This is a genomic window from Haloferax sp. ATCC BAA-644, from assembly GCF_000336975.1.
GTDB classification, from domain to species: Archaea; Halobacteriota; Halobacteria; order Halobacteriales; family Haloferacaceae; genus Haloferax; species Haloferax volcanii.
In genome coordinates this window covers 1-115,343 of the sequence record NZ_AOLF01000003.1, presented here as the reverse complement: position 1 = coordinate 115,343, position 115,343 = coordinate 1, and the positions used below count along the sequence as shown (strand labels likewise).

General features: G+C 66.2%; 98 protein-coding genes and 3 pseudogenes. 63 read left to right on the top strand and 38 right to left on the bottom strand.

Features of this window, described 5'->3' with window-relative positions; translation table 11 throughout:
- The first annotated feature begins 40 nt into the window (after positions 1–40).
- A complete protein-coding gene (locus C458_RS03270) occupies positions 41–880 on the top strand; it encodes an NAD(P)-dependent oxidoreductase (protein WP_008573176.1) in 840 nt (279 codons plus the stop codon).
- A gap of 93 nt (positions 881–973) precedes the next feature.
- On the opposite strand, the gene C458_RS03265 is transcribed toward C458_RS03270, so the two are convergent.
- A complete protein-coding gene (locus tag C458_RS03265) occupies positions 974–1,435 on the bottom strand; it encodes a universal stress protein (RefSeq protein WP_008573174.1) in 462 nt (153 codons plus the stop codon).
- Between the two features lie 108 nt (positions 1,436–1,543).
- Between C458_RS03265 and C458_RS03260 the strand changes: the two genes are divergently transcribed.
- From C458_RS03260 to C458_RS03230, 7 genes are all read left to right on the top strand, one after another.
- On the top strand, positions 1,544–1,765 hold the full coding sequence (locus C458_RS03260; protein WP_008573170.1) for a hypothetical protein: 222 nt from the start codon (positions 1,544–1,546) through the stop codon (positions 1,763–1,765).
- 171 nt (positions 1,766–1,936) lie between these two features.
- A complete protein-coding gene (locus C458_RS03255) occupies positions 1,937–3,736 on the top strand; it encodes an ABC transporter substrate-binding protein (protein ID WP_008573167.1) in 1,800 nt (599 codons plus the stop codon).
- A gap of 73 nt (positions 3,737–3,809) precedes the next feature.
- Complete coding sequence (locus C458_RS03250) at positions 3,810–4,814, top strand: ABC transporter permease (RefSeq protein WP_013034964.1); 1,005 nt, start codon at positions 3,810–3,812, stop codon at positions 4,812–4,814.
- 2 nt (positions 4,815–4,816) lie between these two features.
- The gene (locus C458_RS03245; RefSeq protein ID WP_008573163.1) at positions 4,817–5,839 is read left to right on the top strand and encodes an ABC transporter permease; all 1,023 of its coding nucleotides are present in this window, start codon (positions 4,817–4,819) and stop codon (positions 5,837–5,839) included.
- Positions 5,840–5,884: 45 nt separating this feature from the next.
- Complete coding sequence (locus tag C458_RS03240; protein ID WP_008573161.1) at positions 5,885–6,955, top strand: ABC transporter ATP-binding protein; 1,071 nt, start codon at positions 5,885–5,887, stop codon at positions 6,953–6,955.
- Complete coding sequence (locus C458_RS03235; RefSeq protein WP_008573159.1) at positions 6,952–8,013, top strand: ABC transporter ATP-binding protein; 1,062 nt, start codon at positions 6,952–6,954, stop codon at positions 8,011–8,013. Before C458_RS03240 ends, C458_RS03235 begins: the two co-directional genes overlap by 4 nt.
- A gap of 180 nt (positions 8,014–8,193) precedes the next feature.
- Positions 8,194–8,412 (top strand): hypothetical protein, encoded by a 219-nt coding sequence (locus C458_RS03230; protein ID WP_008573157.1) that lies wholly within the window; start codon positions 8,194–8,196, stop codon positions 8,410–8,412.
- A 143-nt stretch (positions 8,413–8,555) separates the two neighbouring features.
- Here C458_RS03230 and C458_RS03225 read toward each other — a convergent pair whose 3' ends face one another.
- Both C458_RS03225 and C458_RS03220 read right to left on the bottom strand, forming a co-directional pair.
- The gene (locus tag C458_RS03225; protein ID WP_008573156.1) at positions 8,556–9,686 is read right to left on the bottom strand and encodes an enolase C-terminal domain-like protein; all 1,131 of its coding nucleotides are present in this window, start codon (positions 9,684–9,686) and stop codon (positions 8,556–8,558) included.
- 131 nt (positions 9,687–9,817) lie between these two features.
- Entirely contained in the window at positions 9,818–11,245 is a 1,428-nt protein-coding gene (locus C458_RS03220) for a sulfatase (RefSeq protein WP_081603285.1), read from the bottom strand.
- 56 nt (positions 11,246–11,301) lie between these two features.
- On the opposite strand from C458_RS03220, the gene C458_RS03215 reads away from it, so the two are divergent.
- Together C458_RS03215 and C458_RS03210 are read left to right on the top strand one after the other, a co-directional pair.
- Positions 11,302–12,936, top strand: a complete 1,635-nt coding sequence (locus C458_RS03215) for a glycoside hydrolase family 28 protein (protein ID WP_008578672.1) — start codon at positions 11,302–11,304, stop codon at positions 12,934–12,936.
- 170 nt (positions 12,937–13,106) lie between these two features.
- Positions 13,107–13,523, top strand: a complete 417-nt coding sequence (locus tag C458_RS03210; RefSeq protein ID WP_004041071.1) for a heme-binding protein — start codon at positions 13,107–13,109, stop codon at positions 13,521–13,523.
- An 84-nt stretch (positions 13,524–13,607) separates the two neighbouring features.
- Here the strand turns inward: C458_RS03210 and C458_RS03205 are convergent, their stop codons facing one another.
- On the bottom strand, positions 13,608–14,477 hold the full coding sequence (locus C458_RS03205; RefSeq protein ID WP_008573150.1) for an SMP-30/gluconolactonase/LRE family protein: 870 nt from the start codon (positions 14,475–14,477) through the stop codon (positions 13,608–13,610).
- A 744-nt stretch (positions 14,478–15,221) separates the two neighbouring features.
- Here C458_RS03205 and C458_RS03200 point away from each other — a divergent pair.
- The 12 genes and pseudogenes from C458_RS03200 to C458_RS03145 all read left to right on the top strand — a co-directional run bounded on the left by C458_RS03200 (position 15,222) and on the right by C458_RS03145 (position 28,633).
- Positions 15,222–16,943 (top strand): ABC transporter substrate-binding protein, encoded by a 1,722-nt coding sequence (locus C458_RS03200; RefSeq protein ID WP_008573149.1) that lies wholly within the window; start codon positions 15,222–15,224, stop codon positions 16,941–16,943.
- Positions 16,940–18,065 (top strand): annotated as a pseudogene (locus C458_RS03195) (ABC transporter permease). Before C458_RS03200 ends, C458_RS03195 begins: the two are co-directional and overlap by 4 nt.
- Complete coding sequence (locus C458_RS03190) at positions 18,062–18,961, top strand: ABC transporter permease (protein WP_008573146.1); 900 nt, start codon at positions 18,062–18,064, stop codon at positions 18,959–18,961. Before C458_RS03195 ends, C458_RS03190 begins: the two are co-directional and overlap by 4 nt.
- Positions 18,958–20,067 (top strand): ABC transporter ATP-binding protein, encoded by a 1,110-nt coding sequence (locus tag C458_RS03185; protein WP_008573145.1) that lies wholly within the window; start codon positions 18,958–18,960, stop codon positions 20,065–20,067. Before C458_RS03190 ends, C458_RS03185 begins: the two co-directional genes overlap by 4 nt.
- Position 20,068: 1 nt before the next feature.
- A complete protein-coding gene (locus C458_RS03180; RefSeq protein WP_008573144.1) occupies positions 20,069–21,133 on the top strand; it encodes an ABC transporter ATP-binding protein in 1,065 nt (354 codons plus the stop codon).
- Positions 21,130–22,221, top strand: coding sequence for a DUF917 domain-containing protein (locus C458_RS03175; RefSeq protein ID WP_008573142.1), 1,092 nt, complete (start codon positions 21,130–21,132; stop codon positions 22,219–22,221). The genes C458_RS03180 and C458_RS03175 overlap by 4 nt, the downstream gene beginning before the upstream one ends.
- On the top strand, positions 22,214–23,758 hold the full coding sequence (locus C458_RS03170) for a hydantoinase/oxoprolinase N-terminal domain-containing protein (RefSeq protein ID WP_008573140.1): 1,545 nt from the start codon (positions 22,214–22,216) through the stop codon (positions 23,756–23,758). Before C458_RS03175 ends, C458_RS03170 begins: the two co-directional genes overlap by 8 nt.
- Positions 23,758–24,846: a DUF917 domain-containing protein gene (locus C458_RS03165; protein WP_008573139.1), complete on the top strand. Its 1,089-nt coding sequence runs from the start codon at positions 23,758–23,760 to the stop codon at positions 24,844–24,846. The genes C458_RS03170 and C458_RS03165 overlap by 1 nt, the downstream gene beginning before the upstream one ends.
- The gene (locus C458_RS03160) at positions 24,843–25,958 is read left to right on the top strand and encodes a DUF917 domain-containing protein (RefSeq protein ID WP_008573138.1); all 1,116 of its coding nucleotides are present in this window, start codon (positions 24,843–24,845) and stop codon (positions 25,956–25,958) included. Before C458_RS03165 ends, C458_RS03160 begins: the two co-directional genes overlap by 4 nt.
- 212 nt (positions 25,959–26,170) lie before the next feature.
- Positions 26,171–26,701, top strand: a complete 531-nt coding sequence (locus tag C458_RS03155) for an Lrp/AsnC family transcriptional regulator (RefSeq protein WP_008573137.1) — start codon at positions 26,171–26,173, stop codon at positions 26,699–26,701.
- Between the two features lie 74 nt (positions 26,702–26,775).
- On the top strand, positions 26,776–27,447 hold the full coding sequence (locus C458_RS03150; protein WP_008573136.1) for a helix-turn-helix domain-containing protein: 672 nt from the start codon (positions 26,776–26,778) through the stop codon (positions 27,445–27,447).
- Between the two features lie 136 nt (positions 27,448–27,583).
- Complete coding sequence (locus C458_RS03145; RefSeq protein ID WP_008573135.1) at positions 27,584–28,633, top strand: zinc-dependent alcohol dehydrogenase family protein; 1,050 nt, start codon at positions 27,584–27,586, stop codon at positions 28,631–28,633.
- Between the two features lie 89 nt (positions 28,634–28,722).
- Here the strand turns inward: C458_RS03145 and C458_RS03140 are convergent, their stop codons facing one another.
- Complete coding sequence (locus tag C458_RS03140) at positions 28,723–30,033, bottom strand: aspartate aminotransferase family protein (protein WP_008573134.1); 1,311 nt, start codon at positions 30,031–30,033, stop codon at positions 28,723–28,725.
- 258 nt (positions 30,034–30,291) lie between these two features.
- Here C458_RS03140 and C458_RS03135 point away from each other — a divergent pair, with 258 nt between their 5' ends.
- Positions 30,292–31,671, top strand: coding sequence for an NAD-dependent succinate-semialdehyde dehydrogenase (locus tag C458_RS03135; RefSeq protein WP_008573133.1), 1,380 nt, complete (start codon positions 30,292–30,294; stop codon positions 31,669–31,671).
- Positions 31,672–31,935: 264 nt separating this feature from the next.
- On the top strand, positions 31,936–33,348 hold the full coding sequence (locus C458_RS03130; RefSeq protein WP_008573132.1) for an APC family permease: 1,413 nt from the start codon (positions 31,936–31,938) through the stop codon (positions 33,346–33,348).
- 69 nt (positions 33,349–33,417) lie between these two features.
- On the opposite strand, the gene C458_RS03125 is transcribed toward C458_RS03130, so the two are convergent.
- The 4 genes from C458_RS03125 to C458_RS03110 form a co-directional block, all read right to left on the bottom strand.
- A complete protein-coding gene (locus C458_RS03125) occupies positions 33,418–33,912 on the bottom strand; it encodes an Lrp/AsnC family transcriptional regulator (RefSeq protein ID WP_004041088.1) in 495 nt (164 codons plus the stop codon).
- Between the two features lie 124 nt (positions 33,913–34,036).
- A complete protein-coding gene (locus tag C458_RS03120; protein WP_008573129.1) occupies positions 34,037–34,378 on the bottom strand; it encodes a ferredoxin in 342 nt (113 codons plus the stop codon).
- Complete coding sequence (locus C458_RS03115; RefSeq protein ID WP_008573128.1) at positions 34,378–35,214, bottom strand: CbtA family protein; 837 nt, start codon at positions 35,212–35,214, stop codon at positions 34,378–34,380. The genes C458_RS03120 and C458_RS03115 overlap by 1 nt, the downstream gene beginning before the upstream one ends.
- Before the next feature lie 2 nt (positions 35,215–35,216).
- Positions 35,217–35,402 carry a CbtB domain-containing protein gene (locus C458_RS03110; protein WP_008573127.1) on the bottom strand — a complete coding sequence of 62 codons (186 nt, stop codon included), beginning with the start codon at positions 35,400–35,402 and terminating at the stop codon, positions 35,217–35,219.
- A 169-nt stretch (positions 35,403–35,571) separates the two neighbouring features.
- Here C458_RS03110 and cbiT point away from each other — a divergent pair, with 169 nt between their 5' ends.
- Genes cbiT through C458_RS03055 form a run of 11 tightly spaced genes read left to right on the top strand, consistent with a single transcriptional unit; the run spans position 35,572 to position 44,394 of the window.
- Entirely contained in the window at positions 35,572–36,126 is a 555-nt protein-coding gene (gene cbiT, locus C458_RS03105) for a precorrin-6Y C5,15-methyltransferase (decarboxylating) subunit CbiT (protein WP_008573126.1), read from the top strand.
- Positions 36,123–36,830 (top strand): cobalt-factor II C(20)-methyltransferase, encoded by a 708-nt coding sequence (locus tag C458_RS03100; RefSeq protein ID WP_008573123.1) that lies wholly within the window; start codon positions 36,123–36,125, stop codon positions 36,828–36,830. The genes cbiT and C458_RS03100 overlap by 4 nt, the downstream gene beginning before the upstream one ends.
- Entirely contained in the window at positions 36,827–37,666 is an 840-nt protein-coding gene (gene cobM, locus C458_RS03095; RefSeq protein ID WP_008573121.1) for a precorrin-4 C(11)-methyltransferase, read from the top strand. The genes C458_RS03100 and cobM overlap by 4 nt, the downstream gene beginning before the upstream one ends.
- Positions 37,659–38,639: a cobalt-precorrin 5A hydrolase gene (gene cbiG / locus C458_RS03090; RefSeq protein ID WP_008573120.1), complete on the top strand. Its 981-nt coding sequence runs from the start codon at positions 37,659–37,661 to the stop codon at positions 38,637–38,639. Before cobM ends, cbiG begins: the two co-directional genes overlap by 8 nt.
- Positions 38,636–39,508: a precorrin-3B C(17)-methyltransferase gene (locus C458_RS03085; RefSeq protein WP_008573118.1), complete on the top strand. Its 873-nt coding sequence runs from the start codon at positions 38,636–38,638 to the stop codon at positions 39,506–39,508. Before cbiG ends, C458_RS03085 begins: the two co-directional genes overlap by 4 nt.
- Positions 39,509–39,511: 3 nt before the next feature.
- The gene (gene cobJ, locus C458_RS03080) at positions 39,512–40,573 is read left to right on the top strand and encodes a precorrin-3B C(17)-methyltransferase (protein WP_008573116.1); all 1,062 of its coding nucleotides are present in this window, start codon (positions 39,512–39,514) and stop codon (positions 40,571–40,573) included.
- A 1-nt stretch (position 40,574) separates the two neighbouring features.
- Positions 40,575–40,829, top strand: coding sequence for a ferredoxin (locus tag C458_RS03075; RefSeq protein WP_008573113.1), 255 nt, complete (start codon positions 40,575–40,577; stop codon positions 40,827–40,829).
- Positions 40,826–41,548 carry a hypothetical protein gene (locus C458_RS03070; protein ID WP_008573110.1) on the top strand — a complete coding sequence of 241 codons (723 nt, stop codon included), beginning with the start codon at positions 40,826–40,828 and terminating at the stop codon, positions 41,546–41,548. Before C458_RS03075 ends, C458_RS03070 begins: the two co-directional genes overlap by 4 nt.
- Positions 41,545–42,765: a CbiX/SirB N-terminal domain-containing protein gene (locus C458_RS03065; RefSeq protein WP_008573109.1), complete on the top strand. Its 1,221-nt coding sequence runs from the start codon at positions 41,545–41,547 to the stop codon at positions 42,763–42,765. Before C458_RS03070 ends, C458_RS03065 begins: the two co-directional genes overlap by 4 nt.
- Positions 42,766–42,767: 2 nt before the next feature.
- Entirely contained in the window at positions 42,768–43,151 is a 384-nt protein-coding gene (locus C458_RS03060) for a DUF3209 family protein (protein ID WP_008573107.1), read from the top strand.
- Positions 43,152–43,155: 4 nt separating this feature from the next.
- Positions 43,156–44,394 carry a PQQ-binding-like beta-propeller repeat protein gene (locus C458_RS03055; protein WP_008573105.1) on the top strand — a complete coding sequence of 413 codons (1,239 nt, stop codon included), beginning with the start codon at positions 43,156–43,158 and terminating at the stop codon, positions 44,392–44,394.
- 35 nt (positions 44,395–44,429) lie between these two features.
- Here C458_RS03055 and C458_RS03050 read toward each other — a convergent pair whose 3' ends face one another.
- Entirely contained in the window at positions 44,430–46,583 is a 2,154-nt protein-coding gene (locus C458_RS03050) for a VWA domain-containing protein (RefSeq protein WP_008573103.1), read from the bottom strand.
- Positions 46,584–46,627: 44 nt separating this feature from the next.
- Between C458_RS03050 and cobN the strand changes: the two genes are divergently transcribed.
- From cobN to xacR, 11 genes are all read left to right on the top strand, one after another.
- A complete protein-coding gene (cobN, locus tag C458_RS03045; protein ID WP_008573102.1) occupies positions 46,628–50,500 on the top strand; it encodes a cobaltochelatase subunit CobN in 3,873 nt (1,290 codons plus the stop codon).
- Positions 50,493–51,173, top strand: coding sequence for a precorrin-8X methylmutase (locus tag C458_RS03040; RefSeq protein ID WP_008573100.1), 681 nt, complete (start codon positions 50,493–50,495; stop codon positions 51,171–51,173). Before cobN ends, C458_RS03040 begins: the two co-directional genes overlap by 8 nt.
- Positions 51,166–51,954 carry a cobalt-precorrin-7 (C(5))-methyltransferase gene (locus C458_RS03035; protein WP_008573098.1) on the top strand — a complete coding sequence of 263 codons (789 nt, stop codon included), beginning with the start codon at positions 51,166–51,168 and terminating at the stop codon, positions 51,952–51,954. Before C458_RS03040 ends, C458_RS03035 begins: the two co-directional genes overlap by 8 nt.
- 89 nt (positions 51,955–52,043) lie before the next feature.
- Positions 52,044–53,258: an ABC transporter substrate-binding protein gene (locus C458_RS03030; RefSeq protein WP_008573096.1), complete on the top strand. Its 1,215-nt coding sequence runs from the start codon at positions 52,044–52,046 to the stop codon at positions 53,256–53,258.
- A 452-nt stretch (positions 53,259–53,710) separates the two neighbouring features.
- Positions 53,711–55,090, top strand: a complete 1,380-nt coding sequence (locus C458_RS03025; protein ID WP_008573094.1) for a diaminobutyrate--2-oxoglutarate transaminase — start codon at positions 53,711–53,713, stop codon at positions 55,088–55,090.
- On the top strand, positions 55,087–56,643 hold the full coding sequence (locus C458_RS03020; RefSeq protein WP_008573092.1) for an aspartate aminotransferase family protein: 1,557 nt from the start codon (positions 55,087–55,089) through the stop codon (positions 56,641–56,643). Before C458_RS03025 ends, C458_RS03020 begins: the two co-directional genes overlap by 4 nt.
- Positions 56,640–58,421 (top strand): IucA/IucC family siderophore biosynthesis protein, encoded by a 1,782-nt coding sequence (locus C458_RS03015; RefSeq protein WP_008573090.1) that lies wholly within the window; start codon positions 56,640–56,642, stop codon positions 58,419–58,421. The genes C458_RS03020 and C458_RS03015 overlap by 4 nt, the downstream gene beginning before the upstream one ends.
- Positions 58,418–59,059 (top strand): GNAT family N-acetyltransferase, encoded by a 642-nt coding sequence (locus C458_RS03010; RefSeq protein ID WP_008573088.1) that lies wholly within the window; start codon positions 58,418–58,420, stop codon positions 59,057–59,059. Before C458_RS03015 ends, C458_RS03010 begins: the two co-directional genes overlap by 4 nt.
- On the top strand, positions 59,056–60,429 hold the full coding sequence (locus C458_RS03005; RefSeq protein ID WP_008573086.1) for a lysine N(6)-hydroxylase/L-ornithine N(5)-oxygenase family protein: 1,374 nt from the start codon (positions 59,056–59,058) through the stop codon (positions 60,427–60,429). The genes C458_RS03010 and C458_RS03005 overlap by 4 nt, the downstream gene beginning before the upstream one ends.
- Before the next feature lie 8 nt (positions 60,430–60,437).
- On the top strand, positions 60,438–62,276 hold the full coding sequence (locus C458_RS03000; RefSeq protein WP_008573084.1) for an IucA/IucC family siderophore biosynthesis protein: 1,839 nt from the start codon (positions 60,438–60,440) through the stop codon (positions 62,274–62,276).
- Between the two features lie 607 nt (positions 62,277–62,883).
- Complete coding sequence (gene xacR, locus C458_RS02995) at positions 62,884–63,639, top strand: HTH-type transcriptional regulator XacR (RefSeq protein ID WP_004041114.1); 756 nt, start codon at positions 62,884–62,886, stop codon at positions 63,637–63,639.
- 291 nt (positions 63,640–63,930) lie between these two features.
- On the opposite strand, the gene C458_RS02990 is transcribed toward xacR, so the two are convergent.
- A complete protein-coding gene (locus tag C458_RS02990) occupies positions 63,931–65,379 on the bottom strand; it encodes a 2,5-dioxovalerate dehydrogenase (RefSeq protein ID WP_008573082.1) in 1,449 nt (482 codons plus the stop codon).
- A 156-nt stretch (positions 65,380–65,535) separates the two neighbouring features.
- Between C458_RS02990 and C458_RS02985 the strand changes: the two genes are divergently transcribed.
- Positions 65,536–66,774 (top strand): xylonate dehydratase, encoded by a 1,239-nt coding sequence (locus C458_RS02985; protein WP_008573079.1) that lies wholly within the window; start codon positions 65,536–65,538, stop codon positions 66,772–66,774.
- A 261-nt stretch (positions 66,775–67,035) separates the two neighbouring features.
- Here C458_RS02985 and xacK read toward each other — a convergent pair whose 3' ends face one another.
- The 6 genes from xacK to C458_RS02955 all read right to left on the bottom strand — a co-directional run bounded on the left by xacK (position 67,036) and on the right by C458_RS02955 (position 73,696).
- Positions 67,036–68,187, bottom strand: a complete 1,152-nt coding sequence (gene xacK / locus C458_RS02980) for a xylose/arabinose ABC transporter ATP-binding protein XacK (protein WP_049897095.1) — start codon at positions 68,185–68,187, stop codon at positions 67,036–67,038.
- A gap of 2 nt (positions 68,188–68,189) precedes the next feature.
- Positions 68,190–69,353 (bottom strand): xylose/arabinose ABC transporter ATP-binding protein XacJ, encoded by a 1,164-nt coding sequence (gene xacJ, locus C458_RS02975; RefSeq protein WP_008573075.1) that lies wholly within the window; start codon positions 69,351–69,353, stop codon positions 68,190–68,192.
- Positions 69,354–69,356: 3 nt separating this feature from the next.
- Positions 69,357–70,286 carry a xylose/arabinose ABC transporter permease XacI gene (xacI, locus tag C458_RS02970; RefSeq protein WP_008573073.1) on the bottom strand — a complete coding sequence of 310 codons (930 nt, stop codon included), beginning with the start codon at positions 70,284–70,286 and terminating at the stop codon, positions 69,357–69,359.
- Between the two features lie 2 nt (positions 70,287–70,288).
- Positions 70,289–71,242, bottom strand: a complete 954-nt coding sequence (gene xacH, locus C458_RS02965) for a xylose/arabinose ABC transporter permease XacH (RefSeq protein WP_008573072.1) — start codon at positions 71,240–71,242, stop codon at positions 70,289–70,291.
- 54 nt (positions 71,243–71,296) lie between these two features.
- Complete coding sequence (locus C458_RS02960; protein WP_008573071.1) at positions 71,297–72,613, bottom strand: ABC transporter substrate-binding protein; 1,317 nt, start codon at positions 72,611–72,613, stop codon at positions 71,297–71,299.
- A 318-nt stretch (positions 72,614–72,931) separates the two neighbouring features.
- Positions 72,932–73,696, bottom strand: coding sequence for an L-arabinose 1-dehydrogenase (locus C458_RS02955; RefSeq protein ID WP_004041122.1), 765 nt, complete (start codon positions 73,694–73,696; stop codon positions 72,932–72,934).
- A 99-nt stretch (positions 73,697–73,795) separates the two neighbouring features.
- Between C458_RS02955 and C458_RS02950 the strand changes: the two genes are divergently transcribed.
- The gene (locus C458_RS02950; protein WP_192815225.1) at positions 73,796–74,557 is read left to right on the top strand and encodes an SDR family oxidoreductase; all 762 of its coding nucleotides are present in this window, start codon (positions 73,796–73,798) and stop codon (positions 74,555–74,557) included.
- Between the two features lie 136 nt (positions 74,558–74,693).
- Complete coding sequence (xacC, locus tag C458_RS02945) at positions 74,694–75,569, top strand: pentonolactonase XacC (RefSeq protein ID WP_008573068.1); 876 nt, start codon at positions 74,694–74,696, stop codon at positions 75,567–75,569.
- A 24-nt stretch (positions 75,570–75,593) separates the two neighbouring features.
- Here the strand turns inward: xacC and C458_RS02940 are convergent, their stop codons facing one another.
- The 4 genes from C458_RS02940 to C458_RS02925 form a co-directional block, all read right to left on the bottom strand.
- Positions 75,594–76,571, bottom strand: a complete 978-nt coding sequence (locus C458_RS02940; RefSeq protein ID WP_008573066.1) for a D-xylose 1-dehydrogenase — start codon at positions 76,569–76,571, stop codon at positions 75,594–75,596.
- Positions 76,572–76,631: 60 nt separating this feature from the next.
- Positions 76,632–77,804, bottom strand: coding sequence for a D-xylose 1-dehydrogenase (locus C458_RS02935; RefSeq protein ID WP_008573064.1), 1,173 nt, complete (start codon positions 77,802–77,804; stop codon positions 76,632–76,634).
- On the bottom strand, positions 77,801–78,670 hold the full coding sequence (locus C458_RS02930) for a fumarylacetoacetate hydrolase family protein (protein WP_004061785.1): 870 nt from the start codon (positions 78,668–78,670) through the stop codon (positions 77,801–77,803). The genes C458_RS02935 and C458_RS02930 overlap by 4 nt, the downstream gene beginning before the upstream one ends.
- Before the next feature lie 773 nt (positions 78,671–79,443).
- Positions 79,444–80,217 carry an SDR family NAD(P)-dependent oxidoreductase gene (locus tag C458_RS02925; RefSeq protein WP_008573062.1) on the bottom strand — a complete coding sequence of 258 codons (774 nt, stop codon included), beginning with the start codon at positions 80,215–80,217 and terminating at the stop codon, positions 79,444–79,446.
- 98 nt (positions 80,218–80,315) lie between these two features.
- On the opposite strand from C458_RS02925, the gene C458_RS02920 reads away from it, so the two are divergent.
- Positions 80,316–81,356 carry a zinc-binding dehydrogenase gene (locus C458_RS02920; RefSeq protein ID WP_008573060.1) on the top strand — a complete coding sequence of 347 codons (1,041 nt, stop codon included), beginning with the start codon at positions 80,316–80,318 and terminating at the stop codon, positions 81,354–81,356.
- A gap of 392 nt (positions 81,357–81,748) precedes the next feature.
- On the opposite strand, the gene C458_RS02915 is transcribed toward C458_RS02920, so the two are convergent.
- From C458_RS02915 to C458_RS02890, 6 genes are all read right to left on the bottom strand, one after another.
- Positions 81,749–83,866: an ABC transporter ATP-binding protein gene (locus C458_RS02915; RefSeq protein WP_008573057.1), complete on the bottom strand. Its 2,118-nt coding sequence runs from the start codon at positions 83,864–83,866 to the stop codon at positions 81,749–81,751.
- Entirely contained in the window at positions 83,863–84,783 is a 921-nt protein-coding gene (locus C458_RS02910) for an ABC transporter permease (RefSeq protein WP_008573055.1), read from the bottom strand. Before C458_RS02910 ends, C458_RS02915 begins: the two co-directional genes overlap by 4 nt.
- The gene (locus tag C458_RS02905; RefSeq protein ID WP_008573054.1) at positions 84,780–85,775 is read right to left on the bottom strand and encodes an ABC transporter permease; all 996 of its coding nucleotides are present in this window, start codon (positions 85,773–85,775) and stop codon (positions 84,780–84,782) included. The genes C458_RS02910 and C458_RS02905 overlap by 4 nt, the downstream gene beginning before the upstream one ends.
- 51 nt (positions 85,776–85,826) lie before the next feature.
- Positions 85,827–87,695: an ABC transporter substrate-binding protein gene (locus C458_RS02900; protein ID WP_008573052.1), complete on the bottom strand. Its 1,869-nt coding sequence runs from the start codon at positions 87,693–87,695 to the stop codon at positions 85,827–85,829.
- 183 nt (positions 87,696–87,878) lie between these two features.
- Positions 87,879–88,532, bottom strand: a complete 654-nt coding sequence (locus C458_RS02895) for a helix-turn-helix domain-containing protein (protein WP_008573051.1) — start codon at positions 88,530–88,532, stop codon at positions 87,879–87,881.
- Positions 88,533–88,689: 157 nt separating this feature from the next.
- A complete protein-coding gene (locus C458_RS02890; RefSeq protein WP_008573049.1) occupies positions 88,690–90,060 on the bottom strand; it encodes an SLC13 family permease in 1,371 nt (456 codons plus the stop codon).
- 262 nt (positions 90,061–90,322) lie between these two features.
- On the opposite strand from C458_RS02890, the gene C458_RS02885 reads away from it, so the two are divergent.
- From C458_RS02885 to C458_RS02870, 4 genes and pseudogenes are all read left to right on the top strand, one after another.
- A complete protein-coding gene (locus C458_RS02885; RefSeq protein ID WP_008573046.1) occupies positions 90,323–91,186 on the top strand; it encodes a ParA family protein in 864 nt (287 codons plus the stop codon).
- Entirely contained in the window at positions 91,183–91,605 is a 423-nt protein-coding gene (locus C458_RS02880) for a hypothetical protein (RefSeq protein ID WP_008573045.1), read from the top strand. Before C458_RS02885 ends, C458_RS02880 begins: the two co-directional genes overlap by 4 nt.
- Before the next feature lie 155 nt (positions 91,606–91,760).
- Positions 91,761–91,990 (top strand): annotated as a pseudogene (locus C458_RS02875) (AbrB/MazE/SpoVT family DNA-binding domain-containing protein).
- Positions 91,991–92,364, top strand: a pseudogene (locus C458_RS02870) (type II toxin-antitoxin system VapC family toxin).
- Positions 92,365–92,538: 174 nt separating this feature from the next.
- On the opposite strand, the gene C458_RS02865 reads toward C458_RS02870, so the two are convergent.
- The 4 genes from C458_RS02865 to solA all read right to left on the bottom strand — a co-directional run bounded on the left by C458_RS02865 (position 92,539) and on the right by solA (position 98,647).
- Positions 92,539–95,052 (bottom strand): FAD-dependent oxidoreductase, encoded by a 2,514-nt coding sequence (locus C458_RS02865; RefSeq protein WP_008573040.1) that lies wholly within the window; start codon positions 95,050–95,052, stop codon positions 92,539–92,541.
- A 213-nt stretch (positions 95,053–95,265) separates the two neighbouring features.
- Positions 95,266–95,424, bottom strand: a complete 159-nt coding sequence (locus C458_RS18325) for a hypothetical protein (protein ID WP_008573039.1) — start codon at positions 95,422–95,424, stop codon at positions 95,266–95,268.
- A gap of 35 nt (positions 95,425–95,459) precedes the next feature.
- Positions 95,460–97,214 (bottom strand): BCCT family transporter, encoded by a 1,755-nt coding sequence (locus tag C458_RS02860; protein WP_008573037.1) that lies wholly within the window; start codon positions 97,212–97,214, stop codon positions 95,460–95,462.
- Between the two features lie 290 nt (positions 97,215–97,504).
- On the bottom strand, positions 97,505–98,647 hold the full coding sequence (gene solA / locus C458_RS02855; RefSeq protein WP_008573034.1) for an N-methyl-L-tryptophan oxidase: 1,143 nt from the start codon (positions 98,645–98,647) through the stop codon (positions 97,505–97,507).
- Positions 98,648–98,844: 197 nt separating this feature from the next.
- Here solA and C458_RS02850 point away from each other — a divergent pair, with 197 nt between their 5' ends.
- Both C458_RS02850 and C458_RS02845 read left to right on the top strand, forming a co-directional pair.
- Positions 98,845–99,987, top strand: a complete 1,143-nt coding sequence (locus tag C458_RS02850; RefSeq protein WP_008573032.1) for an aromatic ring-hydroxylating dioxygenase subunit alpha — start codon at positions 98,845–98,847, stop codon at positions 99,985–99,987.
- Positions 99,980–100,354: a hypothetical protein gene (locus C458_RS02845; RefSeq protein ID WP_008573031.1), complete on the top strand. Its 375-nt coding sequence runs from the start codon at positions 99,980–99,982 to the stop codon at positions 100,352–100,354. Before C458_RS02850 ends, C458_RS02845 begins: the two co-directional genes overlap by 8 nt.
- A gap of 29 nt (positions 100,355–100,383) precedes the next feature.
- On the opposite strand, the gene C458_RS02840 is transcribed toward C458_RS02845, so the two are convergent.
- Positions 100,384–101,034, bottom strand: a complete 651-nt coding sequence (locus C458_RS02840) for a helix-turn-helix domain-containing protein (protein ID WP_004061817.1) — start codon at positions 101,032–101,034, stop codon at positions 100,384–100,386.
- Positions 101,035–101,276: 242 nt separating this feature from the next.
- Between C458_RS02840 and C458_RS02835 the strand changes: the two genes are divergently transcribed.
- The gene (locus C458_RS02835; protein ID WP_008573028.1) at positions 101,277–102,155 is read left to right on the top strand and encodes a hypothetical protein; all 879 of its coding nucleotides are present in this window, start codon (positions 101,277–101,279) and stop codon (positions 102,153–102,155) included.
- Positions 102,156–102,309: 154 nt separating this feature from the next.
- Here the strand turns inward: C458_RS02835 and ilvA are convergent, their stop codons facing one another.
- The gene (gene ilvA / locus C458_RS02830) at positions 102,310–103,551 is read right to left on the bottom strand and encodes a threonine ammonia-lyase (protein ID WP_008573026.1); all 1,242 of its coding nucleotides are present in this window, start codon (positions 103,549–103,551) and stop codon (positions 102,310–102,312) included.
- Between the two features lie 368 nt (positions 103,552–103,919).
- Between ilvA and glyA the strand changes: the two genes are divergently transcribed.
- Positions 103,920–105,167, top strand: coding sequence for a serine hydroxymethyltransferase (glyA, locus tag C458_RS02825; RefSeq protein WP_008573025.1), 1,248 nt, complete (start codon positions 103,920–103,922; stop codon positions 105,165–105,167).
- 234 nt (positions 105,168–105,401) lie between these two features.
- Positions 105,402–105,821 (top strand): heme-binding protein, encoded by a 420-nt coding sequence (locus C458_RS02820; RefSeq protein ID WP_008573024.1) that lies wholly within the window; start codon positions 105,402–105,404, stop codon positions 105,819–105,821.
- A 46-nt stretch (positions 105,822–105,867) separates the two neighbouring features.
- Here the strand turns inward: C458_RS02820 and C458_RS02815 are convergent, their stop codons facing one another.
- The 3 genes from C458_RS02815 to C458_RS02805 form a co-directional block, all read right to left on the bottom strand.
- Positions 105,868–107,025, bottom strand: coding sequence for a M20 family metallopeptidase (locus tag C458_RS02815; RefSeq protein ID WP_008573023.1), 1,158 nt, complete (start codon positions 107,023–107,025; stop codon positions 105,868–105,870).
- A 121-nt stretch (positions 107,026–107,146) separates the two neighbouring features.
- Positions 107,147–108,379 (bottom strand): Cdc6/Cdc18 family protein, encoded by a 1,233-nt coding sequence (locus C458_RS02810; RefSeq protein ID WP_004041152.1) that lies wholly within the window; start codon positions 108,377–108,379, stop codon positions 107,147–107,149.
- A 751-nt stretch (positions 108,380–109,130) separates the two neighbouring features.
- On the bottom strand, positions 109,131–109,697 hold the full coding sequence (locus tag C458_RS02805; RefSeq protein WP_008573022.1) for a TATA-box-binding protein: 567 nt from the start codon (positions 109,695–109,697) through the stop codon (positions 109,131–109,133).
- A gap of 291 nt (positions 109,698–109,988) precedes the next feature.
- Here C458_RS02805 and tenA point away from each other — a divergent pair, with 291 nt between their 5' ends.
- From tenA to C458_RS02790, 3 genes are read left to right on the top strand one after another with little or no spacing between them, the layout of a single operon-like run.
- Complete coding sequence (tenA, locus tag C458_RS02800) at positions 109,989–110,654, top strand: thiaminase II (RefSeq protein WP_008573021.1); 666 nt, start codon at positions 109,989–109,991, stop codon at positions 110,652–110,654.
- Entirely contained in the window at positions 110,651–111,436 is a 786-nt protein-coding gene (locus C458_RS02795; RefSeq protein ID WP_008578648.1) for a TenA family protein, read from the top strand. The genes tenA and C458_RS02795 overlap by 4 nt, the downstream gene beginning before the upstream one ends.
- The gene (locus tag C458_RS02790) at positions 111,430–112,959 is read left to right on the top strand and encodes a sodium:solute symporter (protein ID WP_008573019.1); all 1,530 of its coding nucleotides are present in this window, start codon (positions 111,430–111,432) and stop codon (positions 112,957–112,959) included. The genes C458_RS02795 and C458_RS02790 overlap by 7 nt, the downstream gene beginning before the upstream one ends.
- Positions 112,960–113,002: 43 nt before the next feature.
- Here the strand turns inward: C458_RS02790 and C458_RS02785 are convergent, their stop codons facing one another.
- Entirely contained in the window at positions 113,003–113,395 is a 393-nt protein-coding gene (locus C458_RS02785; RefSeq protein WP_008573017.1) for a pyridoxamine 5'-phosphate oxidase family protein, read from the bottom strand.
- A gap of 260 nt (positions 113,396–113,655) precedes the next feature.
- On the opposite strand from C458_RS02785, the gene C458_RS02780 reads away from it, so the two are divergent.
- Positions 113,656–114,675 carry a GNAT family N-acetyltransferase gene (locus C458_RS02780; protein ID WP_008573016.1) on the top strand — a complete coding sequence of 340 codons (1,020 nt, stop codon included), beginning with the start codon at positions 113,656–113,658 and terminating at the stop codon, positions 114,673–114,675.
- A gap of 18 nt (positions 114,676–114,693) precedes the next feature.
- Here C458_RS02780 and C458_RS02775 read toward each other — a convergent pair.
- The coding region (locus tag C458_RS02775; RefSeq protein ID WP_008573015.1) for an aldo/keto reductase at positions 114,694–115,343 on the bottom strand (650 nt) is incomplete at its 5' end.

The window sequence follows — 115,343 nt, the reverse complement described above, 5'->3', positions numbered from 1 at the left end:
CACCCATCAATTTATTACGATTTGGTCAGAGTGGATTCGTATGGACGTCTTGATGACCGGCGTCTATGGCCGGTGCGGCACCGCAGTCATAGACCACCTGCACGACGACGACGCCTACGACTTCACGTACTTCAACCGCTCCGACCGCCCCGACGACCACCCCTACGGCGGCTACGACACCGTCGTCGGCGACGTGTCCGACTACGACGCCCTCGACGAGGCCGCGGTGGGGCAGGACGCGATGGTCCACATGGCGGCGTACCCCTACACCGACGGGACGTGGGAGGACATCTTCGAGCCCAACATCATCGGGATGTACAACGCCCTCGAAGTCGCCCGCGAGAACGAAATCGAGTCGTTCGTCTTCCTCTCGACCAACCACGTCATGGGCGGCTACGAGGACGAGTTCGCCCCCGAGATATACGAGCCGGGCCACGGACTCGTCATCGGCCACGAGGACCCCGTCCGCCCCGACTCGTTTTACGGCGCGTCGAAGGCCTACGGCGAGGACATGGGTCGGTACTACGTCGAGAACTACGAATACCCCAAGCAGTTCTACGCCCTCCGGGTGTGCAGCGTCCGGATGCCCGAGTACGACCACCCCTACGGCGACGCCGAGGCCGCCGTCGAGAACGGCGAGTTCGAACGCGGGAGCGCCGAGTACGAAGAGACCGTCGGGCGTATGAAGGCGATGTGGCAGTCCCGCCGCGACTTCGCCCACGAAATCGACTGCTGTCTGCAAGACGACAACGTCGAATTCGGTATCTTCAGCGGCGTGAGCGACAACCAGCGCCGGTGGTACGACCTCGAACACGCCCGCTCGCAGATCGGCTACCACCCGCAGGACGACGGCGAGGAGTGGGACAGCCCGCCGGAATAGTCGCAAGCGACCGCTGACTGGCGACTGTTGACCGACGACGTGGTCGACGAATCGAAAAAACGAGGACGACGGGTCAGACAGCCACGACGACGCTCACTCGGTGTGCAGCGTCACGTAGCCGTCGAAGTTGAGAATCACGAACTGCGCGAGGTCACCGAACAGCGCCTTTCCGGTCGGCGACCGCTTCCGGCCGAGGATGAACACGTGGTCTGCACCCTCCTCGTCGGCAACGTCGATGACCGTCTCGGCGCGCTCTTTCTCGGCCGCGATTCGCGGGACGATTTCGTAGGACACCTCGTCGTCGGTCGCGAAGACCTTCCGGGCGACTTCCTCGGCGTCGTTCATCGCGCCCTTGAACGCGTCCTGTTCGGTGTACGACGTGTGCTCGACATCGCCGATGGTGTCGAGGACCTCCTGGGTCTCCTCGAACTCGTCTTCGGTGAGCGTGACGAGGAGGACGAGGTCGGCGTCCGCGCCGAGCGCGTGTTCTCTGGCCTCCCGGAGGAGGTCCGCGTGCGAGTCGGTGTTCTCGATGAGTACTAATCCTCTGTCCATGCACCCTCATTCCGTCTCGCCTTATCTAAGTCTACCGGGGAAAGGGACGGCGAGGGTGAGGCAGGCCGGGGCAGTATACTGAAATACGCCGCGGTACTCTACGCAGACATGCCCGAAACGAGTCTCGCCGACATCCTCCGCGATTACGAGACCCGAATGAAGCTCGTCCTCGTCATCTCGCTGGCCTCTATCGCCCTGCTGCTCCTCTCGCTGCCGTCTATCGAGCCGGGGACGACGACCCACGCGCTCGTCTATCTCCAACTGACGACGTTCGGCGGATTAGCGGTCGTGATGCTCGGACTGTTGCTGTGGACGGCGAGGAGCGCGTGAGATAGAGCGAAAATCAGCGCGAACGAGCGGGGAACTGTTATTTTCTCTATCATGGTTGGGATGGGCAAATCCAGTATCTATATTAACGGGGAGTATCATGATAGATGATACCGCATGGCTGGAAAGCGTTCAACCAACTGGAGTAGACGAGACCTTATCAAGTACGGGGCGGTGGCTGGCACGGCTGGACTGGCCGGCTGCTTCGATAGTTCGGGACAGACGACCGAAGACGGCGGCACCGGAGACGGGACGGACGGCGGCACGAGCACCGAGGGCGGCGCGAGCCTCGCTGACGACACCCTCGACTACCCCGCGGGCCGACCCGCGACGGACGTGCAGTTCAACCGCTACAGCCTCGGCAACTACGCGCACACCCTGCAGGACCAGCTGTTCGAGGAAGTCGCGCGCGGCTACGCCGACGGGTCGGTCCGACCCGACCTGCTCGAGGACATGACCGTCGACGGGCGGACGCTCACGCTGACGTTCCCCGAGGGGTTCAAGTGGTGGAACGGCGACGACCTGACGGCCGAAGACTACTACATCGGCCTCGAAATCGACCGCCTGCAATCGCCCGAGCAGTCGCCCATCGAGAGCAACACGCTGGTCGACGACTACACCATCGAGCGGACGTTCAAGACGGCCGTCTCGCCCAACCTGATGAAGGCGAACGTCGCCGAGACGTTCGTCAACACCCCGCGGTCGATTTACCGCGAATACCTCACCCGCTACGAGGAAGCATCGAATGAGAGCGAGCGCGAGAGCGTGACGAGCGACCTCCTCGACATGAGCATCACGACCCAACAGCTCATCGACGAGGGGCTCGGCAACGCGCTGTACCGCGTCACCGGCTTCAACTCCTCGGAGACCATCCTCGAGAAGTTCGAAGACCACCCGTACGCGAGCCGGACGGACATCCCGAAGGTGCGCATCATCCCCGAGACGACCGCCGACGTGGAGTCGCTGTCGGTGAACGACCAGCTCGACATGAACCCCGACGTGCTCATGTCGGAGTCCCAGCAGTCCCGGTACCCGGACAACATCGAGAACGTCTACCGACTCAACTGGTTCCGCACGCAGAAGTTCACGTTCAACTTCAAAAACGAGCACATCGCGCGACTCCCGGTCCGGCGCGCCATCGTCAACGCGGTGGACTTCGAGTCGATGGTCGCCGCGATGCGGCAGGCCGGAACCGTGGGCGCACCCGCCGAGAACCAGACGGCGCTGCGCTCGACGATTCACGAGGAGTACCTCGGCGAGGACTTCGTCGACCAGCTCATCGACTACCCGGTCGGCAAGGACCTCGACGCGGCGACCCAACTGCTCGAAGACGCCGGCTACACCAAGGAAAACGGGACGTGGGTCGACCCGGACGGCGAGTCGTTCACCTTCACGGTCCTGACCCAGAACAACAACACCCAGGTGCAGGCGACGAAGGTCTTCAACGACCAGCTCAACGCGTTCGGCATCCAGACCGAAATCAGCACGGTCAGCTCGACCGACTACTACCAGCGCCTCCAAACGTACGAGGCGGACATCTTCTGGATATGGCACGTCGCGAAGGCGCTGTGGCATCCGACGGCGTACTTCTCGAACAACTTCTACGGCATCGAGGTCGGTGACCCCTCCAGTGGGAACGAGACCGGCCCGACGGGCAAGCCCTTTACGACGACCATCCCGAGCGAGGTCGGCGCGACCGAAATCTCCGGCAGCGGCAAAGAGATTCAGCCCGCACAGCTGATGAACGACCTGCCGAACTCCGAGTCCGCAGAGCAGGTCAGAGAGCGGACCCGCGACCTCGTCCAGTGGTTCAACTACGCGCTTCCCGACTTCGTCTTCGTCGAGGAAGACTCCGGCTACTGGGGCGACACGCAGGACTTCTCCATGCCGACGGGCGACGACTACGAACTCAACACGAACCGACCGGGCGAGTTCTCCTTCAAAAACGGATGGATTAGCTCCAACTCGCAGTGAGGTGAGACGGCACCCTCGACGGGCTTAACCACCACAATTAAGCTCTCTCACGCTAGAAGCCAAACTATTAATAATGACACCAAAGTATTTGTTGAAGCGTCTCGGGCAAGCGATACTGACGTTTTTCGTCACGATGACGGTCTCGTTTCTGCTGTACCAGGCCATGCCCGGTGGCCCGACGGAAGCGATGCGGAGCGTGATCCTCTCGCAGAGCGGCGGGAGCGTCGATATCGACCGACTGAACAGGATGATACAGCTCTACACGAACGTGAACCCGGACCAGCCGATGCACGTACAGTATTTCAACTACGCGTCTGACGTGATTCTCCGGCAGGACCTCGGCACCTCGTTCTTCAAAAACGAGGAGGTCACGACGCTCATCATGCAGCGCATCCCGTGGTCGATGTTCATCAGCGTCTACGCGCTCGCGCTGGGCTACTCGCTGAGCATCTTCCTCGGCGTGATGACGGCCTACCGGGAGAAGTCGCGGTTCGACTCCACGGTGTCATCGCTCATCATCGGACTCAACTCGATTCCGTACTACATCGTCGGCGTCGTGCTCATCTACTTCCTCGCCATCCAGAACAACTACTTCCCGACCGGCGGCCGAATCGGCTCGGGCATCGCCGCGGGGTACAATCCGGAGTTCATGCTCAGTCTCGTGCAACACGCGGCGCTCCCGGCGATTTCGATGGGCGCGCTCGCGACCTCCGGCGCGCTCGCCATGCGCGGGAACGCGGTTCGCGTCCTCGGCGAGGACTACATCCGCGTGGCGCAGCTCCGCGGACTCCGCGAAACTCGCATCGCCACGCAGTACCTCGGGCACAACTCCATCCTCCCGATGTACACGCAGTTCATGATCGGCATCGCCGGCGTCTTCAGCAGCGCCGTCATCGTCGAGGAGGTGTTCGCGTACCCGGGCATGGGCCTCCTGATGTTCGAGGCGGTCAAGACGCAGGACTACCCGCTTTTGATGGGCACGCTCCTCGTGTTCACGGCGATTTCGCTGACCGCTATCTTCATCGCGGACCTCACGTACACGCTCATCGACCCGCGCATCTCGGTGGGTGAGGAGTAACCATGAGCGAAGCACACTCCGACACGTTCGACCTGAAGGACCTCTACGAGGAGGACATCGACCCGGACCCCGAATCGGGGGCCGACCGCGCAAAGCGATTCCTCGAGATGAACGTCATCGCCCCCGCGCGCATCGCGGCCGACGACTGGCGCGCGCTCGTCGGCGGCGCGATTCTCGCCTTTTTCCTCCTCATGGGCACCGTCGGCGTCTGGCTCGTCGAGCGACCGACGAGCGGTGACGCCCCCGTCCTCGCCGCGCCGTTCGAATCGCTCGCGTACCCGCTCGGTACCGACGTGTTCGGCCAGCCGATTCACGCCCAGCTCATCCACGCGACGCCGGGCATGTTCAAGATGATATTCGCGGGCGCGGTCGTGAGCGTCGGCTTCGCCGCCCTCGTGGGCGTCGTCGCCGGCTTCGAACACGGCACGCGCATCGACTCGTTCCTGATGACCGTCACCGACGTGGTCATCACGATTCCGGGGCTGCCGCTCATCATCGTCATCACGGCCATCTTCCAGCCAGAAAACCCCTACATCGTCGGGGTGTTCCTCGGCATCGACAACTGGCCGGGCCTGGCGCGGACCGTCCGCTCGCAGGTGCTGAGCATCCGCGAGGAGTCCTACGTCGAGGCGTCCGAAATCATGGGCATCCCGCTGTCGTCGATTCTCCGGCGGGACATCCTCTCGCAGCTCATGCCGTACGTGATGATAAACGGAGCGCTCACCTCGCGGCGCATCATCTTCGAGTCCGTGGGGCTGTACTTCCTCGGCATCCTGCCGTTCACCACGTTCAACTGGGGCGTGATGATGAACCTCGCGTACGAGGGCAACGCGCTCACCCGCCCGGACATGCTCCCGTGGATGGTCGCGCCCATGGTCTGTATCTTCCTGCTGTCGTTCGGGCTCGTCCTCCTGTCGCAGGGGCTCGACAGCCTGTTCAACGTCCGCCTCCGGGCGCGCCACGCGAACACCTCGAAGAAAGGCACCTCGAAGAACAACCAATCGCAGGCGACCGGCGGGGACTGACCCCGTGCCAACACCTATAACCAGACGATGACTACCAACCAAGCAATGCGAACGTCGAATCAGAACGACTCGGACCCCGACCAAGACGTCGTGTTCGAAGTCCGCGACCTGGAGGTCACCTTCGGGACCAACCGAGGCGAATCGAGAGTCGTCCGCAACGTCGACTTCGACATCTACCGCAACGAGACGCTCGGCATGGTCGGCGAAAGCGGCAGCGGCAAGTCGATGACGTCGTCCGCGTTGATGAACGCGGTCGTCAGCCCGGGCGAGACCTCCGGCGAGGTCACCTACTACCCGCCCGACGGCGGCGAGCCGATTTCCGTGCTCGACCTCGACGAGGAAGCGCTGCGGAAGTTCCGCTGGGGCGAAGTCGCCATGGTGTTCCAGGGCGCGATGAGCTCGTTCAACCCCGTCAAGAAGGTCCGCGGCCACTTCCGGGAGACCCTCGAAGACCACAACCGCGACGTGGAAGCGGGGCTCGAACGCGCCCACCAGATTCTGGGCGACCTCTACTTAGACCCCGACCGCGTCCTCGACTCGTACCCCTACGAGCTCTCGGGCGGGATGAAACAGCGCGCGCTCGTCGCGCTCGCGCTCATCCTCGAACCGGAGGTGCTCGTGATGGACGAGCCGACCGCCGCGCTCGACCTCCTGATGCAGCGCTCTATCGTCTCGCTGCTCAAGGAGCTCAAAGCGGAGTACGACCTGACGATTATCTTCATCACCCACGACCTGCCGCTTCTCACCAAGCTCGCGGACCGGCTCGTCGTGATGTACGCGTTCGACATCGTCGAAATCGGCTCGACCGAGGAGATTCTCTACGACGCGGCGCACCCCTACACGCGGTCGCTCCTCAACGCGACGCCGGACCTGAACGCGCCCATCGAGGAGATGCAGTCCATCTCGGGGTCGAAGCCCGACCCGGTGACCAACATCCCGGGCTGTTCGTACCGGCCGCGGTGTCCGATGGCCGACGAGTCTTGCGCGGAGGCGGAGCCACCGATGGCAGACCGCGGCGGCGGCCACCGAACCGCGTGTTTCTACCACGACGACGTGTCCGACGAGATTCCGATTCCCGCGATGGAAGCGGCCGAAGAGGGCGGTGAAGCCGAATGAGCGTCGATAACTCCATCCTCTCGGTAGACGACGTATCAGTCCACTTCACGGACAGCAGCGGCTTCCTCGGCTTGTTCGGCGAGCGACAGACGGTCCGCGCCGTCGACGGCATCTCGCTCGACATCGGGGAAAACGACGTGGTCACGCTCATCGGCGAGTCCGGCTGCGGCAAGTCGACGCTCGGGAAGACCATCATCGGCGCGCAGGAGCCGACCCACGGCTCGATTACCTTCCGCGGACAGGATATCTGGGAGGCGAAAAACAGCCGCGACCCGGACATCCCGTTCTCGGAGATTCGGCGGTCGCTCCAGATTATCCACCAGGACCCCGGCAGCGCGCTGAATCCGAACCAGCGCATCCTCACCTCGCTGATGCTCCCCCTGAAGAAGTGGAACCCGAACCTCGGTGAGGAAGAGCGCAGAAAGCGCGTCTACGCGCTCCTCGAACGCGTCGGGCTCACGCCCGCCGAGGACTTCGTCGAGCGGTTCCCCCACCAGCTCTCGGGCGGCGAGAAACAGCGCGTCGTGTTGGTTCGGTCGCTGCTTTTGAACCCGGACGTCATCCTCGCCGACGAGGCCATCAGCGCCCTCGACGTGAGCCTTCGGGTGGAGATGATGGACCTGATGCTCGAACTGCAAGACCTGTTCAACACCTCCTACGTCTTCATCAGCCACGACCTCTCGAACGCCCGGTACATCGCCGAGAAATCCGGCGGCCGCATCGCCGTGATGTACCTCGGCCGCATCGTCGAAGTCGGGCCGATAGAGCAGGTCATCGGTGACCCTCAGCACCCCTACACGCAGGCGCTGAAGTGGGCGACCCCGAACCTCTACGAAGGAGACGAGGACGACGACCTCCCGATTCGGAAAATCGACATCCCCGACCCGACGAACCGGCCCAGCGGCTGTCACTTCCACCCGCGCTGTCCGAAGGCGCGCGAGGTCTGCGAGACGAACGACCCCGGCGCGTTCGAAGACGAGACCGGCCACGCCGCGCGGTGTTTCCGCGCCGACGAAGACCACGAGTACTGGGACAGTCCGAGCATCGTCGACGACTGAACCGGGGTCGCGGACGCCGTGCGCGGCCAACCACCGACCATCGGCCACCGACCACCGACCGCTGACCGTCAGCCGCTTTCCAGCACCACGTTTTCGCCCCCAAGAGCCGTCTGAGCCGGCCGAACGACGCCCGAACGAACAGTATCTATTTGTGTGCGGAGAGCGACCGTGTGAGTACGTATGTCAGTCAACGCATCGCGCGTGCCTTCGCTCCGGAAGGCCGCGTCGTCGAACCGGAGTTTCATCATGACCGTGCTCGCCGGCGTCTTCATGATTGTCCTCGCGCGGTTCGTCCTCGACGGGACGCTCGCGGGGATGTTCGGCGTCTGGGGCATCTCTCTCATCGGCGTCGGCGTCGGCGGCTACCTGTTGCTCCGGCTCTGGGGCGCGTACAATTGACCCCCGAGGCTCGGCCACCGACCGGAACGGCGAACTGAATCACCACTCGGAAAAACGGGGATAGCGTTTCGCGAGCGACCGCCGTCGCGTCGTCGTTCTCTCTCGTCGCGTCCGAACTCGTTCCGTCCCGCCTGCCGAGGCAGTTACGCGACGCGGTTGGCGTCGATGTAGTCCCAGTCGAACGCGTAGCCGAGGCCGGGCGTCTGCGGCAGTTCGACCACGCCGTTGTCGTCGATTTCGTCCGGCGGGTGTTCGAGACCGGGGAAGTACGTCTCGTAGTCGTGCTTCGGGTGCAGGAGGCCGCGCTCGTAGTACCGGCCGGGGAACGCCATCGTCCCGAGCAGTTGGAGGTTCGGCGCGTCGCGGCCGTGAATCTCGCACTCGATGTTGAACGACTCGCAGAGGCCGACCGCCTTCAGCGCCGGCGTGATTCCGCCCACGTCGTAGACGCCGACGCGGATGATATCTGCGATGTCCCGCTTAATCCACTCGGCGCGGGTGTGCATCCGGCCCTCGGCCGTCTCGGGGCCGACGACGGCGATATCGAGTTCGTTCGAGAGCCATTCGTAGGAAGACATCGAGTGTTCGTCCATCGGCTCTTCTATCCAGCGGAAGTCGAGGTCTTCGAGCGCCGTCCCGATTTTCTTGGCCTCGCTCCGGCTGTAAAAGTGATGGGCGTCGAGCATGAGGTCGATGTCGTCGCCGACGCGCTCGCGGACCGCCCGGCAGGCGGCGATGTCCTGGTCCGGGTCGTCACCGAACGGCGGCATCCACGTGTGGAGTTTGACGGCCTGATACCCCTCCGCGACGAGTTCCTCGGCGAAGTCGGCGTACGCCTCGGGCGAGCCGAGTCCGTCGGGGTCGTCGTCACCGACCATCGTACTGCCGTACGCCGGGACCGAATCGCGGGCCGCGCCGATGAGTTGGTAGACCGGGAGGCCGGCGTCCTTGCCGGCGATGTCCCAGAGCGCGCAGTCGATGGGCGCGACGCGCTTGTCGGTGAGCGTCCCCTTGTTCAGTCGCTCGGCCCGGCAGAGCAGTTGCCAGAGCTGCTCGCGGTACAGCGGGTTCTCGCCGACGAGGTGTTGCTTGGCGAACTCGTTGGCCGCCTCGTGGCCGCCGCGGCAGTAGCCGTCGGGGCCGCCGTCGACGACGACGTGGGTGATGGTCCGCGTCGACTCCCTCGGCTCGCCGGGGTGGCCGTGACCCTTCTCGTCGGGGTCGATGTGGGACGCACAGCTGAACCGGATGGTACGGATGTCGCTGATCTCCATTCGTGGTAGTCGGTTACGCGGAACGCTCATAAAACTACGGCGGGACCGGCGATTTCGGGGACCGGACGGCGAGGAGTGCGAGGGAGAGAACCCAGGGAGAACGCGGGAGAAAACCCGGCGGCGCCGGTCGGTCAGTCCAGCACGTCGGCCGGCTCCTCGGGGTACGGCTCGCGGACGAGTCTGCCCATGTCGATTTCCTGGTACGGCGCGCGCCGGAGCGTCCCGTTCTCGACGAACTCGTCCGCGCCCGCGTCGGCCAGCTTCGCCGCCAGCGCGTCGCGGAGTTCGGAGACGACCGCGGGGTGCTCGGCGGCGCAGTCGTCGCGTTCGTTCGGGTCGGCCGCGAGGTCGAACAGCTGTTCGCGGCCGCCGTTGCGCATGAACACGTACTTCCAGCGGCCCTCGCGGACCATCCCGGTGAAGTTCGGCGGGAGCCGCGGCGTCCGGTGGTAGCCGAACAGTCGCTCGCGGGGCTCTGCGTCGCCCCGAATCGTCCCGAGCACGTCGACGCCGTCGCGGAGTTCCTGGTCGCCCGCGGCGGTCGTGGCGATGCCGAACAGGTCGGTGAGCGCCACGAGGTCGTCGCGGCGCTCGCCGGCCGGCAGTTCCGCGGGCCAACTCACGAGAAACGGGACGCGACACGACGACTCGAAGAACGAGGACTTCTCCCAGCCGCGGTGGTCACCGAGGAGTTCGCCGTGGTCCGAGAAGAAGCAGACGAGCGTGTTGTCGGCGTCGTCGCGGGCCTCGACCGCGTCGAGCAGGCGACCGATGCGGCGGTCGACCTCCGAAATCATGCCGTAGTAGTACGCCTTGATGACCCGGACGGTGGTGTCGTCGATGCCGCCCTCGCGGGTCGTCCAGAAGTGGTGGTTCTGGGCGGGTATCTTCTCGTCCATGTGGTCGGTTTCGCGGTCGCCTTTCACCGGGTTTCCGAGCCGTTCGGGGTCGTACATCCGGTCGAAGGGCGGCGACGGCGCGAACGGCGGGTGCGGCGGTTCGTACGAGACGAGGCCGAAAAACGGCTCGTCGGTGTCGCGGCCGACGAGGTCGACCGCGCGGTCGGTCATCCACGCCTCGTAGTTGTCGTCCGGCGGGAGTCGGTTCTGTTGGGGGAGGTGGACCATCGCTCCCTGCCGGGCGGTCGTCTTGACCTCGTGGCCGGTCTCCTCGCGGAACGCCTCGAAGCTCAGGTGGTGGTCGTAGCCGAGGTCGATGTCGCACGGGTGGGCGTGGTACTTCCCGACGAGGAACGTCCGGTAGCCCCGCTCGCGCATACTCCGGGCGAGGAAGGGGCCGCACCGCTGTTCGAGGTGGCGCGCGTCGCGCTTTTCGTTCCCGAGATAGCCCGTCGAGACGGCCTCACAGCCGGTTCGGATGGTGTGTCGCGCCGGGATGCAGATTGGGTCCGGCGAGTAGGCGTTGGTGAAGGAGACGCCGCGGTCGACGAGTCGGTCGATGTTCGGGGTGTGGATTCGGCTGTTTCCGAGCGCCCGAATCGTGTCCGACCGCTGCTGGTCAGTCATCACGAACAGGACGTTTGGGCGAGCATCACTCACGGCCGAACTCCGACCACCAGTAGTATAAAGATAGGCCACCGCGAGGGTACGCGTACATGCCACCCGCAGCGAGTGCCTTCGACGTGACAGCCTACGCCGACGAGACGGCCGACCTCCGGACCGAGGCGTTCCAGACGGCCATCGACGACTGCTCTGCGTCCGGCGGCGGGACCGTCACCGTCCCCAGCGGGACGTACACCGTCGGAACCGTCCATCTCCGAAGCGACGTGACGCTCTATCTAGAAGCCGGCGCGGTCGTCAGCCCCGCGAAAGACGAGGCCGAGTACACGGACAAGTTCGTCGGCCCCGACAACGAGCGCATCTTCTTCCTCGCCGAGGGCGTGGAGAACGTCACCATCGCCGGTGAGGGCGAGTTCGACGGCCTCGGAACCGAGTTCATGCGGATGGACACGCCCATTCAGGGCCACTCCAACGAGAGCGCGTCGCACCCGCTCATCTCGAACGGCCCCCACGAGGCGAGACAGGGCGACGCCTACCTCTCGCGGACGAAGGGAACGGACGGCTGGCCCGTCGCCAAACCCGACTTCCGCCCCGGCCCGATGTTCCGGTTCAACAACTGCACGAACGTCCGCATCCGCGACGTGACCATCCGCGACATGCCCGCGTGGACGCTGTCGTTCCACGGGACCGAGGAGGTCGATATCCGCGGCGTCGACATCCTCAACCACCTGCTCATCCCGAACTGCGACGGCATCGCGCTCGGTGACACGAAGAACGTCCACATCTCCGACTGCACCATCCAGTCGTGCGACGACAGCATCACCTTCGGCGCGCGACCCGACGAGCCGACGACCTGCGAGGGCATCGTCGTGACGAACTGCACGCTCCGGTCGAGCGCCTGCGCCATCAAGTTCGGCTCGGGCACCGACGACACGATTCGCGACTGCCTGTTTCAGAACATCGTCGTGCAGGAGTCGAACCGCGGCCTCGGCATCCAGCACCGCGATTCGGGCGTCGTCGAGAACGTGCTTTTCACCGACATCGTCGTCAACTCCAACATGCTCCCCGGCCCGTGGTGGGGTAAGGGCGAGCCCATCTACGTCACGTCGGTCCCCCGAGACGGCGACACCGACCTCGGCGGGATTCGGAACGTGCGCTTTTCGAACATCGTCGCGCGCAGCGAGAACGGGGCGCTCGTCTACGGCTCTGAGGACTCGGACATCGAGACCATCGAGTTCGACAACGTCCGCATCGAACTCACCGGCAGCGAGCACGCCGACGAGGTGGGCGGCAACTTCGACCTCCAGCCGAGTTCGGTCGTCACGCCCATCTTCGCCAACGACATCGCCGGCGTCCACGTCGAGAACGCCCGCGACGTGACGATGCGCGACGTGACCGTCGAGTGGGACGACAGCGACGACCTGCCCGACTACTACCGGAGCGGGCTGGCCTGCGAGGACGTGGACGGCCTGCTGGTCGACGGCTTCGTCGGCCGACAGGCCCACCGCGGCGACGACGCGGACGACGCAGACGACGCGGCGGCGATTTCGCTCTCCGACACGACGGACATCACGGTTCGGAACTCGCGGGCGACCGAGGGGACGGGAACGTTCCTCTCGCTTTCGAACACGGACGGCGAACGCCTGTTCGTGAACAACGACCTCATCGACGCCGCCGACGCCGGCGACGTGGCGTCGTTCGAGCGGTCGGGGAACGCCCTCCCGCGGTAACCCGTACGTTCAAGCCGACGCGACCACGACAGGGGGAACGCGAACACGCGCAGTCGGGTCCGCGGCGTTCGATTCGGTTCGAATAGCCGCATCGCCGTCTGTGGCCGTTCCAGCGGCGGTTCTCCCCGTGAGCGGTGGGTTTTTGCTCCGAGCCGCCGACGGTCGAGTCGATGGTACAAGAGCTGACGCTAGCCGAAGCCAAGACGATTCTCGACGCGATGGAGGAGAAAGCCGAGGAACTCGGCGTGCCGCTGAACCTCGCGGTGACGAACAGCGAGGGGAACCTCCTCGGCTTCCGCCGGATGGACGGCGCGAAGCTCGTCGCGAGCAACATCGCACAGAACAAGGCCTACACCGCGGCCGCGGTGAAGAAGCCCACCCACGAACTGAAGGAGGGAGCCGAACCCGGCGGCGACGTGTACGGCCTCCACACCACCGATAACGGTCGCGTCGTCGTCTTCGGCGGCGGGTTCCCGGTCGAACACGACGGCGTCGTCGTCGGCGCGGTCGGCGCGAGCGGCGGCGCGGTGTCCGAGGACATGGAAGCGTCCCAAGCGGGCCTCGACGCGTTCGAACCGCTCCGCTGAGACGCCCGCGTCGGAGTCGCCGCGGTCGGGGTCGATGCCGACGATACCCACCCCGGCGTATCTGTCCTCACGGTCCCTTTTTCGTCAGAACCGCACGAATTCGGAGCGGTCGGTCTCCGCCGCGTAGAGACTGCCGGTCATGTCCGCGACGTAGAGCGTCGAGCCGTCCGGCCCGCCGAGCGTGCAGTTGGTCGGGCGGTTCTCGGGGAACGGGTGGCGTTCGAGCACCTCGCCCGACGGGGAGAAGACGTAAATCGACGGCCCCGGTCCGCCTTTTTCCCACCCCGCGCAGGCGACGATGTCGCCCGACTCCGTGAGCGTCATGCCGTCGATACCGCGATGGTTACCGAAGTCGTGCAGTATCTCGCGGGGGCCCAGCGACCCGTCGTCGCGAATCGGATAGGCCCGCAGGTCGGTCTCTTGGTCCGGGCCGTAGGTGCATTCTGCGACGTACAGTCGCGACTCGTCCGGCGAGAGGAGGATGCCGTTCGGTCGGTCCATCTCGTCTGTGAGGTGGACGAGCTGCCAGCCGTCGCTCGCGTCCGCGTCGGTCCGCTCGGCGCGGAAGACGGAGGTGTGACCGAGCAGCCCCCGGTCTTTGTCGTCGGGGTCGGTGAACCAGATATCCCCGTCGCGGTCGATTTCGAGGTCGTTCGGCCCGTTGAGCGGCGTCCCCTCGAACTCGTCGACGACGACCGACGCGGAGTCACCCGGAGTCAACGCGGCGATGCGGTGGCCCTCGGCCTCGCAGGCGTACAGTTCGCCGTCGCGTCCCTCGTGGAGGCCGACCGCGCCGGCGGTCGAGTCGATGTAGACGCTCGTCTCTCCCGTCTCCGGGTCGTATTCGAGGACCCGATGCTCCGTTATCTCCGTGAATCGAACCGCGTCGCCGGTCCAAATCGGGCCCTCGGTGGCCCGAAACGGACCCGCGACCCGCTCGAACTCCCATGCCATCGAGTGGTCGTTCTCCCCGCGGGGACTTAAGTGTCGTCCGAGTCACTCCACGCGCCGATTTGTCAACTCAATTTCCGATTTCAGAATCATTTCTGGGAGCGAGAACGGGGCGAACGAGTCGGGTGCAACCAAGCAGGAGAGACGGGTCGGAACAGCGTCTTGTGTGAGAATACAAATAGTAAGTGAACATATATTTTTCTCAAAATATAGTATTTCAGTACAGAAGAGCAATCAGTTATCGAGCCGCAATTACTGACAGACACTCATTAGTAAGGGTATAAATTTTATATTATAGCCATAAATAGGCGTTTTAGAACCCAATTCATGAACTTATGTTTGTTTCTCACGAAACTCCGTATAAATTTATCAGATTTTAAAACATCATTGTTCTCTTATAATAGTCCATCTCGAACGACCGAGAACCGTATAGTCGGGAACGGACTCTCGTCGCAGTAGCGGGGGGAGCCCGGGTGCGAGCGGCTCACGAGCGCCAGCGGGCGGAAAACAACTCTTCCAGTCGTCCACGACAGCCGGCGACGTTCTGCGGAAGGTCGTGCAGTCCGTCGATTACGGAGACACGACCAGACGTGTGGCAGACGACAGACAGCCACATTGTTCCATATTGTTCACTGAGTATTCCGTTTTGAACCGAGAATATTGTTTTAGGTTACTATACGGTATCTTTATGTTCCATTGCACCTCTGTGAGAATGAGTAACGTATGTCGAGAAAAGACATCACACAGATGCGGTCGCAGGTGGGTTCGGCGTCGGAGTCGGTCCGCGCTCGGTTCGGAGACGCGGCGAGTCGGCGGAACTTCCTCAAGGCGCTCGGGACGGCCGGAATCGCCGGTCTCGCGGGCTGTTCCGGCGGCGGCGAGAGCTACGACGGCCAAGAACAGACCACGGCCTCGGGCGGCGACGACGAGGAGACAGAGACGGAGTCGTCGTCCGGGGACGACTCGGGCAGTTCGACGCTCCGCATGAGCGCGACCCAGCGCTTCGGAACCGTCGACCCCGCGAAGGGGACCGACTACACGCAGGTGCTCGCGTTGGTCAACCTCTACGACCCGCTCGTGTTCCCCGATACGGAGGGGAATTTGCAGGGGCACCTCGCGGAGGACTGGACCGTCTCGGACGACAACCGGACCTACACGTTCACGCTCCGCGAAAACGCGACGTTCCACAGCGGCAACCCCGTTACGGCGGAGGACGTGCAGTTCTCGGCCGAGCGCTTCCTCGATATCAACCAGGGCTACTCGTCGCTGCTCGGGAACGTGCTCTCGAAGGAGAACGTGACCGTCGAGGACGAGCGGACGGTGTCGTTCACGCTCGACCGCGTCCACTCGCCGTTCCTCGCGACGCTCGTGCTCCTGTTCGTCGTGGACAAACAGCGGGTCCTCGACAACGCCGCAGACGGCGACTTCGGTGACCGCGGCGACTACGGCCAGTCGTTCCTCAACGACAACGACGCCGGGTCCGGCCCGTACGAACTCGCCGGCTTCGAGCGGCAGGCGCAGATTTCGTTCAGCCGCTACGCCGACTACTGGGGGTCGTTCAAAGACGGCGCGTACGACAACGTCACCGTCCAAATCATCACCAACGACCCGACCGTCCGCTCGTTGATGAAGACGGGCGAACTCGACATGTCGAGCCAGTACCAAAGCGAGGAGACCTACGAGGCGCTCGCGGCCGAAGACGACATCCGCGTCGAGTCGGTCCCGACGGTGACGACGTTCTACTTCAAAATCAACACCCAGAAGGCCCCGACCGACGACCCCGCCGTCCGCGAGGCGATGGCCTACGGCTTCGACTACGAGACGGCGCGCAACGAAATCGCGCCGGGGTCGCTCCCCGCGCAGGGGCCGCTCCCGACGTCGTTCGGCGTCCACAACGACGACATCGTCCAGCCGACCTACGACCCCGAGCGGGCGCGGCAGATTCTTTCCGACGCCGGCTACGAGGAGGGCGACATCACCGTCCAGAACACCTACGTGAAGGACTACGGCCTCGAAGAGAAGATGGGGCTGCTGTTCCAGCAGAACATGGACGAAATCGGCATCGACGTCGAGTTGAACCCCCAGACGTGGGGGACGATGACCGAACTCGCCACGAGCGTCGAGGACACGCCCCACATCAATCAGGTGTTCTACGGGCCGGTGTACCCCTCGCCAGACACGGTGTTCTACAACCAGTACCACTCCGAAGCCGCCTCGACGTGGATGAGCATGGAACACCTCGAAGACGAGACGGTGGACTCCCTCATCGACGAGGCGCGCTCGACGGTCGACGCCGACGCCCGCGCCGAACTGTACGCCGAGGTGCAAGAACGCATCGCGAACCAGTACCCCGACCTGTTCATCTTCGTCCAGTCGAAGAAGCACGCCTTCGCCGACGACGTGGCGGGCTACACCTTCCGGCCGTCGATGAGCTTCGACTACTGGTTCCCCGACTTCTACCAAGAATGAAGTACTGGCAGTATCTCGTGCGCCGGCTCGCGGGCATCCTCGTGAGTCTCGTCGGCCTGTCGATAATCATCTTCACCACGTCACGAGTGCTCCCCGGGAACCCCGCGCGAATGGCCCTCGGCGCGCTCGCGTCCGAAGAACAGGTGCAGGCGCTCGCCGCCGAGATGGGCCTGAACAAGCCGATTCCGTTGCAGTACCTCGACTACATGCGGGGCCTGCTCGTCGGAGACCTCGGGACGAGCCTCGAAACGAAGCGCGCGGTCAGCACCGACATCGTCTACTACCTGCCGGCGACGCTCGAACTCATCACGGTGTCGATGTTCCTCACCGTCGTCATCGGGATTCCGCTCGGCGTCGTCGCCGCGCAGAACAAAGACGGCCTCGCCGACAACGCGACCCGGCTCGTCGCGTTCTTCAGCGTGAGCGTGCCCGGCTTCTTCATCGCAATCATGTTCCAACTGATATTCGGCTACCTGCTCGAATGGCTCCCCATCACGGGGCGGCTCGGCTCGGAGTTCGGCTCGGGCGTCTCGCGGTTCACGGGCTTCCTGCTCGTGGACACCCTGCTGTCGGGGAACCTCGCGGCCCACGTCGACGCGTGGGCGCACATCATCCTCCCGGCGCTCGCGCTCTCGCTCGCCGGCATCGGACAGGNCCCTGCTGTCGGGGAACCTCGCGGCCCACGTCGACGCGTGGGCGCACATCATCCTCCCGGCGCTCGCGCTCTCGCTCGCCGGCATCGGACAGGTGATGCGCATCACCCGGTCGAGCATGATAGACGTGAAAGACCAGGACTACGTCGAGGCCGAGCGCGGCTTCGGCCTCCCCTCGTGGCTCGTGACGTACAAGTACACCCTCAAGAACGCGTTCATCCCGACGCTCACGATTCTGGGGCTGTTGTACGCCTCGCTTCTGGGCAACGCGTTCCTCATCGAACTCGTCTACTCGTGGCCCGGCCTCGCGTCCTACGGCGTCACCGCGGTGCTGAACAACGACTTCAACGCCGTCGTCGGCGTCACGATGACCATCGGCGTCGCGTTCGTGAGCATCAACTTCCTCGTCGACGTGCTGTTGGGTCGCGTCGACCCGCGCATCAGACTGGCGATGGAGGAGGCGACATGAGCGCCGAGTCAGCGAGCGTCCTCGACCGGGTCGTCTCGGCCGAGCGCCGCGAACTCTGGCAGCGGTCGTGGAAGCGCTTTACCAGCCGGCCGATGAGCGTCGTCGGTCTCGGCATCATCATCGCCATCATCCTGCTCGCCGTCTTCGCGCCCGTCGTCGCGCCGTACCCCGAACACGCCGGGAAGTTCACCGACTTCTCGAACACGCTCCAGCCGCCGAGCCTCGACCACCCGCTGGGGACCGACCACGTCGGCCGCGACGTGCTCTCGCGCATCCTCTTCGGCTACCGGCTGTCGCTCATGCTCGTGGCCGTCGTCCTCGGCTTCGGCGTCCCCGTGGGCGTGCTGCTCGGCCTCGTCGCCGGCTACTACGGCGGCTGGACCGAGACGATTATCATGCGGGCGACCGACACGGCGCTCGCTTTACCGCCGCTCGTGATGGCGTTGGCAATCACGTCGGCCTTGGAGCCGACGCTGACGAACGCGATGATAGCCATCGCGGCGCTGTGGTGGACGTGGCACGCCCGCCTCGTCCAGAGCATCGTCGCCAGCGAGCGCAGCGAGGAGTACGTGCAGGCCGCCAAGCTCGCCGGCGCGAGCACGCCGCACATCCTCTTTCGGGAGATTCTCCCGAACACGCTGTCACCGATTCTGGTCAAAGTGACCCTCGACGCGGGCTTCGTCATCCTCATCGGCGCGGGCCTGTCGTTCATCGGCGTCGGCGTCCAGCCGCCCCAACCCGGGCTCGGCACGATGGTCAGCCAAGGAACGTCTTACCTGCCCGATTCGTGGTGGGTGAGCGTCTTCTCCGGCCTCGCTATCTTCGTCCTCGTGATGGGGTTCAACATGCTCGGTGACGGCCTCCGTGACCTGTTCGACGTGGAGGTGAACCGATGAGACTCGACGAACCGGTCGCCGAGAACCCGCTTTTGACCGTCGAGAACCTCGAAGTCGGCTTCGAGTCGTTCGACGGCCTCGCGGAGGTCATCGACGGCGTCAACCTCTCTATCGGCAAAGGCGAGGTTGTCACCATCGCCGGCGAGACCGGCTGCGGCAAGTCGGTGACGATGAAGTCCATCCTCCGCCTCCTGAATCAGCCGCCGGCCCGCGTCAGCGGCGACATCACGTTCGACGGGACTGAGCTGCTGTCGCTTTCGGACCGCGAGTTCGAGCGCGTCAAGGGCCAGCGGATGAGCCTCGTCTTCCAGGACCCGATGTCGAGTCTCAACCCGACGTTCACCATCGGGGAACAGCTCACCGACACCGCGCAGTTCGGCGGCGACAGCGACACGGGCGTCGTGGAGTTCTTCCGCCGCCGATTCAGCGGCGAGCGCGACGAGGCGCGCGAGCGCGTCGTGGAGATGCTCCGCGAGGTCCAGATGCCGGACCCCGAGAACATCATGGACTCGTACCCGTCGCAGCTGTCCGGCGGGATGCGCCAGCGCGCGCTCATCGCGCAGGCCCTGCTGAACGAGCCGGACCTGCTCATCGCCGACGAAATCGGCACCGCGCTGGACGTGACGATTCACGACCAGATTCTCGACCTGCTCGCGGACCTCATCGAGAACCACGACCTGAGCGTCCTGATGATCACCCACAACCTCGGCGTCGCCCGACAGGTGAGCGACCGCGTGTACGTCATGTACGGCGGCCGCATCGTCGAGACCGCGCCGACCGAAGAGCTGTTCGAGAACCCGAAACACCCCTACACGCAGGGGCTCATCGCGTCGATTCCGCGCCTGACGGGCGACGAGATGGCGACCGGCATCGACGGCTCGATTCCCGAGTACCTCGACCCGCCGCCGGGCTGTCGGTTCGCGCCGCGCTGTCCCTACGCCACCGCCGAGTGCGAGGAGGCCCGCCCGGAGATGTACGAACACGGCCCGCAGACGGGCGTCGAGTGCGTCCTCTACGACGAGGCCGTGCCGGCGTCCGAGCGGCCGACCGTCGAGGAGACGCGGAGTCACATGACCCGCAGACCGGGGAAACAGGGGGGCGACTGAGATGTCCGAACCCCTGCTCGACGTCGACGACCTGAAGAAGTACTTCCCCGTCAAAAGCGGCATCATCAAACGCACGTCAGACTACGTGAAAGCGGTCGACGGCGTCTCGTTCGACATCGAACGCGGGGAGACCCTCGCGCTCATCGGTGAGTCCGGGTCCGGGAAAAGCACCGTCGCGCGGACGATTATCGGTCTGACCGGCGCGACCGGCGGGACCGTCAGGTTCGACGGCGAGGACATCACGAACGCGACCGACGAGCAACTGGCTCGCCTCCGGTCGCGCGTCCAGATGGTGTTTCAGGACCCCACGTCGAGTCTTAACCCCCGGCGAACCATCGGCAAATCGCTCGCGGTCCCGTTGAAGGCCCGCGGCGTGCCGAAATCCGACCTCAGAGAGCGCGTGGTCGACCTGCTCGAACGCGTCGAACTGAACGACGAGTACTGGAACAAGTACCCCCACGAACTCTCGGGCGGGCAGAAACAGCGGGTGAACATCGCCCGCGCGCTCGCGGTCGAGCCGGAACTGCTCTTGCTCGACGAGCCGACGAGCGCCCTCGACGTGAGCGTGCAGGCGAAGATTATCGCGCTCCTCGAGGACTTACAGGCGGAGTTCGGCCTCACCTACCTCTTTATCACCCACGACCTCTCTTTGGTCCGCAACTTCGCCGACGAGACGGCCGTGATGTACCTCGGCGAGATTCAGGAGCGCGGCCCCACACAGGAGGTCTTCCAGCGGCCGCGACACCCCTACTCCCGGGCGCTCCTCTCCGCGATTCCCGTCACGACCGACGAGGAAGAGGCGTACAAGCCGCGGCACGAACCGCTCCGGGGCGAAATTCCGAGTCCCCGAGACATCCCCACGGGCTGTCGGTTCCACACGCGGTGTCCCTACGCGACGGACGCGTGTTCGACCGACGAACCGCAGTTCGTCGCGGTCGACGCCGGCCCCAGCGTCCGGTGTCACATCTACGACGAGGCGTACGCCGACGCGTTCGACGACGTGCCCGACGTGGCCGTCGCGGCGGTCGCCGGCGAGGGAGTCGCATCGAACACCAACGAGCCATGAAGATAACCACAGACAACATCGACGACTTCGCCACCGGCGCGACCGTCCTCGGGACGGGCGGCGGCGGCGACCCCTACATCGGGAAGCTGATGGCACAGCAGGCTATCGAAGAGCACGGCCCCGTCGACCTCATCGACCCGCGGGACGTGCCCGACGACGCGCTCGTCATCCCGAGCGCGATGCTCGGCGCGCCGACCGTGATGGTCGAGAAGATGCCGAAGGGAACCGAGGCGTTGGCCGCCTTCGAGGCGCTCGAAACGCACCTCGGACAGGAGGCCTACGCGACGATGAGTATCGAGGCGGGCGGGCTGAACAGCACCGTCCCCATCGCCGTCGCCGCCGCGCTCGGGCTTCCGCTCGTCGACGCCGACGGCATGGGCCGGGCGTTCCCCGAGGTACAGATGGTGACGCTCACGATGGGCGGCGTCAGCGCGACCCCGATGAGCATCGCCGACGAGAAGGGCAACTCGCTTCTCGTGAACACCGTCAGCAACGAGTACGCCGAGGCGTTCGCCCGCGTGACGAGCATCGAGATGGGCGGCGCGTGCATGATAGGAACCTACGCGCTCTCCGGCGCTGAGGTCCGCGAGCACGCGATTCTCGACTCGATGTCGCTCGCCCACGACATCGGCGAGGCGATTCGCACCGCCAAGCACCGCTCGCGTGACCCCGTCGAGTCGGTCCTCGACCTCACCGACGGCTACGAGCTGTTCGCGGGGAAGATAACCGACGTGGAGCGCCGGACCGAAGGCGGCTTCGCCGTCGGTGAGGCGACCCTCGACGGCATCGACGACTGCGAGGGCCGGACGTTCACCCTCTCCTTCCAAAACGAGAACCTCGTCGCCCGCGACTCGGAGCGCGGCGTCGTGGCGAGCACCCCCGACCTGATTACGGTCGTGGACGCCGAGACGGGCGACCCCGTCACCACCGAGCGACTCGCCTACGGCCACCGGGTGCGGGTCATCGGGATGCCGTGTTCACCGAAGTGGCGAACCGACGAGGGACTCGACCTCGTCGGGCCGGGGTACTTCGACTACAGCATCGACTACGAACCAATCGAAACTCTCCAGCAACCCAGACATGACTGACTACCGAATCGGAATCGACGTCGGCGGCACCAACACGGACGCCGTCGTCATGGACGGCGACGACAACCTCCTCGCGAAGACGAAGACCCCCACCACGGAAGACATCACCTCGGGCATCCTCAACGCCCTCGACGTGGTCCTCGACGACAGCGGCGTCTCCGAGGACGAACTCGACTACGTGATGCTCGGCACGACCCACGCGACGAACGCCATCACGGAGCGCCGCGGCCTCAACGAGGTCGGCGTCATCCGCATCGGCGCGCCCGCGACCCAGAGCATCCGCCCGCTCCTCGAATGGCCCGACGACCTCGCCGCGGCCATCGGCAACAACGTCGCCATCCTCGACGGCGGCCACGAGTTCGACGGCCGACTCCTCAACGACCTCGACGAGGAGCAGGTCAGAGCACAGATTCGCGAGTTCTCCGACGTGGACGCCTTCGCCGTGACGAGCGTCTTCTCCCCCGTCCGCGACGACCACGAGACGCGGGTCGCGGAACTCATCCGCGAGGAGGTCGGCGACGACGTGCCGATTTCCGTCTCGAACGAAATCGGCAGCGTCGGCCTGCTCGAACGCGAGAACGCGACGGCGCTCAACGCCGCGCTCACCAGCGTCGCCTCGGAGGCCGCGAACGCCTTCGTCGACGCGATGGACGAACGCGGCATCGACGCGAACCTCTACTTCGGCCAGAACGACGGGACGCTGATGAGCGTCGACTACGCCATCCGTTATCCCATCTTCACGGTCGCCAGCGGCCCCTCGAACTCGGTCCGGGGCGCGGCGTACCTCTCGCAGGTCGAAAACGGCATCATCGTCGACGTGGGCGGCACGACGACCGACGTGGGCGCGGTCACCGAGGGCTTCCCCCGCGAGAGCAGCGTCGCCGTCGAAATCGGCGAGGTGAAGACCAACTTCCGAATGCCCGACATCATCGCCATCGGCATCGGCGGCGGCTCTATCGTCTCGACCGACGGCGGCGTCACCGTCGGCCCCCAGAGCGTCGGCTACAAACTGACCGAGGAGGCGAGGTGTTTCGGCGGCGAGACGCTGACCGCGACCGACCTCGAAGTCGCCGCGGGCACCATCGACATCGGCTCCGAGACGCCGGCCGTGGACGCGGACATCGTCGAGGCCGCCCGCGAGTACGTCAGAGAGCGCGTCGAGCGCGAGGTCGACCGCATGAAGACGAGCGCCGACCCCGTCCCCGTGGTCATCGTCGGCGGCGGAAGCATCCTCGTCCCCGACGACATCGCGGGCGCGAGCGAGGTCCACAAGCCCGACCACTACGAGGTCGCGAACGCCGTCGGCGTCGCCATCGCGCAGGTCTCCGGCGAGGTCGACCGCATATACAGCCTCGACGAGATGGACCGCGAGGGAGCCATCCAACACGCGAAAGACGAGGCCACGGACAACGCGCTCGCGGCCGGGGCGGACCCCGACAGCGTGGATATCGTCGACATCGAGGAGGTCCCGCTTTCGTACCTGCCCGGCAACGCGGTGCGAATCAAGGTGAAGGCCGCCGGGGCGCTCGACCACTGATGACGGTCGAAATCGGCGTCGAGGAGATAGAAGACGTCGCGCTCGGCGCGACCGTCCTCGGGACCGGCGGTGGGGGCGACCCCCACGTCGGCAAACTCGTCGCGAAGCAGGCCATCGAGGAGTTCGGCCCCGTCGAACTCGTCTCCCCGGACGAGTTGGACGCCGAGGACTTCGTCGTCCCGACCGCCCAGATGGGCGCGCCGACCGTCTCGGTCGAAAAGCTCCCAAGCGGGCGGGAGGCCGTCACCTCGATGGAGCGCGTCGAGCGCGAACTCGGAAAAACCGCCGACGCGACGATGCCAATCGAGTGCGGCGGCATCAACTCGACGTTCCCCTTCGCCGTCGCGGCCCGCCGCGGGCTTCCCGTGGTCGACGCCGACGGCATGGGCCGGGCGTTCCCCGAACTCCAACACGAGACGTTCAACATCTACGGCGTCAGCGGGACGCCCGCGGCCGTCAGCGACGAGCGGGGAAACACCTGTCTCATCGAGACGGACGACAACGACCAGTTGGAGTGGCTGGCCCGCGGCGTCACCGTCAGGATGGGCGGCGTCGGCTACGTCTCCGACTACCCCATGACCGGTGCGCAGGTCAAAGAGACGGCCATCCCCGGCACGATGTCGCTCGCCCGCGACCTCGGCCGCGCGCTCCGACTGGCCGAGGACGACGCGATGGACGCCATCCGCGAGGTGACCCGCGAGTCGATTTACGGCGAGGCGCGGTCGCTGTTCGAGGGGAAAATCGTGGACGTACAGCGCCGCACCGAACGCGGCTTCGTCTTCGGCCACGTCGATATCGACGGCCTCGACGAAGACGAGGGCTCGACCATGCGCATCGAGTTTCAAAACGAGAACCTCGGCGCGACCGTCGACGGAAGCTACGTGGCGACCGTCCCCGACCTCATCACCGTCCTCGACCGCGAGACGGGCGGGCCGATTCCGACCGAGAGCCTCCGGTACGGGGCGCGGGTCCGCGTCCTCGGCATCCGGACGCCCGAGATAATGCGGACGCCCGCCGCCCTCGACGTGTGGGGACCGGGGTCGTTCGGCCTCGACGCGACCTACGAACCACTCGCGGACCACCCATGAGTTTCGACATCCCACACCTGACGGAGGTAACGCTCGACGACCTCGAAGCGCTCGGTATCGGCGCGGGCATCCTCGGCACCGGCGGCGGCGGCAACCCACGTCTCGGCCGACTGCGCCTGCAAACGCTCCTCGAAGACGACGCCTACCCCGACGCGGTCGAACTGGTCGACCCGCGGGACCTGCCGGCCGACGCCACCGTGGCGAGCGTCGGCGGGATGGGCGCGCCCACCATCAGCGTCGAGAAGTTCGCCGGCGGCGACGAGGAGGTGCAGTCGCTTCGGGCCATCGAGGACCTCTCCGGCGAGACGGTCGACGCGCTCATCCCCGGCGAAATCGGCGGCGCGAACAGCATGGCCCCGCTGTGCGTGGCGGCGATGACCGACCTCCCCGTGGTCGACGCCGACGGCATGGGCCGGGCGTTCCCCGAACTCCAGATGGACACGTTCTTCATCTACGGCACGCCCGTGAACTACGCGGCGACGACCGACGAGCGCGGCAACCAAGTCGTCTACCGGGACATCGACTCGGCCAAGCGCCTCGAAGACCTCGCGCGGGCCATCACCGTCCAGATGGGCGGTCGCTCGGGCTACGCCTTCCCGCTCATGACCGGCGCGTTCGTCTCGGAGTACGCCGTGCCCCACACCGTCTCGCTCGCCACCGAACTCGGGCGGGCGGTCGAACGCGCCCGCGACGCCGGCACCGACCCGGTCGACGCCGGCCGCGAACTGCTCGGCGGCGAGGAACTGTTCGCCGGGAAAATCGTGGACGTGCACCGCCGCAACCGCGACGGCTTCGCCCTCGGGAGCGTCACGCTCGCCGGGGTGGACGAGGACGCGACCCTCGAAATCGAGTTCCAAAACGAGTTCCTCGTCGCGCGGGACGACGACGGCGACCTCCGGACGACCGTGCCCGACCTCATCTGCCTCGTCGACACCGACACCGGTGCGCCGGTCACGACCGACGCCCTGCGGTACGGCCAGCGCGTCCGCGTCCTCGGCGTGCCCGCGCCCGAACTGCTCACGACGCCCGAGGCGCTCGACGTCATCGGCCCCGAAGCGTTCGGGTACGAGGTTCCGTACGACCCGCTGCCGCGGGACGAGACGGGGTGGTGACCGGGTGGTGACGCCTCGGCCGCGTCGGTGGCCTCGCCGCTGAACTTCCCTCGACGCCGCGTTTCGCGCGGCGTCCCACGACCGAATCGCTCGCCACCCACCACCCACCCACCGCAAGCCGTTGACTAGCCAATTCGACACAACCGTTGTGTCGTTTTGATTCGTTTACGCCACCCGCAGTTTCAAATCGAACCCCACCAATACATCCGACCATGGAAAACCCCGACCTCACGTCCGCCGACGCGCCGCCCGACCCGAACACGCCGGAGGCGGTTCTCGAAAACTACCTCGACGAGCACGACTACGAGATATTCCGCGCGCTCAACGAGAACGGCCGCATCTCCGACACCGAACTCGCAGAGCGCGTCGGACTCTCCCGGACCGCGGTCCGGCGCCGCCGCGAGAAGCTTCAAGAGAGCGACGTGCTCGAAATCCTCGCGGTCATCGTCCTCCAGGAGGCCGACCTCGCCGACGCGCAGATACTCGTCTCGTTCAACCAGCACGTCTCCTCCGAGGTGCGGACCGAGTTCATCACGACGCTCATCGACGAGGGACTCGTCTACAACGCGAGTTCCTGTCTCGGCGAGTACGACCTCGTGTTCAGCGCGTGGCACACCGACCTGAACACCCTGAAAGAGTACGTCTGGGACCTCTTCGACGGCGAGGAAATCGTCGACGACTACACCATCATCCCGCTTCTGAAGACGTGGAAGGCGTGGGACAAAGAGCTGGACCGTCCCTGAATCGAAGGGTCGAGTTACCCCCACGCAGCGGAGACCCCAGAACGTTAACTCGCCGGCCGGTGTGATACCACACAATGGCTATCACAACGAAGTTCGTTCTTCGGTCGTCCTCGCTGCCGCTGGTCAGCATTCCGACCGCGCTACGGCCGGACGAGGTCGAGTGCGTTCACGCGCTCTGTCTGCAACCAGACGTGCAGATATTCACCGTGCAGTTCGAGCGGGAAGACGGCGTCACTAAGGCTGACCTCCTGACGCGCGACGAGGTCGTCGCGGCCGACGCAATCGGAGAGACCGCCGACAAGGACGTCTACAAGCTCACCGTCGAACTGGCGGAGTCGGTCTCGAAGGCGTTCGAGCCGGACTTCGGGGGCGCACAGCTCGAACCGACGGTCGTCACCGCCGACGGCTGGCACGAGACGAAAGTGTTCAAGGAGTACGAGGGGTTCAACAGCTTCCGAGAGAGCTGTGAGGCCCACGGCATCTCGCTGGACCTCGTGTCCATCACGTCGGAGGGGTCCGCGTCCGACGAACCGACGGACAGCCTCACCGACCGCCAGCGGGAGGCGCTGACGCTCGCCGTCTCGCGCGGCTACTACGAGAGTCCGCGACAGATTACGGCCGAGGAGCTGGCCGCCGAACTCGGCATCTCGCAACCGTCGCTGTCGAGTCTCCTCCGACGCGGCGAACGGGAACTGATTACCTCCTCGCTGGGCATGCAGGCGCGGATGCAACCGCCCACGCAGTGAACCGCCGCGGGGCCACGTCCCCACGCGGTCGGCTCGCTTCCCCGTGGCCGAGCGGGACGGCCGCCCGGCCGCGGTTAAATGGACTGTTCATATAGCATCGCAGCTATGCCCGCAAGGTCCGTACCTCACAGCGTACGTGAAATCAGCAGTCTATCGCGGTCCGGGCGACGTTCGCATCGAGGAGAAACCAGAACCGGAGCTTCAACAACCGACCGACGCGGTCATCCGCGTCACTCACACCGCCATCTGCGGGTCCGACCTCTGGTTCTACCGCGGTCACGAGGAACACGAGGAGGGCTCCGGGGTCGGCCACGAGCCGATGGGTATCGTCGAGGAAGTCGGTGAGGACGTCACGAGCGTCCAGCCGGGCGACCGCGTGCTCGTCCCGTTCGCGTACAGTTGCGGGGAGTGCGAGTTCTGCCGCAAGGGCATCCACACCGCGTGTGTAGACGGCGGGTTCTTCGGTCCGCACGGCGACGAGACCGGCGGCGCACAGGCCGAGAAGGTCCGCGTCCCCCACGCCGACGGCACGGTCGTTCGGGTCCCCGAGCGGTACGCCGACGACGAAGAGACGCTCGAATCGCTCCTCCCGCTGACGGACGTGATGTCGACCGGCCACCACGCCGCCGTGTTGGCGGACCTCGAAGCCGGTGACACCGCGGTCGTCATCGGCGACGGCGCGGTCGGGCTGTGCGGCGTCCTCGCGGCGAAGCGCATCGGCGCAGAGCGCATCATCGCGGTCGGCCACCACGAGGACCGATTGGAAGTCGCCCGCGAACTCGGCGCGACCGACACCGTCTCGTCCCGCGGGCAGGAGGCCGTCGAGGAAGTCCTCGAACTCACCCACGGCGGCGCGAACCACGTCCTCGAATGCGTCGGCGCGGCGTCGGCGCTCGAAACCGCCGCGCAGGTCGCCCGTCCCGGCGGCTCCATCGGCGCCGTCGGCGTCCCGCACGTCGAGTCCGCCGACTTCGTCCAGCCGGTATTCTACAAGAACCTCTCGTTCTCCGCCGGCGGCGCACCCGTCCGGAACTACATCGAGGAACTCATGGACGACGTGCTGCAGGGCACCCTCGACCCGTCGCCCATCCTGACGAAGACCGTCGACCTCGACGGCGTCCCGGAAGGCTATCGGGCGATGGACGACCGCGAGGCAATCAAGGTCATGGTGAAAGTCGACGAGTAAGGCGCGCCCCACACCGAGGCCGGGGCTCGCGAGGGACCGCGAGAAACCGCGGAAAACCACAGGGGCCGTGAGCGAGCGTTGCCGCCGAATCAGGCCAAGTCCTCCAGCGCGGTTCGGAGCGCGTCGACGGCCTCGCCGAGTTGCGCCCGCGAAATCGTCAGCGGGGGCTGGAAGCGCATGACGTTCTTGTAGTAGCCGCCGACGCCCATGACGACGTTGGACTCCTCGCGGAGGTGCTCGCCGACCGCGGCCGCGAGTTCCTTGTCCGGGGCGGGCGCGACGTGCTGCGGGCCGGTCGTCTCGGGGTCCACGAGTTCGATGCCCTGCATCAGCCCGAGGCCGCGGGCCTCGCCGACCACGTCGTAGTCGGATTCGAGCGTGGCGAGTTCGGCCGAGAGCCACTCGCCGTTCTCGCGGGCGTTGTCGACGATGCCGTTCTGGAGTTCCTCGATGGTCGCCAGCGCGGCCGCGCAGGCGACGGGGTTGCCGCCGAACGTCGAGAGGTGGTCGCCGGAGCCGAACGCGTCCGCGATGTCCGCGGGGGCCGTGAACGCGCCGAGCGGCAGGCCGTTGGCGATGCCTTTCGCCTGCGTCAAAATGTCGGGTTCGACGCCGAACTGCTCGCTGGCGAACAGTTCGCCGGTGCGGCCGTAGCCGGTCTGGACCTCGTCGGCGATGAGGAGCGCGCCGTGGTCGTGGGCGATGTCCCGCACGCGCTTGAGCCACGCCTCCGAGGGGACGACGATGCCGGCCTCGCCCATGACGGGTTCGACGACGACCGCCGCGAGGTCGCCGCTGGTGTGCGAGCCGATGACTCGTTCGAGCGCGTCGGCGCAGTCCGCGCCGCAGGTGTCGCCCTCACAGCGAGGACATCGGTAGGCGTACGGCGGCGCGGTGTGCGCCACATCGTTGATGGTCGGGGCCATATCCTGCTTGTAGGCCCGGTTGCCGGTGAGCGCGAGGCTGCCGAGGGTGCGGCCGTGGAAGCCCATCTCCAGCGAGATAACCTCCTTCGAGCCGGTGTACTTCCGGGCGAGTTTGATAGCGCCCTCGACGGCCTCCGTGCCGGAGTTACAGAAGAAGGCCTTCTGGAGGTCGCCCGGCGTCACCTCGGCGAGGGTCTCGGCGAGGTCGGCCACCGGCCGGTTGGGGTGGACGTACGAACAGCCGTGGACGAACTCCTCCAACTGCTCCGCGGCGGCCTCGACGACGGCCTCGTTGTTGTGGCCGACGTTCGTCACCGAGATACCCGAGAACACGTCGAGATACTCGTTGCCGTCGAAGTCTTCGAGGGTACAGCCGGACGCCCGCGCGACCGGGACGTTCAGCGATTTCCAAATCGGCATGAGGTAGTCGTCGTACGCCGCCTCGACCGACGAGTTCGTCGTCCGTTCTCTCATGGGCACAAGTTCTAAACTGAATCCTAATAAATTGTTCTGTGTAGAACATCATTCAGAACACTGCGAGTGTGTCGGGACGAGAGCGGTCGTTCCGGACTCGAACGCGGCTGGGAGCTCCGTACTCGACTGCGTTCGTCACCGACGTATTTTGAACACAGTCCGAATAATCCACCCATACTGGAACTTTTATCAATACTTGGGACGACAGTCGGGGCAAGCGGGAGCCGCGAGCGACCGCCGCGCTCCCGAGAGCCGACCATGAAATCCATCAACCCCGCGACCGAGGAAGTCATCGAGACGCACGAGGAACACGACGAGGCGACTGTCGACGCGCGCTTGGACGCCGCGTGGGACCGGTTCGGATCGTGGCGCGAGACGCCGATTTCGCGGCGCGAGAAGCTGCTCGCGTCCGCGGCCGACGTGCTGCGCGAAAACAGCGAGGAGTACGCGAGCCTGATGACCGAGGAGATGGGCAAACCCGTCGAGCAGGCGGTCTCCGAGGTCGAAAAGTGCGCGTGGGTCTGCGACTACTACGCCGAACACGCGTCGGAGTTCCTGCAGGACGAGCACATCGGCACCGTGCCGGGGTCGAAGACGTACGTCTCCTACGAGCCCATCGGCCCGGTGCTCGCGGTGATGCCGTGGAACTTCCCGTTCTGGCAGGTGTTCCGGTTCGCGGCCCCGCACATCACTGCGGGCAACGTCGCCGTGCTCAAGCACGCGCCGAACGTCTTCGGCTGCGCCGACGCCATCGCCTCCGTCTTCGAGCGGGCGGGCTATCCGGACGACGTATTCACGTCGTTGCGGATTCCCGCCGAGCGCGTCGCCGGCGTCATCGAAGACGACCGGGTTCGGGGCGTCAGCCTGACGGGGAGCACCCGCGCCGGGCGGGCCGTCGCGGAGACGAGCGGCCGCGAACTCAAGCCGACGGTGCTCGAACTCGGCGGGAGCGACCCCTTTGTCGTCCTCGACGACGCGCCGCTCGAAGCGACCGCAAAGCAGGCCGCGCAGGCCCGAACGCAGAACAACGGCCAGTCGTGTATCGCCGCGAAGCGCTTTCTCGTCCACGAGGCCGTCTACGACGAGTTCGTCGAGCGCTTCACCGAGGAGATGCGCGCACTGACCGTCGGCGACCCCACCGACCCCGAGACCGACGTGGGGCCGCAGGCGCGGGCGGACCTCATGGAGACGCTCCACGAGCAGGTCACGGCGTCCGTCGAGGCCGGCGCGACGCTCCGCCTCGGCGGCGAACCGCTGGACCGACCCGGCCACTACTACCCGCCGACGGTGCTGACCGGCGTGCCCGAGGACGCGCCCGCGAGGACCGAGGAACTGTTCGGCCCCGTCGCCACCGTCATCGAGGTCGAAGACGTGGCGGAGGCGGTCCGCGTGGCGAACGACACGCCCTACGGCCTCGGCGCGAGCGTCTGGACGGCCGACGCCGAACGCGGCGAGGCGCTCACGACGAACCTCACCGCGGGTAACGTCGCGGTCAATCACGTCGTCGCGTCTGACCCGCGGGTCCCGTTCAGCGGGACGAAGGACTCGGGCTACGGGACCGAACTCTCCCGGCACGGGATTCGGGAGTTCGTCAACACGAAGACGGTCTGGGTCGAGGACGCACCCGCCGACGAGTAAGCGCGACGACGCCCGGCCCAGCACCCGGAGCGACACCCGACGCGACGCCCGCGACGACGCCCGGAACGCGAATCGAGCGCGGACGCCGTTTCTTTCTGCTCGACGGGTTGACTACTATTCGAACCGGCGGCCGTTTGGCGATTTTCCGGTGAATCGCCGCTCGATTTGTCGTCCCAGTTGACGGATTACTATTGAACTGTGTTCCTAATAGAGACTAAAAATTGAACACAGTAAGATATATAGTGGGCAAGTTAGAATGTGGTGATGTCACTCATAACCATGACAGGAGAACTCTCACGCGTCCTCTCGAAGCGCGACGTGTTCGTGCTCGCACTCGGAGCGATGATCGGATGGGGTTGGATCGTGCAGACGGGGTACTTCATCGACCAAAGCGGCGTCACCGGCGCTATCTCGGCGTTCGTCCTCGGCGGGTTCATGGTGACCGTCGTCTCGCTCATCTACGGCGAACTCGCCTCCGCGATGCCGTTCGTCGGCGGCGAGCACGTTTACAGCATGCGGGCGTTGGGGCCGGCCGGCTCGTTCGCCTGTACGTGGGCGATAATCTTCGGCTACATCAGCGTCGTCGCGTTCGAGGCGGTCGCGCTGCCGAGCGCCCTCGCGTACATCGTCCCCGGCTTCAACGTGTTCGAACTCTGGACGGTCGCCGGACAGCCGGTCTACGGCACGTGGGTCGCGACGGGCGTCATCGGCTCCGTGGTTATCACGTACCTCAATTATCGGGGTGTCCGGCCGGCCGCGCAGTTCCAGGCGATTCTCGCGCTCGTCATCACGCTGTCCGGCCTGACGCTCCTCCTCGGCGCGCTGTTCAACGGCACGTCGCCGTCGTCGCCGCCGCTCGCGGGAGCCGGCATCGGCGGCGTGTTCACGGTCGCCATCATGACGCCGTTCATGTTCGTCGGCTTCGACGTGATTCCGCAGGCCGCCGGCGAGGCCGACGTGTCACCGAAGCTCCTCGGCGGCCTCATCGGGCTCTCGGTCGCCTGCGCCGCCGCGTTCTACATCGCCGTCATCTGGGCGGCCGGGCAGGTCGCTACGGGCGCGACGCTCGTCGAGAGTTCGCTCCCCGCCGCGACGGCGATGGAGATTGCGTTCGATAGCGTGACCATCGGCCGCATCATGGCGCTGGCGGGTCTCGCGGGCATCCTCACGAGTTGGAACGGCTTCGTCCTCGGAGCCAGCCGCGCGATTTACGCGATGGCCGACTCGCACATGCTCCCCGAGCGGCTCGCGACGATTCACGACGACCACGACACGCCGTCGACCGCAATCGTGCTCGTCGGCGGCCTCGCGGCGCTCGCCCCCCTGTTCGGCGAGCAGATGCTCGTCTGGGTCGTCAACGCCGGCGGCCTCGGCATGGTGACGGCGTGGCTTCTCGTCGTCGTCTCGTTCCTCGTGCTCCGGTACCGCGACCCCGACTTCGACCGGCCGTTCAAGCTGCCGGCGGGCTACGCGGTCGGCGCGCTCGGCCTGCTTTTGACCGTGTTCTTCGTCGGCCTCTACCTCCCCGGCTCGCCCTCGGCGCTGGCGTGGCCCTACGAGTGGGCGATGGTCGGCGGCTGGTGTCTGCTCGGCGTCGTCCTGCTGGCCGTCGCCGGCGGGCTGCCGACCCGGACGGAAGCGAAGGCGCACCTGAGCGCCCAGCAGCTCGAAGACTAATCGGCTTCCGGCCTTCCGGCGGTCGAAGCGCGGTGCGGCGGGATTCGTGCGGATACGGCACGGGCCGTGTTACGACACGTCGGGAAGCAGCGCCGCTTTCAGTTCTTCGAGTTCGTAGTCGTTCAGCGGGTTCGGCTCGTCCTTGATTGTCGTGATGACGAACGTCGAACTCGTCCGCGAAATCTCGTCTATCTCCTCGAACTCGGAGATGAGGTCCTCGACCATCGAGCGCGAGGCGAGATGCGAAATCAGGACGAAGTCGGTGTCGCCGAGCGTGAAGTAGACCTCGTTGACGCCGGGCACCTCCCCGAGTTTATCGCCGACCTCCTTGTGGTACTCCGAGCCGTACTCGGCCCAGACCTCGGTGATGAGCGTGAGGTTCAGCCCGGCCTTCTCGAAGTCGATATCGAAGATGTCGTTTTTGATGATGCCCTGCTCTTGGAGCCGTTCGAGGCGGTAGTGAACGGTCGACTTCGGGATGCCCGTCTCCTCGGTTATCCGGTCGGGACTCCCCGATTCGAGCGTCCCGATGGCCTTGAGGATTCGAAGGTCCTTCTCGTCCATGGACCGTAATCAGGTGTGCACCGATATTATTGTTCTGCGTTCAACCCCGCCCGCGTCGGGGAGGGAACGACAAGAGGCGGTGAGAACGGCGCGGCGCAGACACCGGCGGTCGTCCCCGAGACGGTCAGTCGCGGGGTCGAACGCCGAGGTTCGACGCGTCTGGACCGAACTCCGCGGCCAACAGCGCCGGCACGTCGTCCGGGCGAACGTCCGAGTACCACCGGTTCCGGGGGTGGATGGCGACCGCGGCCCCGTCCGCACTACAGAGGCCGAGACAGCTCGTTTCTGCAACGTGGACCCGCGACCAGAAGACGCCACGGTCGCGCAACCACGAGGTCACCGCGTCGTACACCGCCGGGCCGTCGGCCTCGGCGCAGTCGGCGTACTCGGACTCGCGGCTGTTCGTACAGACCAACACGTGGTCCGTAAAGCCGTGCTCGCGGACCTCGTCGGTGCGGTCACGCATCAGTCGGCCGCGGGAGCCGAGTCCCGGCCGGCGGTCGGAATCCCCGGTTCGGACTCGGACTCACTCGACGGCCGGAACCGCGCGTGCGCCGCCGCGAGGACCAGCCACAGGAGGACCTGTCCGAACGCGAACAGGCCGATGAGCCCGGTTTCGAGCGCCGGCGACAGCGCCCCGCGAACCGCGTTTTCGGGGGCGACGACGGCCAGCACCGCGAGCAGGCCGAACGGGACGGCCGCGCCGACGAGAGCCGCACCGAGGCCCCGCGACTCGCGCAGGCGGGTGTAGACGTAGCCGGCCGAGAGGCAGGCGAGCGCCCCGGCGAGCATCATCCCGGCGTAGAGCGGGAGCCGCGTTGCCGTCGAGAGCGACTGTTCCGCCCCCGGCGCGACCGGCGGGAGGACCAGCCACGGCGCGCCCGAAACGGTGATGAATCCCGCGAGTCCCATCAGATAGCTCTTCGCGGCGTCGGGGCCGGGAATCGCCGGTTCGAGGAAGAAAAAGGCGACCCCGAAGAACGCGCCGCCGAGCACGACGCCCCACAGCCCGCCGGCCGCGACGCTCACGGCTTTCGTGACCGCCATCGACACCGCGGTGTCGTGATGGCCGCCGCTCTCGCTGGCGCGGGAGTCACCGGACTCGTGGCTGTGAGCGCCCTCGGACTCGTGACTGTGGGCGCTTTCGGCCTCGTGACTGTGCCCGCTCTCCTCGACCGTCGCGTGGTTGAGGTCGTCCGCGTAGCCGACGAGCGGGTTGGCGACGACGGCCATGAACAGTCCGAACACCAGTCCGGCGACGACCCCCGCCTTCACTCCCCGCGTCAGGTACTCCCCGAACATCGTCAGTGGCAGGCGATGCCGGCCGCGTGGCGGAAGTTGTGCAGCGAGTCGTGGACGAGCGGGTCCTGCACGAACAGGAGCGTAAAGCCCAGCGCGACGACAAAGAGGGAACCGGCAGCCATCTGCGCGGGGGTCAGTTCCGTTCGTGCGCGTTCGATGCGACCGTTGACGGTGTTCGACGTAGCCATGATAAACTCGGATTGATGAAAACCAAGCACAGTTGTAAAACTTTCGAGAACAAGCGAGCTTGTGTTTCAGCAATCTCGATTTAATAACTCGGGGGCGGATTTTATGAAACCTTGTTTGTGGTACAACAAGCACAATTGTTTTCAAACCGCGCCGGGATTGTCGAGTCGAATGTCACAGGTAACGCTCCCGCACGACGCCAAGGCGGGACCCACGAAATCGGAGGTGAGAGCGGTCACGCTCGACAAACTCGACTTGCGGCCGACGGACCACTTCGTCGACGTCGGCTCCTGTACCGGCTCGGTCACCATCGAGGCGGCCCGGCGGGTCGAGCGCGTGACCGCCGTCGAGCGCAAGCCGGACCGACTGGACGTGACGCGGAAGAACCTCGCGGCGAACGACTACGACGCCGACGTGACGCTCCGCGAGGCGGAGGCTCCCGACGGCCTCCCGGCCGACGCCGACGCGATGTTCGTCGGCGGCAGTCGGAACTTCGAGGCCGTGTTGGACCACGCCGTCGAGACCGGCGTCGACCGAATCGTCATGAACGTCTCGCGGGTCGAACCCGCCGGCGACGCCATCGAGGCGTTCCGCGAGCGCGACCTGCTCTCGGCGGTCGTCCAGATGCAGGTGAGCCACGGCTACGAACTCGCCGGCGCGACGAGTTTCCGGTCGAACAACCCGGTGTACGTCGTCGTCGGCCGACGCGACGCGGAGGGGCTATGACCGTCTACGGCATCGGTCTCGGCCCGGGCGAGGCCGACCTCGTGACGGTCAAGGGGAAACGCCTGCTCGAATCGGCGGCGGTGGTTTACTCGCCCGGCCGCCTCTCGCGGACGGTCGCGCTGAACCACGTCCCCGAGGAGCGCATCGGTGACCTCGACTTCCCGATGACGCGCGACCCCGACGAACTCCGCCGCGCGTGGAAGGAGGCCGCCGCCGAGGTGGCCGCCCGCGCCGACTCCGAGGACGTGGCGTTCGTGACCCTCGGCGACCCCAACGTCTACTCGACGTTCGGCCACCTCCGCCGCACCCTCGACGCGTTCCACCCCGACATCGACCTCGAAGTCGTCCCCGGCGTGAGCGCGATGACGGCCTTCGCGACCGCCCTCGGCGTCGAAATCGAATCCGGAACCGGGCTGGCGCTCCGCGAGGCCGCCAACGGCGCCGCGCCGACCGGCCCCGACCGCATGGTGCTGTTCAAGGTCACCGACGCGCCGGCGACCCACGAGAAACTGACCGAGGCGGGCTACGACGTTCGCTTCGGCCGCCGCCTGTTCATGGAGCAGGGCGAGACGGTCGTCACCGACGACCCCGACGAACTCGCGGAGCGCGACTACTACACGCTGGCCTACGCCGAGCGCGAGGGCGTCGAGCGCGACGTGGCGACCGCCGAGTTCGACGGCGTCGAATCGGGGGGGTCGGCGTGAGCGCTGACGGCGAGGCGGACACCGGCTTCACCGACGAGGAGGGAATCCCCTTCGTCGGCGCGGGCCCGGGCGACCCGGACTTGCTCACCGTCGCCGGGCGAAAGCTCGTCGAGGACGCCGACCTCGTGGTGCACGCGGGGTCGCTCGTCAACAGCGAGCTTTTGGACGAGTTCTGCGCCGACGCCGAGCAAGTCAACAGCGTCGGCAAGGACCTCGAAGAGCTGATTCCGCTGATGACCGACGCCTACGAGTCGGGTCGGACCGTCGTCAGACTCCACAGCGGCGACCCGGCGATTTACGGGGCCGCCTTGGAGCAGATGGACGCGCTGGCCGAGGCGGGCGTGCCGAGCTACCTCGTTCCCGGCGTCACCTCGGCGTTCGCCGCGAGCGCGACGCTCCGCACCCAGTTGACGCTCAACGAGGTCTCGAATCACGTCGTCTTCACCCGGCCGCGGGGCCGGACGCTCTCGGCCGAGGAGGACCACATCAGCGACTTCGTCGGCTTCGGTGACACCACGGTCTGTATCTACCTCGGCACCCACGCCGTCTCGGAGACGATGGACCGACTGCTGGACGAGGGCCACGACCCCGACACGCCCGTCGCGGTCGTCTACCACGCCTCGTGGCCGGACGAAGACGTCATCGAGGGTACCATCGAGACCATCGGCGGGCGGGTCGAAGACGCGGGCTACCGAGCCTCGGCGCTCGTCATCATCGGCGAGGCGGTGAACGGCTCGGCGTACGAGCGGTCGTTCCTCTACGGCGACTGGGCCCGCGGCGGCGACGCACCGAACGACGAACCCGACACCGAAACACAGGAGCCAGACAATGAGTGACACAGACTCCAACTCGGACACCGACTCCGGAAGCGGCCACTGTCAAACGCCAGACAGCGACGGCGAGGTCGCCAACGAAATCGCCATCGTCAGCTTCGAGCGAAAGCTCGATACGGCCGAGAAAATCAAGCGCGACCTCGCGGACGACTACGACCGGATAGACATCCTCACCTACCACGGCGACGTGTTCGCCGACCACTGGGGCGAGTACGACTGCTTCGTCGGCCTGATGGCCAGCGGCATCGCCATGCGGAAGACCGCCGGCCTCCTCGACGACAAGTGGGAGGACCCGGCGGTCGTCGTCGTCGACGAGGAACTGACGTGGGCGATTCCGCTCACCGGCGGCCACCACGGCGCGAATCAGGTCGCCCACGACCTCTCGAAGCTCGGGGCCGTCCCGGCGATGACGACCGCCTCGGAGGCCGCGGGCAAACAGGGCGTCGAGAGCAAGGCGAAGGCGCTCGACACTCACGTCGTCAACGGCGATTCGACCGTAGCGACGAACCTCGCCGTCCTCAACGACGAACTCGGTCCCGTCGCCCGACTCGACGGCCCGAAGGCGGTCCTCGTCGGCGACGACGTGACCGTCCTGAAGCGCAACAGCGACGACGGCGTCGTCCTCGGGACGGGAAGCGTCTCCGGCGCGAAGAAAGCACAGTTCCTGACCGCGTGGGAGCAAGCGCTCGACGACGCCGACTGTGGCTGGGACGACGTGGAATTCGTCGCCACCGGCACGCGGAAGGCGGACGAACCCGGCATGCTCGACGCCGCCGAGGAAATCGGCGCGGGCGTCGTCTACTTCGAAAAGGAGACGCTGACCGAGTTCGAAGGGCCGACCCCCTCGCGGTCGAAGGAACTCATCGGCTGGCCCGGCATCGCCGAGGCGAGCGCCATCGCCGGCGGCCGCGACCACGAACTCGTCGTCGAAAAGCAACGCTACGACGACGCCGTGACCGTGGCGGTGGGACGATGAGCGACGGTCGCGAGCCGACCGAACCGGCGGCCGGCTCCAGCGGCCGCGACCGCGACGAGGTCCCGGACGACTACGGGACGCTCTACGTCGTCGGCATCGGCCCCGGCCTCCCCGACCACATGACGAAGCGGGCGAAGGAACTCATTTCCACCTCGGACTGCGTGGTCGCCTCGAACCTCTATCAGGAGTTCCTCCGCGACGACGGAACCCTCCCGCCCGAAGAGAGCGACGAGGGGCCGGAGGTCGTCCGCTCGTCGATGGGACAGCAGGTCGAACTGACCCGCGAGGCGTTCGAGCGCGTCCGAGACGGCGAGGACGTGGTCCACGTCTCCGGCGGCGACCCCAACGTCTACGGGAAGTCCGACCTCGTGTTCACGATGGCGAAAGGCGACGCGGCGACCGACGTACCGATAGAAATCGTCCCCGGCGTCACCGCGGCGCTCGGCGGCGCGGCCATGATGGGCGCGCCGCTGTCGAACGACTTCTGTACGGTCTCGCTGTCCGACAAGTGGCGCGGCTGGGACGAAATCGAGGAGAAACTGCGCGCGGCCGCCATCAGCGGCTTCGTCATCGTCCTGTACAACTGCTGGCGCAACTACGAACGCGCCATCGACGTGGTCCGCGAGGAGCGGGCCGACGACGTGCCGGTCGGCATCTTCAACGACGCCGGCCGCGGTGAGGCCGGCCGGAATCTGGACGACGAGACGTTCTCGGTGACGACCCTCGGCGACGCGAAGGCCCACGACGACGACGTGGGCGGGATGGGAACCTCGATTCTCATCGGCACTCACGAGACCGAACCCTGGAGCAACGACTACCAAACGTACCTCGTCACGCCCCGCGGCGGGCGCGACGTCGACGACTTCTAACCCATGAGCGACTCAGACACGACGACCGAATCGAACTGCGGCGGAGCGACGACCGAATCGAACTGCGGCGGAGCGACGACCGAATCGAACTGCGGCGGAGCGACGACCGAATCGAAATCGAAGTGCGGCGGGACGAAGACGGAGGCCGAGTCGGACACGACCTCGAACTGCGGCGCGTCGTCCTCGACGGCGGACGACGACTCGGCGTCGAAGTGCGGCGGCAGTTCGGGCGGGTCGAAGCAGGAACAGACCGCCGAGAAGGTCGAAGCGACCATCGACGACTTCGACGGCGAGCCGGGGCAGTTGGTCGCCGTCGGCCTCGGTCCCGGCCGTGCGAGCGAGATGACGACGCTGGCGAAAGACACGCTGCGGGAGGCCGACCACATCGTCGGCTACACGACCTACATCGAACTCCTCCCCGACGACGTCGTCGAGGGCGCAGAGGACATCTACTCGACGCCGATGTGCGGCGAGGTCTCCCGGACCGAGGAGGCGGTCGACCGGGCGCTCGCCGGCAACGACGTGGCCATCGTCGGCAGCGGCGACCCCAACGTCTACGCGCTGGCCGGGCTCGCGCTCGAAATCCTCGAATCGAAGGGCGCGACCGCGAGCATGGTCGACTTCGACGTGGTCGCGGGCGTCCCCGCGGCGCAGTCCTGTGCGGCACGGTTGGGCGCGCCGCTCGTCAACGACACCGTAACCATCAGCCTCTCGGACCACCTGACCTCGATGCCGACCATCGAGTCGCGCCTCCACGCGGCCGCCAAGGAGGGCTTCACCATCGCCATCTACAACCCGTGGAGCCGCAAGCGCCGGTCGAACTACGAGAAGTGCTGCGAGATTCTCCTCGAACACCGCGCGCCCGACACGCCGGTCGGCATCGTCCACGGCGCGGGCCGCGAGGACGAGGAGGTCGAAATCGTCGAACTCGGTGACCTGCCCGACCTCGGTGAGACCGACCTCGTGGACATGACGACGACGCTGCTCGTCGGCAACGAGGAGACGTACGTCTGGGACGACCGGATGGTGACCCCGCGGGGCTACGAGCAGAAGTACGAGTACTGAGATGTTCGAAATCGAAATCGACCGAGATGCCTGCGACGGCATCTTCGCCTGTCTCGCCCGCGACGGCCGGTTCGTCGAGGACGACGACGGACTCGCCACAATCGACCCCGACGCGGCCGGCGTCGTGCGCGTCGAGCGAACCGACGAGCGCGTCGTCGCCGTCCTCGAAGGCGACGCGAAGGCGGACGACGACGCGACGCTCGCGGCCCAAGCCTGCCCGCCGGGCGCGATTTCGGTCCGGGAGGTGGACGCGTGAGCGACGCGAACGCCGGCGACTCGGCTGCGGACGCCGACTCGGACGCGACCGTGGACGCCGGCGTCGCCCCCGCGGACGACCTCCTCGAAAGCGCGCCCGAGACGGCCTACCTCTGGGGCCACGTCGCCGGCGGCGGCGAGGTCGAACGAGGGGAGTTCACCGTCTCGACGAGCGACGAGACCTGCGCGAACCGCCTCGCGGTCATCGCCGGCGGCGGCGACATCGACCGCCGGGAGACGGAGCGGGAGTACGCCCACAACACCGCCGTCACCCGCGTCAAAGACGAGTACCGCGTGACGGTCGACGGCGACGTGGTGCGAAGCGCGAGCGCCGCGTTCGGCCTCCCCGTCGGCGACGACGCCGGCGGCTACCGCTTCGACGTGTTCGAAGACCGGCGAAAACAGCTCCTCCGCGGACTGCTCGAATCCTGCGGGACGGTCTGTTTCAAATCCTCGACGGGGACGGTCGGCATCTCGTTCGTCCACGACGACCGGGCGCTCCTCGAAACCGTTGACCGACTGCTCGACGCCTGCCCGGTGAACGCGCCGACCGGCGAGATTGGAGAGACCTCGTCGGGCGGCTACTGGTTCGGCATCGACGACGACGCGGCCGCCGGCTTCGGCGAGTGGGTTTACGAGGGGAGCGACGGGACGAACCTGTTCGCGCCGACGCGGCGTCGAAAGCTCGTCCGCAGCCTCGAAGAGGCGGAGAACGCATGAGTCTCGAACGGCCCGACCCGGCGCTCGACGACGACGCGGTGCTCCTCGTCGGTCACGGTTCGCGCCGCGAGGCGTCGAACGAGCAGGTTCGGACCCTCGCCGCGAAGCTGGAATCGCGGCTGTCGGTCCCGGTGGACGCGGCGTACATCGAACTCGCCGAGCCGTCGATAGACGACGCGATAGAGTCGATGGCCCCGACCTGCCGGACGATGACCGTCGTCCCCCTCTCGCTTTTCGCCGCGAGCCACGTCAAAAACGACGTGCCGCTGGCGGTCCAGCGGGCCCGCGCGACCCACGACGACACCGAGTTCCGGTTCGGCTCGCATCTCGGAATCCACCCGTCGCTCGTCGACCTGCTGGACGAGCGGGCTCGCGCGGTCGAATCCGACCTCGGCGTCGACCGCGAGGCCGACGACGTGGCGGTCGTGCTCTGCGCCCGCGGGTCGAGCGACCCCGACTCGAACGGCGACGTGCACAAACTGGCGCGCCTGCTGTACGAGGGCCGCGAGTTCACCCGCGTCGAATCGGCGTTCATCGGCGTCACCACGCCCCGACTTGAGGAGACGCTCCACACGGTCGCTAAGGACCGCCCGGACGCGGTCGTCGTCCTCCCGTACATGCTCGGTGACGGCGTGCTGACGGGGCGAATCGTGGACAAAGCCGAGACGTTCGACGAGGAGTACCCCTACGTCGACGCGGGCGCATCGGGACCGCTCGGCACGGACGACCGGGTGGTCGAGACGCTGGCCGACCGCTATCAAGAGGCGCGGTCGGGGAGCGTCGAGATGTCCTGCGACACCTGCAAGTACAAGGTCGAACTCGCCGGCTACGAGGACGACGAGGGGGGCGCTCGGGCGATGCTCCGCTCGCTCGTCCACCAGGCCGAACACGCAGACCGGAGCGACGTGGACGACGACCCGCACGTCCACGACGCCCCCGAGAAGCACGTCGCGGTCTGTACGAACCAGACCTGCGCCGCGAGCGGCGCGGCGACCGTCCTCGAACAACTCAGACAGGGCGTGCGCGACGCCGACGACTGCGACGTGCACGTCTCGCGGAGTTCGTGTCTCGGCCAGTGCGGCGACGGCCCAATCGTCGCCGTCTACCCCGACAGCGTCTGGTACGGCGGCGTGACGCCCGACGACACAGAGCGCATCGTCTCGTCCCACCTCGAACGGGACCGCATCGTCTCGAACCTCGTCAACCAATCACTCTAATCATGGCCTGTGCAGAACTCGAAGCGCTCCGACTGGCGCTGTTGAACATCACCGGAACGACCGACGAACACGCGAAGCGACACGCCGAAGCCGAACTCGAAGACTACCTCGGCGACGCCGACCCCGGCCCGATTCAGGCGCTCGCGAACGCGAGCACCCTCGATGAGGCCCAACGACACCTCGACGCCGCGCTCGTCGACCTCGAAGAAGAGGCCACGCAAATCGACGACGACGACCCGCAATCGGGCTATCTTCGGGGACGGCTCATCGCCGTCCGCGACGCCGAGCGGTCGCTTCGCCGCATCCGCGAGGGAGCCGATGCGTTCCTCGACGACCTCGGAGAGGCGCACCACACGCTCCACGACGCCTTCCCCGTCGAGGACTGAACCGATGCCATCGGCTCCACCCTCGGCCCGCCGCGACCTCGGGTCGGTCGACCCCGCGAGCAGTCGCCACAACTGGACGCGCTCGGCGGTCGCCGCGACCGACGACGCCGTCTTCGTCGGAACCGCGGCCGGCCGCGTCGTCGCGCTGGAAACCGCTGCCGACTCCGGGCCCGACTCCGGCGACCGGTGGGAGGCGCGCGGCGACAACCCCGTCGTGTCGATGGCCGCCACCGACGACTTCCTCGTCGTCGGCGAGCGCGGCGGCGACGGACTCGTTCGCGTCCTCGACGCCGAGACGGGCGACGCCCGCTGGACGTACGCGACGACCGACGACGTGGGCACCGCGGCGAGAGATTCGCTGTTCTTCCGGCCCTACGTCGTCGACCTCGCGGTGACGGGCGACAGAGTCGTCGTCGCCGCCCGGCGGTACGAACGCGACGGCGACGAGCGAGTCTGGCGGAGCGTCGTCCTCGGGTTCGACCGCGACGGCCGGGTCGCGTGGCGCAGACGCGTCCACGCCTCGCCCATCGCGGTCGCCGCCGAGGGAGACCGCGTCGCCGTCGCGTACAACCGCTGTCCGAACCCCGAACAGGACGGCCTCGTGCTCCTCGACGCCCACACCGGCGGGCGAGTCGCGTCGTGGGACCCCGGCACCGACGGCGACCGGCGGGTCGGGGACGTGGCCTTCGCGGGCGACGCGCTGGCCGTCGCCAGCCACGGCGACAAGCGCGGCTACCTCCTCGATTTCGAGGGGGACGAGCGGTGGCGACTCGACCTCGCCACCGAGCGCCGCGTCGGCGACGAGACCGTCTACGCCTATCCGACCCACGTCTGCGTCGCCGACGGAACCGCCGTCTTCGTCACGGGGAACACGTTCGCGGAGTCGACCCGTGACCCGGACGCGCGACATCCCGACGAACACACCGCGGTCGGCGTCTCGGTCGATGGGGGCGAGCGCCTGTGGACCCGCGACACCGGCGGGTTCGCGCGGGCGACCGTCGCGGCCGGCTCGCGGGTGTTCGTGCCGTCCGCCCAGCACTTCCGGGAGCGAGAGGCCGAGCGCCACGGCGTCCACGCGTTCGAGTCGGCAGGAGGACACGTCCGGACCGACAGCCTCTCCGGCATTCCGACCGCGGTCGCCGCCGGCGGGGGCGTCCTCGCGGTGGTCGAAGAGCCGGTCGAGTACCACGACGAGGGCGTCACGCGCGGAGCCTACCGACTCCGCACGCGACCGATTCGATAGAAGAGACCATGCGACACGAGACGAGCGACACCCCGCTACTGCCCGTCCGCGAAGCGCTCGGCCTCAGCGACCCGCTCGGCCGACAGGTCGGAAAGCGGGATGCGCCGCGCGCCCGTCTCGGAGACGAGGATGTCGGTCACGCCGATGCCGTCATCGCCGGCGTCGACGACGACGACCGACGCGTCGGCGGTGGCGAGGCTCCGCGCCGCCGACCGGGTCTGTCCGGTGGGGCTGCCGTCAGCGACGGTAACCCGGCCGTCGGTGACGATGACAACGAGCGCGCTGTCGGCGTCCGAGCGGTCGATGACCCGGCGAGCGGCGTCGAGTCCCGAGGGAAGCGGCGTCCGGTCGCCCGTCGGGAGCTCCTTCAGGTGCCGCGCCGCCAGCGTGACGCTGTCGGTCGGCGGGAGCAACACCTCGGCGTCGTCGCCGGCAACAGCGACGAACGCGACCTCGTCGCGCTTCTCGTAGGCGTCTTCGAGGAGCGACAGCACGGTGCCTTTCGCCCGCCGCATGGCGGCGCGCATCGACGCGCTCGCGTCCACGACGAACACGACGAGCGTCTCGGCCGACCCGCGGGAAACCGCGGTTCTGAGGTCCGACCGGGTGACGCGGGACCGCCCGGCCGACGCGGCGGCGCGGACCGACGCCGGAACGTCGATGTCGTCGGTCTCGGTCGCCGGTTCGGTTCGCACCCGCGAGCCTCGACCCTGCCGCGACTCCCGCACCGCGGCGCGGCTCCCGTCACCCGGCGTCTCCGCGTCGAGGGCGGCGTCCTCGACCGGCGGGCGCTCGGAGTCACCGATAGCGGCCCGGCTCTGTCCGGGGAGAAGCGGCGTGGCCTCGTCGGGGTCGTCGCCGGAGTCACCGTCGCCGGAGCCGTCGGAGTCGCCGTCTTCGGAAGCTCCGTCTTCCGAATCGCCATTCTCGGCACCACTCTCGTCGGCTCCGCCGACCTCGCCGCCTCGGTCGTCGCCGCCGGCGTCGTCATCCCCGGCGTCAGAGTCGGGAGCCGCGCCGGGGGCGTCGCCGTCGGAATCGTCGGCGTCGGCGTCGCTGTCGCCTCCCTCGGCGCGTTCGCCGTCGTCTCCGCCGTCGCCACCGTCGCTATCGCCGTCGTCAGCACCACCCGCATCGTCACCGTCGTCAGCATCCTCGCCCTCATCCCGGTCTTCGTCCTCGTCGAAGTGGTCGTCGAGCACGTCGTCGAGGTCGGGGTCGTCGTCGAACGGGCGGCTCTGGAGTCGGTGCGGGAGCGCGAGCGCGGCCGCCTCGCGCACGTCGCTTTCGAGCACCTTCGTCCGGCCGTCGAGCGCCGCGAGGGTTCGGGCGGCGCGGGCGATGGCGATGTCGGCGCGGTGGCCCTCGACGCCGGCGTCGACGCAGAGTTCGGCGATGTCGCGCTTGAACTCGGTCGGGAGGGCGACCGAGTCGAGGCGGGCCGTCGCCTCGCGGAGCGCGGTTTCGAGTGCTGCGGTCTCCTCGCGGTGGGCGTCGCCGGCCGTCGCCGGGTCGTCGCCGTCTCCAAGCGCCCGGTCGATAATCGCCACGCGGTCGTCGATGTCGCGGCTGCCGACGACGGTCGCCTGGAGGGCGAAGCGGTCCCGGAGTTGGGGGCGAAGGTCGCCCTCCTCGGGGTTCATCGTCCCGACGAGAGTGAACTCGGCGGGGTGTTCGACGCTCACGCCGTCGCGCTCGACGCGGTTGACGCCGCTCGCGGCCGCGTCCAAAAGCAGGTCGACGAGGTGGTCGTCGAGGAGGTTCACCTCGTCTACGTAGAGGATACCGCGGTTCGCGCGGGCCAAGAGCCCGGGGTCGAACGACGCCTCGCCGTCGAGCGCGCCGGCAACGGAGAGCGTGCCCGCGACCCGGTCGCGGGTCGCGCCGAGCGGGAGCGTCACGAGCGGGACCGACCGGTGTTCGACCTCGTGGTCGTCGCGGGCGCGACACGAGTCGCACTGGCGGGCCGGGTCGTCCGGCTCGGGCGGGCAGCCGTACGGACAGTCCGCGACGACCGCCTGTTCGGGCAGGAGGTCCGAAAGCGCGCGGACCGCGGTCGACTTCGCGGTGCCCTTCTCGCCGCGGACGAGCAGGCCGTCGAGGTCGTCGTTGGCTCCGGCGGCCAACAACGCCCGTTTCAGTTCGTCTTGGCCGACGATAGCCGAGAACGGAAGCGTCTGAGTCGTCATCGAATACGAAAACGTAGTTGCAGTAAGACAATAACACTTTATCAATGACACCGACAATCGGACTGTACACAGCGACCGAAAACGAGTTGGGCGCGGTCCAGCGGGCCGCGCGCCGACTCGACGGAATCGACCTCGTCGTCCGCTCCGCGAGCGATTTGGACGACGTGACCGACGCGGACGCCTTCGTCGACGAGTTGGAGTCAGCGACCGCGGCCGTCTTCTGGCTCCACGGGGCCGAAGACAGCATGCCCGGCTACGACCACGCGGTCGAACGACTCGAAGCCGCGGGCGTGCCGCTCGTCGTCAAAGCCACGGGCGACGCCTTCGCGCGCCGAGACACGACCGTTTCCGACGCGGACCGCGGGCGCGTCTGCGACTACCTCGACCGCGGCGGCGCGGTGAACGTCGAGAACCTCTGTCGGTTCCTCGCCGCCGAGTACGCCGGCGTCGAGACCGAGGTCGACGACCCGGTCGAACTCCCGACTGAGGGCGTCTACCACCCGGACTACCCCGGCGTCGAGTACGACGAACTGCTCGATACGCACGACCCCGACAAGCCGACCATCGGCGTCTGGTTCTACGAGTCCCACTGGACGCACGCCAACACCCGGTACGTGGACGCGCTCGTGGAGCGACTGGAATCGCTCGGCGCGAACGTCCTCCCGGCGTTCTGCAACCCCGCGACCGACGAGGAGGGTCAAGAGAACGCTGAGTGGGTCGCGCGAAACTGGTTCTCCGACGACGACGGCCCCGTCGTGGACGCCGTCGTCAGCTCCTTCATGTTCTCGCTGTCGATGAGCGAGCGCGGCCGCGACGCCGACGACGAGGGCGCGGCCGCCGAGGACGTGTTCCTCAGCGAACTCGGCGTCCCCGTCTTGCAGGCAATCACGACCATGCGCTCTCGAAGCCGGTACGAATCGAGCGACACGGGCGTGATGGGCTTCGAACTCGCGCTGTCGGTCGCGCTCCCCGAGTTCGACGGCAACGTCATCACCCACCCGATAAGCGGGAAAGAGCGGATGGAAGACGAGGCGGGCGTCGGGAGCGCGCCGAAGCAGCACTTCCCCATCGAGGACCGCGTGGACCACGTCGCCCGCCTCGCGGTCAACTGGGCGCGACTCCGCCACCTGCCGAACGACGAGAAGAACGTCGCGGTCGTCCTCCACAACTACCCGCCGAGCGACGACGGCATCGGGACCGCCTTCGGGATGGACAGCCCCGAGAGCACGGTCAACCTCCTGTCCGAACTCCGGGAGCGGGGCTACGCCGTCGGTGACCTCCCCGCGGACGGGCAGGCGCTCATCGACGACCTCACCTCGCAGTTGACGCTGGACGACCGCTGGGTCGCCCCCGAGGACGTGCGGGACCTGAGCGTCGACGTGGTGTCGCCCGACCAGTACGCCGACTGGTTCGCTGACGCCGACGACCGCTTCCGCGACAACGTCATCGAGGAGTGGGGCGACCCGCCCGAGCGACCCTTTGCCATTCCGGGCGTCGAGTTCGAGAACGTCCTCGTGACCGTCCAGCCCCCGCGCGGCTTCGGGATGGACCCCTCGAAGGTGTACCACGATTCGGACCTCCAGCCGCCGCACGACTACGTGGCGTTCTACGCGTGGCTCCGCGAGGAGTTCGACGCCGACGCCGTGGTCCACCTCGGCACCCACGGGAGCCTCGAATGGCTCCCCGGCAAGACCGTCGGCCTGAACGGCGAGAGCGCGCCGGACCAACTGGTTTCTGACCTCCCGAACGTCTACCCGTACATCATCAACAACCCCGGCGAGGGGACGCAGGCCAAGCGCCGGTCGTACGCGGCCATCGTGGACTACCTCACGCCGGTCATGCGCACCGCGGGAACCTACGACGACCTCGCGGACCTCGAAGAACTCGCCCGCGAGTACCGCGAGGCGGGCATGGACGAGGCCCGCCCCGAGCGCGGCGACCAGCTCCGCGAACTCCTCCTCGACGCGGTCGACGACCTCGACCTCGCGGTCGAACTCGGGTTCGACGACGCAGACGCGGTCGGTGACGCAATCGACGGTGCGGATTCCGGTTCCGGCGTCGATGCCGACGCCGTCGGGTTCGACGAACTCGTCGAGCGCGTCCACGAGTACCTGACCGACGTGAAGACGACGCAGATTCGGATGGGCCTCCACACGATGGGCGAACCGCCCGAGCAGGACCGACTCGTGGAGTACCTCGTCGCGCTCACCCGACTCCCGAACGCGGACACGCCGAGCCTCCGCGAGAGCGTCGCGGGCGTCATGGGCGTCGAGTACGACCGGATGCGGGACGAGCCGGGGACGTACGACGACGACCTCGGGATGTACCTCTCGGAGGCCGCCGACCGCGTCTACGACCAGTGCGTCGAACTGGTGTCGGCTCTCGCGGAACGCGACTTCGACGTGCCCGAGTCGGAGGTCGACGCCGGCCCCGACGACGAGGTGAACATGAACCTGCTCGTGGTCGATATCGACCAACTCGGAGACGCGCGAGCCAAGCGCGGCGCGCACGACGACCTCCGCGAGGTGCTGGCGTTCATCTGCGACGAGGCGGCCCCGCGAATCGCGGCCGCCGAGGACGAGATTCCGCAGACTGCGGACGCCCTCGACGGCGAGTACGTCCGGCCCGGCGGCTCCGGCGCGCCGACCCGCGGCGGGGTGGACCTGCTGCCGACCGGGCGGAACTTCTACACGCTCGACCCGCGGAAAGTCCCGGCCAAACCGGCGTGGAGCGTCGGCGAGCGCGTCGCTGAGGGCGTCCTCGACCGCCACTACGACGACCACGGCGAGTACCCCGAGGAGTTCGGCGTCGTCGCGTGGGGGACGCCGACGGTCAGGACCCGCGGCGAGACCATCGCGCAGGTGCTCGCGTTCATGGGCGTCGAACCGGTGTGGACCGACGCGGGCCGCGTCGACGACGTGGAGCCGATTCCGCTGGACGAACTCGACCGGCCGCGAATCGACGTGACGACCCGCGTCTCGGGGCTGTTCCGCGACGCGTTCCCGCAGGCCGCGAGCGTCGTCAACGACGCCGTCGACGCGGTAGTCGACCTCGACGAACCCCACGAGATGAACTACGTGAAGAAACACGTCGAAGAGGACGCCGCCGAGTTCGAATCGGAGGGCGTCGACCCCGACGAGGCCGAGACACTGGCCAAACACCGCGTGTTCACGACGACGCCCGGCGGTTACGGCGCGGGGACGAACAAGGCCGTCGACGAGGGCGAGTGGGACGACCGAAGCGACCTCGCGGACGTGTTCGTCCAGTGGGGCGGCTACGCCCTCGGGAGCCGCGGGAAGGTGACCGAGGCCCACGACGCCTTCGAGCGCCGCTTGAGCGGCGTCGAGGCGACCGTGAAAATCGAAGACACCGCCGAGCAAGACGAGTTCGACTCCTCCGACTGGTACGCCTTCCACGGCGGGTTCGTCTCCGCGGTCGGTGAGATTTCCGGGAGCGACCCGGCGTCGTACGTCGGTGACTCCAGCGACCCCGACAACGTCAGCGTCTACACGAACGAGGAGAAGGTCCGCAAGGCGATGCGGGCGCGCGTCCTCAACCCCGACTGGCTCGACAGCATGGAAGAACACGGCTACAAGGGCGCGGGCGACCTCTCCACGACGGTCGACGTCGCGCTCGGCTGGGACGCGACCACGGGCGTCGTCAGCGACACCCTCTGGGAGAATCTCGCGGACGCCTACGCCTTCGACGAGGACCGACAGGAGTGGCTGCGCGACGTGAACCCGTGGGCGCTCGAAAGCATCACCGCGACGTTCCTCGAAGCCATCGACCGCGACCTGTGGGACGCCGACGAGAGCGTAAAAGAGCGGTTGCAGGACATCAATCTCTCGGTCGAAGGCGACCTCGAAGCGAACACGACGAACGCCATGACGCAGACCCAAACCCAATCCGATGACTGAACGAGACGCCTACGCCGACCTCGGCGCGACGACGCAGGAAGCGATGGATATCGCGGAGACGAGCATGGACATCGTCCGGACGTTCGTCCCCGACGAGACGCTGACCGACCGACTCCGACAGAAAGCCGTGCACTCGACCGGCGACATCGAGTTCCAGCACCTCATCCGGTGTCAGAACGACCCGGTCGTCGCGGGCGCGAGGGCCGTCATCGACGAGCGACCCATCGTGACCGACATCACGATGGCGAAAGCCGGCATCACCGGCCGCGGCCACGACTGCCCGGTGCGGAAGGCAATCGGCAACGGCGCCGAACTCGCCGCCGAGACCGGCATGACCCGGACCGCGGCCGCGGTGCTCGAACTCGACAAGGAGGGCGTCTACGACGGCGCTATCGCGGTCGTCGGCAACGCGCCGACCGCCGCGTTGGCGCTCTGCGACTGCATCGAAAACGGCACTCGCCCGGCGGCCGTCGTGGCGACGCCCGTCGGCTTCGTGAAGGCCGAAGAAAGCAGAAAGCGCGTCCGCGACGTAGCCGACGAGTACGGCGTGCCCGCGGTGACGAACGTCGGAAAGCGGGGTGGGAGCGGCCTCGCGGCCGCGCTCACGAACGAACTGATTCACGTCGCCAGCGACGTGCGCAACGGCGACGTGGACCTCGCGGACCATGAGTGAGGACGACCCCTACGACCTCGATTCGGGGCCGGACCCGGCGGCGTTCGCCGCGGCCGCGCCCGAGCAGGGCATCGATGAAGACGCCGCCGCGCCGGTGTACGCGGTCGGCGTCGGCCCCGGCAACCCCGAGTATCTGACGCCCCGCGGGCGGCGGGCGATTCGGGAGGCCGACGTGGTCGTCGGCTTCGAGACGGTCGTCGACTTCGTCGCCGACGAGACCGACGCCGACCTGCTCACCTGCGGCTACGCCGACGAGGCCGACGCGCTGTCCGAGTTCGGGCGGCGCGTCGCGGCCGGCGACCGGGGGACGGCGGTGCTCATGGGTGACCCGAACCACTCGGGATACCAGTTCCTCGGGAAGGTCGAGCGGGCCGTCGACCGGCCGGTGCGGGTGATTCCGGGCATCTCGTCGCTCCAGATAGCCGCGAGTCGCGCCCGGACGCCGATGGAGGACACGCGGTTCGTCACGCTCCACAAAAGCGGGTCGCTCGACGCCGACCTCGACCGATTGGCCGAGGCGGCCGGCGAGCGTCACCTGCTCGTCCTGCCGCGACCGTTCGACTGGATGCCGGGCGACATCGCCGAGTTCCTCCTCGATGCGGGCGCGGACCCCTCGCTGGACGCGCTCGTACTCGAACGGCTGACCCACGACGACGAGCGAATCACCCGAACGACGCTCGGAAACCTGCGCGACTCGGCCGGCGGGAGCGGCCCCGACTCGACGCCGTACTCGGACCTCTCGGTGCTCGCCGTCAGAGCGCCCGTCGGCGCGGCGGACTGAGCCGCCTCCCTCCCCCCGCCCCGCTCGAAGGTAGTTAGGCTCGCCTAAATTCCGAAGACGTTTTAACCATTTAGGGAGGCCTAAAAGACATGGCAAACGACGGACAAAGCGGACGGGAATCGACGCGGCGCGAGTACCTCCAGTACGGCGGCGCGGTCATCGCAGGCGGCCTGCTCGCCGGCTGTACCGGCGGGGGCGGGTCGGGGACGACGACGACGGGGTCCGAGTCCGAGACGACCACGGCCGCGACGACCGAGGCGGCGACGGAGACCGAAACCGAGACAGAGGCAGAGACGACGACCGAGGCGGCGGAGTCCTACTCGGTGTCGATAGAGCCGGTCGGTGAGGTCGCCTTCGACTCGGTCCCGGAGACGTGGATCGCGAACAACGGCAGTTGGGCCGACATGGGCGTCGCGCTCGGGCTCGACGCGCCGATGGGCGTTTGGCTCCCCGGCCGGTACCACACGCAGTACTACGACGAGATTCCGGACGTGAGCGTCGACAAGTCGTCCATCCGCCAGCTGTGGGGCGACAGCGGCGTCGGCAAGGAGCAGTTCTACGAGCTGAACGCGGACGTGCACATCGCCGACCCGAACTTCCTCCTGAACCGCGGCCAGTGGAGCGAGGCCGACATCGAGGAGATCAGCACGCAGGTCGGGCCGTTCTTCGGCAACAGCATCTTCTCGCGCGGCTACGCGTGGCACGAGGACTACCGCTACTACACCCTCTACGAGGCGTTCGAGAAGTTCGCGCAGGTGTTCCAGCGCGAGGACCGCTTCGAGGCGTTCGAACAGGTCCACGAGGAGTTCCAGTCGAACCTCGCGCCGGTCGTCCCCGCGCAGGGCGAGCGACCCTCGGCCGCCGTCGTCTGGGCCGGAGGCGACGAGCCAGAGGAGTTCTACCCCTACGTCATCGACGAGGGGACGAGCTTCAAGCATCTCAACGACCTGAAAGTCAACGACGCGCTCGCGACGACCGAGGTGCGGGACTTCTACAGCAACCGCGGCGCGGTCGACTTCGAGACGCTGCTTGAGGTCGACCCCGAAGTGCTCCTCGTGCGCGGACAGGAAGCCAAGACACGCGAGGAGTTCCAGAACACCGTGGTCTCGTTCATGGAAAACCACGAGGTGGCGGGCGAACTCACCGCCGTCCAGAACGGCGATGTCTACCGCGCCGGCGCGCTCTATCAGGGCCCCATCACGAACCTCGTCGCGACGGACCGCCTCGCGCGGACCCTGTACGACGCCGACGAGCGCCTGTTCGACGCCCAGCGCGTCGCGGACATCGCCAACGGGAATCTGTAACTCGCCCCGAGCTCGCGGCCCCGCTTTCTCTCTTCGCCCAACCGTCGAGCGGCGCGTCCCGCCAGAACGCTTATCATATTTTAGGCTAGCCTAAAAACATGGCAGTGAGACAAGATGTGGGCGTGTCCCCGGTGGTCACCGCAGCGTGGCTCACCGAGGGAGAACCCCCGCTCATGGAGGTGTTCAGCCGAGCGAAAGCGAGATGAGTCAGCGGCGGGGCGGGGCGGACCCCGGCACGCGACCGACCACCGGCCCCGTCCGTCGGAAGAGCACCCAACTGGACCGTGGGACCGGTCGCCGCGAGTCGGTCGTCGCGGCCGACGAGCGGTTGCGCTGTCCTGAAATTTTCACTAAAAATCTTATTGCAGTAAACCTTTTGTGTTTTTAGGCCGGCCTAAAGAATGTATGCTCGACAGCGATAGACCGACGACGAATCAACGGAGGGAAGCGCGATGACCGACCCGGCAGCCGGCAACGAGGCGTTGCTCGAACAGCAGGCCGCCCGCGAGTCGAGCGCGCGGACCTATCCCCGACACCTCCCGCACGCGATACGGGAGGCCTCGGGCGTCACCGTCACCGACATGGACGGCGAGGAGTACTACGACTGCCTCGCGGGGGCCGGCACGCTCGCGCTCGGACACAACCACCCGAGAGTGGTCGAGGCGATGGAACGCGTCCTCGCGGAGGACCGCCCGCTCCACACCCTCGACATCACGACGCCCGTCAAGGAGCGGTTCGTCGACACGCTGTTCGACAGCCTCCCCGACGAGTTCGCTGACAGCGCGCGGGTGCAGTTTTGTAGCCCCGCCGGGACCGACGCCGTCGAGGCCGCGCTCAAACTCGTCAAAACCGCGACGGGCAACCGGAGCGTTCTCGGGTTCCAGGGCGGCTACCACGGCATGACCAACGGCGCGCTGAGCCTGATGGGCGACACCGACCCGAAGGAGGACGTGCCCGGCCTGATGCCCGACGTACACCACCTTCCGTATCCGTACGAGTATCGGTGTCCGTTCGGCGTCGGCGGCGACGAGTGCCACGAACTCGCCGCCCGGTACGTCGAACGCACGCTCGACGACCCCGAAAGCGGTATCACCGAGCCCGCGGGGATGGTGGTCGAACTCGTGCAGGGCGAGGGCGGCGCGATTCCCGCGCCCGACGACTGGACCCGCGAGATTCGGCGGATGACCCGCGAACGAGACATCCCGCTGGTCGTCGACGAGATTCAGACCGGTCTCGGCCGGACCGGCGAGCTGTACGCCTTCGAACACGCCGACATCGTCCCCGACGCGGTCACGCTCTCGAAGGCCATCGGCGGGTCGCTCCCGCTTTCGGTCGTCGTCTACGACGAGTCGCTCGACGTCTGGGAGCCGGGTGCGCACGCCGGCACCTTCCGGGGGAACCAGCTGGCGATGGCCGCCGGCATCGCAACCATCGAGCACGTGCTCGAACACGACCTCGACGACCACGCCGCGCGCATGGGCGAGCGGCTCCGCGGTCACCTCGACGCGACCGAGCGCGCCCACGACGCCGTCGGCGACGTTCGCGGCCGCGGGCTGATGCTCGGCGTCGAACTCGTCGACCCCGCGGGTGAACCCGACGCCTGCGGGCGCTACCCGGCGCATCCGGACCTCGCTGACGCCGTCCGCGAGGCGTGTTTCGACCGCGGTCTCATCGTCGAACTCGGCGGCCGCCACGGGAGCGTCGTCCGGTTTCTCCCGCCGCTCGTCGTCAGTCCGAGCGACGTGGACGCCATCGGGAGCATCTTCGCGGACGCCGTGGAGGCCGCAATCGAGGACGTCGACGCCGACGGCCGCCGGGAGGTCGCCGCATGAACGGCGTGGGCGATGTCGACGGCGTCGATGAGCGCCGTGACCCGCGACCGGACGCCGCGAAGTGGTTCCTGAGCGGCGACGACGACGACCGGGCGCGCTACCGCGACGCGATGCGGCGGGCGTGCGACCTCGTCCTCGACGAGTTCGCCGCGGAGGCGACGCCGTACTCGGGGGCGACGCCCGAAGAACTCGACGACGCGCTCGCTCGGTTCGAGATGCTGCCCCACGAGGGCGACGGCGTGGTCGCGGCGCTCGACCGTACCGAACCAATTCTGCGGAACTCGGTCGGCGTCTCCGACCCGACCTGCATCGCGCACCTCCAGTGTCCGCCGGCGATTCCGGCGCTCGCGGCCGAAGTGCTCCTGACGGCGACGAACCAGTCGATGGACTCGTGGGACCAGAGCCCCGCCGCGACGCAGCTCGAACGGCGGTTCGTCGGGGAGCTGTGCGACCTGTTCGGCTACGAGGACGGCGACGGCGTGTTCACCAGCGGCGGCACGCAGTCGAACTTCGTCGGCCTGCTCCTCGCCCGCAACAAGGTCGTTTTGGAGGAGTACGGCGTCGACGTCCAGCGCGAGGGGCTGCCGCCGGAGGCGCGGGACCTGCGTATCCTCTGTTCGGCCGACGCCCACTTCACCGCCACGCAGGCCGCTTCGCACCTCGGCCTCGGTGAGAACGCCGTCGTCACCGTCCCGACCGACGACGACCGCCGCCTGTCGATGGCGGCGTTCGACGAGGCGGTGGCGGACCTCCGCGACCGCGGGAAGCGCCCGTTCGCAATCGTCGCCACCGCGGGGACGACGGACTTCGGGAGCATCGACCCGTTAGGCCCGCTGGCCGACCGCGCGGCCGAACTCGACTGCTGGTACCACGTCGACGCCGCGTGGGGCGGCGCGCTCGCCCTGAGCGACGACCACGCCGACAAACTCGCCGGTATCGAGGCCGCGGACTCCGTCGCAGTCGACTTCCACAAGCTGTTCTACCAGCCGATTAGCTGCGGCGCGGTGCTCGTCCGCGACGCGTCGGCGTACGACCTCATCGACCGCAACGCGGCCTATCTGAACCCGGAGCGCGACGACGACGCGGGCGTGCCGAACCTCGTCTCGAAGTCGGTCCAGACCACCCGGCGGTTCGACGCGCTCAAACCCTTCGTGACGATGCAGGCGCTCGGCCGCGAGGGGCTGGCGTCGATGGTCGAGTACACCATCGACCTCGCCGACGACGCCGCGAGGCTCGTCGAGGCCGACCCCGACCTCCGTCTCGTCCACGACTCCGACCTGAACGTCGTCGTCTTCCGGTACGTCCCCGACCGGGAACAGGAAGACGACCCGGCCGACGGCCCGAGCGCCGACGACCTGAACGAGGCCATCCGCGACTCGCTCCTCGATAACGGCGAGGCCGTGGTGGCCCGCACCACCGTCGACGGCGAGACCTGCCTGAAACTGACGCTCCTGAACCCCCGAACGACGCGCGAGGACCTCCGAGCCCTCCTGCGCGAGATTTCGGCCCGCGGAACCGCTCTCGAACCGACGACCGACGACCGACACGCATGAACCCGAACGACACAGCCGAGTCAGCGACGATACACAGCTTCCTGAACTGCTACCTCCGGGAGACCGGCGACTACGCCGTCGTCCCAGCCGGGGACGTGCCGGTCGAGGCGGACGCCGAGGTAGTCGTCCACGCGCCGCTCTCTCAGCAGGGCGTGGACCTCTACGTCCCGCTTTCGTACCGCTCGCCGACGGGTCGCCACCAGTTCGACCTACCCGGCGTCTACCGGCTTCCCGATGGCGAGACGTTCCCCCTCGACTACACGGTGCTCGTGACGCTCGTCACGACCGAACTCAGACTCGACCGCGACGACACCGGCGCGGCCGACGAACTGCTCCTGCGGGTCGTCAAGAGCTGCCAGAACATCGAGCGGTTCGTCGAGGCCCGGCGCGACGACGAGGAGCGACTGTACGGCTTCGACACCACCTTCCGCGACGCCGAACAGTCGCTCGTCTTCGGCCACCCGCTCCACCCGACGCCCAAGAGCAGACAGGGAATCCCGGCCCACGAGTCGCGGAGCTACGCGCCCGAACTCCGCGGGTCGTTTTCGCTCGCGTACTTCAGCGCCGACCCCGAGTTCGTCTCGCAGGACTCCACTCGCGAGGAGTCGGCGGCCGAGTGGGTCAAGTCGGCCCTCCGCGCGGACGAGTCGGTCCCCGAGTCGTTCGTCACCGAACGCGTCGAGGGCGACGAGGTGTTGCTTCCCGTCCACCCGTGGCAGGCGGACTACCTCCGGGCGCAACCCGAGGTGCGGGCGCACCTCGGCGACGGCCTCGAATACGTCGGCCAAGTCGGCCGGGAGTTCTACCCCACCTCGTCGGTGCGGACGCTGTACGCCCCGGACGCGCCGTTCATGGTCAAGGGGTCGCTGAACGTCAAAATCACCAACTCCGAGCGGGCGAACAAGCGCCCGGAACTGGAGCGCGGCGTCGCCATCACGGAACTGCTGGACACCGAACTCGGCGGCGACCTCGACTCCCGCTTCCCGGCGTTCGACATCGTCCGCGACCCGGCGTATCTGACGGTCGACCTCTGCGACGGCGAGTCCGGCTTCGAGACGATCCTGCGCGAGAACCCCTTCCGCGGCAACGCGGCGGCGAACGCGACGCCCGTGGTCGGCCTCTGTCAGGACCACCTCGGAGACGGGTCGTCGCGGCTGGCGACGCTCGTGGAGGGCATCGCCGACCACGAGGGACGGGCCACTCCGGCGGTCGCAGAAGACTGGTTCAGACAGTATCTCGAACTGTCGGTCCGGCCGGTGCTGTGGCTCTATCTCGAACGCGGGCTGGGCGTCGAGGCCCACCAGCAAAACAGCGTGCTGACCCTCGACGGCGGCTATCCGGAGACGTTCCGCTACCGCGACAATCAGGGCTACTACCTCCCCGAGTCGATGTACGACGAGGTTGACGCGCTCCTGCCGGGCATCGGCGAGCGCGCCGACACCGTCTGTCCGGACGCCGTCGCCGACGAGCGCATCCGGTACTACGTCGTCATCAACAACGTCTTCGGCCTCGTCAACGCCTTCGGGACGGCCGGACTGGTGGACGAGCGACGCCTCCTGGGCGTCCTCCGCGACGAACTCGAATCGCTTCGCCGGTACGACCGGCCGTCGTCGTCGCTGCTCGACGACCTCCTCACCAACCCGACGATTCCGTGCAAGGCGAACCTGCTCACGCGGTTCCACGACATGGACGAACTGGAGGGGTCGCTGGCGAACCAGTCGGTGTACGCCGACATCGACAACCCGCTCGTCACGGAACTGGAGGTGCCAGCGCCATGACCGACGCACCGGCGACCGCGACCGCGAACGCGGCGACTGCCGACGCGGGCCGCGAGTACGCCTACCGCGTCCGCGACGAGTCCATCGACCGGACCATCGCCTTCGCGGAAGTCGACCCGGCGCTGGACGTCGACCGCCTCCACGCGTGGCTCGGCTCGGACCACGTGAAGCCGTACTGGCAACTCGACCTTCCGAAGCCGGCGTTTCGGGCGAAACTCGACGAGAAGTTGGCCGACGACCATCTCACCCCGTACGTCGGCCTGCTCGACCACACGCCGATGAGCTACTGGGAGACGTACCGCGCGGCCGACGACGTGGTCGCAGACTGCTACGACGCCGCCCCCGGAGACCGCGGGGTCCACCTGCTCATCGGGCCGCCGGAGTATCTCGGACACGGCTACTCGATACCGCTCTTGCGGGCGATGACGGCGTTTCAGTTCCGCGCGACCGACGCGACCCGCGTCGTCAGCGAACCGGACGTGCGAAACGAGCGGGTCATCCACGTCTTCGAGCGATGCGGCTACGAGCCGCAGCGACGCATCGACCTCCCGGACAAGGAGGCCCTGCTGATGCACTGCGAGCGCGACCGGTTCTTCGACACGGTGGCCGAGAATGCGGAGACGGAGGTGAGCCGATGAGCGAGCCCCGCGTCCACGACGTGGTCGGAATCGGTCTCGGCCCGTTCAATCTCGGACTGGCGGCCCTGCTCGACGGCGCGCCCGAGGACGTGGACGCGGCGTTCCTCGAACGGGACGCCGAGTTCGCGTGGCACGAGGGGATGCTCATCGAGGGGACGACCCTCGAAGTCCCGTTCCTCGCGGACCTCGTGACGCTGGCCGACCCGACGAGCCCCCACAGCTACCTCAACTACCTGCGGGAGACCGGCCGCATCTACGAGTTCTACTTCTACGAGACGTTCCAGATTCCCCGGCGGGAGTACAACGACTACCTCCGGTGGGTGGTCGACCGACTCGACGCCTGCCGGTTCGAACGCGAAGTGACCGAGGTCCGCTGGGACGACCGCGAGGAGTGGTACGCGGTCACCGCGCGGAATCCGGACACCGGCGACCGCTTCGAGTACCGCGCCGAGAACCTCGCGCTCGGCATCGGCTCCCGGCCGCATGTTCCCGAACACCTCCGTGGACACCCGACCGAAGACGTGTTCCACACGGCGCGGTATCGTGGTTCCCGCGAGCGCGTCGTGGAGGCGGACACGGTCACCGTCGTCGGGTCCGGGCAGAGCGCCGCCGAGGTGTTTCAGGACCTCCTGGAGCGCCAGCCCGACCACGGCTACCGGCTCGATTGGCTGACTCGCTCTGACGGGTTTTTCCCCATGGAGTACTCGAAGCTCGGCCTCCAGCACTTCACCCCCGAGTACGAGCGGTACGTCTACGACCTGCCGCAGGCGGTGAAAGACGACCTCGTCCCGAATCAGGACCTGCTGTACAAGGGCATCGACCCGGAGACGAGCGCCGAGATTTACGACCTGCTCTACCGGCGCTCTGTCGGCGGCCGCGACCCCGACGTGGGGCTGTTTGCGATGACCGAAGTCCGCGACATCGAGGCCGTCAACGACGCGTACGCCCTCGACTGTCACCAGTGGCAGGCCGAGGAGTCGTTCGTCCACGAGAGCGAGGTCGTAATTCTCGGGACGGGCTACGAGCGACCGATTCCAGCGTTCCTCGAACCGCTGGAAGACGCCATCGACTGGGACGAACAGGGGCGGTTCGGCGTGACCGAAGACCACCGGCTCGCGGTCGACGCGCCGGGTGACGTGTTCCTCCAGAACGCCGAGGTCCACACCCACGGCGTCGGCGTTCCGGACCTCGGGCTCGGGTGCTACCGGAACGCGAAGTTCGTCAACCGACTCGTCGGCCGCGAGGTGTATCCCGACGACGTCGACACCGTCTTTCAGGACTTCTCGGTGGCGCAGTTCCTCGACCACGCACCGAACGCTTCCCGCGCCGAGGGAAGCGAGACACCACCCACGCCGACGCAGGACGACTAACGATACCGATGAATCCGAACGACACCACGCTGCAGGACGCACTGGACCCGGAGGTCTGGGAGACGGTCGAACGCCGCCTCCTGACGAAGATGCTCGAAGAGTTCGCCTACGAGGAGATAATCGAGCCGCGGACGGTCGACGCCGGCGACGACCGCCACGGCTACCGGTTCGACCTCGGCGAGGTGAGCTACCGGTTCGAGGCCGCCGACCGGCTGATGGACAGCCTCCACGTCTACGGCGACACGGTCGAGCGGCGGGCCGACGGGACGTGGGAGTCGCTCCGCGACCCCCTTCGACTGCTTCGCGACCTCGGAGAGACGACCGACCTCGACGGCCTGACCGAAGGGAACCTCGTCCGCGAGTACAAGCGGACGCTGCTCGCTGACGCCCACATCGAGTCGCGAAAGCGGGACCGGGAGGACTTCGACCCGACGGACCTCGACTACGCCCGCCTCGAAGGCGAGATGGAGGGCCACCCGTGGATTACGTACAACAAGGGGCGACTCGGCTGGGGCTACGACGACTACAAGCGGTACGCGCCCGAGCGCAAAGCGCCGGTGACGCTCTCGTGGGCGGCGGTCCGCAAGGAACACGCGACGTTCGTCGGGACCGAGGCGGTCGACCACGACTCGCTCGTCAGCGGCGAACTCGGTGATCACTACGAGCGCTTCCGAAGCCGCCTCGACGCGAAGGGGTACGACCCGGACGCCTACTTCTTCATGCCGGTGCACGACTGGCAGTGGGAACACACCGTCGTCCCGCTGTTTCCCGACCACATCGCGGCCGGCGATATCGTCCCGCTCGGTGACGGGCCGGACGAGTACCTCCCGCAACAGTCGGTCCGGACCTTCGTCAACGTCGACGACGCCGAGAAACACCACGTGAAGGTTCCGATGCGGATTCTCAACACGCTCGTCTGGCGGGGGCTTCCCGGCGAGCGGACCGAACTCGCGCCGACGGTCACGGAGTACATCAAAGGCATCTACGAGCGAGACGACTTCCTCCAAGAACAGGGGTTGATTCTCCCCGGCGAGATTGCGGGGCTCAACTACGACCACGCGGACTTCACCGACATCGACGGGTCGCCGTACCAGTACCACGAACTGCTGGGCGCGGTCTGGCGGGAGTCCATCTACACGTTCCTCGAAGACGACGAACGGGCGATTACGCTCTCGTCGCTGATGCACGTCGACGGCGCGGGCGAGCCCTTCGTCTCGCGGCTGGTCGAGCGGTCGGGGCTCAGCCTCGACGAGTGGCTGGGCGAGTTCTTCGACACCGTCTTGCCGCCGCTGTTGCACTTCCTCTATCGCTACGGAACGGTGTTCTCCCCGCACGGCCAAAACACCATCCTCGTCGTCGAAGACGGCGTCCCCACGCGACTCGCGGTCAAGGACTTCGCGGACGACGTGAACGTGAGCGACCAGTCGCTCCCGGAGTTGGAATCGCTCCCCGACGACGTGCACGACGTGCTTCGGAAAGAGCCGCCCGAAGGGCTCTGTCAGTTTATCTTCTCCGGGCTGTTCGTCTGCGTCCTCCGGTACGTCGCCGACGTGCTCGAAGAACACGAGTCATACCCCGAACGGGAGTTCTGGACGCACGCGCGGCGCGCGATTCTCGACTATCAAGCGCAGTTCCCCGAACTCCAATCGCGGTTCGACCTGTTCGACCTGCTCCGACCGGAGTTCACGAAGCTCAGTCTCAACCGGAACCGCATCTTCGACTACGGCTACGACGACTCCCCCGGTCGTCCGCACGCTTCCGAACACGGAACGGTGACGAACGCGCTCTACGAAGTCGCGGACGAGCGACCGGACGGCGCGAGTCAGACGGGCACGGCGGACGACTGACCCGCTGAGCGGACTCGAAACGTCGGCTCCGCCGACTGCCCTCCCCACTACCGAGTCACCACCGCGGAGCTAACCGTTCGTCCTCGACTACGCGTCACGACGAGCGAGGGCCGTGGAACCGAACGATGGGGGCAAACCGATTTGAAAATGTCCATCAGACACACGATTACAGCATGAGACGGCATCTGCGTCCGCTAGTCGCGGCCACATATCCGAGACGAAAACAGCGCACGCAGGCACAAAAATAGACACCGACAAGGACTGACAGAACCTCAAACCGGTGGTTACGGAAGATTCGAACAGCACCGGGAATTGTTTCGTCCAAGAAAGGGCAGAGAACAAGTGGCGAGAGACAATCGTGAAATGAGGTGAGACCGACAATTGACCACGGTCGATATTGTGGTATATGGGAACTATTATCGAGAGGCGAATAGTTGGTGGACCGACAGTAGTGACGTGATGAGCCCCCGTTTCGAGAGACGGGTGACAGCGGGAGCCGGTCGACCGAAGCACCCAGACCGGGGAGCCTCTAGAGAAACGTCCGCGTTCACCGCACCACCGTTCTCCCGACCAGAACACTTATTCAGATACTTGATAACGAATAATCATGGACGCCAAACACCCGGTTCGAACCACCGAGAAGACGCTGGCACTGGTCGAGGAGTTGATGCAGAAAGGACCCTGCGGGGTCACGGAACTGGCCGGCGACCTCGACATGGGAAAGAGCGCGGTCCACAACCACCTGACAACGCTCCAGAAACACGGGTACGTCCTCAAGGACGGCGACGACTACCGCGTCGGGTTGAAGTTTCTCGAAGTCGGCGGCCACAGTCGGAAGTCGATGGAAGTGTATCAGGTCGCCGAGCCAGAGGTCAAATCGCTCGCCGCCGACACGGGCGAACTCGCCAACCTCCTCGTCGAAGAACAGGGGATGGGCGTCTACCTGATGCGAGCGAAAGGCGACGACGCCGTGGACCTCGACACCTACGCGGGCCTTCGGACGAACCTACACACGACGGCGCTCGGGAAGGCGATTCTCGCGAACCTCCCGGAGTCGCGGGTGGACGAGATAATCGAGCGTCACGGGCTCGAACAGAAGACGCCGAAGAGCATCGGCACGCGGCAAGAGCTGTTTCAGGTGCTCGAAGGAGTTCGCGAGCGAGGCTACGCCATCGACGACGGCGAACGTCTCGAAGGCCTGCGCTGTCTCGCCGCACCCATCAAATCCTCGTCCGGCGAGGTGCTCGGAGCCATCAGCGTCTCCGCTCCGGCTAGCCGCGTCAGCGACGAAGACCTCCACGGGGCGCTTCCCGAACGCGTCCTGAGCGCGGCGAACGTCGTCGAACTCAACATCAACTACTGACGCCCCTCGTTCGCTATCTCGGAACAGCAGCAGCCCCACACGAATCATCGACGCAGGACCGTATTAACGTAGTTCCCGACGGACGATGACGATAGACGATTACACGAGTACGCTTGTAATTTTCACGACAATAGTTCCGTCAATGCTATTCTGATATAGAGAATGGGGAGGTATCGAGCCGGAACGACAGCATCGGCGGGGGTGGGACACGAAGGAGGAGAGGAGAGGAGAGGGGGGAGCAAAATAACGAGGTGATGGCAGACGGTCGCCGTCGGCGACCGAGTGGGACGCTCAGTAGCTGTCGTAGACGGTCTTTTCGATGGTGTAGAAGTCGAGACCGGCGTCGCCCTGCTCGCGCCACGTCTCGGACGAGGAGCGCTTGAACCCGCCGAAGGGGACGTGGAGTTCGAGGCCGGTCGTCTTGTCGTTGACCTTCACCACGCCGGCTTCGACCTCGTCGACGAAGCGGTTCGCCTCGGTGTGGTCGTCGGTGACGATACTGGCCGACAGGCCGTAGTCGACGTCGTTCGCGACCGCCAGCCCCTCGTCGAAGTCGCTCACTTCGATGACGGCGACGACCGGGCCGAAGACCTCCTCCTGTGCGATGCGCATCTCGGGGTCCACGTCGGTGAACACCGTCGGCTCCACGAAGTGACCCGTCTCGACTGCCTCTCCCTCGGGGACGCCGCCGCCGGCGACGAGCGTCGCGCCCTCGGCCTCGGCGATGTCGATGTATTCGAGCGTCGAGGAGAGTTCGGACTCGCTGACCTGCGGGCCCATCTCGTGGTCGGTACCGGGGCCGACGTCGAGGGACTCCGCGCGGTCGACGAGCTCGGCCACGAAGTCGTCGTACACGTCCTCGTGGACGATGGCGCGGGAACAGGCCGTACACGACTGGCCGGTGGTTCCGAACCCGCCGTTGGCGACGATGTCGGCGGCTTCGGCGGGGTCCGCGGAGTCCGCGACGAGCGTCGGGTTCTTCCCGCCGAGTTCGGTCTGGACGCGCTTGCCGGCGTCTGTGGCCTGCTCGTACACCATCTCACCGACTTGACTGCTGCCGGTGAAGGAGACGAGGTCCGTGCCCTCGTTGCCGATGAACTCGCTGCCGACCGAGCTACCGGGTCCGGTGACGACGTTGAGGACGCCGTCCGGGAGGCCGGCCTCGTCGAGCGCGCGGGCGATTTCGATGACGACGCCGGGCGCGATGGAGGCGGGCTTGAGGACGACGGTGTTGCCGGCGGCGAGCGCCGGGACGAGCTTCCACGCCGGAATCGCAATCGGGTAGTTCCACGGCGTGATGAGCGCCGCGACACCCACCGGCTCCTGCCGCGTGTAGAGGTTCGTGTTCGCCCCGCTCGCACCCTTCTTCGTGCCGCCGAGGTCGGCGGCCTTCGACGAGAAGTAGTGGAAGATGTCGATGGCGCGCTGTACCTCGCCCGCCGCTTCGGGCCGCGCCTTCCCCTCCTCGGCGATGAGAATCTCCGTCAGTTCGTCCTTCCGCTGGGCGAGGAGCGTCCCCGCCTCGCGGAGGATGCGCCCGCGCTCGGGGCCGGGCGTGTTTCGCCACTCGTCTTCCGCCGCGACGGCGGCATCGACGGCCGCCGCGGCGTCGTTCTCGTTCGAGTGCTGATACGCCGCGACCACTTCGCTCGGATTCGCGGGGTTCGTCACCTCGGTCGTCTCGCCGGTCTCCGAGGTCACCCACTCGCCGTTGACGTAGTTTTTACTAGGGTCCGTCATCGGGTACACGTTCTGTCTTCCGACATACAACTCTTGCGGAGCTGTCACTATTTGTTGGCTGTCGACGAGGGGGCGAGTTCGGGAGCGCGCGTCGGGGTGAGCGACGGACTACCGACCCACACACTTTTGTAGTGGCTTTCGAGATATACGTGCGCAATGGTTGAGCAAGCGAAGCTTAGCGACCCGAACGCGGAGTACACGATGCGCGACCTGTCCGCGGAGACGATGGACATCACGAATCCGCGAGGTGGCGTCCGCGACGCCGAGATTACCGACGTACAGACGACGATGGTCGACGGGAACTACCCGTGGATTCTCGTCCGCGTCTACACCGACGCGGGCGTCGTCGGCACCGGCGAGGCCTACTGGGGCGGCGGCGACACCGCCATCATCGAGCGGATGAAACCGTTCCTCGTCGGCGAGAACCCCCTCGACATCGACCGCCTCTACGAGCACCTCGTCCAGAAGATGTCCGGCGAAGGCTCCGTCTCGGGCAAGGTCATCTCCGCCATCTCGGGCATCGAAATCGCGCTCCACGACGCCGCCGGAAAGCTCCTCGACGTGCCCGCCTATCAGCTCGTCGGCGGGAAGTACCGCGACGAGGTGCGCGTCTACTGCGACCTCCACACCGAAGACGAGGCCAACCCGCAGGCCTGCGCCGAGGAGGGCGTCCGCGTGGTCGAGGAACTCGGCTACGACGCTATCAAGTTCGACCTCGACGTGCCCTCGGGCCACGAGAAGGACCGCGCGAACCGCCACCTCCGCAACCCCGAAATCGACCACAAGGTCGAAATCGTCGAGGCCGTCACCGAGGCCGTCGGCGACCGCGCGGACGTGGCGTTCGACTGCCACTGGTCCTTTACCGGCGGGAGCGCCAAGCGCCTCGCGTCCGAGCTAGAAGACTACGACGTGTGGTGGCTCGAAGACCCCGTGCCGCCGGAGAACCACGACGTGCAGAAGCTCGTGACACAGTCCACGACGACGCCCATCGCGGTCGGTGAGAACGTCTACCGGAAGTTCGGCCAGCGGACGCTGCTCGAACCGCAGGCGGTGGACATCATCGCGCCCGACCTGCCCCGCGTCGGCGGCATGCGCGAGACGCGGAAGATTGCCGACCTCGCGGACATGTACTACATCCCCGTGGCGATGCACAACGTCTCGTCGCCCATCGGGACGATGGCCTCCGCGCAGGTCGCCGCGGCCATCCCGAACTCGCTTGCCCTCGAATACCACTCCTACCAGCTCGGCTGGTGGGAGGACCTCGTCGAGGAGGACGACCTGATTCAGAACGGTCGCATGGAGATTCCCGAAAAGCCCGGCCTCGGGCTGACGCTCGACCTCGACGCCGTCGGAGAACACATGGTCGAAGGAGAGACGCTCTTCGACGAGGAGTAACGCGACACCGAGAGCGAGACTGTCCCACAGCGGCCGCGACAGCCTGACAGACCACACCCATAACCCGGACGCACCACCGCGGGCGAGAACCGTGAGCATCTCTCGCCCCGCGGCGCGCCCGCCGCGGCCGCTTTTTCACTCGCCGGAGTTCGAGACCGGAGCGACGCGACTCGCGGTTGCAGTCGCGACGCTGACGGCAGATAACCTGACGGCTGACAGCGGCGCGCGAACCGCGGACGAAAAGGAAACCGCGGTGACCGGTCAGTTCGAGACGAACGCGTCGATGGCGCGGTTCGACGGGAGCTCTCGGTTCTTCAGCGCGTCGCCGGTCTCCCCGTCGAACAGGTGAATCGCGTCTTCGGGGAACGAGACGGTCGTGCGGTCGCCCGCTTCGACTCTCGACTGTCCGGTGGTGGTCGCGGTGAACTGGGTCCCCTCGTCCCCGTCGACGAATCGCAGGTGGACGGTGTTCTCGTTCCCCTGCGGCTCGACGACGACGACTTCGGCGCCGAAGGTGCGCTGGCCGGAGCGCCGCTCGCCAACGGTAACGTCCTCGGGTCGGATGCCGAGCGTGAGGCCGCTCGCGCCGCCGAGTTGGTCTCTGGTCGCGCCCGAAAGCGGGTAGTCGAAGCCGCCGCCGCGGAAGGTGTCGCCCGAAAGCGACCCGTCGAAGAAATTCATCGACGGCTCGCCGATGAAGCCCGCGACGAACAGGTTGTTCGGCCGATGATAGCAGTCCAGCGGCGTGCCGACCTGCTGGAGTTCGCCGTCGTCGAGGACGGCGACGCGGTCGCCCATCGTCATCGCCTCGGTCTGGTCGTGGGTGACGTAGACGGTCGTCACGCCGAGTTCGCCTTGCAGGCGCTGGAGTTCGGTCCGCATCTCCGCCCGCAGTTTGGCGTCCAAGTTGGACAACGGCTCGTCCATCAGGAACACCTCGGGGTCGCGCACGATGGCACGCCCGAGTGCGACCCGCTGCTGCTGACCGCCCGAAAGCTGTCCGGGTTTGCGGTCGAGCAGGTCGCTGATGCCGAGCATGTCGGTCGTCTCCTCGACCCGCTTTCGTATCTCGTCGTCCGGCAGGTCGGTCGACTCTTCGAGGCCGAACGACATGTTCCCGCGGACGCTCTTGTGCGGGTACAGCGCGTACGACTGGAACACCATCGCGATGTCCCGGTCCTGCGCGGACACGCCGTTGAGAACGCGGTCTTCGAGTCTGAGTTCTCCCTCGGTGACGGTTTCGAGCCCCGCCATCATCCGGAGCGTCGTCGATTTGCCGCAGCCCGAGGGCCCGACGAGCACGAGGAACTCCCCGTCGTCGATGTCGAGCGATAGCTCTTCGACGGCGACGATATCGCCGCCGCCCTCGTCGGTGTACACCTTCGTTACGTCGTCGAGTGTCAATCGTGCCATGGCTACTGTTCGAGTTGTGTGAAGTCGGCTTCCTGGTCGTGACGGCGGTTGTGCACCGCGGTTCCGGTCTCCGCGTCGAACACGTGAATCTTGTCCGGCGGAATCGTCACCGTGACGCGGTCGCCCCGCGTGACGAGGTGCATCCCCGCCGTGACCGCCTGCAGGGCGTCGTCGGCGGAGGGCTGGTCCGGGTGCGAGAGGTGGAGGACGTTCTGGTCGCCGTGGGGCTCCACGACGGTCACGTCCATCCGGAGTTCGTGGTCGTCGAGCGCGGCGTCGGCGGCGGTGTCGTCGGTCGTCGCGTCAACGACCTCGACGTCTTCGGGGCGAATCCCCAAGACGAGGTCCTCGCGGCCGCCGACGGACTCCAGCACGTCCGCGTCGAGCGGGTACGAGAAATGCTCGCCGACGAACGTCGACTCCGAGCGCGTCCCGCGGATGAGGTTTATCATCGGCTCGCCGATGAACTCCGCGACGAACAGATTGTTCGGCTCGTGGTAGCACTCGAAGGGCGAGGCCACCTGCTGGAGCTCGCCGTCGTCCATGACGGCGATACGGTCGGCCATCGTCATCGCCTCCGTCTGGTTGTGGGTGACGTAGACGGTCGTGACCGCGAGTTGGTCTTGCAGGTTCTGGAGTTCGGTCCGCATCTCCGCCCGCAGTTTAGCGTCCAAGTTGGACAGCGGTTCGTCCATCAGGAACACCTCGGGGTCGCGCACGATAGCACGTCCGAGGGCGACCCGCTGTTGCTGGCCGCCCGAGAGTTCGTCGGGTTTGCGGTCGAGCAAGTCGCTGATGCCGAGCGTCTCCGCGACCTCGACGACGCGCTCGTCGCGTTCTTCAGACGTGTATCCCTCCTCTTCTTCCAGCCCGAACCGGATGTTCTGCCGGACGGTCATGTGGGGGTACAGCGCGTAGTCCTGAAACACCATCGCGATGTCGCGGTTCTGCGGGACGCGGTAGTTCATGTGGTCCCCGCCGATGTAGATGTCCCCGCTGGTCGGGGTCTCCAAGCCGGCGAGCATCCGGAGCGTCGTCGATTTGCCGCAGCCCGAGGGACCGACGAGCACGAGGAACTCCTCGTCGTCGATGTCGAGCGAGAGGTCGTCGACGGCGACCGTGTCGCCGAAGCGCTTCGTCAGGCCGGTGAGTTGAATCTGTCCCATGGGTCAGGCCTCCGTGCGAAGTCCCTTCGCGAACTGTTCGGCGAACGCGACGTACAGGATGAGCGTCGGAACCGCCGCGAGGAACGCCGCGGACATCCTGATACCGAAGTCGATGCCGGAGGTCGACGCCCCGATTGCGGGCAGCACCAGCGTGACCGGTGCCGCGGGCGCGTCGGACCCGGTGACGAGCGTGAACGCGAAGAGGAACTCGTTGTAAATCTGCGTGAACTGGTAGATGAACACGACGCCGAACATCGGCTTCGAGATGGGCAGGATGACGCGCCGGTAAATCTTCGTGATGCTCGCGCCGTCGATTTTCCCGGCCTCCACGAGCGAGTTCGGGAGGCTCTGGTAGTACGACCGGAACAGTATCGTACAGATGGGAATCCCGTAGGCGATGTGGGTGATGACGAGCGGCACGAGGTCGGCGTGGTAGCCCTGGAAGAAGGGTATCGACGCCACCATCGGCTCTAGCATCCGCGCGAGCGGGAAGATGTTGTTCCAGAAGCGCGCGAGCGGGACCAACACGGCCTGATAGGGGACGAAGACGCCGACGACGAACAGCATCAGCATACCCATCTGCGCCCGCCAGTTGACCATCGTGAGGCCGTAGGCGGCCATGCTCCCGAACAGGACGCTCCCGATGGTCGCCGGAATCGACATGATAAGCGAGTTGAAGAACGACCCCGAAAGCTGTTCGAGGGCGAACTGGATGTTCCCGAGGGTGAAGCCCTCACCGACCGGCGGCGCGAAGGGAAGCGAGCGAGCGACCGACTCGTTCGTCTTGATGGCGGTCATGATTCCCGTCTCCAGCGGGACGAGGAAGAACCCGAGGAAGAACACGACGAGCGCGTACTGGGCGACGCGTCGGAGGTTCACGTCCTCGACGAGCGATGCGATGTCGAAGCTGCCTGTGGATGACGACTGTGACATGGTCAGAGACTCCCCTGTTTGTACTGGTAGTAGAGGTACGGTCCGATGACGCCGAGCGCCATGATGAGAAGCATGGTCGCGATGGCGGCCGAGTAGGCCCACTCACCGAACTTGAACGCGCGGCGAACCATGAGCGTCGCCAGGATGTCCGTCCCGTTCGGCGGGCGGTAGCGGCCGACGAGGGCGTACAGGAAGGTGAAGGCCTTCAGCGCGAACACCATCAGCACGACGGCCGCGCTGACGGACGCCTCCTTCAGTTGCGGGACGATGATGCGGAGGTAGGTCCGGGTGATGCTCGCGCCGTCGACGCGGGCCGCCTCGAACTGGTCGTCGGGAATCGACTGGAGCCCCGCGAGGTAGACGACCATCGTGTACCCGCTGAACTGCCAGATGAGGGCGAATATCACCGCGCCGAGCGCGATTGATGGATTCCCCAGCCAGTCCACCGGATTGAACCCGAGCGTCGTCACCACGAGGTTGAGGATGCCGCTTTCGACGTTGAACATCCAGAGCCACAGTTGCGCGGTGACGACGAACGAGAGGCTCATCGGGAGGAGATAGACCGTCTGGAACTTCTCGGAAAAGCGGATGCCGTGGTCCAACAGGATCGCGAGGAACAGGCCGAGTACCAGACAGATAGTCGTAAAGCCTACGAGGAGGACCAGATTGTTCTGCGCGGCGGCGATGAACGCGTCGCTCGACAGCGCCTGTGCGTACATCTCCAAGTCGAGCGTGGAGTAATCGGGAGTCCCGAGGCCCTCGTAGTCCGTAAACGAGATGGCGAAGTTGTAGCCGATGCCACCGTAGACGGCGATGCTCATGAGGACGAACGGGATTCCCCAGTACGGCGCGGAGCGGACGAAGTCGCTGTTGAGGAAATACCGGAGCTTCGACTCCCACCCGACCGCCTCGTCGGCCGCGTCAGAAACGTGCTCCGTGTTATCGTGTGTAGCCATGGATATACCTATATTTTATTTGTGTATACTGAGGGTGAAGTTTCAGCCGAGGTCTTACTCCGAGACCGCTTCGATGAGCGCGTCGGCGGTGGCTTCGACCTTGAACGGCCCCATGAAGTTGTCGCCGAAGGCGGTCTTACACGCGCCCATCGTCTTGGGCGTGACGGCGAGTCCGTGGGCGATAGTCGGCGGGTACGCCTCCGAGTCGGTGAGGTCCTCGTAGGTCATCGCGAGGAAGTCGGTCAGTTCGCTCGGGTCGATGTCGGTGCGGAGCGGAACCGACCCCTTGGGGTTGTTGAAGGCGATTTGCGCCTCCTTCGTGCCGACGAACTTCTGCCACGCGATGGTCTCCTCGCGGCTCGGGTTGTTGCTCGGTGCGACGATTGAGTCGACGTGGTAGAAGTAGATACCTTCCGTTCCCGGGAACGGTATCCAGTCCCACTGCTCTTTGTAGTTGAAGCTGTCGTCGGCGCGGAACATCCCGTACACCCAGTTGCCCTGATGGATGGTCGCCGCGTTCCCCGAGATGACCTTCTGGCCCGCCGTCGTGAAGCTGATTGACGAGGCGTCGGCGGTGATGTAGTTCTCGTTGATGGTCTTCAGCGCTTCGAGCGCCTCGACGACGGCCGCCCTGTCGGGGTTGCCTTCGATGAAGTTCGTGTACGCCTCGACGCCGCTCTGGCTCGTCAGAATCTGCGCCCAGAGCTGGAGGTTCGTCCACGGCGCGACCATCGCCTGCGCCATCGGCGTCACGTCCGTGTTCTGGTCGATGGCTTCGAGCGCGTCGAGGAGCGCGTCGACGCTGTCGAGGCTCGACGCGTCGATGCCGGCCTCCTCGAACACGGCGGTGTTGTAAAACAGATTGTTCATCCGGTGGGAGCCGATTGGGACCGCCGGCATCTGGTCGTTGAACTTACACAGTTCGACCGCGCGGGCCTGCATGGTGTCTTTGAACCCTTCGGCGTCCCACACGTCGGCTTCGAGGTCCATGAGCGCGCCCGAGTACCGTTCGAGGTTCTTGCCCGGCCAGTTAGCGAACGAGCTCATCGGGTTGTTGTTCGCGAGTCGCCGGAGAATCGTCGCGTTGAGGTTCACGTTCGCGCTCGCGCCGACCGCCTGGAAGTTCGTATCCATCTCGGGATGCTCCTCCTCGAAGGCCTCGATGAGCGCGGTGACCGCCGCCTCGCCGTCGCCGCCGGCCCACCCGTGAAGCACTTCGAGCTGCGAATCCCACGAGCTACCGGAACTGCTCCCGCTCGTCTCGGTGTCGTCAGTGGAACCGCCGGAACCGTTCCCGTTTCCGCTCTCGGTGCTCTCCGTCTCGGTTCCGCCACCGCCGGTACACCCCGCGATGCCAGCGGCCGCACCCACGGTCAGGGCCTTCAAATATTTCCGACGGTTTACACTTTCATCGCTACTGTCATGCTCGACCATGTAGTACCCATGTTAGCTACCCACATATATAGGTTGTGGATGGCAGATGATGATATAAGAACGGTGGGTCCCAGCAACGCGCTGCGCGATGAATTCGCCCCGAGAACTACCGAGCGAGAACCTGAACGCTCCTTCGAGAGGCGAACGAGATGCCGTGCGGGGTCGTGCGTCGTCGCCCGCGACACCGACTCGCAGTAGCAGTGCGTCGGCATCGACGAACGTCACTCCACGGTCGCTCAGCCACCTCCCTCTCGCTCACTCCACGACGGTCGCCGAGTTATCTCGCGGGCGGTAGCCGATGGCGCGCATCGTCTCCGTGAGCGAGAGATATCGGTCGTCGTTCGCCGAGATGAGGTTGACCGCGAGCGGCGAATCGGGGAGCGACGCCTCGACGGCCCGGCGCATCCCCTGTTCGCAGTCGCCGGGGCTGAGCCACATCGCGCGGACGTAGCGCGCGACCGACTCCTCTTCGTCCATCTTCTCGCGGACCTCGTCGGCCGTCAGGAGCCATCCGATGCGGAGATTGAGCACTTCCAGTCCGTGTCGGTCCGCGTAGTAGTTGCCAAGCGCCTCACCGAACACCTTGCTCACGCCGTAGTACGAGTCGGGGCGCGGCGGGTCCGACACGCCGACCGCCTCGGCGTCGGCCGCCAGCGTCTCCGGTCGGGTCGCGTCCGCGATGTTGTACATCTGGTGGACGTGGTTCGTGCTGGCGAAGACGAGTCGGTCGATATCGGCCGCCAGCGCCGCCTCGTAGACGTTGTACGTGCCGCCGATGTTGACCTCGTAGACGCTGTCCCACGCCGCGTCGGGGTTCGGGTTGGCCGCGAGGTGGACGACGATGTCGTGGCCCTCGAACGCCTCCGTCAGCGCGTCCTCGTCGCGCACGTCGAGGATGACGCTGTCGAGTCCCTCGCGCTCGCGATGCGTGATAGGCGTCACGTCGTGGTCCGACGCCAGCGCTTCGACCGTGACTCTCCCGACGTTACCAGCCGCTCCGGTGACCGCAATACGTGCCATACGATGACAATCGACGGAAGTCTAATAAACGTGTTCCAAGCGTCCGTCGCCAGATTCCCGTGGGGAAACACGTATGCGGCAGGGTCACAATCACGGCGTATGGTCGACCGACCAACCGCTTTGGAAGACCCGCTCGACGGGCGGACGGCGCTCGTCACGGGTGCGAGTTCGGGAATCGGCGCGGCGACCGCGCGCGTGCTCGCCGAGGACGGCGCGGACGTGTGTCTCGCCGCCCGCAGAGTCGAACGACTGGAATCGCTCGCGGACGAGATTCGCGAGGCGACGGACGCCGCCGTGAGCGTCGTGCCGACGGACGTGACCGACCCCGACGCGGTCCGGGCGGTCGTCGACGCGACCGTCGAGCGGTTCGGTTCGCTCGATATCGTCGTCTGCAACGCCGGCCTCGGCATCGACAAGCCGGTCGCGGAGCTGACCGACGAGGAGTACCGCCTGATGACCGGCGTCAACGTCGACGGGATGTTCTTCACGGCGAGAGAGGCGATTCCGCACCTCGAAGCGTCCGAGGGCAACCTCGTCTTCCTCGGGAGCATGTCGGGGAACCACCCGCGGCCGCACAACCCGGTGTACGCCGCGACGAAGTGGTGGGTCCGCGGGTTCGCGTCGAGCCTCCAAGGGGCCGTCGGTGAGGAGAACGTCGGCGTGACCTGCGTCAATCCGACCGAGGTTCGGACCGAGTTCGGCTCCGAGAGCGGCGAGACGCTCGAAGCGTCGTTCGAGGAGGGCGAAGTGACGGAGGCGATAGAGGTGGCCGACGCCGTCGCCTACGCGGTCCGCCAGCGGTCACCGAACACGGTGCTGTCGCTCGACCTCTATCGGCGCGACAAGCTCTCGCACTTCTGAGCGGCGCGGGGGTTCGGGGGTGCGACGGCACGGCGACACGGGGCGCGGTGGCGTAGCAGCACGGCGACGCTGCGCCGCCGCGCCGCGCCCCGAACCGAGGAAAGCGTATTTTGCGGTCGGTTCCGAACGGTTGCTCATGACCGTCACGAAAGTGGTCGACACGTCGTGCCGACTCGGCGAGGGTCCGGTCTGGCACCCCGACGAAAAGCGGCTGTACTGGGTAGACATCGAATCCGGGCGACTCCACCGCTACGATCCCGAGACCGGAGCGCACGACCGTCCGGTCGAAACGTCGGTCATCGCCGGCGTGACGATACAGCGCGACGGGTCGCTCCTAGCGTTCATGGACCGCGGTCGCGTCGGGCGCGTCGTCGACGGCGAACTCACGGGAGTGACCGAAATCGTCGACTCACCGACCCGGTTCAACGACGTCATCGCTGACCCCGCCGGGCGGGTGTTCTGCGGGACGATGCCGTCAGATACGGCGGGCGGGCGGCTGTTCCGCCTCGACACCGACGGAACGGTGACGACGGTCGAAACCGGCGTCGGAATCCCCAACGGGATGGGTTTCACCCGCGACCGCGAGCGGTTCTACTTCACGGAGACCGAGGCCCACACTATCTATCGGTACGCCTACGATGAGGAGACGGGAGCGGTCTCGGCCCGCGAGCGGTTCGTCGAATCGCCGGAGACGCCGGGGCTACCGGACGGCATGACGGTCGATTCGGCGGGGCACATCTGGTCGGCCCGCTGGGAGGGCGGCTGTGTGGTCGAGTACGACGCCGACGGCACCGAACTCGACCGGTTCGACGTGCCGACGGAGAAGGTGACGAGCGTCGCCTTCGGCGGGACCGACCTCGATTCGCTCTACGTGACGACCGCCGGCGGCGACGGGGACGGGAGCGCTGGCGAGGGCGACGAGAGCACCGGCGACGCTGCGGGCGCGCTGTTCCGCCTCGACGTGGCGGCGACCGGGCGGCCCGAGTTCCGCTCCGACGTTCGGTTGGGATGAGTCGAAACGGACAGCGGCGGGCGGTCAGTCCACCTCGACTGCGGCCCCGGTCTCGGCGCTCTCGTAAATCGCGTCGATGGTCCGCATGACCGACACGGATTCCTCGCGGTCGACGCGCGGCGTCTCGCCGGTCTCGACGGCGCGGGCGAACGCCTCGACCTCGCGGCGGTAGCTGTCTGTCGGGTCGAACGTCTCCGTGACGACGCGGCCGTCGGTCGCGTAGGTGAGTTCGGCCGCGGCCGTCGGGTCGACGTTGAACGCGGGGTTCGCCTCCAGCCAGCCGTCGGTGGTCTGGACGCGGTAGTACTGCGTCTCGGGCGTGTCGAACGACGATTCGACGCGGGCGGTCGCGCCGGAGTCGTACTCCAAGACGCCCGACATCCGGGTGTCGACGCCGCAGTCGCGCGTGTCGGTCGTGGTCGCGTACACCCGGTCGGGCGTCCCGAGGAAGAGTCGCGCCGCGCTGACGGCGTAACAGCCCACGTCCATGACGCTCCCGCCGGCGAGGTCGGGGTCGATGCGGATGTCGTCGGCCCCGTCGGGCAGGCGGAACGAGAAGTTCGACGTGACAGAGACGACCGCGCCGAGCTCCGACGCGACGAGTTCCGCGGCCCGCTCGGTCAGCGGGTGGAAGCGGTACATGAACGCCTCCATCAGCGTGACGCCCGCGTCCTCGCAGTAGTCGAAGACGGCGGCCGTCTCGTCGGCGCTGGCGGTCAGCGGCTTCTCGCAGAGGACGTGCAGCCCGCGGTCGGCGGCCGCGCGAACCCAGTCGGCGTGGAGGCCGTTGGGGAGCGGGATGTAAACCGCGTCGAGGGAGTTGTCGGCCAACAGCGCCTCGTAGCTGCCGTAGGCGGTGGGGATGCCGAGTTCGTCGGCGACGGCGCTCGCCCGCGCCTCGTCGCGGGACGCGATGGCGGCCGCCTCGTGTTCGCTCGCCTGCACCGCGGGGATGACCGATTTGACGCCGATGCCTGCCGTGCCGAGGATGCCGAACTTCATGCGGGGAACTGCGGGAAACCCGATAATAAAACTGCGGGCGACGACGCGCCGAATCGAGTCCTACGCCCCGTCGGAATCGGGGTCGGCGTCGTGGTTGGCGGCGGCGGCGTCGGCGGAGTCAGCGTCGGAGTCGGAGTCGGCGGCGGCGGCGACGGCGACATCGGTCCCGCGCTCCGCCGCGGCGTAAATCGCGTCCATCGCGCGCATGTCCACGAGCGCGTGGTCGCCGTCGGGCGTGAGGTCGGCATCCGTCAGGAGCCGGGACGCGAAGTAGTCGAACTCCTCCGTCATCTGGTTCACCTGCTCGAAGTCGTAGTCGGCGGACTGGTCCCCCCACGACAGCCGGAATCCCCGCTTTTGGCGGTTGTAGAACGCGGGCTCGATTTCGAGTTCCCCCTCGGTGCCGGTCACCCGGAGGTGGCTCGACTGGTAGGCCGACTGGCTGGCGGTGCAGACCGCGAGCGTGCCGTCGTCGAAGTCGACGCCGAAACTGACGTGCTCGTCGCCGACGGCCTCGAACGCCTCGTCGTCGACGCGGGCGGTCGCCCTGACGCGGACGGGGTCGGCGTCGAGGACGAACCGGGCGGTGTTCAGCGGGTAGAGCCCGATGTCCATGACGGTCGCGCCGCCGGAGAGTTCGGGGTCGAGCCGCCACTGGTCGGGGTCGGGGACGACCTCGTCGAGCAGGCGCTGGGACATGTGGCCGTGGACGAACACCGGCTCGCCGATGACGCCGGCCTCGACGAGTTCGCGGGCGCGCCGGACGGCCGGCTCGGTCTGCATCCGATAGGCGACCATCAGTGGCACGTCGGCCCGGTCGCAGGCGGCGACGAGCTTCTCGGCCCGCTCGACCGACGCTTCCAGCGGTTTCTCGCAGAGGACCGCCTTCCCCAACTCGGCGGCGGTCTCGACGTACGGGAGATGCAGCCCGTTCGGCGTAACGACGTACACCGCGTCGTAGGCGTCGGCGGCGACCCCCTCGTGGAACTCGTCGTAGGTGAGGCCGTGGGTTATCGACTCGGTCAACGCCGTCGCGTTCTCGGCTTTCTCCTTCGAACTGCTGACGACGACCGTCGTCTCGCAGAACTCGGACGCCTCGACCGCGGGAATCGCCTCGTCGCGGGTCCACCAGCCGAGGCCGATCATGGCGACCCGCACGGTGCCCGTCGCGTCGCCTCCCTGCCAGTCGCGGCGCGTGAACTCCTCGACGATGTCGGTGGGGGCGGGGCTCATACGGTGGTGACGGAGTTCGAGAGGGTGCCGATACCCTCGATAGTGATGTCGACGTGGTCACCCTCTTGAAGGTCGAACGGCTGTTCGGGGACGAGCGACGTGCCCGTCAGGATGACCGCCAGTTCGGGCACCGTGTTGTGTCGCGTGAAGTACGACACGAGTTCGTCGCAGCTGCGGACCATCTCGCTGGTGTTCGTGGCGTCGTCGTAGATGACTTCGCCGTCGCGCTCGATAGTCATGCTCATCTCCAACTCGTGGGGGTCCTCCACGTCTTCGGGCGTAACCACACACGGGCCGATGGAACAACAGCGGTCGTACACTTTCGCCTGTGGGAGATACAGCGGGTTTTCGCCCTCTATCGACCGACTACTCACGTCGTTGCCGACGGTGTAGCCGACGATTTCCCCCCGGCGAAGCACGATACCCAGTTCGGGCTCCGGCACGTCCCATTCGGAGTCGCCTCTGACGCCGATGGCGTCGCCCGGTTCGACGGTCCGAGACGGCGTGGCCTTGAAGAAAACCTCCGGCCGGTCGGCGTCGTACACGTCGAAGTACATATCCGGCATGGAACTTTCCTCCTCGCGCGCTTGCTCGCTTATCTGGTAGGTGACGCCCGCGGCCCAGATTTCCTCGGCGTCGACGGGGACCGTCGCGTGCCGGTCGACGAACGCGTCGTCGACTACGTCGGCGTCCTCGGTCAGTTCGGCGGCGAGTCGGTCGACCGAGGTCCGGGCGATACTCGCCACCCGAGCCAAGTCACCGAACGTCCGAAGGTCCGCGTCGGCGCTCGTGAGGTCGTACGTCGTGGAGTCGCGGCTTGCCGTGAGACGGCGCTCTCCCGACACCGCTAGCTGGTGGTAGTGCATTCAGTATCCTCATTACCAGCGATTGTAATAAAAGTACGTCCCGGTATGAGCGGCGCGGGGCAATGCAGAAAGCCCCGAGACGTCGGCGGGTTCGGTCTCGAACTCCCGGCCGGGTGTAGTTCGCTCGCCCGTTGACGACGAGCGCCGACGAGCGCGAGATGACAGGCAGAGGAGGCGACGCGGGCCCGACGCGTGTGACGTAGAGAGACACGCGAATTCCCAGTAACAGAACACGCCGAGTCGGCGGGGCGAATCGGCAACGCGGCGACGAGACGGCCGTGTCGGAGCCCACGAGCGTGAGCTGACGCCCCACATCGGTGTCGTCGAAAACGACCACCGAAAGAGACAAGTCGGCCGTCACGGCTCGCCTCGGCCGGTAATCAGGAACGAGTGGATCGAGAGCTCGCCAGATACTCTCGTTTTCTATCACAGAATGCAATTACAGCACGTACGAACGAGAGAGTCCGAGAACAGCCCACGCGACGTGCGGTGCGTCGGTTTTAGATTACACGCGTATGCTTGTAATTCAGACGGCCGACGCCGGGAAGTGGGGCGGGTTCCCAAGAGGCCGGGGCAAGAGCGAACGCGGGGGACGGGTCACTCGACCTCGCCCCCTCCGTTCCCTATCACAGAACGATTGTCCAGCAGCCTCCGGCGTCTGCCGGCGGCAAGCTCGCCGGGAGCGACATCGAAGACTCCCGTCCGGAGGGGCTAGCGCGCGCTCACGAGAGCGCGTCGATGGCGAAACGGGAGACGAGAGACGAAAGACGGGGTTAGAACGCGCTGTCCGCGAACCCGCCGTCGACGGTGACGACCTCACCAGTCACGAACGAGGCGGCGTCGCTCGCGAGGAAGACCGCCGCGCCGACGATTTCCTCCCGTTCCGCGACTCGACCGAGCGGCGTTCGCTCGTCGATTCGCTCGCGCTTTTCGGTCCCCTCGGCGTAGGTGTCGGCGTTCTGCGGCGTGATGACGAAGCCCGGTGCGATGGCGTTGACGCGTATCTCGGGTGCGAGTTCCTTCGCGGACGCGCGGGTGAACGCCTCGACGCCGCCCTTCGCCGCCGAGTAGGCCGGGAGGTTCGCCATCGAGAGCCGCGCGGCCAACGAGGAGATGTTGATAATCGACCCGCCGTCGGCGACGGCCGGGGCCAGCTCCTGCGTCACGCGGCGGACGCCCCCGAGCGCGATGTCGGTGACGTGGTCCCACGCGTCGTCGTCGATGTCGCGGACCGTCTCGCGGGATATCGCGCCCTGCGAGGCGACGACCACGTCGACGCCGCCGAACTCCTCGACGGCGCGCTCGCGGACGCGTTCGAGCGAGGCCGGGTCTGTCACGTCGCAGGTCTCCCGAACCGCGTTCGCTCCCAGTTCCTCGATTGCGTCGGCCGTCTCGTCGACCGCCGACTCGCGTCGGCTGGTGGCGAGTACGTCCGCGCCCTCGCTGGCGAATCCGAGGGCGATTGCCTGACCGATACCGCTCGTCCCGCCGACGACGACGACGCGCTTGTCACTGACGGAGACTGGCGTGTGCTCGTATGCGACCATGGTCTCAGTCCGCACGGTGCCGACATGATAGTTGCGGAACGCGCGACGGGAGTGCCGCATGCAATACGTTTTTACCGACCCGTGCCACATGTGCTCTCATGCGAGGACTTGCCAAAGTAGAGCGTAGCTCCGGCGCTATGGAGTTCGTCGAGCGACAGAAACCGGAACCGGGCGCCGGAGAGGTGCTCGTGGAGGTCGACTACGCCGGCCTCTGCGGAAGCGACGCGGGTATCTACGAGTTCGAATCCGCCTTCGAGCGGATGGAGCTGCCGACGGTCATCGGCCACGAGTACGCCGGGCGCGTGGTCGAAGTCGGCGACGGCGTGACCGAGTTCGGCGTCGGCGACCGCGTGGTCGAACGACCGATTCGCGGCTGCGGCGAGTGTTATCAGTGTCGCATCGGCGAGGAGAACGTCTGCCAGGACGCGGTCATCACCGGCGTCGACCACGACGGCGCGTACGAGCGGTTCATCGCCGTCCCGGAGCGCGCCCTCCACCCGATTCCCGACGACGTGAAACAGCAGCACGCCGCGGTCGCGGAGCCGACGAGCATCGCCGCGCGCGCCGTCATCGAGAACTCCCGGGTCGGCGCGGGCGACCGCGTGTTGGTCGAGGGGCCCGGGCCAATCGGTCTGCTCACGGCCCAAGTCGCGGCCGCGCAGGGCGGCACCGTCGTCGTTTCCGGCGTGGGACAGGACGCCGACTACCGGCTCCCGCTCGCGGAGGAACTCGGCTTCGAGACGGTCAACGTCGCCGACGACGACACCGAGGCGCGCCGCGAGCGCCACACCGGCGGCGTCGGCTACGACGTGGTGTTCGACACGACCGGACACCCCTCGGGGCTCACGACGGCCGTCGACGAGGTCCGCAAGGGCGGCCAAATCGTCCTCGTCGGCCAGACCGGTGAGACTTCGATGCCCTACTCCCCGCTCGTCCGCGCGGAAATCGACCTCCAGTGTTCGTACGCCTCCATGTACGAGGACTTCGAGCGCTCGTTCCGCCTGATTCGCGACGGCGACGTGGACTGCGAGACGTTCGTCGACACCCGGTTTTCGCTGTTCGAAGCCGACGAAGCCTTCGAGACGTTCATCGAGGGCGGGACGTGCAAGCCGGTGTTCGATATCTCGGAGTTGGCGTAAGGGGGCCTTCGAACGGTCGCAACCCAAATCGAGACAGTAAATTGGGACAAGAACAATACTATATGCGAAGTAGATCAGATATGAGACCCTAAATAAACACATATACCCCGGATTTCTGCTTTTAAGCCAATTCCCACCAGCCATGAGTAGTTATTTCGAATGAAAGAGCAGATATATCCAATAGAACAAAAAATCATTCAGATATAGTCACTTTAAACCGCTAAAACAGAGAAATTTAGCCAATGAATTAGAAACTAGCCAATAAAATCCCCCGACAGTATTTTTATTTCTCACAATTCTACTGCGGGTGCCCAGACCTCGAATCCGAATCGAGACACAGCGCTACCGGGAGGTCGCCAAAGAGACGAAGCGAGGAGAGTCGAAGGGCGGCGTCAGTCGCTCACCGAATCGCCGCTGGCCGGCGGCGAGAACTCAGGGTCCCCGTATTGAGAGTCCGAGCGGTCGTCGGCGGGGTCGTCCGCGGCGGGGGTCTCCCCGTCAGGGAAGTAGCACGCGGCGCGGTGGTCGCCGCTTCGGACGGTGTCGAGTCCGGGTTCGCTCTCCCGGCACTCGTCTTCGGCCTTCGGGCACCGCGGGGCGAAGACGCACCCCGACGGGAGGTCGACCGGGTTCGGAGGCTCGCCGTCGAGCAGGACGCGGTCGCGGTCGACCGTCGGGTCCTTTTCGGGGGCGGCCGCGAGGAGCGAGGTGGTGTACGGGTGTTTCGGCTCGGCTGCGACGGACTCGACATCGCCCTCCTCGATGACCCGCCCGAGGTACATAATCGCGAGCCGGTCCGACACCTGCACCAGACTGGCAAGGTCGTGAGAGATGTAGACGATGCCGATGTCCTCCGTGTCCGCGAGTTCCCGAAGGAGGTTCAGCAGGTTCACCTTCAGCGACACGTCGAGCATCGACGCCGGCTCGTCGCAGATGAGGAAGTCGGGGTCGAGAACGAGCGCCTTGGCCACCGCGACGCGCTGGCGTTGGCCCCCCGATAGCTGGTGGGGGTACTGGTCGAGGAACTTCCGCGCGGGCGTGAGCCCGACTTTCTCCAGCGTCTCGACGACGGCCCGTTCGCGCTCTTCGGTCCGGTAGTCGTGGATGGTGAGCGGTTCGCCGACCAGCTGCCGAACCGTCTGTCTCGGGTTGAGCGAGTCGAAGGGGTCCTGGAAGATTATCTGGACTTTGCGGCGGAATTCTCGCATGTTCCCGTCCGCGTAGTGCTCGTAGGACTCGCCGTCGAAGACGAACTCGCCGCCGGTCGGTTGTTTCAAGAGCGCGATGGTCTCGCCGAGCGTCGATTTCCCACAGCCCGACTCCCCGGCGATGCCGAGGATTTCGGACCGCCGGACGCGCAGGGAAACGCCGTCGACGGCGCGGACGTAGTTCGGGTCGTTGCCCCTGAGTTTCTCCAAGAGCGGCTGGCTCTGCTCGTAGTACTTCTCGAGGCCGTCGGTTTCGAGGAGCACCTCGCCGCGGTCCGATTCGTCGTGGCTGTCGGGGATACCCCACGTCTCCGGGTCGGTGGCGTCACGCCGCATCTGGGCGGCTTTGGTGACGTGGTGGCACGCCGAGCGGTGGTTGCGGTTCGGCAGGTCGACGAGGTCCGGATGGGACGCCTCGCACTCTTCGGTGGCGAACGGACACCGGTCCTTGAAGACACAGGCGCTGGGTTCCTCGCTCAGGTTCGGCGGCGACCCCGGAATCGAGACGGGGTCCTGGTCGCCCTCCTCAATCTCCGGGAAGGAGTTCTTCAGCCCCATCGTGTACGGGTTCGTGGGGTTCACGAGGACGTTGTCGACGCTTCCCTGCTCCATGGCTTTCCCGCCGTAGAGAATCGAAAGCTCGTCGCACGTCTCGGCGATGACGCCGATTTCGTGGGTGATGAGCAGCAACGAGCTGTCCATCCGGTCCTGTATCTCCAGAATCTTGTCGATGATCTTGTCCTGGACGATGACGTCGAGCCCCGTGGTCGGCTCGTCGGCGATGATGAGGTCCGGTTCGAGCGCGAGCGCCATCGCGATGGTCACGCGCTGGCGCATCCCCCCGGAGAACTCGTGGGGGTAGTCGTCGATGCGGTCGGGGTCGAGCCCGACGATTTCGAACAGCTCACGGACCCGCGAACGCGCCTTGTCGTCGGTGACGTTCCGGTGGGTCTGAATCGCCTGTCGAATCTGCGCGCCGGTGGACATCACCGGGTCGAGCGAGTCCATCGCGCTCTGGGGGATGTAGGCGATGTCCTCCCAGAGCACGTCGCGGCGCTCGCGCTCGCTGAGGCCGGTCAGGTCGCGGCCCTGGAATTCGATGCTGCCGGATTCGACGGAGCCGTTGCTCGGGAGGAGGCCGAGAACCGCCTCGGCGAGCGTCGATTTCCCCGAGCCGGATTCGCCGGCGAGGCCGTAGTTGACGCCCTCGTCGATGCTGAACGACACGTCGTTGACGGCGTGGACGGTTCCGCTGTCGGTCGAGTACGTGACCGTGAGGTCTGTGATGTCGAGGAGGCTCATTGTTCGGTCTGAATCTCCGGATTGATGACTTCTTCGTAGGCGCGTCCGATGAGGAACACCGAGGTGGTGATGGCCGCGATGCCGAGCGCGGGCGGAAGCACCCACCACCAAGCGACGCGCATGTTGCCCGATTCGAACACCTGTCGGAGCATCCGGCCCCAACTCGTGACGGTCGGGTCGCCGAATCCGAGGAACGCCAGGCTGGCCTGCGCGGCGATGGCCCACGCGATGCCGTAGGCCGTGTAGAGAAAGCCGATAGGGAGCACGTTCGGCGCGACGTGGTAGAGCATCGTCCGCAGGTCGCTCGCGCCGCTGGCGCGCGCCGACTTCACGAAGGTTCGCTCCCTGACGGAAAGGACCTCGGAGCGGACGACGCGCGCGGGCATCTTCCAGAGGAACGCGACGATGATACCCGTCATGAGCCAGACGCTCGGCGTCACGAACGTCAGGAGCAACAGCGCCATCGGCGTAAACGGCAGCGAGAACGTGAGGTCCGTGAGGCGCATGAGGACCTCGTCGACCCAGCCGCCGTAGTACCCGCTGACGAGCCCCACGAGGAAGCCGAGCGCGCCGGTCCCGATGCCGCCGAACAGTCCGACGATGAACGTCGGCTGCGCGCCGGCGAGGAACTGGCTCAGCACGTCTTTGCCGTAGGCGGTCGTGCCGAGCGGGGCCGCGCCGGTCGGTTCGGACAGCCGCAGCATCGACCCGGCGTCGTCGCGGACGGTGTGCTCGATGGGGTCGTGCGGGGCGAGCGCGGGGCCGAGGAGACCGAGGAAGACGAACGCCGCGACGATGACGACGCCCGCGAACGCGAGGCGGTCGCGCCGCAGGAACGTGAACTGGTCGCGGAGCGTCTCCGCGACCCCCTCGACGCGCTTTTTCAGTTCGGCTTCGGGCTTCGTCTCGGTGCTCACGCGGCACCACCTCCACTGGTCGAGACGGTCGGGTCGAAGTAGGCGTACAGCACGTCGGCGACGAGGTTCGCCACGATGACCGCGAGCGCCATGATGAACACGGCCGCCTGCACCAGCGGGTAGTCCTGCTGTTGGATGGCGAGCACGAGTTCGCGGCCGATGCCGGGCCAGCCGAAGACGACTTCGAGCAGGATGAGCCCCTGGAATATCATCCCGAGACGCAGCGCGAAGTAGGTCAGAATCGGCAGCATGGAGTTCCGACCCGCCCGCGCGAGCTGCTGCATCTCCGAGAGCCCCTTCGCGCGGTGGAGCTTGAGGAACTCCGACCCCCGCTTTTCGACGACGCCGTTGCGCGCCAACAGCAGGAAGTCGCCGCTGTAGTACAGCACCGACACCGTAAACGGCAGGATGTAGTGGTGCAGGAAGTCGAGCGAGGCGAACGTCTCGACGTAACCCTCCGGCGAGGCGCTGATAGAGCGCATGCCGAAGGCGGGCACCAGTTCGAGGTTGTAGGCGAAGACGATGACGAAGAGGATGCCGGTGATGAACACCGGCGTCGACCGGAGGAACGTCGTGGCGATGATGCTGAGCTTCTCCAGTTTGCTCCCGCGGTTCCAACCGACGTACATCCCGAGCAGGGAACTCAGGACCGCCGTCGTCACTAACGCGGGGACGAGCAGGATGAGCGTGTTGACGAGCCGCGGTGCTAGCACCTGCCAGACGGGCTGACTCCGCAGGATGGAGTAGCCGAACTGGAACAGCAGGATGCTCTGGAGGTAGCTGAGGTACTGTCGCCACATCGGCTGGTCGAGGCCGTACATCGCTCGAATCTCGGTGATTTGCTGCTGGCTCAGGTTGCCCGCGGTGACGAGCGACTCGAACGGGCTCCCGGGAAGCAACCGCAGGACGACGAAGATGACCGAGACGGCCACGAGGGTGAGCAGGATGGAGATGGCGAGCCGCTTTGCGAGGAAGCGCTGGAACTCGCTCATAGTCGGGCCCCCCGGCGGCGCGAGTGGGTGGTGTTCGACATGCTCGTCACCTCACGAGAAGTCCGCCTGTCCGAGTTCGTCGCGGCGCTTGTGCATGTTTCCGGGCTGGATGCGCTCGACGAAGGCGGCCCACGCGTCCCCGTTGGGGAATCGGAGGTTTCCGCCGTCGTCCCACGTGTAGCCGGCCCGTTCGAGGAGCGATTCTGCCCCGTCGATATCGAACTCGTAGTGCGTCGTCTCCGACGTGTGCCACGGCGTGAGGTCCGAAATCGGGTTCTCCCCGCTCGGGACGGTCGCGCGGTCCTGCAACACGTCGGTAGCGAAGCCCTCGGTGTCGACCGACTTGGCGAGGGCGACGCGGAACTCCTTGTCGCGAACGAGCGGACAGGAGAACATCAGCTTCGTGTCGAGCGGCGCGAAGTTGCCCGAGGTCATCTTCTCGACGCCGGCGGTGCTCGCGGCGCGGTCGGCCTGCGAGTTCGAGAGCGTCGTGCCGATAGCGTCGATTTCGCCGCCCTGCAATGAGCCGATCATGGAGTCGATGTTGCCGACGTTTATCCAGATGACGCGGTCGACGCCCTCGCCGGTCGTGGCCTGGTCGCCGAGCACGTCGGCTCGCCAGTCGTCGTCGAACATCCAGTGGCCCTCGTTTCTCGACACCTCGAAGCGGGTCCCCTGCTCCCAGTTTTCGTACGTGAACGGCCCCGTACCGACGGGTGACTCGGGGTTGTGCTGGGACGGGTTCTCCACGTCTTCCCACTTGTGCTTGGGGATGATGACGCTGCGAACGACGCGCTGGGTCATGAACGCCGCGTCGGGGCCCGTCAGGTTGAACCGAACCTCGTGGTCGCCGAGCACCTCGACCGACTCGACCGGTTCGTAGAACGGCGTCTGGCTGGTCGAGGAGTGTTCCTTGTACAGTTCGACGGTGAACTTCACGTCCTCCGCGGTGAACGGTTCGCCGTCGTGCCACTCGACGCCTTCGCGGAGGGTGAGTTCGACGGTGGTGTCGTCGACGAACCCGCCGCCGGTCGCCAGCGCGGGGACGACTTCGAGGTCCGGCGTGGCGTCGAAGAGGCCGTCGTAGATGAACGTCAGCCGCTTCGCCTCCGCGCCGCCGGCGGCCCACGGGAGGTTGAGCGAGTTCATCGAGGTGGTCACGCCCTTGATGTAGGTCCGGTCGTCGGTCTGAGGTTGGAGGTTAACCTCCGACCAGACGAACGAGTCCTTCGTCGGCCCGTTGCCCGGCGTCTGGACGTAGCCGCTCCAGCGCTCCGTGTTGACCGCGGTGATGATATCGGGGAACAGCGTGATGAGCGCGCCCACGTCCTCGCTGAAGATGCGCTGGGCCTCGGCGACGAGCTCCTCGCGCTCGGGGCGGTCGGTCGCCCGACTCTGTTCCGTCAGCACCTCCTGCAGGTCGGGGTGGTAGTAGTTGTCGTAGTTCGACAGGCTCTCTTCGGTCCGTCGCATCAAAAGCGGGTTCGGGTCCAGCCCGCGTTGCGGGTCCGGACCGTGGGTGCTCATCGAGAGGATGGCTTCGAGACCCTTCGTGTCCCAACTCTGGGCGTACAGTTGGTTCAGCGGTCGGTCGTTGAGTTGCGTCCCGACGCCGAGGGCGTCAAGCCCGCGCTGGACCATGAGCGCGTGTTCCCGCATCCACGGGTCGTCCTCGCTCGAAAATTCGAGCGGGACGGGGTCCAACACCGCGCCTGCGGTCGCGCTGTAGTCGAGCGGCGGTTCGTCGGCGTCGATGGTCTCCCACTCGCGCCAGTACTTCGTCTCGACCGTCTCCGGGGTCCCGGAGGGAACGTCGGGGGTGAGACTTGACCCGCCGTCGCTCCCGCCGCTCCCGTTGCCGCCGCCACCGGTACACCCCGCGAGTCCGGTCACGCCGAGGGCGGTCGCCGTCGCCGCCACGTAGTCGCGCCGCGTGAGGCCAGTTCCACGTTCGACACCCGAACTATCACGATTTTTCTCCGACATTGCGACCGCTTGTTATGGGGTATCTTCCATGGTGCTAATCCCGATAGGAGCCGATATCTATCGCTCTTTATATACTGTATCGGTGAGAATCGGCAATATTATCCAACACGGAGTGAGCTACTCCTGTCGCGGCCCGTAGATGAGTTCGAGCAGATTTCGCTCCGCGGTCCGGAGTCGTTCGCTCAGCGTGGACTGAGCGATACCCAGTTCCTCGGCGAGTTCGGTCTCAGAGGTCTCTCGCGGAATGTGGAAGTAGCCGTGATTGAACGCCGTCTCCAGAACCGCGAGCTGGTCGTCGGTCAGCTTGGAGATTAACACCTCCTTTAATCGGCCGCTGTCGAGCGGTTCACCGGGGGCTTCGTCCTGCGTCACGGAGCGGAGTTCGAACTCCCCGAGCGTCTCCTGAATCTCGTCGGCGAGTTCCCTGAAGTGGTCCCAGTCCTGGGCGGTGGCGACGACCTCGAAGACGCCGTCTTGGAGGACGATGCGGTTCGGAATCGTCTCCTGTCTGAGCACCAGTCCGAGGATGAACGGGTACGACTCGTTGGCGAGAACCGTCACTCGGCGTATCTGCACGTCGGTCGAGGCGGTCGGAATCTCCTCCTCGTAGAAGACGGTCACGCCCGAGATGTCGGCGAGGAGCGGTTCCACGTCGAAGGGGCCGTTCGAGGCGACCGTGAGCGACTCGATCCACGTCCCGTCCTCGACGTAAAACGCGTTGTCCAACTCGATGCTCCGGGCGTCTCGCAGGCGGCGGTCTATCTTCGACATGACGCCGGTCGGGGCCGTCGTAAACTCAACACGTAAGATGCGAACTCACCCGTACCGGGCAGATACCGTTCACCTACAAATAGCCCGGTGGTTGTCGCGACGGGTGCGGTCGCCGAAGCATGGATTCGCGCGGATGGGCGGTGGGCCGGTCACCGACTCAGGCGACGAGCGGCCAGTAGAAGAGCCACGAGAGGGTCACGACGACGAGCGACAGACCCATCGTGACGAGTCCGAACAGCGTCACGTCTCGGTTGGTCAGCGGTCCGCGGTCCAGCGAGACGAGGACGGCGGTCGTGTTAAACGGGAGAATCGTCGTCGACCCCACCACGAGGAGGACCGCGAGGCCGAGGTAGAGCCGCGTCACGCCGAACGTCTCCGCGAACCGCAGGACGATGGGGAGAATCACGACGATAGCGGCCGACCCGGTCGAAAAGAGCACGCGGACGGCGACCGCGAACCCGAGGAGCAGTCCGACGAGTTGCCAGTGGCTGAACGCCTCGAACGGGACGAACCGCGCGAGGAGGTCGACGACGAGCGCGATGGTTCGCGTCGCTTCCAAGGCGTCCAGAATCGACAGCGTCGCGCCGATGAGAAAGAGGACGCCCCAACTGAGTCCCTTGACGTCGTCGGCGTCGATAACTTCGACACCCGGGAGCGCGAGGACGGTGACCGCGACGACCGCCGGGAGAATCTCGGGGAGGCCGACGAACGACCCGACGACCCACGCGAGGACGGTCCCGGCCATCACCACCGCGACGCATCCCTGCTCGCGAGTCAACTCGCCGTCGGAGGATGCGTCCGCAATCCCCGGCTTGTCGGGGTCGACAGTCGAGTCGGCATCGACGGCGTTGAAGAGACCGGCGGCCACGGCGGCGAGTACGTAGAGAACCACTGTCGGCGGAACCATCAAGACGGCCCACTCGACCCACGAGAGCGGTCGGACGCTCGTCGCGAGGATGCCCGAGGTGACGAGCGCCATCCCGCCGCCGGTCATGAGCGCCATCGACGCGATGGGGTTGATGTGACCCAAGAGGAGGAACGACGCGCGCTCGAATCCGCTTCCCGACGGGAGGTCAAACTCCTCGGTCACCTCCTCGACGATGGGGATGAACGCGACCGCACGGGCCATCGCGGACGGCATGAACAGCGCCAGTACGAGCACGTTCCGGGTGATGGAACGAAACGCCCCACGAGGGGTGCTGTCCGGGGACAGCAGTCGGTTCGCTAACCGGGTATCCAACCCCACCGACCGGACCGCATTGCCGAGGAGTAACAACACGAGGAGGAAGTACACGAGCGAGGAGGTGAAACCGCTCACCGCGGTCTCGAAGGAGTCCACGACGCCGAGGGCGTACAACAGGGAGACGCAGGCCAGACTCGAAATCGCGTACGGAACCGGTTTGGTCAACCAAAGTAGGAGCGCGACGACGAAAACCGAAAGCGCGTACTGCGACCGGACCGGAAGGACGGAGACGGGGTGGAGCCCGACGACTGCGAGGAGCAAGGCGGCGGCGACCGCGAGCGTCACCGTCTGCGACGAGAGTTCCGGGGCGCGCAGCCCTCGACCGGGCAACCAATCTGTCACGAACGTACCTGCACACAACGGGTCCAAATAGCTACTGCCGGTGACAATTCGGGCCGCCAGTCGAGGTGAGAGCACGAATCGAGTCGATAAAATAGCTAGTTTAGATTATTTGGAATATTTGGATAATTTGGGTTGTCCAAAATGCCGGAGTAACCATAATTATTTCAACTACGGCGAGAATCTCGATAGTACGGATATCCCCATCATGTCACGTGCAGTCAGCGTCTGTCTCCTCAAAGGTGGTATCGGCAAGTCGACGACCTCCATCAACCTCGCCCGCGAGCTCGCACACCGGGGAAGCGACGTGCTGCTCGTGGACCTCGACCCGAACGGACACACCACGACGGGCCTCGGGTTCGGAGAAGAGTTCTACTCGGAAGCGCATCTCGGAGACGTGCTCCTCGACGACGCCGAGTTGGAGCCGCGAGAGCTCATCTTGGAGACCGGGTTCGAAATCGACCTCCTTCCGTCGAACGACCGCATCGAGCAGGTCGAATCCGACCTCGGCGGCGTGATGATGGGGTCGGCGCGGCTCAAACAGCGCGTCATCGACCCGCTTCTCGGGGACGACTACGACTACGTCGTCGTGGACTGCCCCGCGGCGCGCGGGAAGCTCAACGACAACGCGCTGTACGCCACGCAGAACCTCGTGTTGCCGATGCGCCCCGAGTCGGGCGCGCTGTCGGGGCTCGAAAAGACCGTCAAGCGACTCATCACGCCCGCGCGCGAGCACTTCGACCTCGAAATCCTCGCGGTCGTGCCGACCGACCTGCGGGACCGAATCGACCACGACCGCCCGACGAGACGGCTCGTGGAGGCGCTCGTCTCGAAGCCGAACATCGCCTCGAAGCTCCCGAACTTCGCGTACACCGATCCTGACGTGTTCGAGGCCATCGACAACGGCGAGTGGGACGACGACCTGCCGAAGCCGGGGATTCGGCACCGCTCGGCCATCGACGCGTCGATTCGCGAGCACATGCCGCTGCGGGACTACGACAGCACCTGCGACCAGTTAGCGTGCTACGACGAACTCGCGCAAATCGTCGAAGAAGGCGAGGTGGCCCGATGAGCGAAGACCCCTTCGGTGACCTCGACGCCGCGATGGGGAGCGGCGAGACCGACTCCGGGCCGGAGCCGGAACCCGAACCGGCGGACGAAGACGCCGGGACCGACGACGCGGTCGAATCGGACGACGAGTCAGCGTCGGAATCCGCGTCCGCAGAGCCACTCGACCCCCGCGAACGCCCCGCCTTCGAGTTCGACGAAACCGTCCACAAGGCGCTGTACGTGCTCGAAGCGGTCGCCGACGAGTTCGACGACATCATCACCTACGACGTGGAGCGCGAACTGACCCGCGACCACGGGCTCAAGGGCGTCACGAAAAGCGAACTCCACAACGCCGCGCTCGCCGTGGCGACCGAACACCCCGAAGAAATCGTCGAACGCGTCCTCGAACAGCGCGGCGTCGACGACGAGGATTCCGAATAATTCGAATAATCCGAAACCGTCGAAACTCGTAGCGCCGGACAGAAGGCGAGTGACACCGACAGCGGGAGCGTCCGGGAGCGGGAGGGTTCTATCCGAGTGGGTCGTGAATCGAGGTATGGGGAAAACTCATCAGTCTACCCATCGTAGGAGGGCGTATGTCCGAAGCGACGCTGGACGGTCGCGGACGCCTCACGCTCCCCAAAAGGTCAGAGAGCGGTACGGTGAACACTACCGCATCGTCCAACTGCACGACGGTATCAAGCTGATACCAATCGAGGACGACCCGCTCGATGCGCTCCGCACCGAGTTCGCGGACGTCGAGAAGACGGCCGGAGAACTCCGCCACGGAGCCCGGAACGCGGCGATAGACGAGGCCGGCCGCTGAATGTACGCCGAGACGGACTTCCTGCTGGCGCTCATCAAGGGCGAAGACTGGCTGGCGACGCCGCAGAGGCGGTCTACCGAGACCATCGGGACGAACTGTGGACGTCGCAGTTCACGCTCATCGAACTCCTCATGGTCGCGTACCGAGAAGAGCGGGACACGGAGCGGGTCGTCGCGAACGTCGCCGCGCTGTTAGAAGTTCGGGGCGACGTTGATACGGTCCTCACGGCCGCAACCTACGTCGAAGACCACGGGTTCACGCCCTTCGACGCGCTCCATCTCGTCGAATCAGATGGCGACACGATCGTTTCGAGCGACGAGACGTACGAGTCGTTTGCTCCGCGACTCGACCTGAAGGCCGTCGAAGACGAGTGACAGCGGTAGGGTAGTTATTCTTCAGACAGTCCCATTCACGACAAATCTGCCGAGTTCAGCACGGCCTCGACGGACTATCATCGACTGCGATTCGACAGCGCCGATAAACTGAGGCGGAGGCAGAGGCTGAAGCGGAAGCGAAGATGGTGACGGTGATGCGAGGGGAGCCGGCAGTCACCGAATCATCTTGTCGCGGTCGGGGTCGAAAAGCGGTCCCGACCGGACTGTCGCGGGACGGGCGTCACCCTCGTACCGGATTTCGACATCCTGCCCGGAGTTAGCGTACTCCTCGGGGAGATACGCGTACGCGATGCCGGCGTCGATGGTGTAGCCGTAGTCGGCCCGACAGCAGTAGCCGACGAGGTCGCCGTCAGCGAACACCGGATGGCCCGCGTCGACGACGGCCTCCTCCCCGTCGAGCGTTATCGGGACGATGCGGTCGCTCGGGCCGTCGTCGTTTTTGTCCTCCACGAGCGCCGCTTTCCCGACGAAGTCGGTGTCGAGGTCGACCGCGAAGCCGATGCCGGCCTCGTACGGGTTGTGTTCGGGCGTGAGGTCCGTCCCCCAGAGGCGGAATCCCTTCTCCATGCTCGTCGAGTCGAGGGCGGCCCAGCCGACGGGCGCGATGTCGTACTCCTCGCCGGCCTCCCGAATCGCGTCCCAGAGCTGGCTCCCGTACTCGGTCGGGGCGTAGATTTCCCAGCCGAGTTCGCCGGCGTACGAGAGTCGGAGCATCGTCACGGGGATGCTGCCGAGGTAGGTCTCCTGTGCGGAGTAGAACGGGAACTCGTCGTTCGAGAGGTCGGCCTCGACGAGGTCCGAAAGCACCTTCCGGGAGTCGGGGCCGAAGACGCCGATGCCGGTCCGACTGGAGACGTGTGCGGTCACGTCGACGGAGCCGTCGTCGGGCGCGTGCTCCTCGACCCACCGCGAGTGGAGCGTCGCCGAGCTTCCGCCGCCGGTGAACAGCACGAACCGCTCGTCGCCGAGGCGGGCGATGGTCAGGTCGGCGAGCACGCCGCCGTCCTCGTTGAGCATCGCGGAGTAGCGCATCCGGCCCGGCGTGACATCCATGTCGTTCGTCAGGAGCCCTTGCAGGAACTCAAGCGCGCCCGGGCCCGACACTTCGATGGGCGTGAACGTCGTCATGTCGACCATGCCGACCCTCTCGCGGAGGTGCTGGTGCTCCGCGCCCTGGACCTTCGACCAGTTCTGCGAGAGCCAGTCGGGGCGGTCCGGCACGTCGTACGTTTCGAGGAGCGTCTCGTTGGACTCGTACCACTGCGGGACCTCCCAGCCGTCGCTGTCGTAGAACTCCGCGCCGAGGCCGGCCTGCCGGTCGTAAAACGGGCTCCGGCGGAGCGCGCGCTGTCCGTCCGGCTGTTCGCGCGGGTGGATGAGTTGGTACACCTCGCGGTACTGTTGCGCGCCGCGCCCGTAGGTGTACTCTCGGCTGCCCGCGTGCGACTGGAACCGGGAGACGTGCGCGCCGGAGGCGTTGACGCGGGAGCCGTCGAGCCGCGGCGTCCCGTCTTCCATCCAGCTGGCGACGATGTCGCCCGCGCCGCCGGACTGCGTGACCCAGACGGCGAGCGCCCACCAGAGTCCCTCGGTGTCCTCGTCCGGCCCGAGGATGGGCATGCCGTCGGGCGTGAACGAGAACATGCCGTTGATGGCGGAGGTCCACTCGCAGTCCTCGAAGCCGGGGACGAGTTCGCTGGCGGCGTCGAACGCCGACCGGTCGTGGTCCGGGTGGGTGTTCTCGTAGAAGTGCTCCTCCGTGAACTCCCGGAGCGACGGGTATTCGAGCCCGAGGTCGTCGAGCTTGTCGGGACCGTAGATATCCGCCGGGTCGACCAGCAGCGACTCGTGGTTGTACGAGCCGATGCCGTAGCGCTCGCCGTGCTGGCGGTAGTACAGCGAGTGGTCCTGATGCCGGAGCAGCGGCTGTTCGATTTCGCGCTCTGCGCCTTCGAGTTCGTCCAGTTCGTCGGAGACGAGATACTGGTGCGCGCAGGGAACGAGCGGGATGTCCGTGCCGACCATCTCGCCGAACAGCGGCCCCCAGATGTTCGTGGCGACGAGCACCTCGTCGGCCTCGATTCGGCCGTGTTCGGTGTCGACCGCGTCGATGCTGCCGTCGGTAGTGTCGATGTCCGTGACCTCGGTGTGGCCGTAGAACTCGACGCCGGCCTCGCGCGCCTCCTCCGCCATCGACTCGGCGGCGCTGACGGCGTCGGCCTTTCCGTCCGAGGGGACGTAGTAGCCGCCGTAGATGACATCGGCGTTTATCTGCGGGACGCGCGCTTCGACCTCCTCGGGCGTGAGGAGTTGGCCCTCGTCGATGCCGTAGGACTGACCCCACTCGCGCTTGCGTTTGAGGAAGTCCCAGCGGTCTTCGGTGTAGGCGACTTCGATGCCGCCGCACGTCCGGAAGTCGCCGAACCCGTCGTAGAGGTCGCGCGTGTACGACGCCATCTCCGTCATCAGCTTGTTCCCGGCCGTCTGGAACACGAGTCCGGGGGCGTGAGAGGTCGACCCCCCGGTCTCAAACAGCGGACCCCGGTCGAGGACGACGACGTCTTCGCGACCCGACTCAGCGAGGTGATACGCCGCGCTACAACCGACACAGCCGGCCCCGACGACGACCGTTCCGGCGCGTTCGGGAAACGTAGACCATGTGCTCATGTACCAAACAGTAGTGACTGCGGCCTTCGGATATCTCTCCGGGTCCACTATCTGAGGTGTATAGATACCGGGGGGTGACGAGGGAGGGGTCTCACCACGGGTGCGTCGCGTGGTCCGACGAGAATCAGAGTCGGAGAGCGACGAGTACACGCGCGGCGACGAAAGCCGTGCGCCGACGAGGAGCGCACTGACCGGAGTCGTCCGCCGACGAGGTCACTTGCCGACGAGGTGCTTCTCTCTGAGGTAGATGACGAGACTGGCGCTCAGGAACGCGAGACCCGCGCCCCGTAGCTCACCGACCGTCATCGCGAACAGTGCAACGACGAAAAGGAAGACCGCGAACGCCGCCGAAACGACAGCGAGCGCGTTCATCGATAGCGTCGAGTCATCGGTTCGGTGCTCCGCGGTCAGTCGTCCGTCGTACCGGGGTTCTGCCGGACGTTGGTCACGACTGACGTCCGAGAGCGACCGACGTCGATGTCGATGTCCTCGTCCGCCAAGTCCTCGATTCGCTCAGCGAACTCCTCGGATTGCAGGAGTTCGTACTCCTTGTCGAGGCCGAGATAGACCGTGTAGCACATGATGACGAGGACGACGGCGAACGGGAACCCCGTCGCGATGGCCGCCGTCTGGAGCGCGCCGAGGCCCCCGCCGTAGAGGAGAAGCGACGCGACGAGGCCCTCGATGACCGCCCAGAAGATGCGTTGGGTCCGCGGCACGTTGTGCTTGCCGCCCGACGTGAGATGGTCGACGACGAGCGACCCCGAGTCCGAGGAGGTCACGAAGAACGTGACGATGAGCGTCACGGCGAGCAGCCCCGAAACGGCGCTGAACGGGAACTGTTCGAGGAGCGCGAACATGGCGACCGTCTGGCCGGCCTCGTTGTAGGTCGCGAGGACCGCGCCGTTACCCTGAAGCGAGTTGAACAGCGCGCTCCCGCCGAACGCCGAGAGCCAGACCGTCGAGAACAGCGACGGCAGGACGAACACGCCGAAGACGAACTCGCGGACCGTCCGCCCCTTCGAGATGCGCGCGACGAACATCCCGACGAACGGCGACCAAGCAATCCACCACGCCCAGTAGAACACCGTCCAGGCGTTGACGGTGGACGCGCCGTCGCCGAGCGTCCCGGTGAAGAACGCGAGCGAGAGGAAGTCGCTGAAGTAGTTCCCGAGGCCCTGCACCCACGCGCCGAAGATGCTCATCGTCGCGCCGGCGGCGAGCACGAACGTCAACAGCACGAACATCAGAAAGACGTTCACCGTGCTCAGACGCCGGATGCCGCCTTCGAGGCCGGCCGCGACGGAGGCGGTCGCGATGAGTGTAATCACGGCGATGAGCGCGATTTGCATCCCGGTGTTGTTCGGAACGCTCAGGACGCCGAGCATGCTCCCGCCGAGGATGTACGACAGCCCGGTGTTTATCTGTGCGACCCCGAGGCCGAGCGACGTGGCGAGGCCGAACAGCGTCGCGAACACCGCCACGAGGTCGATGAGGTGGCCCGGCCAGCCGTAGATTCGCTCGCCGAGGAGCGGCCAGAAAATCGACCGGAACGTGAGCGGCAGCCCCCGATTGAACGAAAAGAACGCGAGTCCCAAGCCGACGAGGCCGTAGATGGCCCACGGGTGGAACCCCCAATGGAAGAACGTCTGCGTCATCGCGGCGATACCCGCACCGCCGGACCCGGCCTCGGCGTCGAAGAAGCCGGGGACGTTACTGAAGTAGTACAGCGGCTCCGAGACGCTGTAAAACATGAGCCCGATACCCATGCCCGCGCTGAACAGCATCGCCATCCACGAGAAGTCGCTGAACTCCGTTTCGGCCTCGACGCCGCCGAGGGTTATCTTTCCGTACTTACTCAGCGCGAAGTACGCCAAGACCACGATAAAGAGGTTTACCGACAGGAGGAAGAACCACCCGAAGTTCCCCTCGAAAAAGCCCCTGATACCCGAATAGACGCTCGCCGCCTGCTCGCCGAGAATGAGCGTCGCCGCGACGAAGACGCCGATTATCAAGAGCGCGGCCGGGAAGACGACGGGATGGATGTCGAACCCCAACCCCTGGATGTTCCTGTCACCGGGTTCGCGCTCCATATCGGGATAAAACAGGTCTTCCTGTAACTCGCTCGTCGACCGACCGGTCGAGTCGTTGCTATTCGCCATTCGATACAGCCTCCATTGACGACCGCCAGATGAATTCGTGTTCGGTCATATCGTTGTCCCCGCTTTGGGGCCACCCACTGTCACCGTCGAGAGACGACCCGCGTCGGATTCGACGCGTCCGCTCCGACCGTGACACGAGTCCACACCCCTCACGATTCAACCAACCCATTGGTGTTACACATCATAACAAGTCGGCTTCGATAATAGTGGCATTTATACGCAAATGAAGAAAACTTACGGAAGTTATATCGTCAAATCGGTTGACGAGCGGCAAGCGCGACCGCCCGTCGTCACTCGAACCGGTCGAGCGAGAACATGTCGAGCGGCAGGTCGCTTTCGCCGTCGACGGCGAGGTCAGCGAGGATTTCGCCGATGACGCTGGCGAACTTGAAGCCGTGTCCCGAAAAGCCCGCGCCGACGGCGACCTGCGGGTGGTCCGGCAGCGTGTCGAGGATGAAGTGCTCGTCCGGCGAGTTCGTGAACATGCACGTCGCGAGCGACATCGTCGGCCCCGCGGCCTCCGGGAAGTACTTCTCCGTGACATCACGGAGTATCGCCTCGTCGGCGCGGTTCGGCTCGCGGTCGAAGTCGTCGGGGTCGACCACCTCGTCGCGGTGGTGGTACTTGCCGAGCTTGAACCCCGGCACGTCGTGGACCGGGAAGCCGTAGAACCGGCCCTCGGGGACGCTGAGGTTCCAGACGGGGAACTCCTCGGGCGCGAACGTCGCCGGCGACTCGGGTTGGAACCACGCGAGCGCCTGTCGCTCGGGAATTGCGAGGCCGTCGAGCGCGTCAGCGAGTTTGTAGTTCCACGCGCCCGCGGCGAGCACGAGCGCGTCCGCGACGTACACACCGCGGTCGGTGCGGACGCGCACGCCGCCGTCGTTCGTCTCCGCCCAGTCTTCGACCCGTTCGCGGGCGCGGATTTCGGCACCCCGGGCCTGTGCCGCTTCGGTATAGCCGATAATCGACTGCTCGGGGACGACGAACCCGCCGTCTTCCTGATAGACCGCGCGGTAGTCCTCGGGGAGTTCGTAGCCGGGGAATCGTTCGTTGACCTCCGCGCCGGTCAGCACCTCGTGCGGGATGTCGTGTTCCTCACAGGAGCGTTTCGAACCCGCGAACACGTCGTTGTCGACGGGGCCGGCGTCGATGGAGCCGGTTCGGTGGATGATATCGCGGCCGGTCTCGTCGGCGAGGTCGTCCCAGAGGTCGTACGCCCGCTCGATGAGCGGGACGTACGACGGGTGTTCGTAGTACGCGCGGCGGATGATGCGGGTGATGCCGTGGGACGACCCCTGCGAGTGAGGGATGTCGTAGCGTTCGAGACCGACGACGTCGAGGCCGCGGTCGGCGAGGTGGTACGCGGTCGCACTCCCCATCCCGCCGACCCCGACGACGGCGACATCGTATCGGTCGTCGCGGACACTCATTGTGCCCGGCGGTTCGGAACGTCCCCCCTTGACTCTTGACCTGTATCACGGAGCCCCTTTTTCCGAGGAACGACGCTCGGCCCGCTGAGAGCGGCGCTCGCGGCCGGACGGCGGCCGCTCGCGGATATCCACCGCCACTTATACGGGTCCACTATTTCCGACGAATCCTTTTCCACAGATGTGTGTTTCTTCCTCCCATGACACGGTGGAACAACAATCGTGACGAAATCGGTGCGGTGAGTGCCGACATCACCGCGGAAACGAACGCGCTGCCGGCGAGGTATTTCACCGACCCGGAAGTCCACGAGATGGAAAAGGAGAAAGTGTTCGGTCGGTACTGGGTCTACGCGGGCCACGAGACCCACATCCCGGACGCGGGCGACTACTTCACGCGAACCATCGGTGACAAGCAGATAATCGTCACCCGCGACGGCGAGGGCGACGTGCGGGCGTTCTACAACGTCTGTGCCCACCGCGGGTCGAAGATGCTCGACGACACGCCGATGACCGACCCCGGCAGCCTCAACCGCATCACCTGCCCGTACCACCTCTGGGCGTACGAACTCGACGGGTCGCTCCAGAGCACCCCCAAGAGCTTCGAGGAGGCGAGTCTGAACCCCGACCTCGACGACGACGCCGTCAGCGAACTCGACCCCGAAGAAAACGGCCTCATGGAGGTCAACACCGACGCCATCGGGCCGCTCGTGTTCGTCAACTTCGAGGACGAACCGAGCCTCTCGCTTGCCGAACAGGCCGGGAAGATGAAGACGGAACTCGAAGACCTGCCGCTCGGTGAGTACGAACACGCCCGGCGCTACGTCTCCGAAGTCGAGTGCAACTGGAAGACGTTCAGCGGGAACTACTCGGAGTGCGACCACTGTCAGGCGAACCACCAAGACTGGGTGCAGGGACTCGAACTCATGGAGTCCGAACTCGAAGTCAACGACTACCACTGGGTGCTTCACTACAAGCACAAAGAGGACGTCGACGACGAGATGCGCATCCACCCCGAACACGAGGCCAAGTTCTACTACTTCTGGCCGAACTTCACGGTCAACATGTACGGCACCGCCGACGGCTACGGCACGTACATCATCGACCCCATCGACGAGGGGCGCTTCCAGCTCATCGCGGACTACTACTTCCGCGACTCCGAGCTGTCGGAAGAAGAGGAGAAGTTCGTCCAGACGAGCCGGCAGCTCCAAGAAGAGGACTTCGAACTCGTCGAACGCCAGTACGAGGGGCTCACGTCCGGCGCGCTCGGGCAGGCACAGCTCGGTCCGAACGAACACACCGTCCACAAACTGCACCGCCTCGCACAGGACGCGTACAATGCCTGACGACGAGAGTGCCAAACTAGCCGAAAAACCACGCGCCGGCGTCGTCACCTGCCCGGCGTGCGACCTCCACGTCTCCGTCACGGAGCCGAACGACGCCGTCGACCTGTACCGGCGACACGCGAACGTCACCGGCCACGACATCGAGTGGGAACGCGTCGCGTTCGACGTCGACGTCGAGAGCGACGACGTGAAAACGGCGCTCACCGAACTCGGTGAGGACCACCCCGACGGCGTCGAACTCGGGCGGCTCGCCGCGGCGCTCGCGGACAACGGCGTCGCCATCGGAGAAACGCTCGACGCCGTCCGCGACCTGCGGATGAGCGGCGAAATCTACGAACCGCAGGACGACTACGTCCTCGCGGTCTGACTCCCGCCTTTCTTCGGGGGGTTATTCCGTCACTCGTCGAGGAGAATCGACTCGACCAGCTCCGCGGTCCCCCGCCTGATGCGTCCGCTGACGGCCGTCGGCGAGATGTCGAGTACTTCGGAGAGGTCGTCTAGCGCCGCCTCTCGCGGCTCCTCGAAGTAGCCGTGTTCGTAGGCGGCGACGAGCGCGTCGCGCTGGGCGTCGGTCAGCTTGCTCGGCTCGCCGTTCATCCAGCCGTCCTGTCGGAACATCCGGTTCAGCTCGAAGGAGATGTCGTTCGCCTCGCAGTACTCCCACACCTCCGAGAGCGCCTCGCGGTCCGAAAGCTGGAGCCGGACCCGCCACCCCGCCGTGTCGTTGCTGCACGCGTCGAGCATGAGCCCGCCGAGTTCCGTGATGATAGGCGAGAGGAGAATCGTGTCGGGCGTGTGTCCGATGCGATACACCGCCGACTCCTCCCGCTCGGAGACGAGCTGCCAGTCGCTGACCGTGTGGTCGACCTCCAGCGCCGCTTCGAACGCCGAGACGTCCGCGCCCTTCACGACGAAAAAAAACAGGCCGGTCTCGGGGTCGGTCGCGGATTGAGAGATGACGTCTATCTCGCTCGCGGCCTCCGACTGAATCGTCGGCGTCAGCGCGAGGTCGTCGTGCGCGATGTCGGCAACGGTTATCAGACTCATCGTGTCTTCACCTCGTGGATACAGAGATTCGACACCGGGGAAACCGGACTGCCGGTTCGGTTGAAAGTCGCGAACTCGCGTCGACGCTCGCGACAGAAGCGTTTCTCGTGGGCACGATATGATAGTGTGAACATTAGATTTTTGTTTATAGTTTTCGCCGCATATTCTGTGGGGCTATATAAACTGACTCAGTATTCCACACCGCTTTTCAGGGAGTCTCGGCGCGTCCGTCGAAACGGACAATGAGCGTGGGTACATCGCTTCGGCGGCTGGGCGAATTCCTCGAAGAGTGCGAGCGGACGGACGCCGCGAGCGTCCGCGAGTCGTCCGTGACGGTCACGGACTCGGGCGCGTCCGCGGATGTCGAGTTCGCGCTCTCGTCGGACGCCGACGGCGACATCCCCGTTCGAATCCGAGGGGCGTCGCTCGACTCCGACGGGTCGATTGGGCTCACGCTCGGCGTCGACGACGTGCTGCCGAGCGACCGCGAGCACGTCGCCGTCGACGCCGCGGACGTCTCGCTCGACGGCGACCCGGCGGTCGTCGTCACGGTCGCGACCGATGCGCCGACGACGAGTGCAACCGAGACAGCCGACGACGACGCCGATGCCGAACCGCCCGGAGCCGTTCGGAACCCGAACGTGCCGGCGTTCGAAGACACGACGTACCTCGAAGCCGTGTACGCGCGGTACGAGACGTTCGAGCGGATGGCCGACGCCTTCGAGATGGACGTGACGGACGAGACGGTCCGCAGGTACATGATCGACCAAGGCGTCCACGAACCGTCGTCGTACGAAACGTCGCTCGCCGGCGACCCGACGGGCGTCGAGCGACCACCGGCACCCGCGACGAACGGCGACGGGTCGCCCGAGGCGCTCGCCGACGGCATCGGCCTCCCCGAGTCCGTCACAATCGACCAACTCGCCGACGCCGCCAACGACGCCAAGACCGTCTACGAGTTCGGCAAGGCGCTCGACCTCGAACGCATGGACGCGCTCGACCTGCTCCAAGACCTCGACCTGCTCGAATTCGTGATGGGCCGACTCACGACCGACGACGACCCGGACGTGAGTCGGGAAGACGTCGTGGCGCGCATCCGACAGTCGGCCGGAGAGACGTAGCGGACGCGTCGTCGGTATCGGTGAGTCGCTTCGCGGAGAGGACATCAGCGCGTTCGTCGTTCAAGCCGCGTCCCGCCGCGTCTCACACGTCGTGTCAAATTGAGAGGCATTCGAGATTCGGCTGCGAGAACGGTCGAGACCGGGGAACCGGGCGCTAGCTCGGCTCCGAAACGTCGTCGACCGCGTAGCCCGCGTCCTCTATCGTGTCCACGACGGCCGCCGCGTGTTCGGCCCCCTTGGTCTCGATGCGGAACAGGAGGTGGGCCTCGCCGACGTCGAGGGTGTCGACGGCGCGGACGTGGCGAACGTCGTGAATGTTCGCGTCGCGGTCGGCGATGAGCCGGGAGAGTCGCGCCATCTCGCCGGGTTCGTCCCGGATTCGAACCCGGAGACGGAGCGTCTGGCGACGGCTGGTCAGCGCGTGGACGAGCACCGTCTGGAGCATCGTCATGTCCAGATTGCCCCCGCAGAGAAGCGGCATGACGGTCTCGCCCTCGACGTCGAGGTCGTCGCTCAGTATGGCGGCGACGGAAGCCGCACCGGCACCCTCGACGACCTGCTTGGCGCGTTCGAGCAACAGCAGAATTGCCTCCGCGATTTCCCCGTCGGAGACCGTGACGACCTCGTCGACGTGTTCCTCGATGGTTCGGAGCGTCAACTCGGAGATGCCGCCGGTGGCGATGCCGTCCGCGATGGTGTTGGTGTCGTCGAGCGTGACGGGAACGCCCTTGTCGAGGCTCTCGTGGACCGTCTCCGCGCCCTCGGCCTGCACGCCGACGACGCGAATCTCGGGGTCGTGGTGCTTGATTGCGGTGGCGATGCCCGAGATGAGCCCCCCGCCGCCGATGGGGACGACCACGGTGTCCATCTCGGGGAGGTCGCGGTACATCTCGACGCCGAGCGTTCCCTGTCCGGCGACGATGTCGCAGTCGTCGTACGCGTGGACGAACTCGGCGTCCGATTCCTCGGCGAGCGACTGGGCGTACGCCATCGTCTCCTGGAAGTCCTCGCCGACGAGTTCGACTTCCGCGCCGTAGTCGCGCGTCGCATCGATTTTCGTCTGCGGAGCGTTCTCCGGCATCACGACCGTGGAGTCGGCCCCGCACTCGGTTGCCGCGAGCGCGACGCCCTGCGCGTGGTTGCCGGCGCTCGCGGCCACGAACTCGTCGGTGCCGCGGTCGGTATCCTGTCGAATCTTGTTGTACGCGCCCCGCGTCTTGAACGACCCCGTCCACTGGAGGTGTTCCATCTTCAGGTAGACGTCCGCGCCGACGAGGTCACCGAGCGAGGTGCTCCGCTCTATCGGCGTCCGCTTGACGACGCGGTCGTTTTCGAGTCGCTCGCTCGCGCGCTCGATATCGCTGTACTGCACCGGGAGGGACTCGACCCCACTCATCGGCGGCTCACCTCGGCGGTCGGCCGAACGGCTCGCCGGGGCGGGCGCGTGTCCCCTCGGTTCCGGGACGTTCCGTAGTCTGTGATAGTTCTTAGCACGGTGTGTGAGAAACGTGACGAAGTTCCAATATAGAGCTATCGACGGTGGGTACTCGTCTCGGTGAGAACTGAACACGTAATACGTCGATTTCGACCGTGAGCGAACCCAGTTCAGGGTATCTTTCGAAGATATCCAAGCGGCACTCACCGCGCTTATCGACCCGAACACAGAACGTGCGCGTCCTGTCACGTTGTGGTTCTGGTGCGGCGTGCCGCCCCCGTCTCGGGGGACGGCGAAGCGTTATACCGCAGAGTCGAGATGCACCCACGATGCCTTACGACACCGTTCGAGAGACCGACCCGGCCGTCGCCGACGCGCTGGCGGGCGAACGCGAGCGACAGAACGACACGCTCGCCATGATAGCGAGCGAGAACCACGTCAGCGAGGCGGTCATGGAGGCCCAAAGCTCGGAACTGACGAACAACTACGCCGAGGGCTACCCGGGAAGCCGGTACTACGGCGGCTGTGAGTACGCCGACGAGGTCGAACAGCTCGCCATCGACCGCGCCAAGGAGCTCTGGGGCGCCGACCACGTCAACGTCCAACCGCACTCGGGCTCGCAGGCGAACATGGGCGTGTTCCTCGCCGTGCTCGAACCCGGCGACAAGATTCTCTCGCTGGATTTGACCCACGGCGGCCACCTGAGCCACGGCCACCCGGTGAACGTCGCGGGGAAGACCTACGAGGTCGAACAGTACGAGGTCGACGCCGAGACCGGCTACGTCGACTACGACCAACTCGCCGCGAAAGCCGAGGAGTTCGACCCGGACATCATCATCTCGGGCTACTCCGCGTACCCGCGGGAGGTCGAGTGGGAGCGCGTACAGGCCGCGGCCGACTCGGTCGGCGCGTACCACCTCGCCGACATCGCCCACATCACGGGCCTCGTCGCCGCGGGCGAACACTCGTCGCCCGTCGGCACCGCGGACTTCGTCACCGGCTCGACCCACAAGACGATTCGGTCGGGTCGCGGCGGCATCATCATGTGCGACGAGGAACACGCCGACGACGTCGATTCCGCGGTCTTCCCCGGCCTCCAAGGCGGACCGATACTGCACAACGTCGCCGGGAAAGCCGTCGGCTTCGGAGAGGCGCTGACCCCCGAGTTCGAGGAGTACGCCTCGCAGGTCGTCGATAACGCCGCCGCCCTCGGCGAGCGGTTACAGGAACGCGGCCTCGAACTCGTCTCCGGGGGGACTGACACGCACTTAGTTCTTGTCGACCTCCGGCCGTCGCACCCGGACACGACGGGCAAGGACGTGGAAGCGGCGCTCGAAGAGGTCGGTATCGTCCTCAACGCCAACACGGTTCCCGGCGAGAGTCGTTCGGCGTTCAACCCGAGCGGGATTCGCGCCGGCACGCCCGCGTTGACGACCCGCGGCTTCGACGAGGAGGCCTGCCGGACCGTCGCGGACCTCATCTACGAAATCGTCGACGCGCCGCACGACGAGTCGGTCAAGGGGTTCGTCGACCAGAAGGTCGACGAACTGACCGCCGAGTATCCGCTGTACGACTGACCGGCTACCGGGTCGGTTCGCCTCGAACCGACCGTCTTCTCGATGCGTCTTCGACCCGATTCCGAGGGTTGACAAGAAGTATAAGAACACCAATATTTGTTGTTCTCTCGTCAGCGTCGTTCGAGGGTCACTCAGACGCCCGAAATCGGGAGAGAGGAGCGAAATCGGCGGCTCGTCCGAGACCCGCGGCGCACGTATAAGTAGGGCCGTCGAGACCGGTTTCGACGAAGCGATATGTCCGATACAATCAATCTCGAGACGGCGAAGACACTCATCGAAGCGGCGGAAGCGGAGGCCGAGTCGATGGGGCTGCGAATGGTGATTACGGTCGCGAACCCGGAGGGTAACCTCATCGCACAGCACCGAATGGACGACGCGTGGCTGGCGAGCGTCAACATCTCTCGGAACAAGGCGTACACGGCGGCCGCGCTGCAGATGCCCACGCACGAACTGGCCGAGGGGAGCCAGCCCGGCGAGTCGCTGTGGGGGCTCCAGACGACGGACGAGAATCGACTCGTCGTCTTCGGCGGCGGCTATCCGCTCGAAGTCGACGGCGAACTCGTCGGGACCGTCGGCGTCAGCGGCGGCGAAGTGTCCGAAGACATGGCGGTCGCGAGCGCCGCGGTCGAGCGGTTCGAAGAACTCGTCGAATAGCCGAACGCGGCGTCGCGTTTTTCAGCCCGTCAGCCGACAGTCGGTGTCAGTCTCCGCCGGCCTCGAACAGCCCGCGGAGCGCCGTGCGGAGGATGTCGTACCCCGCTTCGACCTCCGACAGTTCGATGTACTCGTCGTAGGCGTGGGCCTGCGCCATCGACCCCGGCCCCCACGTAATCGCGTCCATCCCGGCGTCGTTGACGAGGTTCCGAACGTCGGTCGCCGCCCGAATCCCCCACGGTTCGGGGTCGATATCCGCCCGCTCGGCGGCCGCGTTCCGAAAGCGCGCCGCGATGTCGCTGTCGGTCGGAACCGCCGCCGATTCGTAGACTCGCGTTCGCGTCCACTCGACGTTCAGGTCGTGTTCGGCCGCCACGTCTGAGAGCAGCGCGTCGATTTCGGCGTCGACTTCCTCGACGGTCTCCGCGGGGACGAACCGCCTGTCGACCGTTATCGTCGCGCCCTCCGGGACGACGTTCTCCTTCGTGCCCGCCTCGAACCGCGTGACGGTCGCGGTCGGATGACCGACGAGTGAGTCGGCGCGCGCCCGAATCTCCTCGTCGTACGCTTCGAGCGCGTCGAGAACGGGCCGGGCGTTCCCAATCGCGTTGTCCCCCTCGTCGGGCCGACTCGCGTGCGACGGGTCGCCGCCGACGGAGATTTCGTACCACCCGAGCCCCTTCGCGCTCGTCGCGGTCCGCAGCGCCGTCGGTTCGAGCACGACGCCGTAGGTGCCGTCGTAGCCGCGTTCGAGGAGCGTCTTCGTCCCCGGTTCGGCCGTCTCCTCGCCGACGGCGGCGTGGAACACGAGCGAGCCGTCGAGGGCTCCGGACTCGAACGCGTCGGCGAACTCGACCGTCGCGAGCATCGCGAGGGCGACGCCGCACTTCATGTCCGCGCTCCCGCGACCGTACAGTCTGCCGTCTCTGACGGTCGGGTCGTACGGTGGATGGGTCCACTGGTCTCGGTCGCCCGCCGGGACCACGTCGAGGTGGCCGTTGAGGACGACCGAGGGTTCGCCGTCGCCGACGCGGGCCGCGACCTGCGGTCGGTCGGGGAACGGTTCCTCGACGAGCGTCGCAGAGACGCCTCTGGAGTCGAGCCAGTCGGACACGAACTGCGCCGCCGCCGCCTCGTCCCCCGGCGGGTTCTCGGTCTCGATTTCGACGAGACTCGTAAGCAACGAGCGTAACTCTTCGTCCATGGTTTCGGTCGTCTATCGACAGAGACGGACGTGTGTTAAGGATTCGTGCGGTAGCTTTTTTCCGACGCGGCCGTCAGCATCGGAGACCTGTGCGGACGCAGGCGTCGCGTGCCGTGCGTCGCTATTCGAGCGTGGAGATACGGCTGTCCCGGAGGAGCACTCGCTTGACGATGTCCGGGTCTTCGAGCAGGCGGTGGGTCCCGTGGACGCCCTGTCCGCGGCCGCGCCCGCGGACCTCCGACTGGATGACGTTGAGGAAGTCGAGTTCTTGCAGGAGTTCCTGCACGCGGCGCTCGGAGAGTTGGTCCATGTCGAGGTCGTCGGCGACGGTGAGATACTGTCGGTAAATCTTGTTCGTCGTAATCTCGGCGGTCTTCCGGCCGCCGGTCTGGAGGACCAGCGAGTAGAGGACGGCCTTCGACTGCGTGGCGGTCCCTTCGAGGAGTTCGCTGAAGCGGTCGGCCTCGCTTTTCTCCTTGGCCGCCCGCACGTGGTCGTCGGTGACGGTCTCGGCGCTCTCGTTGCGCGCGATTCGGCCGGCGTTGCGCAGGATGTCGATGGCCTTCCGGGCGTCGCCGTGTTCCTGGGCGGCGAGCGCGCTCGCGAGGGGAATCACGTCGTCGGTGAGGACGCCGGGCTTGAACGCGTCCTTCCGGTTTTCGAGGATTTCGCGGAGTTGGTTCGCGTCGTACGACGGGAAGACGAGTTCGTCGTGGGCGAAGCTCGATTTGACGCGCTCCGTGAGTTCCTCGGGGTAGTCGATTTTGTTCGAGATGCCGATAATGCCGATGCGCGAGTCCACTATCTTTTGATTCTCGCCCGCGCGCGAGAGCTTTCGGAGCACCTCGTCGTCGCGGAGCATATCGATTTCGTCGAGGATGACGATGGTCACGTCGGAGCAGGTGTCGAGCACCTGCCACAGGCGGTTGTAGTAGTCGCCGGTCGACAGCCCGCGCTCGGGAATCGTCATCCCGCTTTTCGACGGGTCGTTGACCTGCGAGGCGAGCGTCTTGATGACCGACGCCTCGGTGTGCTGTTCGCCGCAGTCGATGACGGCGATGCGGACGTCGACATCCTCGCGGACCGCCTCGTGCTGAAGTCGCTCGCTCACGAGGCGAGCGGTGAGCGTCTTTCCCGACCCGGTCTTGCCGAAGATGAACAGATGGGTCGGTTCGCGTCCGAAGATGGCGGGGTTGAGCGCCTGTGCGACTTTCGACATATGCTCGTCGCGGCCGACAATCTTGTCGGGACCGGGGAGATGAGAGATTTTGAGGATATCCTCGTTCGCGAAGATGGGTTGGTCGTAGCGGAACAACGGGTCGCGAGTCCCACCCTCGCTCTCGTCCGATGTCATGTGAGTTCGGTATTCATACTCACCCGTAATAAATGTGAAGGGGTGGACTCGCGTTTGTAACAGCAACAAATACGGCCGTTTGAACGGCACTTCGGACCCGGTTTTGGATTCGACGATTAACGAGTAGTATCGCGCAAGTAAGACCGTCAGACACCACCCTCGCGTTTGTAACGGCCGAGGCGGTCACGAGGAAGCACAGTCGGTGGGGGTACACTCGCGTTTGTAACTCGGCCTCCGAGAGACCACCCTCGCGTTTGTAATCGAACGGGGGAGTACCGTCGCGTTTGTAACGTCGAGTGGTGAAGGCGGCAGTGCAGACACACCACCCTCGCGAATGTAACGCGAATCGGCGTGGGGGGGTGGGTCAGCGGGTAAGGTGTTATCGGTTGCTTTTGCCCCTAGATTTACAAACGCGAGGGGGGTGTGTCGAATCTCCCTAGGGACTGGCGTAGCCGTTACAAACGCGAGGGTGGTGTGTGTGTGTTCCCGAGGGTAGATGGTCTACTCGTGAGTGACACCCGGTCCTCGAAGAGTAGTCGAAGAGTAGTCATGGTATCTCGACATCACACTATCACTAGTAGCTAGACTACTAGTTCTACTACTCAATACAACAAAACAACAAAATCCAATAACAAACAACGAACAACGAATCCGTGACTGACCTGCCGACTTCCAGTTCACTGCCCCCAACCACGCCAACACGTCAGACGACACCCCATCGCTCACCGCCGACCGAGTACCCGACGAGTGCTCACCCGAGTAATCCGAGTTCGCGAACGTCATCGTCGACGGTTTCGAGGGCCGTTTCGGCGTCGCTAACCCGCTTCGCCCCCGTAATCACGATTTTTCCGCTCCCGAACATGAGGACGACGACGCTCGGTTCGTCGAGGCGGTAGACGAGTCCGGGGAACTGCTCGGGTTCGTACTCGACGGCTTCGAGACCGAGACCGATGGCTAACGCGTTCAGGTTGAGCGCCGCCCCGAGGTCGGCGCTCGAAACGATGTTTTGGACGGTGATGTCCGGATCGTCGGGAATCGGGATTCCGAGTTCGGTGAACTCGTCGAACAGCGTTTCGATGGCCGTACTCACGTCGTCGACGCTGTCCGCGCCGGTGCAGACGACTTTGCCCGACCGGAAGACGAGACACGCCGACTTGGGATTCCGAGTCCGATACACGAGTCCGGGGAAGTTCTCGGGGTCGTAGTCGGTCCCGTTCATGTCGAGCGAGAGTCGCTCGAGGTCGAGTTCGACCGGGACTTCCGTCGAAGCGACGACGTTCTGAATCTCGATGGACCCGATGGCGTTCACCTGCGACATCTTGTGAAATCGTTGACACTCGTTCGCCTTAAACTACCGGGGTCGTTTCTCCCCGTTAACCACCGGACAACTGGACAACCGAGGCGGCTAATCGACCGTCGACCGGACAACAGTCAAAACTGGACAACAGCCCGGATTTGGAAAACAGTCCGGACTTAGCAACAGTCGAACGGTGGCGAACCCGCTAGACACATCCGATACGACGGTCCGAGACGCCCGCTCTCCCGCTCGAATAACTAATGAATACTACCCCATCATAATTCTTTTCAGCGTCTTCTTCGATTACTCGCTATGGCGTTCACAGACACGATTCACGACGAGGCCGACGAGTTCTGGTCGGCCATCCTCGACCACCCGATGGTCGTCCGACTCGGGGAGGGGAGCCTCGACGAGGAGCCGTTCCGCTACTGGGTGCGGCAGGACTACGTCTACCTCGTCGAGTACAGTCGCCTCTTCGCGCTCGGTGCCGCGAAGGCCCCGACGCTCGACTCGATGGGGACGTTCGCGAGCCTCCTCGAATCGACCGTCAACGAGGAGATGGACCTCCACCGGAGCTACGCCGCCGAGTTCGGCATCGACACCAACGAACTCGAAGCCACGACGCCGTCGCCGACGACCCGCGCATACACGGATTTCCTCGTTCGCACCGCGACGCTCGGCTCGTTCGGTGATATCGTCGCCGCCCTGCTCCCCTGTATGTGGGGGTTCAACGAGACGGGACGCCGCCTCGCGGACGCGGGGGTTCCGGACCACGACCAGTACGCCGCGTGGGTCGAGATGTACGCCGGCGACGAGTTCACCGAACTCACCGACTGGTGTAAGGCGCTCATGGACGACGTGGCTGCGAGCGCGACCGAGTCGGACCGCGAGCGCTACCGGAATCTGTTCCGCACGTCGGCGCAGTACGAATACCTGTTTTGGGACGCCGCGTGGCGGCAAGAGGAGTGGCCGCTATGACCGACGGCGACCCGTCGGACTCGGTCGGCTCGCCCGGTGAGAGCCAGCCGGCCCCCGAGACGTACGACGAGTTCGCCGCGTCGCGGTCGGACCCGCGCTTTACCGACTGGCTCCGCGAGCGCGCGGGCGAGTCGTGGGACGACGCGACCGCGCACCGACTGACGCGGGAACTCGCCGCCGACGAACTCGCGGACGACGTGTTCAGGCAGTATCTCGTGCAGGACTACGCCTTCGTGGAGACGCTCGTCGGCGTCTTCGGTCACGCCGTCGGCACCGCGCCGACGATGGCGTCGAAGTCCGAACTCGTCTCGTTTCTCGGCGTTCTGACCGACGACGAAGACGACTACTTCCTGCGGGCGTTCGACGCGCTCGACGTGCCCGAATCGGTCTACTCGGACCCGAAGACGACGCCGACGACGCGCGCCTTCATCGACCTCCTCGAACGCGCCGCGGGACAGGGCGGGTACGCCGAGACGCTGGCGGTGCTCGTCCCCGCCGAGTGGGTCTACCTGTCGTGGGCGACCGCCGCGGCCGACGCTGACGACTCCCCGTCTCGATTTTACCTCTCCGAGTGGGTCGACCTCCACGCCGTCGACGACTTCGCGTCGTTCGTCGAGTGGCTCCGGACCGAACTCGACCGCGAGGGCGCGGCCGCCTCCCCGCGTCGGCAACGGCGGCTCGAACAGCTGTTCCGTCGCACGGTCGAACTGGAGGTCGCGTTCTTCGACGAGGCGTACGAACTGGGCCGAGGTTCGTCCCAACCGGGTGACGGCCGATGGTGAGTTCGACCGTCGCGCTCGGGCTGACCGTCGCCACGCTCGTCGCGTTTACCGGCGTCGGCGTGTGGTTCTCCCGCGGCCGCGTCGGCTCCGTCGAGGACCTCATCACCGCCCGCGACTCCGCGGGAAGCCGGCGGACGACGGCGACGCTCGTCGCGTCCGTCATGGGCGTCTGGGTGCTGTTTTCGGCCCCCGAAGCGGGCGCGAGCTTCGGTATCGCGGCCGTCGTCGGCTACGCGGTCGGCGAGGCCGTCCCGATGCTCGTCTACGCCCGCCTCGGGCCGCGAATCCGGGAGCTCATCCCCGAGGGACACTCGCTGACCGAGTACGCCCACGCCCGCTACGGGACCGCGATGTACGCCTTCGTCCTCGTCGTGAGCGCGCTCTACATGTTCATCTTCCTCGCCGCCGAACTGACCGGCATCGCTGGCGCGCTGTCGCTCGTCGCGGGCGTCCCGCAGTGGCAGACCGCGCTCCTCGTCGGCGGCTTCGTCCTGCTCTACACGAGTTACGGCGGCCTCCGAGCCAGCATCGCGACCGACGCGGTCCAAGCGGTCATCGTCATCCCGCTTCTCCTCCTCGCGTTCGTCGGCGCGCTCGTCGCGCTCGGCGGTCCCGCCGCCGCCATCGACGGTATCACGGCGACGAACCCCGCGCTCCTCGACCTCGGCGCGGTCGCCGGCCTCCAGTTCGGTCTCGCGCTCGCGTTCGCCATCCTCGGCGCGGAACTCATCAACCAGACGTGGTGGCAACGCATCTACGCGGCCGACTCGTCGGAGACGGTCGGGCGAAGCTTCCGGACCGCGGCGCTCGCCAACGGTGCCATCGTGTTCGTCACCGCCTTCTTCGGCGTCGTCGCGGTCGGCAACGCCGCCGTCGTCACCGACCCCGCGAGCGCGGGCTACAACGCCGACGCCGCCTTCTTCGTCCTCCTCGGCGAGGCGTTCCCCGAGTGGCTCGTCCTCGCGGCGGTCCTCCTCGCGCTCCTGCTCGTGATGAGCTCCATCGACACGCTGTTCAACGCGCTTTCGAGCCTCGTGACCGCGGACCTCGCCCGCCTGCTCGCGGAACCGAGCGACCGCCGCCTCGCCCTCGGGTCGCGGGCGCTCACCATCGCCGTCGCGGTCGCCGCGATTTACGTCAGTCTCCGGGCCCAGAGCGTCCTCCGACTGTTCTTCTTCGCCGACCTGCTCGGCGCGGCCGTCGCCTTCCCGCTCGTCTACGGGCTGTACTCGACGCGAATCACCGGGCTCGGCGCGCTCGCGAGCAGTCTCACCGGGCTCGCCGTCGGCCTCGCGTTCTTCCCCGACCTCCGCGGCGTCATCACGTCGATTCCGGTCGTCGGCGGCCTGCTCCCCGCCGCCGACCCGCTGTATCTCACCTCCTTCGGCGGGGCGTTCGTGGTGTCGACGGCGGCGGCGCTCGTCGCCGCCAGACTCGCGGACGCCGGGTTCGACCTCGGTCGGCTCTCGCGGGAGATTCGGCGGTTCGACGACGGCCGAACCGACGCGCCGTCGTCCGACTGAGACACCGTCGTCCCACTGACGCAGGCCCTTCCGGCTGTCCGTCTCAGTACTCGCTGACCGTCGCGGTCCCCACCGAGATGCGGACCAACTCGTTTTCGGGCCACGCCGACTCCTCGGCCCCGTATTTCCGGTTGATTCGCCGCGTGGCGTCTCGCAGGGCGTCGTCGTCGGTGACGACGGTGGCCGTCCCGAGAACCGTCACCTTCCATTGCGCCTGTCCCTTCTCGTCCTTCTGGATGGAGAGCGCGACGCGCGGATTCTCGCGGATGTTTTCGAGCTTTCGGCCCGTGGTGAGCACCTCGATTACCCCGCGGTCGGCCGCGTAGTCGAACCAGACGGGCGCGACGTGGGGGCGGTCGTCGACGCTGGTCGCGAGATGCGCCATGAGCGGTTCGCTCGTGACGAGCGACGCGGCGCGTTCGGAGAGGCCGACCATAGTCGAAGTTCGGTCTCACCGCGTAAAACGGTGGCTTCGACCCGGCGTTACAAACGCGAGGGTAGTCCCCGCTTTGACGGTTTCCTCCCGACTCGTCGACTTCCGACCGGCGAACGTTTGCACCTTGGTTGGGTTCTTATCAGAAATTTGCCGTTAACGGCTGCCGTGATGCGGTTGTGAGCCGTCCAAAGCGGGTCAAATCACCCGCATAACGGGCGCATAACAAAGAGGTGTGACGCGACAGTTCAGGCACCTTACTCATGAGTATCGAGGTTCGGCGGGCGACTGGAGACGACGTCCGCGGTTGGGACGCGTTCGTCGAACAGTCACCGCACGGCAACGCGTTCCATCAGTACGACGCGCTGGAGATTCAGGCGGCGCACGCCGGCGCGGAGTTGGTTCCGCTCGTCGGACGAAAAGGAGAGGAGGTCGTCGGACTGTTCCCGGTGTTCCGAATCAACAAGGGGCCGATAGCGACGGTGTTTTCGCCGCCGCCGGAGCTTCGCGTCGCGTACCTCGGGCCGGTCCTCCTGAACATGGACCACATGAAACAGCGAAAGCGCGAGGGCCGACACCACGAGTTCATCGACGGCTGTCTCGCATGGGTCCGCGACGAGATTCGGCCGCGCTACGCCCACATCCGACTCGACGGCCGGTACGACGACCTCAGGGCGTTCTCGTGGAACGACTACGCGATAACGCCGCAGTACACCTACCACGTCGACCTCTCGCCCGGCGTCGACGACGTGTTCATGAGCTTCAGCAGCGACGCCCGGTCGAACATCCGGAACGCGCCCGACGACGCGTACTCCATCGAGGAGGGCGGCCCCGAAGCAATCGAGCGCATCGTCGAACAGGTCGCCTCGCGCTACGAAGCGCAGGGCATCTCCTATCGGTCGTCGCCGGAGTTCGTCAGGGACCTCTACGCCACCCTTCCCGAGGGACAGATTCGCCCCTACGCCCTCCGAATCGACGGCGAGTTCGCCGGCGGAATCCTCGTCGTCGACTACAATGGGACGGTGTCGCGGTGGCAGGGCGGGGTCCGGGCCGACGTGGACTCAGACCTCGCCATCAACGACCTGCTGGACTGGCGCATCATGCGCGATGCGATGGACCGCGGGCGGACGACTTACGACCTCGTCGGCGCGAACAACCGCCGCATCAACCGATACAAGGCGAAGTTCAACCCCGAACTTCACCCCTTCTACTCCCTCGAACGGAACGCGCCGGGGATGAAGACGCTCGCGCACCTCTACAAGACGATTCGCGAGGGCGTGTAACACTCCCCGGAAAGACCCTTAGAGCCCCGCGTAGGGGTCGGGCTTCGCCTCGGTCAGGCGGTCGACCTGCTCGTCCGTGAGGTCGATGGTCGCGGCTTCGAGGTTCTCGGTCAGCTGTTCGACCGTGCGAGCGCCGACGATGGGCGCGGTGACGCCGTCGCGGTGCATGAGCCACGCGAGCGCCGTCTGCGCGGGCGTCGCGTCGACTTCCTCGGCGACCGCATCGAGTTCGTCGTGCACGTCGAAGTTCTCCTCGGTCAGATACGACTCCTCGAACCGGCTGGACTCCGCGGCGCGGGACTCGCCGGTGAGACCGTCCTCGCGGGTGTACTTTCCGGTGAGAAAGCCCTGTCCGAGCGGGCTCCACGGGCAGACCGCGATGCCGTACGAGCGGGTCATCTCCAGGTAATCCCCTTCGATTTCGCGGTCGACGAGGTTGTACCGCGGCTGTGCGACCGTGAACGGCTCCCAGCCCTCGGTACGGGCGATTTCGTTCGCTCTCGCCACCTTCCACGCGTTCGGTCGGAGCGTCGACGCGCCGAGGTAGTGGACCTTCCCGTCTTCGACGAGGCCGTTGAGCGTCTTCATCATCTCGCGGGTGGGCGTCTCGTCGTCCCAGCGGTGGATGTAGAGCACGTCCACGTAGTCGGTGTCGAGGCGGTCGAGCA

What these genes read in the sequence shown, in the direction of transcription:
- C458_RS03270 (WP_008573176.1), top strand. Translation starts at nt 41, where the DNA reads ATGGACGTCTTGATGACCGGCGTCTATGGCCGGTGCGGCACCGCAGTC.
- C458_RS03265 (WP_008573174.1), bottom strand. Translation starts at nt 1,435, where the DNA reads ATGGACAGAGGATTAGTACTCATCGAGAACACCGACTCGCACGCGGAC.
- C458_RS03260 (WP_008573170.1), top strand. Translation starts at nt 1,544, where the DNA reads ATGCCCGAAACGAGTCTCGCCGACATCCTCCGCGATTACGAGACCCGA.
- C458_RS03250 (WP_013034964.1), top strand. Translation starts at nt 3,810, where the DNA reads ATGACACCAAAGTATTTGTTGAAGCGTCTCGGGCAAGCGATACTGACG.
- C458_RS03245 (WP_008573163.1), top strand. Translation starts at nt 4,817, where the DNA reads ATGAGCGAAGCACACTCCGACACGTTCGACCTGAAGGACCTCTACGAG.
- C458_RS03240 (WP_008573161.1), top strand. Translation starts at nt 5,885, where the DNA reads ATGCGAACGTCGAATCAGAACGACTCGGACCCCGACCAAGACGTCGTG.
- C458_RS03235 (WP_008573159.1), top strand. Translation starts at nt 6,952, where the DNA reads ATGAGCGTCGATAACTCCATCCTCTCGGTAGACGACGTATCAGTCCAC.
- C458_RS03230 (WP_008573157.1), top strand. Translation starts at nt 8,194, where the DNA reads ATGTCAGTCAACGCATCGCGCGTGCCTTCGCTCCGGAAGGCCGCGTCG.
- C458_RS03225 (WP_008573156.1), bottom strand. Translation starts at nt 9,686, where the DNA reads ATGGAGATCAGCGACATCCGTACCATCCGGTTCAGCTGTGCGTCCCAC.
- C458_RS03215 (WP_008578672.1), top strand. Translation starts at nt 11,302, where the DNA reads ATGCCACCCGCAGCGAGTGCCTTCGACGTGACAGCCTACGCCGACGAG.
- C458_RS03210 (WP_004041071.1), top strand. Translation starts at nt 13,107, where the DNA reads ATGGTACAAGAGCTGACGCTAGCCGAAGCCAAGACGATTCTCGACGCG.
- C458_RS03205 (WP_008573150.1), bottom strand. Translation starts at nt 14,477, where the DNA reads ATGGCATGGGAGTTCGAGCGGGTCGCGGGTCCGTTTCGGGCCACCGAG.
- C458_RS03200 (WP_008573149.1), top strand. Translation starts at nt 15,222, where the DNA reads ATGCGGTCGCAGGTGGGTTCGGCGTCGGAGTCGGTCCGCGCTCGGTTC.
- C458_RS03190 (WP_008573146.1), top strand. Translation starts at nt 18,062, where the DNA reads ATGAGCGCCGAGTCAGCGAGCGTCCTCGACCGGGTCGTCTCGGCCGAG.
- C458_RS03185 (WP_008573145.1), top strand. Translation starts at nt 18,958, where the DNA reads ATGAGACTCGACGAACCGGTCGCCGAGAACCCGCTTTTGACCGTCGAG.
- C458_RS03180 (WP_008573144.1), top strand. Translation starts at nt 20,069, where the DNA reads ATGTCCGAACCCCTGCTCGACGTCGACGACCTGAAGAAGTACTTCCCC.
- C458_RS03175 (WP_008573142.1), top strand. Translation starts at nt 21,130, where the DNA reads ATGAAGATAACCACAGACAACATCGACGACTTCGCCACCGGCGCGACC.
- C458_RS03170 (WP_008573140.1), top strand. Translation starts at nt 22,214, where the DNA reads ATGACTGACTACCGAATCGGAATCGACGTCGGCGGCACCAACACGGAC.
- C458_RS03165 (WP_008573139.1), top strand. Translation starts at nt 23,758, where the DNA reads ATGACGGTCGAAATCGGCGTCGAGGAGATAGAAGACGTCGCGCTCGGC.
- C458_RS03160 (WP_008573138.1), top strand. Translation starts at nt 24,843, where the DNA reads ATGAGTTTCGACATCCCACACCTGACGGAGGTAACGCTCGACGACCTC.
- C458_RS03155 (WP_008573137.1), top strand. Translation starts at nt 26,171, where the DNA reads ATGGAAAACCCCGACCTCACGTCCGCCGACGCGCCGCCCGACCCGAAC.
- C458_RS03150 (WP_008573136.1), top strand. Translation starts at nt 26,776, where the DNA reads ATGGCTATCACAACGAAGTTCGTTCTTCGGTCGTCCTCGCTGCCGCTG.
- C458_RS03140 (WP_008573134.1), bottom strand. Translation starts at nt 30,033, where the DNA reads ATGAGAGAACGGACGACGAACTCGTCGGTCGAGGCGGCGTACGACGAC.
- C458_RS03135 (WP_008573133.1), top strand. Translation starts at nt 30,292, where the DNA reads ATGAAATCCATCAACCCCGCGACCGAGGAAGTCATCGAGACGCACGAG.
- C458_RS03130 (WP_008573132.1), top strand. Translation starts at nt 31,936, where the DNA reads ATGTCACTCATAACCATGACAGGAGAACTCTCACGCGTCCTCTCGAAG.
- C458_RS03125 (WP_004041088.1), bottom strand. Translation starts at nt 33,912, where the DNA reads ATGGACGAGAAGGACCTTCGAATCCTCAAGGCCATCGGGACGCTCGAA.
- C458_RS03120 (WP_008573129.1), bottom strand. Translation starts at nt 34,378, where the DNA reads ATGCGTGACCGCACCGACGAGGTCCGCGAGCACGGCTTTACGGACCAC.
- C458_RS03115 (WP_008573128.1), bottom strand. Translation starts at nt 35,214, where the DNA reads ATGTTCGGGGAGTACCTGACGCGGGGAGTGAAGGCGGGGGTCGTCGCC.
- C458_RS03110 (WP_008573127.1), bottom strand. Translation starts at nt 35,402, where the DNA reads ATGGCTACGTCGAACACCGTCAACGGTCGCATCGAACGCGCACGAACG.
- cbiT (WP_008573126.1), top strand. Translation starts at nt 35,572, where the DNA reads ATGTCACAGGTAACGCTCCCGCACGACGCCAAGGCGGGACCCACGAAA.
- C458_RS03100 (WP_008573123.1), top strand. Translation starts at nt 36,123, where the DNA reads ATGACCGTCTACGGCATCGGTCTCGGCCCGGGCGAGGCCGACCTCGTG.
- cbiG (WP_008573120.1), top strand. Translation starts at nt 37,659, where the DNA reads ATGAGTGACACAGACTCCAACTCGGACACCGACTCCGGAAGCGGCCAC.
- C458_RS03085 (WP_008573118.1), top strand. Translation starts at nt 38,636, where the DNA reads ATGAGCGACGGTCGCGAGCCGACCGAACCGGCGGCCGGCTCCAGCGGC.
- cobJ (WP_008573116.1), top strand. Translation starts at nt 39,512, where the DNA reads ATGAGCGACTCAGACACGACGACCGAATCGAACTGCGGCGGAGCGACG.
- C458_RS03075 (WP_008573113.1), top strand. Translation starts at nt 40,575, where the DNA reads ATGTTCGAAATCGAAATCGACCGAGATGCCTGCGACGGCATCTTCGCC.
- C458_RS03065 (WP_008573109.1), top strand. Translation starts at nt 41,545, where the DNA reads ATGAGTCTCGAACGGCCCGACCCGGCGCTCGACGACGACGCGGTGCTC.
- C458_RS03060 (WP_008573107.1), top strand. Translation starts at nt 42,768, where the DNA reads ATGGCCTGTGCAGAACTCGAAGCGCTCCGACTGGCGCTGTTGAACATC.
- C458_RS03055 (WP_008573105.1), top strand. Translation starts at nt 43,156, where the DNA reads ATGCCATCGGCTCCACCCTCGGCCCGCCGCGACCTCGGGTCGGTCGAC.
- C458_RS03050 (WP_008573103.1), bottom strand. Translation starts at nt 46,583, where the DNA reads ATGACGACTCAGACGCTTCCGTTCTCGGCTATCGTCGGCCAAGACGAA.
- cobN (WP_008573102.1), top strand. Translation starts at nt 46,628, where the DNA reads ATGACACCGACAATCGGACTGTACACAGCGACCGAAAACGAGTTGGGC.
- C458_RS03040 (WP_008573100.1), top strand. Translation starts at nt 50,493, where the DNA reads ATGACTGAACGAGACGCCTACGCCGACCTCGGCGCGACGACGCAGGAA.
- C458_RS03035 (WP_008573098.1), top strand. Translation starts at nt 51,166, where the DNA reads ATGAGTGAGGACGACCCCTACGACCTCGATTCGGGGCCGGACCCGGCG.
- C458_RS03030 (WP_008573096.1), top strand. Translation starts at nt 52,044, where the DNA reads ATGGCAAACGACGGACAAAGCGGACGGGAATCGACGCGGCGCGAGTAC.
- C458_RS03025 (WP_008573094.1), top strand. Translation starts at nt 53,711, where the DNA reads ATGACCGACCCGGCAGCCGGCAACGAGGCGTTGCTCGAACAGCAGGCC.
- C458_RS03020 (WP_008573092.1), top strand. Translation starts at nt 55,087, where the DNA reads ATGAACGGCGTGGGCGATGTCGACGGCGTCGATGAGCGCCGTGACCCG.
- C458_RS03015 (WP_008573090.1), top strand. Translation starts at nt 56,640, where the DNA reads ATGAACCCGAACGACACAGCCGAGTCAGCGACGATACACAGCTTCCTG.
- C458_RS03010 (WP_008573088.1), top strand. Translation starts at nt 58,418, where the DNA reads ATGACCGACGCACCGGCGACCGCGACCGCGAACGCGGCGACTGCCGAC.
- C458_RS03005 (WP_008573086.1), top strand. Translation starts at nt 59,056, where the DNA reads ATGAGCGAGCCCCGCGTCCACGACGTGGTCGGAATCGGTCTCGGCCCG.
- C458_RS03000 (WP_008573084.1), top strand. Translation starts at nt 60,438, where the DNA reads ATGAATCCGAACGACACCACGCTGCAGGACGCACTGGACCCGGAGGTC.
- xacR (WP_004041114.1), top strand. Translation starts at nt 62,884, where the DNA reads ATGGACGCCAAACACCCGGTTCGAACCACCGAGAAGACGCTGGCACTG.
- C458_RS02990 (WP_008573082.1), bottom strand. Translation starts at nt 65,379, where the DNA reads ATGACGGACCCTAGTAAAAACTACGTCAACGGCGAGTGGGTGACCTCG.
- C458_RS02985 (WP_008573079.1), top strand. Translation starts at nt 65,536, where the DNA reads ATGGTTGAGCAAGCGAAGCTTAGCGACCCGAACGCGGAGTACACGATG.
- xacK (WP_049897095.1), bottom strand. Translation starts at nt 68,187, where the DNA reads ATGGCACGATTGACACTCGACGACGTAACGAAGGTGTACACCGACGAG.
- xacJ (WP_008573075.1), bottom strand. Translation starts at nt 69,353, where the DNA reads ATGGGACAGATTCAACTCACCGGCCTGACGAAGCGCTTCGGCGACACG.
- xacI (WP_008573073.1), bottom strand. Translation starts at nt 70,286, where the DNA reads ATGTCACAGTCGTCATCCACAGGCAGCTTCGACATCGCATCGCTCGTC.
- xacH (WP_008573072.1), bottom strand. Translation starts at nt 71,242, where the DNA reads ATGGCTACACACGATAACACGGAGCACGTTTCTGACGCGGCCGACGAG.
- C458_RS02955 (WP_004041122.1), bottom strand. Translation starts at nt 73,696, where the DNA reads ATGGCACGTATTGCGGTCACCGGAGCGGCTGGTAACGTCGGGAGAGTC.
- C458_RS02950 (WP_192815225.1), top strand. Translation starts at nt 73,796, where the DNA reads ATGGTCGACCGACCAACCGCTTTGGAAGACCCGCTCGACGGGCGGACG.
- xacC (WP_008573068.1), top strand. Translation starts at nt 74,694, where the DNA reads ATGACCGTCACGAAAGTGGTCGACACGTCGTGCCGACTCGGCGAGGGT.
- C458_RS02940 (WP_008573066.1), bottom strand. Translation starts at nt 76,571, where the DNA reads ATGAAGTTCGGCATCCTCGGCACGGCAGGCATCGGCGTCAAATCGGTC.
- C458_RS02935 (WP_008573064.1), bottom strand. Translation starts at nt 77,804, where the DNA reads ATGAGCCCCGCCCCCACCGACATCGTCGAGGAGTTCACGCGCCGCGAC.
- C458_RS02930 (WP_004061785.1), bottom strand. Translation starts at nt 78,670, where the DNA reads ATGCACTACCACCAGCTAGCGGTGTCGGGAGAGCGCCGTCTCACGGCA.
- C458_RS02925 (WP_008573062.1), bottom strand. Translation starts at nt 80,217, where the DNA reads ATGGTCGCATACGAGCACACGCCAGTCTCCGTCAGTGACAAGCGCGTC.
- C458_RS02920 (WP_008573060.1), top strand. Translation starts at nt 80,316, where the DNA reads ATGCGAGGACTTGCCAAAGTAGAGCGTAGCTCCGGCGCTATGGAGTTC.
- C458_RS02915 (WP_008573057.1), bottom strand. Translation starts at nt 83,866, where the DNA reads ATGAGCCTCCTCGACATCACAGACCTCACGGTCACGTACTCGACCGAC.
- C458_RS02905 (WP_008573054.1), bottom strand. Translation starts at nt 85,775, where the DNA reads ATGAGCGAGTTCCAGCGCTTCCTCGCAAAGCGGCTCGCCATCTCCATC.
- C458_RS02895 (WP_008573051.1), bottom strand. Translation starts at nt 88,532, where the DNA reads ATGTCGAAGATAGACCGCCGCCTGCGAGACGCCCGGAGCATCGAGTTG.
- C458_RS02885 (WP_008573046.1), top strand. Translation starts at nt 90,323, where the DNA reads ATGTCACGTGCAGTCAGCGTCTGTCTCCTCAAAGGTGGTATCGGCAAG.
- C458_RS02880 (WP_008573045.1), top strand. Translation starts at nt 91,183, where the DNA reads ATGAGCGAAGACCCCTTCGGTGACCTCGACGCCGCGATGGGGAGCGGC.
- C458_RS02865 (WP_008573040.1), bottom strand. Translation starts at nt 95,052, where the DNA reads ATGAGCACATGGTCTACGTTTCCCGAACGCGCCGGAACGGTCGTCGTC.
- C458_RS18325 (WP_008573039.1), bottom strand. Translation starts at nt 95,424, where the DNA reads ATGAACGCGCTCGCTGTCGTTTCGGCGGCGTTCGCGGTCTTCCTTTTC.
- C458_RS02860 (WP_008573037.1), bottom strand. Translation starts at nt 97,214, where the DNA reads ATGGCGAATAGCAACGACTCGACCGGTCGGTCGACGAGCGAGTTACAG.
- solA (WP_008573034.1), bottom strand. Translation starts at nt 98,647, where the DNA reads ATGAGTGTCCGCGACGACCGATACGATGTCGCCGTCGTCGGGGTCGGC.
- C458_RS02850 (WP_008573032.1), top strand. Translation starts at nt 98,845, where the DNA reads ATGACACGGTGGAACAACAATCGTGACGAAATCGGTGCGGTGAGTGCC.
- C458_RS02845 (WP_008573031.1), top strand. Translation starts at nt 99,980, where the DNA reads ATGCCTGACGACGAGAGTGCCAAACTAGCCGAAAAACCACGCGCCGGC.
- C458_RS02840 (WP_004061817.1), bottom strand. Translation starts at nt 101,034, where the DNA reads ATGAGTCTGATAACCGTTGCCGACATCGCGCACGACGACCTCGCGCTG.
- C458_RS02835 (WP_008573028.1), top strand. Translation starts at nt 101,277, where the DNA reads ATGAGCGTGGGTACATCGCTTCGGCGGCTGGGCGAATTCCTCGAAGAG.
- ilvA (WP_008573026.1), bottom strand. Translation starts at nt 103,551, where the DNA reads ATGAGTGGGGTCGAGTCCCTCCCGGTGCAGTACAGCGATATCGAGCGC.
- glyA (WP_008573025.1), top strand. Translation starts at nt 103,920, where the DNA reads ATGCCTTACGACACCGTTCGAGAGACCGACCCGGCCGTCGCCGACGCG.
- C458_RS02820 (WP_008573024.1), top strand. Translation starts at nt 105,402, where the DNA reads ATGTCCGATACAATCAATCTCGAGACGGCGAAGACACTCATCGAAGCG.
- C458_RS02815 (WP_008573023.1), bottom strand. Translation starts at nt 107,025, where the DNA reads ATGGACGAAGAGTTACGCTCGTTGCTTACGAGTCTCGTCGAAATCGAG.
- C458_RS02810 (WP_004041152.1), bottom strand. Translation starts at nt 108,379, where the DNA reads ATGACATCGGACGAGAGCGAGGGTGGGACTCGCGACCCGTTGTTCCGC.
- C458_RS02805 (WP_008573022.1), bottom strand. Translation starts at nt 109,697, where the DNA reads ATGTCGCAGGTGAACGCCATCGGGTCCATCGAGATTCAGAACGTCGTC.
- tenA (WP_008573021.1), top strand. Translation starts at nt 109,989, where the DNA reads ATGGCGTTCACAGACACGATTCACGACGAGGCCGACGAGTTCTGGTCG.
- C458_RS02795 (WP_008578648.1), top strand. Translation starts at nt 110,651, where the DNA reads ATGACCGACGGCGACCCGTCGGACTCGGTCGGCTCGCCCGGTGAGAGC.
- C458_RS02790 (WP_008573019.1), top strand. Translation starts at nt 111,430, where the DNA reads ATGGTGAGTTCGACCGTCGCGCTCGGGCTGACCGTCGCCACGCTCGTC.
- C458_RS02785 (WP_008573017.1), bottom strand. Translation starts at nt 113,395, where the DNA reads ATGGTCGGCCTCTCCGAACGCGCCGCGTCGCTCGTCACGAGCGAACCG.
- C458_RS02780 (WP_008573016.1), top strand. Translation starts at nt 113,656, where the DNA reads ATGAGTATCGAGGTTCGGCGGGCGACTGGAGACGACGTCCGCGGTTGG.